Source organism: Serratia sp. LSHTC3, from assembly GCF_057197125.1.
The window spans coordinates 1,019,427-1,130,050 of the sequence record NZ_JBXUNP010000001.1; the positions used below are offsets into that span (position 1 = coordinate 1,019,427).

Genomic DNA, 110,624 nt, shown 5'->3' on the forward strand with positions numbered 1-110,624 from the left:
CTCGATCCGCATGATCCGAAGGTGATTGCCCAGGCGCTGGCGGACGGCGTGCCGCAGGGCGTCATTGAAGCCGCTCAGCAGTCGCCGGTGTACAAAATGGCGATGGACTGGAAGCTGGCGCTGCCGCTGCATCCGGAATACCGCACGCTGCCGATGGTGTGGTACGTGCCGCCATTGTCGCCGATTCAGTCCGCCGCCGATGCCGGCGAACTGGCGCACAGCGGCGTATTGCCGGACGTCGAGAGCCTGCGCATCCCGGTGCAGTATCTGGCGAACCTGCTGACCGCCGGCGATACCGAACCTGTGCTGTTGGCGCTGAAGCGCATGCTGGCGATGCGCCATTACAAACGGGCGGAAACCGTCGACGGCGTGGTCGACACCAGCGCGCTGGAGCAGGTTGGGTTAAGCGAAGCGCAGGCGCAGGAAATGTATCGCTACCTGGCGATCGCCAACTATGAAGATCGCTTCGTGGTGCCGTCGAGCCACCGCGAGCTGGCGCGCGAAGCCTTCCCGGAAAGCAAAGGCTGCGGCTTCAGCTTCGGCGACGGTTGCCATGGCAGCGACGGCAAGTTCAACCTGTTCAACAGCCGCCGCATTGACGCCATCGACGTGACCGCGAAAACCGCGCGGCCGGAGGACGCCTCATGATCAGCCTGAAAGTGATCGCCCGCCTGCTGGATTACCCGGAGCAGGCGCTGTTTGACCATCAGCAGGCGCTGATCGAAGCATTGGAGCCGGCCAGCGAGCTGGATCTGCGCCACAGCGCGCAGCTGATTCTGTTTATCCGCCGCCTGTGTGCGCGCCCGTTGCTGGACGCGCAGGCCGATTATTGCGAACTGTTCGATCGCGGCCGCGCCACTTCGCTGCTGCTGTTTGAACACGTGCACGGCGAATCGCGCGATCGCGGCCAGGCGATGGTTGACCTGATGGCGCAGTACCGAGCCGCCGGGCTGGAGATCGACAGCCGCGAGCTGCCGGATTTCCTGCCACTGTATCTGGAGTATCTGGCCAGCCGCAGCGCGGCGCAGGCGCGGGAAGGGCTGCAGGACATTGCGCCGATCCTGGCGCTGTTGGGCGCGCGCTTGCAGCAGCGCGAAAGCCCGTATGCGGTGCTGTTCGATCTGCTGTTGGCGCTGTCCGGCAGCGATGCGCAGGCGCAGGCGCTGAAGACGCAGGTGGCGCAAGAGGCGCGCGACGATACGCCGCAGGCGCTGGATGCGGTATGGGAAGAGGAGCAGGTCAAATTTCTCGGCGAGCAGGGCTGCGCCTCCGCCCAGCAGACGGTGCACCAGCGGCGCTTCGCCGGCGCGGTGGCGCCACAGTATCTGGACCTGACGGATGCGTTAACCGGAACCAAAGGACGCTAATCATGCAATTTTTGAATCAGTTCTTCTTCGACATCTACCCTTATCTGGCCGGCGCGGTGTTCCTGATCGGCAGCTGGCTGCGCTACGACTACGGGCAATACAGCTGGCGCGCCGGCTCCAGCCAGATGCTGGATAAAAAAGGCATGCGGCTGGCGTCCAACCTGTTCCACATCGGCATTATCGGCATCTTCGCGGGCCATTTCCTCGGCATGCTGACGCCGCACTGGATGTATGAGGCCTTTCTGCCGATCGACGTGAAGCAGAAGCTGGCGATGATCGCCGGCGGCGCCTGCGGCCTGATGACGCTGATCGGCGGCGCGCTGTTGCTCAAACGCCGGTTGGCCAACCCGCGGGTGCGCGCCACCAGCAGCTTCGCCGACATCCTGATCCTGACGTTGCTGGTGGTGCAGGTGTGTCTCGGCCTGCTGACCATTCCGTTCTCCGCCCAGCATATGGACGGCAGCGAAATGATGAAGCTGGTGGCCTGGGCGCAGGCGGTGGTGACCTTCCACGCCGGCGCTTCTGCGCACCTGGAAGGGGTGGCGCTTATCTTCAAGCTGCACATGGTGCTGGGCATGACGCTGTTCGTGCTGTTCCCGTTCTGCCGCCTGGTGCATATCTGGAGTGCGCCGGTAGAGTACCTGACACGCCGTTACCAGCTGGTGCGCAACCGCCGCTGAGTCTGACCCCGCCGCCGCCGCTGATCGCCAGCGGCGGCGCTATTCCGATAATTCGCCCGCCGTCTGCCCATTCTCCCCGCCTTGTCGTAAACTGAATATCTCAGTCATGTTACGCTTATGCTTGCGCCGACGGACGTCGGCCCGTGGTAGCCGATAACAAGAGATACCGCCTTGATGAAAGGCATTTTGGGACATAAAAACCGGGGATGATCCGCGTGGCCTTCGCGTCGTGCGGGAGAATCGCTTTATGGATAGTCAGGTTAATCAATAACAATAATGACCACACAATTTCGCTCACCCGAGCTGCTGCCTCTGAAAATCATCGCCACCGGGGCCGCGTTGCCGCCTAACCGCGTGGCGTCCTCTGCGCTCGACGCTCGGCTGGGGAAACCGGCCGGCTACGTTGAAAAACGCTCGGGCATCGTTTACCGCTATCACGCCGCCGACGATGCCAGCCAGGCCGAACTCGCCGCCGCCGCGCTGCAAGATGCGCTGGCTCGCCGCGCCATTCCGGCAGACTCGATCGATCTGCTGATCTCCGCCTCGGCGATTTCGGTGCAGGCGCTGCCGTGCACCGCCGCGCATATTCTCAAGGTGGCGGGACTGGCGCCGGGCACGCCGGGCTTCGACATCAACAGCAGCTGCGTCAGCTTTATCTCTGCGCTGCAGGTGGCGGCGGGGCTGCTGAACGCCGGAACGTATCGACGCATCGCCATCGTCTCGGCGGATCTCGCTTCACGCGGCATCGACTGGCAGCACGAAGAGTCGTCGCTGATCTTCGGCGACGGCGCGGCCTGCGCCATCGTGGAGCGCGGCGACGGCGCCAGCGGCATCCTCGCCAGCCTGGTGGAAACCTACCCCGCCGGCAGCGAACTGTGCGAGATCCGCGCCGGCGGCACGCGTCGCAACCCGCGCGCCGGCATGTGCGAGCAAGACTTCCTGTTTCATATGCAGGGCAAGCCGCTGTTCCGCCAGGCGTCGGCGCTGATTGAGGGTTACCTCGATCGGCTGCTGAGCGCCAGCGGCCTGACCCTGGGGCAGATCGCCACCGTGGTGCCGCATCAGGCCAGCCATCTGTCGCTCGAACATATGCGCAAACGGCTGCACGTCTCCAGCGAGGCGCTGGTGGATATCTACCGCCATCATGGCAATCAGGTGGCGGCGTCCATCCCGACGGCGCTGCATGCCGCCGTGACCACCGGGCGCTTCAACCCCGGCCAGCCGGTGATGCTGATCGGCACCGCCGCCGGGCTGGCGCTGGCCGGCATGGTGTTGCTGCCATGAGGGTGCTGGTCACCGGGGCGACCAGCGGGCTGGGACGCAACGCGGCGCAGTGGCTGCTGGAGGCCGGACATCAGGTGCGCGCCACCGGCCGCGACGAGCGGGCCGGCGCAGCGTTGTGTCGGCTGGGCGCCGAGTTTTGTGCGCTCGATCTGGCGCAGGCCACGCCGCAGCAGTGCCGGCAGCTCGTCACCGACTGCGAGTGGGTGTGGCACTGTGCGGCCAAGTCTTCACCCTGGGGCGGCAAAGCGGAGTTTCACCGCATCAACGCCGCGGCGACGGAGAGGCTGGCGGAGGCGGCGGGGCGCTGCGGCGTGCGGCGCTTTGTGCATATCTCCACGCCGGCAATCTACTTCGATTTTCAGCCGCATTACGATCTTGACGAAGGTTACCGCGCCCGGCGCTTCGCCAATCACTATGCCGCCAGCAAGTATGCGGCTGAACAACGCCTGTTGGCGCAGGCGAAGATCTACCCGCAAACCACCTACATTATGCTGCGGCCGCGCGGCCTGTTTGGCCCGCACGATCGGGTGATCGTGCCGCGGCTGTTGCAGCAGCTCGAACGCGATCGCGGCGTGCTGCGGCTGCCCGGCGGCGGGCAAGCGCTGCTGGACCTGACCTTCGCCCCCAACGTGGTGCACGCGATGGACCTGGCCAGCCGGCAGCGCGGGTTGCCGTCCGGCACCGTTTACAACATTACCAATCACCAGCCGCAGCGGCTGGCGGAGATGCTGGATGCGCTGCTGCGTCAGGAACTGGGGCTGCGCTACCGGCTGCAGGCCGTGCCCTATCCGTTGCTGCATACGCTGGCCGGCGGCATGGAGCTGTGGGCGACGCTGAGCGGCAAGGAACCGCTGCTGACGCGCTACAGCGTGGCGGCGGTGCATTTTGACATGACGCTGAGCCAGACCCGTGCGATCGAAGAGCTGGGCTATCAGCCGCGTTATTCGATGGAAGAGGGCATTCGCCTGACCGGCGAGTGGTTGCGGCGGCAAGGAGGCGGACAGCATGGCTAAGGTCACCGTGTTTGAAGTGGGCTATTGCACGCATATCGGCTGCATGGCGCTGCGCGGCGCCGGGTTCCGGGTATGCAAATTCCCGGCGCGCGCCTATCTGCTGGAGGTGGGGGAGCGCCGCTGGCTGTGGGATACCGGCTACGCGCATTATTTTCAGCAGCACACGCAGTCGGGGGTGTTCAGCCTTTATCGCCGCATGACGCCGGTCTATTTCGATCCCGCCGAGTCGTTGGCGCATCAGCTGCGCGCCGCCGGTTACGCCGAGGGGGATATTCAGGCGCTGATCGTCTCGCATTTTCACGCCGATCACATCGCCGGGCTGCAGGATTTCAGCCAACTCGACTTTATTTGCTCCGGCGAAGGCTGGCAGCAAACCCGCGGGCTGCGCGGTTTCGCGGCGCTGAAGCGCGCCTTTATTCCCGGTCTGATCCCGGCAGATTTCGAGAGCAACCTGCAGTTTATGGAAGCTTTTCCCTCGGTGGCGTTGCCTGCGCTGCTGGCGCCGTTCGAGCGCGGCTATGCGCTGCCGGGCAGCGAAGGGCAGATCGTGCTGGTGCCGCTGCCGGGGCATGCGGCCGGCCATATCGGCGCCTTTATTCTCACCGACGCCGGCTGGACGCTGCTGGCCAGCGACGCCGCCTGGTCGCCGAAGAGTTACCAGACGCTGCGCGGGCCTTCGCGCTTGGCCAATCTGGTGATGGACGACGCGGTGGCGTACACCCGCACGCTGGAGCGGCTCAACCAGCTGTGGGCGGGCGGCCAGGTCAACATTTTGCTGTGCCACGAGGGGGACCTGTGATCCCGTTCATGACCCTTTGGCACTATTTCCGCGCCCGGCGCCTGCGCTTTGGCGATCGTGCGGCGCTGGAGGCGCATCAGGCCCGGCAGCTCGCGGGCTTTGCCCGTCGGGTGCTGAGCAAGAGCCCCTATTTTCAAGGCTTCAGCCGCCGGCCGTTCGCCGAATGGCCGCAGATGGACAAGGCGCTGATGATGGCGCAGTTCGACCGGATGAACACCGCCGGGCTGCAGCGCGATGCGGTGCTGGCCTGCGCGCAGCGCAGCGAGGCGGATCGCGATTTCACGCCGAAGATCGGGCGCTACAGCGTTGGATTGTCGTCCGGCACCTCCGGGCAGCGCGGCGTGTTTGTCGTCAGCCCGCGCGAACAGCAGGTGTGGGCCGGCGGCATGCTGGCGAAGATGCTGCCGGACGGTCTGTTGGCCGGCGAGCGCGTTGCGCTGTTTCTGCGGGCGGACAATAATCTCTATCACAGCGTGAACAACCGTTGGCTGAGCCTGGCGTTTTACGATCTGCTGGCACCGTTCAGCGAGCATTTGCCCGCATTGGAACGGCAGGCGCCCAGCATCATCGTGGCCCCGGCGCAGGTGCTGCGCGCCTTGGCGCTGGCGGTGCTGGCCGGGCAGGTGAGGTTGCCGGTCAAAAAAGCGATCTCGGTGGCCGAGGTGCTTGAAGAGCAGGACCGCCGCCTGCTGCTGCAGGTATTTCCGGTGGTCGGCGAAGTGTATCAGGCCACCGAAGGATTTCTTGCCGCGACCTGCGCGCACGGTACGCTGCATCTGAACGAAGAGTTTTTGCATATCGAACCTCAGTGGATCGACGAACTGCGTTTTACGCCGTTGATCACCGACTTTACCCGCAGCACGCAGCCGATCGTGCGTTATCGGCTGGATGATGTGTTGGTGCTGCGCAAGGAACCCTGCCCGTGCGGGCAGCCGACGCGGGCGATCGCCCGTATCGAGGGGCGGCGCGACGATCAACTGATGCTGCCCGATGCGCAGCGGCAACCGCAGGCGGTGTTCGCCGATGCCTGCAGCCGAACGATCGCCAATGCGTTGCCGCTGAGCAGCGATTACCGCCTGATCCAGCGCGGCGAACGGCGGTTGGAATTGATTGCCGATTGCAGCCCGGCGGCGTTGGCGCATTGTCAGGCGCAGCTGATCGCGCTGTTCGCTCGCCAGGGCATCGCCACCGAGCGCCTCGAATGGCGGTTGACGGCGCAGGCGGTGCTGCCGCAGTTCGATCGCAAGCGGCGGCGCATCGTGCGCCAGGCGGAGGTAGCATGAAAAATACGCTGTTCAGACTAGGGCACATGTTGCTCGGCTGGGGGACGGTCGGGGTGGTGTATAGTCTGACCGATCGCCTGCAGGGGGCGGGAACCCTGTTGCCGCCGTCGGCGCTTGACCGGGCGATCCCGTTCAGCCCCACGGCCATATGGCTCTACCTGTCGTTCTTCCTCATTGTCCCGGCGGGCTATCTGCTGGCGCCGCTGCCGCGGATCACATGGCTGACGCGGGCGATGCAGCTCACCGCGCTGGGCGCCGGGGCGGTTTACCTGCTGTGGCCGACCACCATGGCCTATCCGCAGAACGATGGCGTCGGGATCAGCGCGCAGCTGCTGGCGGCGTTAACCCAGGTGGATTCGCCGCAGAACTGCCTGCCTTCGTTGCATATGGCGCTGACGGTGCTGGCGGTGTGGGCGCTGAGCGACGGCGAGCGCAAAGTGCGCACGGCGCTGTGGATGCTGTGGGGCGCGGCGATCGCGTTCTCGATTCTGCAACTGCGCCGCCATTTGTTTGTCGATTTGGCCGGCGGCGCGCTGCTGGCGCTGTTCGCCGGCTGGCTGGCCCTGCGTATGAACACCCTGCGCCGGCGCGTGGTTAAAGGAGAAATGGGATGAGCGATCTGGCATTGCCGATAGTGTTCATGCTGTTCATCGTGGTGGCCGAGGCGGTGGCGCTGCAGTGGGGGCGTCGCGAGCCGGTCAACTGGCACGATCTGGTGTTCAACCTGAACTCCGGCCATATCATGCTGTGGCTGTTCCGCGGGTTGGAGATCACCTGCTACGGCTACGTGGCCGCGCATTTCAGCCTGGGGCTGCTGGACGCCTGGCCGCCGCTGTTGATGTGGCTGTTCGCCCTGCTGGCGTGGGACTTCGGTTTCTACTGGCTGCACCGTCTGCACCATCGTTTCCGCCTGCTGTGGGCGGTGCACGTGGTGCACCATCAGGGCGAGCATTTCAATCTGTCGCTGGGGGTGCGCAACTCCTGGTATTCGTCGTTGACGTCGATCCCGTTCTTTTTGCTGCTGGCGCTGGCGGGCGTGCCGCTGTCGGTGTTTGTTGCGGTCTCTATTTTTCACTACAGCATCCAGCTGTTTAATCACAACGCGCTGACGCCGAAGCTTGGCGTGCTGGAAAAAATCCTGGTCACGCCGGCGCATCACCGGGTGCATCACGTCAAGGATATGGCCTATTCCAATAAGAACTTCGGCGGCAGCTTTATCTTCTGGGACAAGCTGTTCGGCACCTTCTGCCCGGCATTGCCGAGCACGCCGTTCAGCTATGGCGTCGGCGGCGACAGGCCGTCCGCCAACCCGTTCTGGGCGAGCAATCTGCCGTTCCTGCGCTATTTCCGTCTGGCCTGGCGCCCGGCGCCGGGCCGGCCACGCGACCGCCGTTCGGCGCTCAGCGTATTCAGCGGCGCCATGCTGTTGTTCTCGCTGGTGGTCGGTTACGTCTACCAATACGGTTACGGCTACGGCGACATCAACTGGCCGCAAATGGCGCTGCTGGTGTTGCTGGCGTTGGGCTCGGTGGCGCTGGGCGGCATGACGGAAGGGCGACCTTGGGCGAGCGCCGTCTGGTTGCTGGTCGCGCTGGGCATGCCGCTGCTGTTTATCGGCTATCTCGGTTGGCCGCAGCGCTATTGGCATATCGCCATGGCCGCCGTGGCGTTGCATGCCCTGTGCGTCGCGCTGGGCTGGGGACGGGTGGCCGCACCGGCCGCCGTGGAGGAACCGCATGGCTGAATCATTGCCGCCGCTGCGTTTTCCCGCCGATGGCGAACAGGCCTTCCACCGCGATCTTAAGCGCGCGGCCCACGCCTGTCTGGCGGGCGATCATCGCTATGCCGATGCCGCGCGGTTGGCCAAGGCCGCGCTGTTGCTGGCGTTGTGCGTCGGGTTTTACGCATTGAGCCTGCTGCAGCATCAGCCCTGGGCGTTTTTCCTCTGCTATTTCCTGTTCGTGACTATGGGCATGCTGCTTAACGTCAACGTCAACCACGATGCTTCGCATAACGCTTTCCTGCGTGCGCCCTGGGCCAATCGGCTGGTGGGGCGGTTGGTGACGCTGCCGCTGGGCGTCGATCCGGACTACTGGCGCACGCGGCATGTGGATTACCACCACGTTTACGCCAACGTCGAACACTACGATCTGGATACCGAAGAGAACGGTTTTTTCCGCCAGACACCGTTCCAGCGCTGGCGACCGCATATGCGTTATCAGCATCTGTACTGGCCGCTGATCGCCGCGCTCTCCTTGCCTTACATCGCGTGGATTTTCGATTGGTCCGATCGGCTCGATAAAACGCCGCTGCGGGAAAAACGCGTGCTGGCGGGACGCGGCGGTTGGACGCTGTTCGTGCTGTGCAAGCTCGCGCATCTGGCGCTGGTGCTGGTGGCGCCGCTGGTCGTGGGCCACTTGCACGGCATCGGCTGGGGCTGGGTGCTGCTGGCCTACGCGCTCAGCCAGATGTGCGCCTCGCTGCTGGTGGTGTTCTTGCTGCTGGGCACCCATTGGGCGCAGGCCGAGTTTTACCCGGCGCCGACGGGCGACAGCATGCCGCAAGGCTGGTATCGGCACAATTTCGCCACCGCCTGCGACTGGCAGCCCGAACCGCGCTGGCTGGAGCATCTGACCGGCGGGCTGAACTATCACCTGACCCATCACCTGTTTCCCGGCTGGAATCATCGCCATTACCCGGCGCTGGCCGCGGCGGTGGCAGAGGTGGCGCAGCGGCACGGCATGGCGTATCGCTGCATCGGCTATCGCGAACTGCTGGCGCAACAACAGCGCTTCTTACGCCTTATGGGGCAGCCGTGAAACCGCTGCGTCCGTTAGCCTATCGGCGCGACGACAGCGGGTTGCACCGCGCGCTGATGCAGGCCGCCCAGCATTATCTGGCGGCCAACGGCGATCACCGTTTCGCCGACGGCGGCATGCTGGCGAAGGTCGCGCTGCTGCTGGCGCTGTGCGGCCTGTGTTACGGGCTGAGCCTGCAACAGCAGAACGGCTGGGCGTTTTTCGCCTGCTATTTCGGTTTTATCTTTATCGGCATGTTCCTGACGGTAAACGTGGTGCACGACGCCTCGCACAACGCATTTTTCCGTCGCCCCTGGGCCAACCGCGGGTTGAACGCCCTGGTGAGCGTGCCGCTGGGGTTGGATCCCGACTGCTGGCGCGTGCGGCACGTGCTGTTCCATCATGCCCATAACAATATCGAACATTACGATCCCGACATCGACGCCAACGGCGTGCTGCGGCAAACGCCGTTCCAGCGCTGGCGGCCCTTTATGCGCGCGCAGCGTTACTATTGGCCGCTGGTGGCGGCGCTGACTTTTCCGTACTACATCTGGCTGTTCGATTGGCTGGACAGGGCGGGCCGCACCCGCGTGGCGGCGCGCATGGCGCAGCAGGGCGTGCGTGGCTGGATCGGGTTTCTGGCGGGGAAGGCGGCGCACCTGCTGCTGGCGCTGGCGATCCCGTGCTGGCTGCTGCCGCCGGCTATCGGCATCGGGCAAATCCTGCTGGTCTATTTGCTGAGCCAGATGCTTTCTTCACTGCTGTTCGTGATGCTCATCATCGGCACCCACTGGGCCAAGGCCAACTTCTACCAGGCGCCAGAACAAGGCGCAATGCCGCACGGCTGGTATCATCATGTGTTCGCCACTACCTTCGACTGGCTGACCCGGCCGCGCTGGCTGGGGTACTGGCTCGGCGGGGCGAACCTGCATTTGACGCATCATCTGTTCCCGCACTGGAGCCACCGCCATTACCCGGCGCTGAGCCGCATTATCGGCGAGGTGGCGCCGCGTTTCGGCATCGACTACCGCCTGCTGGAGTTGGAGGAGCTGTTGCGCCTGCAGCAGCGTTTCCTCAGCGCGATGGGGCGCAAGCCGCACTAGCGTTGCATGCGGGTTATGCGAGGTGTTACGCAGTTCACTAATTGAACGACATTTACCCTTCCAGTAGACTTTCCCCCTGTGAATCAACGACCACAGGAGGTGGAGTATGCGGAGTTTACCGATTCGGTTATCGAACAAAATTGATGATGATCTGAACGATATCGCCCGGCGTCACGGGATGGAAAAAACCGAGGTAATCAAAATGGCGTTTGCACTGATCGCCATTGCCGATAAGTACTGGATGAAGCAGGATGGTACGTGTCTAGGCATCGTACGAGAGAATGGCGAACAGCTTGAAGCGGTGGGACGGGTCGTGGAGATCTTCCCATGAGCATCGAAAGCCGTAATCTGCGCGATGAAGCCAGCCAGGTTTATCTGGAGCAGGTGTTGGTCTTCGACGAAATGGAGCGGCTGCGCCTGGCGCGCCAGGTACTGTGCGGGATATTTGCGGTCAGCGTGGGCGTATTCGCCGCCCACGCGTATTGGGACAAAAACGAAGCGCTCGGTCAAGTGTTCGAGCTGGTGAAGATCGGCGCCTTGCCGCTGGTCACGCTGGTGGTCTCTTTTTACTTTCCCAACAGCGCGTCCAGATAAGGCGCCGCGTTAATGCGACTTCATGCCCGCCGCGGTCATCAGCAGGCGGAACAGCGAGGCGACCACGAACAGCCCCAGCACGCTGGCGCTCCAGATGATCACCAGCCAACCGATGCGTTTCCACCAGGGCGCCGGAGCGACGGCTGCCGTTTTATCTTGCATAGCGTCCTCCCTCCTCAGTGATAGCCGTGCTCATGGCTGATCTTGCCGCGGAACACGTAGTAGCTCCAGAAGGTGTAGACCAGGATGATCGGGATGATGAACAGCGCGCCCACCAGCATAAAGCCGAGGCTCTGCGGCGGCGCGGCGGCGTCCCACAGGCTGATGGCCGGCGGGATCAGGTGCGGCCAGATGCTGATGCCAAGCCCGCTCAGGCCGAGGAACACCAGCAACAGCGTCAGCATGAATGGCGAGTAGTGCGCGCCGCGTTTCACCCCGCGCTGAATGCCCCAGGCGCTGAGCAGCACCAGCAGCGGCACCGGCAGCAGCCAGAACAGGTTCGGCAGCGTAAACCAGCGGGCGGCGATTTCCGGATGCGCGATCGGCGTCCAGATACTGACTGCGGCCAGCACCAGCAACAGGATCGCCAGCAGCGGCGTCGCCAGGTAATACATGCGCGCCTGCAGATCGCCGGCGGTTTTCATCACCAACCAGGTGCAACCGAGCAGGGCGTAGGTTACCACCAGCCCCAGCCCGCAGAACAGCGCGAACGGCGTCAGCCAGTCCAGCGCGCCGCCGGCGTAGGTGCGGCCTTCGACCGGGAAACCGTTGATCACGGCGCCCACCACTACCCCCTGGCTGAAGGTGGCGAAGAGAGAGCCCCAGATGAACGCCTTGTCCCAGATATGGCGCTTCTGCGGCGTCGCCTTGAAGCGAAACTCGAAGGCCACGCCGCGGAAAATCAGCCCGATCAGCATCAGCGTCAGCGGGATCGCCAGCGCGTCGAGGATCACCGAGTAGGCCAGCGGGAAGGCGCCGAACAGCGCCGCACCGCCCAGCACCAGCCAGGTCTCATTGCCGTCCCACACTGGGGCGACGGTGTTCATCATCAGATCGCGATCGCCGCTCTCTTTCACCCACGGAAACAGGATGCCGATGCCCAAATCGAAACCGTCCATCACCACATACATCATGGTGCTGAACACGATGATCACAAACCAAATCAGCGGAAGATCGATACCCATGTTCAGCTCCTGTCGTCCAGAGTGTCGTTGACCGCGGACAGCGGACGCGCCGGGCGGCCCTCGGTATTGTCTTCTTGGTGCTCATGCGGCTGCGGCCCTTTGCGGATCAGGCGCATCATGTAGGAGTAGCCCACGCCGAATACCGAGCAATAGACGATGATAAACGCCAGCAGGCTGATGCTCATGTGCAGATCGCCGTGCGCGGAGACCGCATCCTTGGTGCGCAGCAGGCCATACACCACCCACGGCTGGCGGCCGATCTCGGTGGTGAACCAGCCCGCCAGCAGCGCCAGCAGTCCGGATGGGCCCATCCACAGAATGAAGTACAGGAACGGACGCGACTGATAGAGCCCGCCGCGCCAGCGCAGCCACAGGCTCCACACCCCGGCCAGGATCATCAGCATGCCCAGCCCGACCATGATGCGGAACGACCAGAACACCACGGTGGAGTTGGGGCGATCCTCCGGCGGGAAGGATTTGAGCGCCGGCACCTGCTCGGTCAGGCTGTGCGTTAGGATCAGGCTGCCGAGATAGGGCACCTCCAGCTTGAAGCGGGTCTCTTCACGCTGCATGTCCGGCCAACCGACCAGGATCAGCGGCGTGGCTTCGCCCGGCGGGTTTTCCCAGTGGCCTTCGATGGCGGCGATCTTCGCCGGCTGGTGTTTCAGCGTATTCAGGCCGTGCGCATCGCCGATCAGCGCCTGCACCGGCGCGACGATCAGCGCCATCCACATCGCCATCGACAGCATCTTGCGCATCGCCGGCGTATCGCGGCCGCGCAGCAGGTGCCAGGCGGCGGAAGCGCCGACGAAGAACGCCGAGGAGAGGAAGGCTGCGGTGGACATGTGCAGCAGGCGATACGGGAAGGACGGGTTGAAGATCACCTTCAGCCAGTCGACCGGCACCACCTGGCCGTTGATGATTTCGTGTCCCTGCGGGGTCTGCATCCAGCTGTTGGAGGCCAGGATCCAGAAGGTGGAGATCAGCGTGCCGAGCGCCACCATGCAGGTGGCGAAGAAGTGCAGCCCTGGGCCGACGCGGTTCCAGCCGAACAGCATCACGCCGAGGAAACCGGCTTCGAGGAAGAAGGCGGTCAGCACTTCATAAGTCAGCAGCGGCCCGGTAATGCTGCCGGCGAACTCGGAGAAAAAGCTCCAGTTGGTGCCGAACTGGTAGGCCATCACCAACCCGGAAACCACGCCCATGCCGAAGTTAACGGCGAAAATCTTTGACCAGAAATGGTAAAGCTCACGATAGGCTTCATTGTGCGTTTTCAACCATAATCCCTCCAGCACCGCCAGATAGCTGGCTAAGCCGATGGTGATGGCGGGGAAGATGATATGGAAAGACACGGTGAAGGCGAACTGTATTCTGGCGAGTTCCAGTGCATCAAGACCCAGCATGGCGCCTCCTAGGGTTGAACATAAATTAACCTCTTGAGTATAGCTGTCATTTTTATGTGAAAAGCTTGGCGTGAAGTTAATCACGAAGTACAGTGACTATAATAGTGACAGTTATTTTACTTTTTCATATAACAGTTAATGGTTATGACCCGATACGAGCAGCTTGCGCAACAGATTAGAGAACAGATCCAGAACCGGGTGTGGCGGGCGGGCGACAAGCTGCCTTCGCTGCGCGAGAGCGGCAAACGCGCCGGATTAAGCCTGATGACGGTGGTGCAGTCTTACCAACTGTTGGAGAGCCAGGGGTGGATCGTCGCCCGGCCGCAGTCGGGTTACTACGTGGCGGCGCGTCCGCAGCCGCTGCCTCAGCCTTCGCGCGGCGAGAAACTGTTGCTGAGCGAGCAGGTGGACATCAACGCCTTTATTTTTGACGTGCTGCAGGCCTGCAAGGATCCGGACATCGTGCCTTTCGGTTCGGCCTTTCCCGACGCCACGCTGTTCGCCCAGCCGAAGCTGGCGCGGGCGCTGAGCAGCGTAGCGCGCAAATTCACGCCGCACAGTTCGCTGGCTAACCTGCCGCCGGGCAACGACGCGCTGCGGCGGCACATTGCCCAACGTTATGCGCTGAGCGGCATGCAGGTCGCGCCGGACGAAATCGTTATCACCGCCGGGGCGATGGAGTCGCTCAGCCTCAGCCTGCAGGCGGTGACCCAACCGGGCGACTATGTGGCGATCGAGTCGCCGGCGTTTTACGGCGCGCTGCAGGCGCTGGAACGGCTGCGGCTGAAGGCGGTGGCGATCGCCACCCATCCGCAGGACGGCATCGATCTGGACGCGTTGCAGCAGGCGGTGGAGCAGTATCCGATCAAAGCCTGCTGGCTGATGACCCACTTCCAGAACCCGCAGGGCGCCACCCTGCCGGAGGCCAACAAACAGCGTCTGGTGGCGCTGCTGCGCGAGCGGCAGATCTCGCTGATCGAAGACGATGTCTACGGCGAGCTGTACTTCAGCGCCGAACGGCCGCTGCCGGCCAAGGCGCTCGACAGCGGCGGCCAGATCCTGCACTGCTCGTCGTTTTCCAAATGCCTGGCGCCGGGCTTTCGCGTTGGCTGGGTGGCGGCGGGGCGTTATGCGCAGCAGATCCAGCGTTTGCAACTGATGAGCACCGTTTCCACCAGCGTGCCGACCCAGATGGCGCTGGCGGATTATCTGCTGCACGGCGGCTACGACACCCACCTGCGGCGGTTGCGCCGCCTGCTGGCCCAGCGCCAAAGCGCGATGCGTCAGGCGATTGCCCACCATTTCCCGCCGACGGTAAAGGTCAGCCAGCCCGACGGCGGTTACTTCCTGTGGCTGGAGCTGGATCCGGCGCTGTCGTCGATGGAGTTGTACCGGCGGGCCCTTTCCCGGGGTATCAGCATCGCGCCGGGGCGCATGTTCACCACCGGCGACCATTTCAACCACTGCTTCCGTCTCAACGCCTCTTTTGAATGGAATGACCGCTTTGAAGAGGCGATCAAAACCTTAGCCAAACTTATCCGGGGGCTGGCGGCGGCCGGTTGAGCCGCGTTTTTCACGCCGCTTCGCCCCAGAAAAATTCATAATGCTTTTTTCGGCAATGGAATGCCGGTTTCGTTGTTAGACAGCCCTCCAGCCGCCCATTACTCTGCGATAAATTTTGTCACATTTTTATCAACGGGTAGACGAGGGGCAGTGGGTGAGTAGAATAAAAAACAAGCTAAACAAACTGTTGCGTTATCGGTTGACGCCGCTGGCGTTGATCTGCGCGCTGGGATTGAGCGCCGGCGCGCAGGCGGAAACGCTGGCCGAAGGCATCACGCCGGCCAGCGACGTCAGCCGGGTGCCGGCCGCCGCCAAGCTGCGCAAAGACACCGTGGTGGCGGGCATCTCGGAACCGCAGGGGATTTTCAACCCGTATCTGTTCACCAACGGCTGGGACGAGAACGTCACCGACGTGATCTTCAGCCGCCTGATCGGCCTGGACAGCCAGGGCAAGCCGGAAGGGCGTCTGGCGGAGTCCTGGCAGGTCAGCCCCGATAATCTGACCTACACCATCAAGCTGCGGCCGAATCTGGTCTACAGCGACGGCTCGCCGCTGAAGGCCGACGATATCGCCTTTACCCTGACGCTGTTGCACGATCCGGCCTATGACGGCGACACTGACATCACGCCGGCGCACATTCAGGGCGGCGCCGAGTATAAAAACGGCACCGCCGCCGGCATCAGCGGCCTGAAGGTGATCGACGATCGCACCATTCAGGTCGTCACCACGCAACCGGGCGCCACCACGCTGCAACTGATCGGCGGCCCGGTGCTGTCGCGGGCTTACTACGGCAAAGACTATCAGCGGGGCAAGCTCGACGGCGTGCGCGCCTTGAACGGCAAACCGCTCGGCAACGGCCCCTATATTTACGACAAGTACGTGCCGGGGCAGGAGATCCGCTTCCACGCCAATCCGAACTTCTACCTCGGTACGCCGCCGATGGCGCGCTTTATCTACCGCGTCACCAACCCGGCCACCAACTTCCAGCTGTTCCAGACCGGTGAGACCGACTACGACGCCTTTACCGCCAAGCCGGACGATATCGAACAGCTCAAGCTGCTCGGCTTCGCCAATATCAACCTTTACAGCTCAAGCGATTACAGCCGGGTTGATTTCAACCTCAGACGCCCGGCGCTGCAGGACAAGCGGGTGCGCCAGGCGTTGATTTACGGCCTGGATCGGCAAAAGCTGATCGCCGTGGTGTATCAGGGGTACGGCAAGGTCGCCAACCAGCCGATTTCGCCGATCTCCTGGGCCTATGACGCGAATGGCATCAATCCTTACGCTTACGATCTCGATAAGGCCAAAAAGCTGTTGGACGAGGCGGGCTGGCAGGTGGGCGCTGACGGCATCCGGCAGAAAGACGGTAAAAAGCTGGAGCTGACGCTGCTGGTGACCAAAAAGCTGATCAACGACGCGCTGGTGCCGATCGCCAAGGATAACTACCGCCGGCTCGGCGTGGTGCTGAAACCGCAGGTATTGGATTTCAACGCGCTGCTGGCGCAGCGCAAGGCGGGCAATTACGACCTGGCATCTCTCAGCACCAGCACGCTGAACGATCCGCACGACGGCGTACGCGATTTCATCAGCCGCGAGAGCGAGACCGGCTATCACAACCCGCAGGTGGACGCGCTGATCGCCAAAGCCAATGCCACGCTGGATATCGCGCAGCGTAAGCCGCTGTACCATCAGCTGTATCAGGTGCTGGCGGACGATCCGCCGGTGATCCTGCTCGGCAACCGCGAGATTTTGAGCGCCAGCAGCGCGCGCGTCACCGGCTTTAAACCGGATATCTACAACGGATTGGTCGGCAGCCTGCCGAACGTCAAACCGGCGCCGTAACGCCCTGACGCCGCCGCGCCATTCCGGGCGGCGGCGATGGAACCCGCGATGAGAAATTTTATCCTGCGTCGTCTGCTGCAGACGATCCCGATGCTGCTGTTGGCTTCCTTGCTGATTTTTTGCATTTTCGCCCTGGCGCCCGGCGATTTTATCGACGGCAACATCAATCTGACCGCGCAACGCGCCGCCGAGCTGCGGGCGCTGTACGGGCTGGATCAGCCGTTGTTCAGCCGCTATCTGCACTGGCTTGGCCGGCTGCTGCAGGGCGACCTCGGCTTTTCACTGCAGTACCAGATCCCGGTCAGCACGCTGCTGAACCAATACATCTGGAATTCGTTCCTGCTGGCGGCGGTGGCGATGGTGTTGTATTGGGGTATCGCGCTGGCGGTGGGAGTGATCTCGGCGATGAAACCCTATTCGCTGTTCGATCATCTGATCACCGTGGCGGTGTTCGCCGCCATGTCGTTTCCGACGTTCTTCCTGTGCCTGTTGCTGATCAAATGGTTCGCCGTCGATCTGCACTGGCTGCCGGCGGGCGGCATGCTGCGCACCGGCAGCGAGGCGAGCGGGCTGGCCTGGGCGCTGGAGGTGGCGGCGCACCTGCTGTTGCCGGTGCTGGCGCTGGTGATGCTGCAGGCCGGCAGCCTGACGCGCTATTTCCGCGCCAGCATGCTGGAGGTGATCCGCATGGACTATATTCGCACCGCGCGCGCCAAAGGGCTCAGGGAGAAAACGGTGATCCTCAAACACGCGCTGCGCAATGCGCTATTGCCGATCATCACCCTGCTGGGGTTCGAGCTGCCGGGATTGTTCTCCGGCGCACTGATCACCGAAAAAATCTTCAACTGGCCGGGCGCCGGACACATCCATATCGATTCGCTGGCGGCGCGTGATTACCCGGTATTGATGGGGTTCACGCTGTTTCTGGCCGCCTTGACCATTCTCGGCAATCTGCTGGCGGACATTCTGTACGCCTACGCCGATCCACGCATTCGCTTGAGGTAACACGATGTTGGCTACGTTGTTTTTCGGCCGCCGTCGCCGCTGGCGCCAGGCGCAACTGCCGGCGCTGGCGCAACTGTCGCCACCGCCCGCGGCGCAGGCCTGGCGGCGGCTGCGCCGCCACCGGCCGGCGATGATTTCGCTGGCGTTGCTGGTGCTGTTGGCGTTGCTGTGCCTGATTGGGCCGTCGTTGTCGCCGTGGCGCGACGATGCCGGCGATGTGCTGAATATCAATCAGGCGCCGAGCGGCGCGCACTGGTTGGGCACCGACTTTCTCGGCCGCGATATCTGCACCCGGCTGCTGCTGGCGGGGCGGATATCGCTGACCATCGGCCTGGTGTCGATGTTGCTGTCGGTGACGCTGGGCTACGTGCTGGGGGCGCTTTCCGGTTATCTGGGCGGCGTGGTGGACCGGCTGATCATGCGCTTCGCCGATCTGCTGATGACCATTCCCGGCCTGCCGCTGTTGATCATCATGGGCGCGATGCTGACCGAACTCGACGTGTCGCCGGATTACCGCATCTACATGGTGATGATCATGCTGAGCCTGTTGGGATGGCCGTCATTGGCGCGGCTGGTGCGCGGCCAGATCCTGTCGCTGCGCGAGCGGGATTTCATGCTGGCCACCGAGGTGCTGGGTCTCTCCACTCGGCGACGCCTCTTCGGCCATCTGCTGCCCAACACCGTACCGATTCTGGTGGTGGTGGCCACCATGGCGGTGGCCAACGCCATTCTCAGCGAATCGGCGCTGAGTTACCTCGGGCTGGGCGTGGTGCCGCCGACGCCGTCGTGGGGCAACATGATGGACGCCGCCAACAGCCTGATCGACTTTCAGCGCCGGCCCTGGCTGTGGATGCCGCCCGGGCTGGCGATCTTCGTCACCGTGGTGGCGATCAATATCCTGGGCGACGGACTGCGGGACGCGCTCGATCCGAAAATGAACGGAGTAACACGATGAGTCAACCGCTGGTGGCGTTCGACCGACTGTCGGTGTCGTTTCAGGGCGAGCAGGGGCCGGTGCGGGCGGTGCAGCAGCTCAGCCTGGAACTGCAGGCCGGGCAAACGCTGGGGATCGTCGGCGAATCGGGCTGCGGCAAAAGCGTAACCGCCATGGCGCTGATGGGGCTGTTGCCGCGGCCGCTGGCGCAGGTAGACGGCGGCGAGATTCGTTTTGAAGGGCAAAACCTGCTGTCGCTGCAGGCGGCGCAGATGGCCGATTTGCGCGGCAACCGGCTGGCGATGATCTTTCAGGAGCCGATGAGCGCGCTCAATCCGGTGCTGACGCTCGGCGAACAGCTGCTGGAGCCGCTGATTCGTCATCTGGCCCTGTCGCCGAAAGCGGCCTGGCGTCAGGCGGTGCAACTGCTGGAGGAAGTGGGATTGGCGCGCGCGGAGGCGCTGATGCGCTGCTACCCGCACCAGCTTTCCGGCGGCATGCTGCAGCGCGTGATGATCGCCATGGCGATAGGGTGCCGGCCGGCGCTGCTGATCGCCGATGAACCGACCACGGCGCTCGACGTCACGGTACAGGCGCAAATCCTGGCGTTGCTGCGCGAGCAGAGCCGGCGACACAATATGGCGATGATCTTGATCACCCACGATCTTGGGGTGATCGCACAAATGGCGGATCGGCTGGCGGTGATGTACGCCGGGCGCGTCGTCGAGCAGGGAACGACGCGGGAAGTGCTGGCCGAACCGCGGCACCCTTATACTCAGGGGCTGATCGCCTCGCGGCCGGTGCCGGGGCAGCGGCGTCGCCGTTTGTACTCCATTCCCGGCCAGGTGCCGGATCTGGCGCGGCTGCCTGAACACTGTGCGTTTGCCGAGCGCTGCGCGCAGGCCACCGCGCGCTGCCGCGACGGCATCCCGCCGTTGTACGGGACTCAGCAGCGCCAATCCGCCTGCTTCCTCAACGCCGGAGGGCGCCTGCATGTCGACTGAACCCCTGGTGGAAGTGAAAGGATTAAAGAAATATTTCCCGCTGCGCGACGGGCTGTTCGGGCGAACCACCGGCCAACTGAAGGCGGTGGACGACGTCAGCTTCAGCATTCGCAAGGGCCGCGTTTTCGGGCTGGTGGGCGAGTCCGGCAGTGGCAAAACCACCGTCGGCCGCACGCTGCTCGGCCTGCACGATAAAACCGCCGGCGAGGTGATGTTCAAAGGGCAGGCGCTGGATAGCCTCAGCAAAGACGCGCTGCGCGCCCTGCGGCCGAAAATGCAGCTGGTGTTTCAGGATCCGTACAGCTCGCTGAATCCGCGTCTGCGCGTGGGCGACGCCATCGGCGAAGCGCTGTTGCAGCATGGCCTGGCAAGCAAGGCGGAACTGCGCGAACGGGTGCTCGATACCCTGGCGATCTGCGGGCTGTCGCCGCAGCATTACGGGCGGTTTCCCCATGAGTTTTCCGGCGGCCAGCGGCAGCGCGTCGGCATCGCGCGCGCGCTGATCCTGCAACCGGAATTTATCGTCGCCGATGAACCGATATCGGCGCTCGACGTGTCGATTCAGGCGCAGATCATCAATCTGTTTTCCGATTTGCAGGAAAGGCAGGGGGTGACGCTGCTGTTTATTTCGCACGATCTCGGCGTGGTGGAGCATCTGTGCCAGGACGTGGCGGTGATGTATCTGGGGCAGATCGTCGAGAGCGCCGACCGCGATTCGCTGTTTCGCCAACCGCTGCATCCCTACACGCAGGCCTTGTTGGCGGCGGTGCCGACGCTGGATGCGCACCGTTCGCCGGCGTGGGTGGCCGGGGGCGAAGCGCCCAATCCCGCCAACCCGCCGCGCGGCTGCCGTTTCCATCCCCGCTGTCCGCTGGCCACGGCGCAATGCCGTGAACAGGCGCCGCATCTGCGCAGCGTGGCGCCCGGCCATCAGGTGGCTTGCCACGTGGTTGGCTAGCGTCAGGACAGGTAGTGCTTCAACGCGCGCCCGGCCTGGTGGATCGCCGAATGCACCGCCGGGACGTGGGCGAGCGGATTCAACAGGCCGTAATCGTGGATCAGGCCGTTGTAGCGGGTGGCGGTGACCTCGACGCCGGCGGCGTCAAGCAGACGCGCGTAAGCTTCCCCCTCATCGCGCAACACGTCCAGCTCGGCGGTCTGCACCAGCGCCGGCGGCAAGCCCCGCAGCTGTTCCGGCGTGGCGTTGAGCGGCGAGGCGTAGATCTCTTTGCGCTGCGCCTTATCGGGCGCATAGCTGTCCCAAAACCACTTCATCATGTTGCGGGTCAGGAAATGGCCTTCGGCGAACTGATGATAGGAATCGGTATCAAAGTGGGCGTGCGTGACGGGCCACAGCAGGATCTGGCAACGCAGCGCCGGTATGCCTTTCTCTTTGGCCATCAGGCTGACCACCGCCGCCATATTGCCGCCGACGCTGTTGCCGACCACCGCCAGCCGTGACCCATCGACATTGATTTTTTCGCCGTACTCGGCCACCCATTCCGTGGCGGCGTAGGCCAGATTGATCGCCTGAGGATAATGCGCTTCCGGGGAGCGTGGGTAGTTGACGAATACCGCCGCCGCGCCGGAGCTGTAAACCAGATCGCGCACCAGCCGCTCATGAGTGGGAAAATCGCCCAGCACCCAGCCGCCGCCGTGAAAGAACATGAATACCGGCAACGCCTCCTTGACCCTGGCCGGCCGCACCAACTGCAGCAGAATATCCTGGCCCTCAACGTGGATGGTTTTCTCGCTGATCTCCACCTCGCGCAGCGGCACGTCTACGCTGCGCTGCGCCGCTTCCAAAACTCTGCGCGCCTCTTTGGGCTTCATCTGCTCCATGGGTTTACCGCCACCGGCATTCAGCGCGTCGAGAAACGCGCGGATGTCGTGTTGGGCGTGCGGCTGGCTGAGATCGACGGTTTTCTTGGGCATGGTGGCTCCTTGTGCGCAGAAGAGAAGGGGCGGTCAGGATCACAGTGTAGTCGCTGGCGTACAAAGCAGGAACCGCGGTCAGCGCGGCTCCTTTTTCGCGAGTATGGCGGGTGGCGCCTCTGCGTCGCTGCCGCGTTGCACCATGCTGGCGCGCCGCTGCACCCGATGGGGGCAAAAAGTGTGATAGCGAGCAAATTGGGGGAAATTATTTTTGCGAGCCCGATCAGAAATCCTGAAGTTTTTCGTAATTGAATAGGATTTCGCACGCAATGATGATTTTAGGCCTTATTTTTTAATTTATGCATTACCAATGCATAGAAAATGAATAAATATTCATTATAAGCCGTTGTTTTAACGTAAAAAATAGCCAAATCCGGCAAAAATCCCGTTTTGGCACGATAGCTGCTCTACACTCTTTATCAAACGACATGTATTTTAACTGCTCGTTAACATTTACTCCCCGCTCAGGGACCGGATATACGCCATAAATAGTGAAAAACCGATTTTATGTAACAGATTTGTTTCTAAATCAGCGGTAAGGGACAGCATTTTCTCCGCCGCGAAAGTCGGTTTTGAACAACGGTTTTTTTGCATTGTGGCGGTCTAACCGGGCTTGAGCGGCCCTTACAGTCAAAATTCAGCCTTTGCTGAGATTATGAGGTCACTATGGAACAGCCAATCGCAGTTACCCGCCAGTCTTTCGATGACTGGATGGTCCCGGTTTATGCCCCTGCCGATTTTATTCTGGTGCGTGGCGAAGGATCGCAGGTGTGGGATCAGCAGGGTAAGTCTTACATCGATTTCGCCGGCGGCATCGCGGTTAACGCGCTGGGCCATGCGCACCCGGCGGTCAAGGCGGCGCTGGTGGAACAGGCGGGCAAACTGTGGCATCTGGGCAATGGCTATACCAACGAACCGGTACTGCGTCTGGCCAAAAAACTGATAGACGCCACGTTCGCCGACAAGGTGTTCTTCTGTAATTCGGGTGCAGAAGCTAACGAGGCGGCGCTGAAACTGGCGCGTAAACACGCGCACGACCAGCACGGCGCCGGTAAAGATCAGATTGTGGCGTTCAACAACGCGTTCCACGGCCGCACGCTGTTCACCGTCTCCGCCGGCGGCCAGCCGAAATATTCGCAGGATTTTGCGCCGCTGCCGGGCGGCATCACCCATACGCCGTATAACGATCTGGCCGCAGCGGCCGAGCTTATCAACGATCGCACCTGCGCGGTGATCGTCGAGCCTATTCAGGGCGAGGGCGGCGTGCTGCCGGCGGAGGCCAGTTTCCTGCAGGGGCTGCGTGAACTGTGCGATCGTCATAACGCGCTGCTGATCTTCGACGAAGTGCAGACCGGCGTCGGCCGCACCGGCCATCTGTATGCCTACATGCAGTACGGCGTGGTGCCGGACGTGCTGACCACCGCCAAAGCGCTGGGCGGCGGCTTCCCGATCGGCGCGATGCTGACCACCGATGCGCTGGCGAAAACGCTGGGCGTCGGCACCCACGGCACCACCTACGGCGGCAACCCGCTGGCGACGGCGGTGGCGGGGGAAGTGTTCTCCATCATCAACACGCCGGAAGTGCTGGAAGGCGTCAAACAACGTCACCAGTGGTTCATCGACGGGTTGAACGATATCAACCGTCAGTACCCGATCTTCGCCGAGATCCGCGGCGGCGGTTTGCTGATCGGCTGCCAACTGAAGAAAGACTATGCCGGCAAAGCGAAGCAGATCACCCAACTGGCCAACGAAGAAGGCGTTATCGCGCTGATCGCCGGTCCGGACGTGGTGCGTTTCACGCCGTCGCTGATCATCCCTGAGCAGGATGTGAAAGAGGGGCTGGCGCGATTCGCGCGCGCCGTGGCGCGCATTTGCAGCTAATCAGCGGGCTGCGCCTTCACCGGCGCAGCCTGATTCAGAAGAGGTTCGCATTATGATGATTATTCGCCCTATAGAGCGTCGCGATCTGGCGGATTTACTGACGCTTGCCGGTAAATCCGGCATCGGTCTCACTTCACTGCCGCAGAATGAAGATACCTTGTCGGCGCGCATTGAGCGGGCGTTAAAAACCTGGCAAGGCGAACTTCCGCAAAGTGACCAGTGTTATTTGTTCGTGTTGGAAGACAGCGAGCGCCGGCAGGCGGTGGGGGTCTGCGCGATCGAAGTGGCCGTCGGCCTGGCGGAACCCTGGTACAGCTTCCGCGTCGGCACGCAGGTGCACGCCTCCAAACAGCTGAACGTCTATAAATCGGTGCCGACGCTGTTCCTCAGCAACGACCATACCGGCCATTCGGAACTGTGTACGTTGTTCCTCGATCCGGATTATCGCCACGGCGAGAACGGCAAGCTGCTGTCGAAGGTACGTTTCCTGTTTATCGCCGCGTTCCGTGAACGCTTCTCCCGGCGCCTGATCGCCGAGATGCGCGGTTTCTCCGATGAAAACGGCCGTTCGCCGTTCTGGGAGAGCGTCGGTCACCGTTTCTTCTCCATCGAGTTCGCCAAGGCGGACTACCTGAGCGGCACCGGGCAAAAGGCGTTTATCGCCGAGCTGATGCCGAAACACCCGCTGTATGTCGATTTCCTGGCCGAAGATGCGCAGAAAGTGATTGGCGAAGTGCACCCGCAAACCCTGCCGGCGCGCCGCCTACTGGAGGCGGAAGGCCTGAGTTATCAGGGCTACGTCGATATCTTCGACGGCGGCCCGACGCTGGAAGCGGAGATCGACCATATCCGCGCGGTGAAGCAGAGCCGCCTGGTGAAAGTGGTGCTGGATGACACGCCGATGCGCGCCGATGCGCCGGTGCATCTGGTGGCCAACGACAACTATCAGAATTACCGCGCACTGTTGGTCAATGCCGATCTGTATGACGACCGCCTGCATATCAACGCCGCCACCGCCGCGGCGCTGGGCGTCGAACAGGGCAGCCCGGTGCGGGTGCTCCCCCTTATTGCACAGGAGAAAGCATGATGTCCCATCCTGCTCTGTTGGTTAATGGCGTCTGGCGGCAGGGCCGCGGCGCCGAGTTTGGCAAGACCGACCCGGTCGGCAATCAGCCGCTGTGGCGCGCCAACGCCGCTGACGCCGATGACGTCGCCGCTGCCTGCGAAGCCGCGCGCGCCGCGTTCCCCGCCTGGGCGCGCACGCCGTTCGAGCAGCGCGAACAGCTGGTGAAACGCTTCGCCGCCTTGCTGGAGGAACACAAGCAGTCGCTGGCGGAAACCATCAGCCGCGAGACCGGCAAGCCGCGTTGGGAAACGCTGACCGAAATTCAGGCGATGATCGGCAAGGTGGGCATTTCGCTGCAGGCCTATCAGGCGCGCACCGGTTTTAGCCAGACGGCGATGGCCGACGGCGCTTCGGTGCTGCGCCATCGTCCGCACGGCGTGCTGGCGGTATTCGGGCCTTACAACTTCCCCGGCCATCTGCCGAACGGCCATATCGTGCCGGCGCTGTTGGCCGGTAACTGCGTGGTATTCAAGCCGAGCGAGCTGACGCCGTTGACCGCCGAGGAGACCCTGAAACTTTGGCTGCAGGCCGGTCTGCCGGACGGGGTGATCAATCTGGTGCAAGGCGGCCGCGAAACCGGCGAAGCCTTGGCGGCCAGTGCGGATATCGACGGTCTGCTGTTTACCGGCAGCGCCGGCACCGGCTATCACCTGCATCGCCAATTGGCGGGGCAGCCGGAGAAGATCCTGGCGCTGGAGATGGGCGGCAACAATGCGCTGATCGTCGACGGTTTCGAGGATCGCGACGCGGCGGTCAACCTGGCTATCCAGTCGGCATTTATCTCCGCCGGTCAACGTTGCACCTGTTCGCGTCGCATTCTGGTGAAGCAAGGGGCGGAAGGCGATGCCTTTATCGCGCGTTTGGTTCAGGTGGCGGGCGAACTGCGCGTCGGCCGTTGGGATGCCGAACCGCAGCCGTTTATGGGCGGGGTGGTGTCGGCTGCCGCGGCGGAAAACATGCTGAAAGCGCAGCAGCGCTTGCTGGCGTTGGGCGGCAAATCGCTGCTGGCCATGCGTCTGCTGGAGCCGGGCAGTTCGCTGCTCAGCCCGGGCATCATCGAGCTGACCGGCGTGGCCGGCGTGCCGGACGAAGAGTACTTCGGGCCGTTGACCACCATCGTGCGTTACCGCGATTTCGACGAGGCTCTGCGGCTCGCCAACCAGACGCGCTACGGCCTGTCGGTGGGATTGGTCTCGCCGCAGCGCGAGCTGTTCGAGCGGCTGTTGCTGGAAGCGCGCGCCGGCATCGTCAACTGGAACAAGCCGCTGACCGGGGCGTCCAGCGCGGCGCCGTTCGGTGGCGTGGGGGCCTCCGGCAACCATCGCCCAAGCGCCTTCTATGCGGCGGACTATTGCGCCTGGCCGATGGCTTCGCTGGAAAGCGAAAGCCTATCGCTGCCGGCCACGCTCTCGCCGGGCTTGTCGTTCCGTTAATCGTCTGCGGCGGCGCGATGGCGCTGCCGCACGCTATCCCCAGGGGATAAACATGTCAGGATATGAAGTCAATTTCGACGGTTTGGTGGGGCCGACGCACCACTATGCCGGGCTGTCGTTCGGCAACGAGGCGTCGACGCAGCATCAAAACAGCGTATCGAACCCGAAGCTGGCGGCGAAACAAGGTTTGCTGAAAATGAAGGCGCTGGCCGATCTCGGTTTCCAGCAAGGGGTCTTGCCGCCGCAGGAGCGGCCGCATTTGCCGATGCTGCGTCGCCTGGGTTTCAGCGGCAGCGATGAGGCGGTGCTGGCGCAGGCGATGCGTCAGTCGCCGCGCTTGCTGTCGGCGCTCAGCTCGGCATCGTGCATGTGGACCGCCAATGCGGCCACCGTGTCGCCTTCGGCGGACAGCGCCGACGGCAAGGTGCACTTCACCGCCGCCAACCTGAACAACAAATTCCACCGCGCCATCGAAGCGGAAACCACCACCGCCGTATTGCGGGCGATGTTCAGCGACGATCGGCATTTCGCCCACCACGAGGCGCTGCCGCAGGTGGCGTTGTTCGGCGACGAAGGGGCGGCCAACCATAACCGTTTGGGCGGCGACTACGCCAGGCGCAGCGTGCAGGTGTTCGTCTATGGTCGTCAGGAGTTCGGCGGCGAAACGGCGCCGGCGCGTTATCCGGCGCGCCAGACGCGCGAAGCCGGCGAGGCGATCGCTCGCCTGCACCAGTTGGATGAACAGCATACGGTCTTCGTGCAGCAAAACCCGGCGGTGATCGATCAGGGCGTGTTTCATAACGACGTGATTGCGGTCAGCAACCAGAACGTGCTGTTCCATCATCAGCAGGCGTTTTACCGCCAGCAACAGGCGCTGGATGAAGTGCGCCGCAAGATGGCGACGCTGGACAGCGAGCTGGTAGCGATCGAAGTGCCGACAGAGCGCGTCTCGGTAGCGGACGCGGTGGCGACCTATCTGTTCAACAGCCAAATTCTTACCAAACCGAACGGCAAGATGATGATCGTCGTGCCGGAGGAGTCGCGTCAGCACGCCGGCGTGTGGCGTTACCTCAACGACATGGTCGGCAGCGGCGGCCCTATCGATGAAATCCGCGTGTTCGACCTGCGTGAAAGCATGCGCAACGGCGGCGGCCCTGCCTGCCTGCGGTTGCGGGTGGCGCTCAACGAACAAGAGTTGAGAGCGGTCAATCCGCGCGTGATGATGAACGATCGGCTGTTCGCAACGTTGAACGAGTGGGTCGATCGTCATTACCGCGACCGCCTGACGCAGGATGACCTGGCCGATCCGCTGCTGCTGCGCGAAGGGCGCGAGGCGCTGGATGCGCTGACGTCGATCCTCGGTCTCGGCGCCATTTATCCGTTCCAACGCTAAGGGAGGCAGCATGATCGATCTACTGCCCCTGACGCTGGAAGGGACCGAACCCGTCGAATGGCAAGGTGAAACACCGCAGCTGCGGTGGCGCTGGCAGGGGGAAGGGGTGCTGGAGCTTACGCCACGACAGCCTTACCGCCAGGCGATGGTGATGTCGGCGGGCGTGCACGGCAATGAAACCGCGCCGATTGAACTGCTCAATCAGCTGGTCGGCGATCTCCTTGCCGGCCGGTTGCCGCTGACGGTGCGACTGTTGGTGGTGCTGGGCAACCCGGCGGCGATGCGGGCCGGCAAGCGTTATCTGCACAGCGATATGAACCGCATGTTCGGCGGCCGCTACCGCAACTTCGCCGCCAGCGGCGAAACCGTGCGCGCGCAGCAGTTGGAGCGTGCGCTCGCCGCCTTTTTCGATGGGGAGCAGGCGGCGCGTTTCCATTACGATTTGCACACCGCCATCCGTGAATCGCGTTTGCCACGTTTCGGCATTCTGCCCTTTCAGAAACGCCCGTACAGTGAGCCGATGTTGAAGCTGCTGGATGCCGCCGATCTGGATGCGTTGGTGGTACACAGTGCGCCGGGCGGGACTTTTAGCCATTACTCCAGCGAACATCTCAATGCGGCGAGCTGTACGCTCGAGCTGGGCAAGGCGCGGCCGTTCGGCAGCAACGATCTGCAGCAGTTTGCCGCCATCGATCGCGCTCTGCGGGCGGCGGTCAGCGAAGGGGCGCTGCCGACGCGTGCGGGCGCCGAGATTCGGGTTTTCCGTGTGATGCACTCGTTGATCAAGCACAGCGAAGATTTCAAACTGCATCTGGACGATGACACGGCCAACTTCACCGAACTGCAACCGGGTATGTTGCTGTGCGAGCAACCGCAGGAGGACTATCGCGTGGGCCAGGAGGGGGCGTGGATACTGTTCCCTAACCCCAGCGTGGCGTTGGGCCTGCGTGCCGGCATGTTGTTGAGCGAAGTTTCCCGCTCTACGCTGTATTGATTTATCCACGGTGGCGCCGTCAGCGCGCCGCCGTTATTCCTTTCATTATTTTAATCTGCTATTTCCCGCTATTTTTATTCCCGTAAGGCGAATTTTATTCGTTACTAATCCGCGTCTTTATACGAATGAATAGAAGGCAGTGTCAGGTCGTTATCTGAAAGCCTTAATTGCCTGGTGAGTTTGTTAAGATAAAAATGTGAAATAAGTAACGTTTTTAATAACCATGCTAATCTTGTTGTTACTTTTGAATCGCGCAGAAAGCACGCAAAACGAAACTAAATTGCACTATAATGGTGCATTACACCGTTTTGGTTATAACTTATGTGATAAAAAATTCTTATATTCAATGGGTTGAGTGATTTCTTTTTTGTAACATTTAGTTACACATAAACATGCTTTCTCCTCGTTGTTTCATGAACTTTTTGATTTTAAGTTTTGATTCATGATGCTAATGTCACATCACCCCGGCATTAGGGGAGCTCATAAAATACCAAAAGATAAAATCACAGCCCAAATTATAAATTGGGCGTGACGGGCAGGGTTCTAATTATAATATCTAGGAAAATAAATGATGAAACGCAGTGTATTAGCCTTAGCTGTCGCCCTCGGGGCGATCACCTCCTTCGCCAACGCGGCTGAAATCTACAATAAGGATGGCAATAAACTCGACCTGTACGGCCGCGTTAACGCCAAGCATTATTTCAGCGACAGTAAGTCCAACGACGGTGATATGACCTATGTTCGTCTGGGCTTCAAAGGCGAAACGCAAATCAATGACCAGTTGACCGGCTACGGCCAGTGGGAATACAACGTCCAGGCCAATCACGACGAAGCGCAGGGCACCGCCGGCACCAAAACGCGTCTGGGCTTCGCGGGGCTGAAATTCGGCAACTACGGTTCTTTCGACTACGGCCGTAACTACGGCGTGGTGTATGACGCCGAGGCTTACACCGACATGCTGCCGGAATTCGGCGGCGACTCCTACAGCTATACCGATAACTTTATGACCGCCCGTTCCAACGGTTTGGCCACCTACCGCAACCGTGATTTCTTCGGTTTGGTGGAAGGCCTGAACCTGGCGGTGCAGTATCAGGGTAAAAACGACGGTGACGGCCGCAGCGTGACCAAGCAAAACGGCGACGGTTACGGCCTGTCTCTGGACTACCAGGATATCGGCGGTTCCGGCATCGGCGTAGCGGCGGCGTTCTCCGATTCCAACCGCACCAGCGCTCAGAAAGCGCTGCAGTATGGCAAGGGTGACAGCGCTACCGCCTGGACCACCGCGGTGAAATACGACGCCAACCAGGTTTACTTGGCTGCGATGTATGCCGAAACCCGTAACATGACGCCGATCAGCGTCAACGGCACTTCCGGCTTCGCCAATAAAACGCAAAACTTCGAAGTGGTGGCTCAGTATCAATTCGAGAACGGCCTGCGTCCTTCCGTGGCCTACGTGCAGTCCAAAGGCAAGGATATCGAAGGGATCGGTGATGCCGACCTGGTGAAATACGTGGAAGTGGGGGCGACTTACTACTTCAACAAAAATATGTACACCTACGTCGATTATCAAATCAACCAGCTGAGCGACGATAACAAACTGAAACTGGCCAACGATGATATCGTTGCCGTCAGCCTGACGTATCGTTTCTAATCTGCAATTTCATTACCTTCATCCTGTGTCGGGATTGGTAATCAGGCAGGGCGCAAGCCCTGCCTTTGTTTTATCGGGATCTCAGCCTTTGGGCGCCAGCCCGACCAGTTCAATGGCGGAACGCAGTGCGACGAAACGTTGCTGATCCTGCTCACGCTCTATTTCGTCCACCAGCTGTGAAAGAATATTGCCGCCGGATACCTTTTTATGTTTTTGGATTAACTGCAACACTGCGTCGCCTAACGCCAGGCTGACGTCGCGCAGCAGAGTTTCATATTGCTCGTTGGAATGAGCCGATGCTGGCATGACCTTTCTCTGTCTCTCTCTTCTTCGGGAGCCGCAATTTAGCAAAACAGCGGCCTTATGCCTCAGAGGAAGACGAAGTTTCCGATGAAATCAGAAATTCCTCAGCATTGCGCGGGGAGCAGGTTAAAAATCCGAATATTCGCTGGCTGGCAACCAGAAGCCGTCGATAAACTCTTCCATGGGATAACAGCCGGCGTGTCGCAAGTTCTGTTCCTTCATCGCGACCAGGCATTGCGGCTCGTCGCGCAATATATCGACCACCATTTCACTGCAGCCGCCATCCAGATAACAGACAAACATCACCAATGCGTACATCGTCGCACGCCTCCTTCGTCGAGTTGCCTTGTCTGCAACAGTGTAGGTAGAAAAGCGCGATTTTTCAGCATCATTGCACGATTAATCGCCATGGAAACGCCGCTGACGACACTTTCGGAATACTCTACCCGTTTCTGACGCCGTGAGCGGATGGCATATCCTTTTGTCGATGCTAAGCTTAACAAGCCTTACTTAAACGCATTACTGCAACCATCAAAAGGAGTGAATATGGGCTTGTTTAACTTCGTCAAAGAAGCGGGCGAAAAACTGTGGGATACAGTCACCGGCAATGCCTCCGCCGAAGATCAAAGCGCCAAACTCAAGGAGCATCTCGATAAGAGCGGCCTGCCGGGCACCGACAAAGTGAATGTGCAGGTGGTCGATGGTAAAGCCGTAGTGACCGGCGACGCCGTCAGCCAGGAGTTAAAAGAGAAGATCCTGGTGGCTATCGGCAACGTGGCAGGTATCAGCGGTGTGGAAGACAAGGTGGCGGTAGCGCAATCCGACGCCGAGAGCCGCTTCTATACCGTGAAGAAGGGCGATACGCTGAGCGCGATCTCTAAAGAGATGTACGGCAACGCCAATCTGTACAACAAGATTTTCGAAGCCAACAAGCCGATGCTGTCGAGCCCGGACAAGATTTATCCGGGGCAGGTGTTGCGTATCCCGCAATAACGCGTCGGTCTACCCTGGCCCGGTCACGTACCGGGCTTTTTTTGCCCTCTGCAATCGGCGTCTCTTATTTCCTTGCGCTCTCCATGCCAGTTACATATCCCCTGTGTACTTGCTCGCTCGCCGGCAGGCGCGGTGTTGACCCTGATGGGGAAAATTGATAGCGTCATCCCCCGGTTGAGGCCGGAGCGACCAAGTCAGCGACGTTGGCGCCTTATTCTGAGGGGATGTTTTGCCCCGTCAAACAGCAATGCAGCAGTTGAACGAGTGAAAACCGATTTAGTGAAACAAGAGCGTAACGCCTCAACGGATAAAAACTATCGAGAAACCTTGGGTGATGCGCAATTTGCGATCGTCGTATTGGCGGTGGCGTCCTGCTCACTGATTATCTTTACGCTGGCGGTCACGCTGTGGGTGACCTGACGCGATTAACTAGGGGAGATAAAATGGAGCCTAATCTCCATGATGAAACCAAACTGCTGGCGATCATCGGCCTGTTGGTGTCCGTGCTGCTGGTGGTATCAATTCTCTTTGGCGTGACCTATTTCTCCGATCTCAGGCACGCGCATGACGATATAGACATCAAGAGCTGCTATATCAAAGCCCCCTGAACCGCGCGAACGTGCCTGCACGTCGCCGCTCTGCGGGGGAGCTGTCCTGTGTTAAGCTTGGGCGGTTACCCTTGGCGAATCGGCGCCATTCAGGAGGTCTTTGCGATGAGTCAGCCACGTCCTACGCTCTCTTCACCTTCACGCGAGTGCCCCGTCGTTGACGGCGTGCGCCAGATACAACGTATTGCCGTGCGTAACGCCGAAGTGGGGGGCATTCCGATCAACCGTGCGTTGCCAACCCGGGAGCGGCGCACCGTCGGCGCCTGGTGTTTTCTCGATCACGCCGGGCCGACGGTATTCAACGGCACTTCGCCCGGCATGGATGTGGGGCCGCATCCGCACACCGGGCTGCAAACGTTCACCTGGATGATAGAAGGTGAGGTGCTGCACCGAGACAGCCTCGGCAGTGAGCAGGTGATTCGTCCGGGTCAGGTTAACCTGATGACCGCAGGGCACGGCATTGCGCATACGGAACAGTCGGTGGGTGAGCAACGGCGATTGCATGCTGCGCAATTATGGATCGCGCTGCCGGCCGAACATGCCGACATGGCACCACGCTTCGATCATTATCCTGATTTGCCGCAGTGGCAGAATAATGGCGTGAATCATCGTTTGTTGGTTGGGGAATTTGGCGCTTATTGTTCACCGGTGTTCACTCTTTCGCCATTAATCGCCATTGATCTGGAATGGGAAGAAGCGGCAAGAATCGAATTGCCGTTGCACGATGATTATGAAATCGGCTTTTTGCCCCTTATTGGTGCATTTGAACTTAATGGTGAAACCTTTTCACCTGATGAATTCGCCTATTTGGGCATAAAGAATAACTCTATTGGGTTAAATGCACGGAAGGGGAGCCGGGGATTACTCATCGGTGGGGCGCCATTAAACGAAGAGATCCTTATCTGGTGGAATTTCGTTGGCCATACCAAGGCTGAAATTACTCGGGCTCAGCATGATTGGGAACAAGGCGCGCCGCGTTTCCCGCCGGTTAGCGGTTATTCTGGTGAGCGCATGACCGCACCGCGCCTGCCCTGGAACGATGTTTGATAGCGTTAGGATATAATCGCCGCGATTATTCGGCTTATTTCGCTCTAATAAGGCGTAATTAATGTGATCGCGGCTCCAGCTTTACGACAATATAAGGTTTCTCGGCGGAAAAGTGATCTGGCGCATATAACGACAGTGAGAAGAAGTTTAGGATAATCCTCAGGAAGTCAGGTTGTCTCCCGTTAGTCAGATGTCAGTGAGGTCATTATGAGCCAGGTACTTTATCGTGCAAGATTGTCCCATGTCGTGGTTGCCACGGCGCTGTTTTGGGTCTCTGTCGCGGCATTGTTGGTCGCCGTATTAAACTAACCTCAAAAAATGACTCCTGCATAAACCCGCTTCGGCGGGTTTTTTTATCTCCGCCGATGGGGAGGTGAGCGAAGGCGTTTATAATTGATGGCATCTTCAATAAACGACTGGAACCATCATGAAGTTCTTTGCCGATATTTTGCTGCTGCTCATCGCAGCGCTCCATCTTTATATCCTGGTGCTGGAAATGTTCCTGTGGCGTACGCCCCTCGGCAGGCGCGCATTTGGCACAACGGCGGAGTTCGCCGCAGCCACGCGGGTGTTGGCCGCCAATCAGGGGTTGTACAACGGCTTTCTGGCGTTGGGGTTGGTATGGAGCTACTGGCGTGGGGATATGGCACTGCAGCTGTTCTTGCTCGGGTGCGTGCTGGCGGCCGGGGTGTTCGGCGGGTTGAGCGCCAGCCGCAAAATTCTGTGGGTGCAGGCGCTGCCGGCCGCGATCGCGATGCTGGCGGTCTGGGGGGCGCGTTAACCCGCCGACTTGCGGCGGGCTTCAGGCGGATTTTTGGTGAATGACGTGCAACGGCGGATCGATGTGCAGATCAACGCTCAAATCCTGGCGGAAATCATAGGGTGTGATATTAAAACGCTTTCTGAACATGTAGGTGAAGTGGGACTGTGAACCGAAGCCAAAGTCCAGGGCGATGTCGAAGATCGACGCTTCACTGCTGCGCAGTTGATAGACCGCGCCGGCCAGACGGCGTTCGCGAATGTATTTACCGAGCGAAATCCCTGTCGCTTCTTTGAACAGCTTCTGCATGTGCCACAGCGAGTAGCCGGAGTACTCGGCCAGCTCTTCGAGATGGATCACTCGTCCGAGGTGAGTTTCGACCCATTTGCTGAGGGCGCAGACCAACGAGAGGTGGTGTTCTTGTATCATCAGTGCGTCAGTGTGAGACCTACATAGCGGTGAAGTATACACAACTTGCCGCCGTCGACAAAAATGCCGCCGGTGACGGGGGGCAATTATTCGGAAAAACCGTTTGACCGCCGCTTGTCAGCCGAAAGGAAAAACGGCTAATCTGAGACTGTCGCCGCCGCGGTGGGGGACGCAAAGAAAGCCGCAGCAAGAACCGCCAAAACAGAGTCAGCCGTAACAACTCAACGTTGATGGGGTGATCGCATGTTAATGACAGTGATTATTACTCTGGTTGTAATCGTGGGCGTCGGCGCTTTTATGGCGACGCCGGTGATGAGCATGAAGAATGCGGAAGGTGTGGGAGGTGAAGAACCGTGAGAGCAAGAAGATATGCACGCCGCTAAGCGGGGCGAGCGCTAATCGGGAAAGCCTGGGTCAGAAACCCGGGCTTTTTGTTGCGTAACCGCTCAAACGTTTTTCCGCTCGACGGTTTCCTCTCCCCAATAAAGCTGGTCGGCGGTGGTTTTGGCAAAGGCCTTTTCCAACGCCTCATCACTGCCTTCTTCCCAGATTTTCTGCGCCAACACTTCATCGTTCCCTGCCAGCTCAAAAATGGCTTCGGCGATTTCCACCGAAGTTTCACGCACTGTCGCCCAGGATTTCACATTGTGATTCGCCATAACTTTCTCCTGTTGGTTGTGGCTTGCGGGTGGTTTTTACCACCGCCATGCAGCAAGTATAGGCCAATCCGCCGCAGGCTTTTGCCCGCCGGTGCGCAGAATGGGGAAAAAGACGGGGAGTGCGGGCAATGGCGCGGACGCCATGCTATTCTGTGCGGCGTTTGAATCAAGAAGGAAATTTATTATGTCTGACATGCTGAGCAACGAGCAGGAACTGGCTTCCGATCTGGTCGCTTGCCAACTGGTCATCAAACAGATTCTGGACGTTATCGACGTGATTGCGCCGACCGAAGTGCGCGACAAGATGGCGGGTCAGCTCAAAAGCATCGATTTCTCCACGCATCCTGCCGGCGCCGATCCGGTGACCCGCCGAGCGATTGACAAGGCGATTGCGCTGATCGAGATGAAGTTTACCCGCAACTGAGGCGGGGCCGCCGCAAAGCGGCGGCGTCGGGCGGTGGCGGTTAATCCACCACCGTTTCGATTTTCTTGAACAGCGGGCAGTCGGCTATGCCGATGAAACCGTTGTCGCCATTCACGTACTGGGCGATCGCCACGTTGCGCGCCGTCAGGTATTTGCACTGCAACCCTAACCCGCCAACGTTTTTGTTGCTGCCGATCAGCACGCCGTAGCCCGAGATCAAAAAGCCGCCGTAAATGACCGCCAACACCAATACCCACCTAATCAATTTGCTCATCGTATTTCCTCGTTATCCCTGAGGGTTCATCTAGCCACGGCGCCTATGCGAGGGCAAGGGTAACAGTCTGAAAACCGGGCGATAGCCAGAAATCTAAACGGAAAGTTAAACTTCGTTTAACTTCGCTGTGATAACATGCGCGATAGATTACCAAGATAACAATGAGGCTGCTAAATTTGTTGCGAAAAAAAATCCTCGTGATAATGACGGCCGTCGCTGCCTGCCTGTTTTTCTACCTGCTGGCGCTGGACAGCTATTGCGACGATGGTGGAAATTTTGCGTTGGGCATCTGTTCGGTGACCCGCTTCGTGCCCTGGTAAGCAATTTTTGGCAGGGATGTTCGCACGGCCGCCGCGAGTGTTAAGATGGCGGCCTGAATTTCGCAGTAGATAGGGTTGTCCATGTACGATTTAGGTTTTGGCCAGAACGGCCTATTGTCGCTGGCCCTCGCCGCCGTGGCGTTGCTGGCCGGGCTGTGGGGCTGGTTCCTGGTGAACCGCGCCAGCGTGCGCGCCAATGAGCAGATTCGCCTGCTGCAGGAGATTGCCGAGCAACAACGCCAGCAAACGGCGCTGTTGAAGCGTATGGCGCACCGCGCCGGCGCAGACGGCGCCGCTGCTGCTGACGACGATCTCAACCCCGCGCTGGATTTCAAAGGTTTCATCCCCGAACGTTGAGCATGATGCCCCGGCCGACGGCAGCGTCGCCGGGGCGCCTCAGTAAAACACCATGCCCTGATACGGCTTTTCCCGGCATGCCGCCAGGCGGCTGGCCAAATCGCCGGCATGGATCTCCAATTGATGCCCATCGGGATCGAGAAAATAGAGTGATTCGCCTTCGCTGCGATTGCTTTTCCACTCTTCGACGCCGGCCTGGCGCAACCGCTCGCTGACCTGCTCAATGTGTTCCGGCGCGACGCTGAAGGCGTAATGGGTGTAATCGCGCTCGCGTTGTTGCATGCGCGTTTCATCCAGCGACAGGCATAGCCACAACGGCCCTAACGACAAATAGGCGCCGCCTTGCCAGCGGGCGTGCGGGATAAATCCCAACAGATGCCGATAAAAATCGAAGCTGCGATCGAGATTGCTGACGGCGAGCGTCAGATGGTTAAGGCCGATCAACATGCATGCGTTCTCCGGGCGCTGAACAGGGAGAAAAGTTTACGCAGACGCTAAGGAAAGATAAAGGGGACAAAGCATTAGTAGAGATAATGTGAAAACCGGCGGCGCTGTCATAAAACTGTCGTACAGGCATCGTAATGTAGCGCGAACCTTACGAAAGATGGATGAAGCCGATGATTAAATGGTACGAAGAAAGCGATGCCGAAGTGAACCGCAGCATTGCGCTGCTGACCGGAGAGAACCCGGACAAGTGGTATCCCTACGGTGGTGTGAAAGGTAAAGATTACTGCAAGAATCCCTCCGATGCCTGGCCGATCATTTGCGCCAACAAAATCAGTCTGAACCCCGATAACCAAAGCGACAGCCCGCAGTGGCAGGCGCGCATGAGCACTCAGGGCGGTGAATGGCAGGCGGACAGCGCCAGTCCGCTGCGCGCGGCGATGATCTGCTTCCTGATGAGCCGACAGGCTAACTGAGTCGAACAATACCGGTGATTGGTAAGAGTTTCTCCTTTTTCTAATAACAGAGCTGTCGTTGGCGGAGGCTGTTTATGAAGCGCATTATCAAAGGTGATAAAAACTTGTCTCATCTGGTGATTGCCCATGCGGCGATCGATCGTCATGCCGAAAGCTTCGGCCAGCGCCGTCAGGGCTGGCCCTCGACCTACCTGATAAAATATCAAAACGATCGCGTGGCGGTGGAAGTGGTCACGCGTAGCCAATCTTATGTCGCCACGCTGATGATCGGCGCGCGCAATCTGACCAAACTGTGCGGTATGCCTGGCTAAACGCTGCCGTTATCCGCTTTCTCGCGGTAAAAAAATCGCGCTCCGGCCTGCCGTCTCGGGGCGCTTCTCCTTGATGCTCACGGGGTTAAGTGTTAAAAAGCCGCCCGCAGATACATTTATTGATTGGTGAAATCTTGGCCGATAGCGGCAAGGGTATACGCCATATGAGGATAAGATGGGCGGTCAGCATCAGGATACTCCGCTAAAACGCGGTTTAAAAAACAGACACATACAGCTTATTGCCCTCGGGGGCGCCATCGGTACCGGTTTATTTCTCGGCATTGCGCAAACCATTAAAATGGCCGGCCCCGCCGTGCTGCTGGGCTACGCCATCGGCGGTTTTATCGCGTTTTTAATCATGCGCCAGCTGGGTGAAATGGTGGTGGAGGAGCCGGTCGCCGGCTCTTTCAGTCACTTTGCCTATAAATACTGGGGCGATTTCGCCGGCTTCCTTTCCGGCTGGAACTACTGGGCAATGTTCATTCTGGTCGGCATGGCGGAATTGACCGCCGTCGGCATCTACATTCAGTACTGGTGGCCGGAGATCCCCACCTGGGCCTCCGCCGCGCTGTTTTTCGTGCTGATCAACCTGATTAACCTGGTGAACGTGCGCCTGTACGGCGAAACCGAGTTCTGGTTCGCCATCATCAAGGTAGTGGCGATTGTCGGCATGATCGTCTTCGGCGCCTGGCTGTTGGCCAGCGGTAACGGCGGGCCGCAGGCCAGCATCACCAACCTCTGGCAGCAGGGCGGCTTTATGCCGCACGGCTTCTCCGGGCTGGTAATGGCGATGGCGGTGATCATGTTCTCGTTCGGCGGGCTGGAGATGGTCGGCATCACCGCGGCGGAAGCCGCCGATCCGCGCCGCAGCATTCCCAAAGCCACCAATCAGGTGGTGTACCGCATCCTGATCTTCTATATCGGCTCGCTGACCGTGCTGCTTTCGCTCTATCCGTGGGGGCAAGTGGTGGAGGGCGGCAGCCCGTTCGTGCTGATCTTCCATGCGCTGAACAGCAATCTGGTGGCAACGGTGCTCAACGTAGTGGTCTTGACCGCCGCGCTGTCGGTTTACAACAGCGGCGTTTATGCCAACAGCCGCATGCTGTTCGGGCTGGCCAGCCAGGGCAATGCGCCGCAGGTGCTGACGCGCGTGAATAAACGCGGCGTGCCGGTGCTGTCCATCGCGCTGTCGGCGTTGATTACTTCGATCGGCGTGCTGATCAACTACCTGATGCCCGGCAAGGCGTTTGAGCTGCTGATGGCGCTGGTGGTGTCAACATTGGTGATCAACTGGGTGATGATCTGCCTGGCGCACCTGAAGTTCCGTGCCGCCAAGAACCGTCAGGGCGTCATTCCGAGCTTTAAGGCGCTGTGGTATCCGTTCGGCAACTATCTGTGCCTGGCGTTCCTCGGCCTGATTTTGGTGATTATGTATTTCAGCGAAGGGATCCGCATTTCGGTGCTGCTGATGCCGGTGTGGGTTGCAGTGCTGTGGGGCGGGTTCATGCTGACGCGCCGCAAAGGCGCCAAGCGTTAATCTGCGCGCGGAGGCGTATTGCCCGCCTCCGCTTCTTTTCTCGTTAGCCGCGCGGCATAAAGGCGCGGCCCTCACCGTGACCCCGCCCCAGCAGTTTCCGGCACAGCAGCAGCAGGGTGCTGATGACGTCGATGGCGACTACGCTGAGCATCAGCAGAGTCAGCATGAAGAACCCAAGCAGCGAACCGCCCAGCAGCACCAACGGTGCAGGCACGCGCAGCCGGCGCAGCTTCATGGCGAAATACATTTTCCAGTATTGCTTCTGCGCGAGCAGCGCGCTGCGAATACGACGCCCCAGGCCGATGCCTGATTTGCGGGATGTAGAACGACTCATAACTTCTCCTTTTCTGTATGCCCTACAAGTCAATCACAAAGATCTTAAGAGAGTCTTAACGGGCTCTTGGCGGCCCTGGCTTTCCACTGGAGTGAGACAACAGCATACGGCAAAAGGTCCCGAGATGCAGCGCACGGCTGACAAAGTGCGAGCTTCATCGGGTTTGTTACACTGAAAGTCATGCCCGTGCAGGGCGCTGTGGTCGGGAGAAAAGGCAGGATGAAAAGAATCAACCGTTATTACGACGCGGCCAAGGCGCATCATACGCCGGAGGGATTTCGCAACCTGGAACCTTCGCGGCGTCAGGAGGGCGATCTTCGGCGTTGGCAAGATGAACGCAAGCGACAGGGGCTGCCCAGGCCGCCGCAGCAGGGTTATGCGCAATTTACCCAGCGCTGGTGGCAACCTGCCGATCTCAGTGGCAGCGACGACAGCGTCTGGTGGTTGGGGCATGCCTCGATGCTATTGCGATTGAGTGGCCGCTATATCCTGATCGATCCGGTATTGTCCGAACGTGCATCGCCGCTGAGCTTTTACGGCCCAAAGCGCAGAACGCCGCCGCCGTTGACGGTGGGGCAACTGCCGGCGGTGGATGTGGTGCTGATCTCCCATAACCATTATGACCACCTCGACAGGCGCACGGTGCGGCAATTGGCGCGGCGTTTCCCACAGGCCGAGTTCATCGTGCCGTTGGGGTTGAAGCGCTGGTTTCGCCGCTACCGGCTGAAGGTGCATGAACTGGACTGGTGGCAGAGCCTGTCACTGGGCGAGCTGACGGTCTACGCCACGCCGGCGCGGCACTGGAGCATGCGCACGCTGTGGGATCGCAATCGCTCGCTGTGGTGCGGGTGGGTAATCCACCATCCGGCGCTACGGTTTTATTTTTCCGGCGACAGCGGTTATTCGGAACGGCTGGCGGAGATCGGTCAACGGCTGGGGCCGTTCGACGTGGCTGCGTTGCCGATCGGCGCCTATGCGCCGCGCTGGTTTATGCAGGAGCAGCATATGGATCCGCAGCAGTCGGTGGCGCTGTATCGCGAACTGAATCAGCCGCGAGCCATTCCTATCCATTGGGGAGTATTCGAACTGGCGGATGAATCGCTGGACGAACCGCCGCAGCAGCTGAACCTGGCCCTGAGCGAGGCGGGGTTGGAGCAGCATCAATTCCTCCCGCTGAAGATTGGCGAGCGCATCGCGTTGCAGGGCTCATCGCCTGCGTTACCTAATCACCCGGCGGCGCAGCGGGATGAATAAAGTCAATGGTTTGAAAGCGCAGCTGTAATTAGCAGAATTGATAAGTGCGGGTGGTGATTCAAATAACCCCCGTATTTTCAGGATTTAATTCAACGTTGAACTTTCGTTATTGATAAGATTATTCCGGCTATTGAGGTTAATGACATTCGGATTATTTATGATGAAACCACAGGCAGCGGAAGATGTGCCGGCGCTTTGCATGCTTATGCATCCGTTGTGCAGGGTGGAGACGTTGCCGCCGACCCGTGCGCCGTTCTCGCCCGCGCCGTTTGGCGGCAGGGCGGAAAGCCGATGAGGAATGGGCTTTCCGGCGGTAAATGGTCGGAGGAGCGATGAATAAATTGGCCCCCGTTCATCGATATTCAGATGTTGCATATCAAATTCCATAAAGATTCAAATTTTTTAACGCTATAAGCGGCAAAAAAGCGGAAATGATGAGACGCAAAGGCGTCAATACGATGAAAGTTTTGTTAAAACTCCAGCAGAATGCGGGGTCTGGCGCAGTGATTTTGGCAAGCAGAAAATAGCCGATGCTTCAACATCTTTTGACCTATTTAAGCAAATGTTGCGCTCGACCGTTTCAAATATGTGCGACATGTCGTTCAGTGATTAAAAATGGCTTGCCATCGCATACAGAGTATGTGATAACGCATCTGGGTAAAACGAGGTACAGTTCTGTATATGTGTGGCATTTTCAGTAAAGAAGTTCTGAGTAAAGACGTTAGCGTTGAATACCGCTTCTCTGCCGATCCTTATCTTAGTGCCTCAAGCAGTAACGACTCTAGTTTGTCTATGTAACGCCCTCGGGCGGTTTAAACAATCCAAAGGAAATACTCAAGATGGCAAAGATCAAAGGTCAAGTTAAGTGGTTCAACGAGTCTAAAGGTTTCGGTTTCATCACCCCGGCTGACGGCAGCAAAGACGTGTTCGTACACTTCTCTGCAATCCAGGGTAACGGCTTCAAAACCCTGGCTGAAGGCCAGAACGTTGAGTTCGAAATCCAAGATGGCCAGAAAGGCCCATCTGCAGTAAACGTTACTGCTATCTAATCAGCGTCAGCTGTACAAAAAGCCCGCCTTCGCGCGGGCTTTTTCGTTTCCGTCATCCGGCGGCGATGATGATGCCGGCGTACTGGTTGCGGCCTTTGATCCCCGGATGCGTCGGATCCTGCGCGCGCCGGTGGCTGTTGCGGCGATAGCTGGTGTATTTGAAGCGCTGCGGCCGCTGTGGGTCGACGTCCGGCGTGCAGATGGTGCAACTGCCGGCGCGGTCAACGGCGGCGAAGCCGAGCGCCGCCAGCTTGTATTCGGCAATTGCGGCCAAATCGAGATGCCGGTAATGCGGGCTGATCAGCGTGGCGGGCAGCGGCAGGCGCTGTTTAAAACTCTCCACCAGCGCTTCATCGACTTCGTAGCAGCACGGGCCGGCGGCAGGGCCGATGGAGACGACCCAATCGGCGGTGTCGCCGTCCTGGCGAATGCGTGCTGCCATCTGTTCCAGAATACCGTCCAGCAGCCCGCGCCAGCCGGCGTGCACCGCAGCGATGGCGCCGCCGTCACGGCGGCTGAACAGCACCGGCAAACAGTCCGCCGTCAGTACGCTGAGCAGAATGCCGGGCTGGCGAGTATAGAAACCATCGGCCTCGCCGCATGCCTGCGCCGGCTGCAGCACATCGACGATGCGGGTGCCGTGCACCTGTTTTTTTTCCGGCAGCGTGGCGCTGTAGGGCAGCAGATGCCCGGGCAGCAGCGCGAGTTTGCTGCCGAAGCCGTGCTGAATGTGGGGCACCGCATCGAGCAGCGCGGAACGATCGCTCATAAGTTATGTTCACCTGCATGAGAAAACAGACTCTCAGTGTAGCCAGCTTTTTCCCCGCTTGACCAGATGTTGTTGGCGGCGAAAGCGAGCGGGGATGCGCCTTGCATCAAGCCGACGCCTTCTTTAGACTAGCCGCGCCCTGTCTTTCTGGAAGCCCACTCATGTCTTATCAATGCCCCCTGTGTCATCAACCGCTGCATTTTTCATCACAACACTGGCGTTGTGACGGCAATCATCAGTTCGATCAAGCCAAAGAAGGTTACGTGAATCTGCTGCCGGTGCAGCACAAACGATCGAAGCAGCCGGGAGACAGCGCGGAAATGATGCAGGCACGGCGCGCGTTTCTCGACGGTGGATATTATCAGCCGTTGCAAGCGCAGGTAGCCGAGTGGCTGGATTCGGCGCTGGCGGCCGATGCAGGCGCGTTATTGGACATAGGCTGTGGGGAAGGGTACTACACCGCCGCCGTGGCCGCACGGCTGGCACAGAAGCGCAATATGACGGTCTATGGGCTGGACGTCGCCAAGGTGGCGATCCGTTATGGCGCCAAACGTTATCCGGCGGTCTCGTTCTGCGTCGCCTCCAGTCACCGTTTGCCGTTCGCCGACGGGGCGCTGGACGCGGTCTTGCGCATTTATGCGCCTTGCAAGGCGGAGGAGCTGGCGCGGGTAGTGAAACCGGGCGGCGTGGTGCTGACGGTGTCGCCGGGCCCGCGTCATCTGTACCAGCTGAAAGAGCAGGTGTACCAGCAGGTGCAGCTGCATGCCGAACAGGATGAACAGTTCGACGGATTCGACTGCGAGCGCAAAGAGGCGCTGGCCTATACGATGACCCTACCGGGCGCGCAGGCCGCCAATCTGCTGCAGATGACGCCGTTCGCCTGGCGCGCTACGCCGGAGGTGCAACAGCGGTTGGCCGAGGGCGGCGAGTTTGTGTGCGAGACGGATTTCGTGTTGGCGTTGTACCGACGTCGCGCTTAAGGGGCCTGGAACTCAGAAACAAAAAAACCTGCCGCGGCAGGTTTTTTTTGCAGTTCGGTCGCCTCAGGCCAGGTAGCCGAGGTGCTCCAGCAGGATGTTGACGCCGATGCCGATCAACACCACGCCGCCGAGGATTTCGGCGCGTTTGCCCAGCAGCGGGCCGATAAAGCGGCCGATCATCATGCCCAACGTTGCCATGATCATGGTGGCGCAGCCGATGGCCATTGCGGTGTGCACGATGTTCACCTGAAGGAAGGCCAGACCGACGCCGATCGCCATGGCGTCCAGGCTGGTCGCGATAGCGGTGGCCACCAATATCCAGAAGCCGTGGCGTTTGACCTTCTCTTCTTCGTCGGGCCTGTTGCGCACCCCTTCGACAATCATGCGCATGCCGAGAATGAACAGCAGCGAGAAGGCGACCCAGTGATCCCATTCCATGATGTATTGGCTGGCGAACAGGCCGATGGCCCAACCGATGAGCGGGGTGATTGCTTCGACCACGCCGAAGATCAGACCGGTGCGGATCGCTTCGCGGAAACGGGGCTGATGCAGACTGGCGCCTTTGCCGATAGAAGCGGCGAACGCATCCATGGACATGCCGAAAGCGAGAATAAGCGTTGCTGAAAGGTTCATGTGAAATAGCCTCGGCCGGGTGGCTCCATATACACGTAACCCACCCCCAACCAAACGACGGAGTTACGTGTCTATGGTCTCGCCAACCTTACCTGGCTGCCCGCACCACGTTTCATACGGCGAAACGAGTATGTTGATACGGGCGTTTCTGGCGTTTTATTCTCCAGAAACCGGCTACTCCCCAATGACGGCGCAACCATACCATATTATTTCCGGTACCGACAACTTTATTCTGGCGCGATTTTTGTTCTTAATTGAGACTCGTTTTCATTAATCTGAGTTCATATGGGAATATAATGTAGACGCGGGTAACAATGTTGCAGAAATAATAGTCAGAAATGAAATGGCGCTGCCGATTAATTATCCACAGACAGCGCAAGGTTTGAGCGAGGATAAAATTAATTTTCCTTTATTTATTGATTATCAACGAAAAAGTTGTATATCTTCTCCAGGTCATCCAGGTGCGTCACCTGAACCAACAGCCGGCGCTGCTCCAGGTCGATGGCCAGAATGCCGTCCTCCGATAAATTCATGGCTTTAATGCGGTTATATTCGACAAAAACATTGGCGAAGAAAAAACCGTGCGCTTTAAACACCATTTTGGGCGAGCGGATATAAGCAATATAGATGGCGAGCAGCGCCAAAGAAATAAGCAGATAAGTGGTTAATAGCGCGCCGTTGGCGGTGACGTTACGGTAAATCAGAATGGCGATCAGGCCGACGAAAATCAGGCTGTCGAGGCGGTTGCGGCGTTTGAGCGGCACTTTGAGCCGCGTTTTGCCTTTCAGCAGATCCATGCCGAATTCGTCGTACAGCGAATACAGCAACAGCAGGGCGATAAACAGCATCAGTACGGCGTCGGTCAGTGACATCTCTTGCTCCACACATAAAAAAGCCGGGGGTTGCCCCCCGGCCGTTTCGAACGATTACAGGCCCAGCAGGCCAATCCAATAGCCAAAGATACCGATGACGAAGAAGCCGATGATGATCCACAGCGCATTGACTTTTTTACGCAGCAGCCACATACAGGCGAAGGTCAACAGCAGCGGCACCAGGCCCGGCATCAGCTGGTCGAGGATGGTCTGCACCGTGGTGACGTTGGTATGTCCGGTCTGGTCGGTGATCTTGGACACCACCAGCGGGATATTCACGTGCGTCCACTTGTTGACCAACGCGCCCATGACAAACAGGCCGAGAATGGACGCCCCTTCCGTCAGTTTCTGCAGGAAGCCGCCGCCCATGTCGTTGACGATGTCCACCCCTTTACGGTAACCGTAGGCCACGCCGTAATAGCGGGTCAGCAGGCGCACCAGGTTGAACAGCACGAAGAACAGGATCGGTCCGAGCAGGCTGCCGCTCATGGCGATGCCCGCCCCAAGCGCGGCGAATACCGGCCGCACGGTGCCCCAGAAGATCGGGTCACCGACGCCCGCCAGCGGCCCCATCAAACCAACCTTGATGCCGTTGATTGCGGCGTCGTCGATCGGTGCGCCGTTGGCGCGTTGCTCTTCCATCGCCATGGTCACGCCGAGTACCGGCGCCGCCACATAAGGGTGGGTGTTGAAGAACTCAAGGTGGCGCTTGATCGCCTGTTTGCGATCGTCATTGTTTTCCGGATACAGGCGACGGATCACCGGCACCATCGAGAAGCAAAAACCCAGCGCCTGCATGCGTTCGAAGTTCCATGAACCCTGGAACAGGTTCGAACGCAGGAATACGCCGCGAATATCGGCCGGCGTGAGTTTCTTTTGAGCAGTTGTATCAACCATTTCTCTCACCTATTCCTAGTCGAGTTCGTTATCGAGATCGTTCGCGTTAGCCGGGCCGGCCTGGACAACCTGAGACTTGTTGTATTTCGGGCTGAGCTGGATATACAGCACGGCCATCACCACGCCGATGACGCCGAGCGCCACCAGGTTGAAGTTGGTGAAGGCGGCGGTAACGAAACCGAGATAGAAGAACGGCATCAGGTAGCCGGCGCGCATCATGTTAATCACCATCGCGTAACCGACCACCACGATCATGCCTCCGGCGATGTTCAGGCCGCTGGTGACCACTTCCGGGATCGAGTTGAGCAGGGCGTGCACCCCGGCGGTGCCTACCGAGATGGCGACGATGACCGCCGGGATGGCGATACGCATTGCCTGCAGCAGCAGGGCGCCGACATGGATCCAGCTGATGGCGCGCAGGCTGCCGCGCTCCGCCGCGCTGTCCGCCGCGTGCTGGAAGGCCACGGTGAGGGTTCGCACGATGATGGTTAACACCTGGCCGGCCGCCGCCAGCGGAATGGCCAGGGCGATACCGGCGCCGACGCTTTGCCCGCCGGCGATGACCAGGATGGTCGAGATGATGGACGCCAGGGCGGCATCCGGCGCGACCGCCGCGCCGATGTTCATCCAGCCGAGGGCGATCATTTCCAGCGTACCGCCGATGATGATGCCGGTTTTCATATCGCCGAGAATGAAGCCGATCAGGGTACAGGCGACCAGCGGACGGTGGAACTGGAACTCGTCGAGGACGGAACCCATCCCGGCGATACAGGCAACGATAAATATCAGCACAATCTGAAGAGTGGTGATCTCCATTGCACTTCTCCTATGACCAAAAAAGCTCTGAGTAAAATAATCAGCGGCTGGCGCCACTAATTGAGTTTGTTAATCAGGTCCATCATTTTTAGCCGGCTGTCGGACGAGACCTTACGCACCTCCAGCTCGATACCGCGATCGTTCAGTTTCTTAAACGCTTCGATATCTTTTTCATCGACGGAAACGGCGTTGTTCACCTGGGTTTTCCCCTGGCGGAACGCCATGCCGCCGATATTGACGGATTGAATATCCACGCCGCCTTCCACCAGACGCCAGACGTCGGTCGGATTGGTAAACAGCAGCATCACGCGGTCATTGGCGTATTTCGGGTTGTTCCACACGCGGATGGCCTTCGCCACGTCCACCACGTGGGCGGTGACGCCCGGCGGGGCAACCTGGGTCAGCAGAGTTTTTCGCACATGATCGGCGGCGACTTCATCGCTGACGACGATAATGCGGCTGACGTTGGTCTCTTTGGTCCAGCGGGTGGCGACCTGGCCGTGAATCAAGCGGTCATCGATGCGCGCCAGGCCGATTTTCATGTGGTCGTTCGGCCCCAGCGGCGCCTGAGGGGCAGCGGCTTTGGCGACGGGCGCCGCGGGTTTTGCGGGTTCTTCCTGCGGTTTTTTCAGCGCTTTCACGCCTTCTCGGCCGGTTTCCAACGCCAGCGCCACCAGTTCATCGAAAGCGGGGTTGTCGTCCCGCGCCATGAAGGTTTCCACCAGCATCGGGATGTTGACCCCGGTGACGACCTCATAGTTTTCTTTGTCGACCGCAATGCGGCTGGCGGCGTTGAACGGGCTGCCGCCCCAGGTATCCACCAGGAACAGCACGCCGCCGCTGGTATCCAACCCACTGATTTTTTCGTTGTATTTGACGATTAACGTTTCGGCATTCTCACCGGGAACGAAGTCTATAAAGGCGACGTTGTCCTGCTCGCCCAATAGCATCTCCGCCGTTTTCAGCAGTTGTTCCGCTGCAGCCCCGTGTGTGCCGATGATAATAGCTATTGCCACTCGCTACCTCCTCGTTGAACTCCAGGCGCGGCTTGTGTCGTTTCTCCGCGCCGTCTTGGCAGTCACTTCCGCAGTTCAGATACATTATGGTAGAAAAAAAGAAACGCACGCCTAACATTTCTCACGCAGTATCAAATGCCTGTGCGTGATACTTCACGAACGCGAGATTTATTTTAGTGAGTGAAAAAATATTTTTTGTGACGCTGCTCCGCTATTGAATGCTCGGAGAAATCTTAGCTGTCGCAGACGATATGGCGTGGCGTCACCCTAAACCGCCGTTGAAAAAGCCGCTTTGTCCCCCAGAAAAATCCTGATACAGTAATTTCCTCTTTCATCACTAAGGAGTGAAGGGCCTCAGCCCTCCCTATGGACTGTCACCGAAGTAACTGTTTTTCCAGGTTTCACCCGCCACCTGCTGGCGTTGCATATGTTGTTCGGCCCTTCGGCCATCTCCCGGTAATCCCATCCCGTCACTTTGCTATTGTCGACTGCGCCCATGCAGCGGCGGCATCGTCACGTCTGAGCGGCGTGCGCTCATTCCCACTTTTCTCTGGAGTCTGATATGGAATTTTTAATGGACCCCTCTATTTGGGCGGGGTTGCTTACGCTGGTGGTGCTGGAAATCGTGCTGGGCATCGACAACCTGGTATTCATCGCCATTTTGGCCGACAAACTGCCGCCTAAGCAGCGCGATAAGGCGCGCATCATCGGCCTGTCGCTGGCATTGCTGATGCGTTTGGGTCTGCTGTCGGTGATCTCCTGGATGGTAACCCTGACCACGCCGCTGTTCAGCGTCGGCGATTTCAGCTTCTCCGGCCGCGATCTTATCCTGCTGTTCGGCGGGGTATTCCTGCTGTTCAAGGCCACCATGGAGCTGCATGAACGGCTGGAAGGGCAGACGCACCAGGATGGCGCCAACCGCGGTTACGCCAAGTTCTGGGCGGTGGTGGTGCAAATCGTGATCCTTGACGCGGTGTTCTCGCTTGATGCGGTGATCACCGCCGTGGGCATGGTGAACGATCTGCCGGTGATGATGGCGGCGGTGGTGATCGCGATGGCGGTGATGCTGCTGGCATCCAAGCCGTTGACCAACTTCGTCAACGCGCACCCGACCATTGTGGTGCTGTGCCTGAGCTTCCTGTTGATGATCGGTCTGAGCCTGATCGCCGAAGGCTTCGGCTTGCATATTCCTAAAGGCTATCTGTACGCCGCGATCGGCTTCTCGATCCTGATTGAATTGTTCAACCAGATCGCGCGCCGCAACTTTATCAAGCATCAGGCGCGTCGCCCGATGCGCGAGCGCACCGCGGAAGCGATCATGCGCCTGATGGGGCAGCAGCGCGCACAGCAGCCTGACGACGCGGTGGCGTTGCCGAGGGATGAAACCTTTGCGGCGGAAGAGCGTTATATGATCAGCGGTGTGCTGACGCTGGCCTCGCGCTCATTGCGCAGCGTGATGACGCCGCGCACTGACATCTCCTGGGTCGACTGCGAGCGCTCCCGTGAGGAGGTGCGTGCACAGTTGCTGGATACGCCGCACAGCCTGTTCCCGGTGTGTCGCGACTCTGTGGATGAGATCGTCGGCGTGGTACGCGCCAAGGATCTGCTGGTGGCGCTGGAGCAAGGGGAAGATATCGCCGAGTTTGCCGCCCGCACGCCGCCGATCGTGGTGCCGGAAACCATGGATGTCATCAAGCTGCTGGCGGTGCTGCGCCGCGCCAAAGGGCGCCTGGTGGTGGTCACCAACGAGTTCGGCGTGGTGCAGGGGCTGGTGACGCCGCTGGATGTGCTGGAAGCGATTGCCGGCGAGTTCCCGGACGAAGATGAAACGCCGGACATCGTGGCGGAAGGCGACGGCTGGCTGGTCAAAGGCGGGACCGACCTGCACTCGCTGGAACAGGCGCTGGCCTGCGATGACCTGGTCAGCCCAACCGCAGACTACGCCACTCTGGCGGGGCTGCTGTTAGCCCACTACGGCCAGATGCCGGTAGTGGGGGACACCATTGAACTGAACCACCTGCGTTTCGATATCGTCGAGGTCTCCGACTATCGCATCGAGTTGGTGCGTGTCACCCGCGTCGTCTTCGACGAACCGGCGCATTCGTAACCCACCCGCCGGAGGCTCAGGCCTCCGGCGTATTCTCTTCTGTTTTCCTGACGCGCGATTCGTACTGCTGCAACCACAGCGGGAAAACGTGGATCGGCATCGGCTTGGCGAAATAATACCCCTGCAGGGCATTGACCTCACGCGAGCGCAGATAGTCGGCCTGTTCCGCCGTTTCTACCCCTTCAGCCACCAGCTTCAGCTTCAGCCGCTGCGCCAGCGTAATGATGGTATCGGTCACCGTGGCGTTGACCGCGTCGGTACCGATGGCCGCGGTAAACCCGCGGTCGATCTTTAACACGTCCGGGCTAAGGTTCTTCAGGTAGCTCAGCGAGCTGTGGCCGGTGCCGAAATCGTCGATGGCCAGCATGATCCCCATGTCTTTCAGCGTCCGGATCTGGTCATGCTGGATCGCCGACAGCGCGGTGCGTTCGGTCAGCTCCAGCATCAGTGACGGCATCGGATGCGCCGGCAGCCAAATCCGGCGGATATCGTCGATGATGTTGAGCGTTTTAAAGTGTTCGGCGGCGACGTTGATGCTGATGTAGAACGACGGTCGCGGCGGGAACAGCTGCAGATTTTCCGTCACGGTGTTCATCAGATAACGGGTCAGCGGAATGATCAGCTCATGCTGCTCGGCCAGCGGAATAAACACGTCGGGGGAGATCCACCCTTGCCGCTTCTTTTTCCAGCGCAGCAGCATCTCGACGCCGGCGCAGCGCCCGGTGTCGCTATGGATGATGGGCTGGCAATAGACGCGGAACTCGCGATGGGTGATGGCATGGCCGATGTGATAAGACAGGCTCATGCGGTTAGCGGTGAGCAGATAGACCACATAGGCGGCCAACAGGCTGATCAGCAGCGCCAGCGGGATATGGCGCGGCAGTGCGGAAAGCGCCAGCATGCCGATCTGCGGGCCGAACAGCGAAATCGAGAACGGGTATAGCGCAGAGCCGGCGGTGTAGCGCAGATCGTTGGTCAGGGTGTCACGGCTCAGGATTTCGCGTCGGCCGTATTCCAGGCTGCTGTCAGCCACGTTCAGCACCACGCGCTGAACGTAAGGCTCCTGCGGCTCGAGTAAAAAGTTGGACAGCAGCTCGATATTAAACACGTGCAGCACGCCGCTGGTTTTATCGTGGGGGGATGGCGTCCACATCACCAGCGTGGGCAGGCCTTTGCTCACCGCCAGCGAGGGGCGCAGCGCCAGCCTGGCGCTGCTGTTGACGAAGGTCGGCATTACCGCGGCCAGCTGATAATGACGGGAACCAAACAGGCTGGAGCAGTAAATAATGCCGTTTTTTACCAGCAACATGGCGCGTAGCGCCTGATTCTGCGCGGCGCGAAAGCGCAGGGTCGACGAAACGTTCTCGCAGGGCTGGTCCAGCATGTCCATGCTGCGCTCCGCCTGCAGCTGAGCCGGCGTCAACAACTGGTTGAGCTTGCCGACGGTGCGGGTGGCCAATGTCTGTTGGCTCAGCTCGATACTTTTGACCTCTTGATAGTAACGGGTATACAGCGATACCAACAGAATAGCCGCGCCCACCGCTCCGGCCAGCAGCCAACGGTAATAACGATATCGGGACGCGGCGAGGTGGGTCATCAACATCCGGTAAATCCTTGTTCGGTAATCCAGCCCCGAGTCACGGTCAGGTCATAGATCCTTAAGTTGCGCTCGGCTAATTCTAGCCTGAGGTTATACAAGATTGATGGTAACTCAGTAAATTATTTCGATTTGGCAAAACAGAAGGTCAATTTGCAGGCTAACCACCGGATCGATGAGAGAAATGCAGGATTTTTTCTGGTGACATTGTCACAAAAAGCGGCCAGTGAATTGATTACCCATAAAAAACCCCGCCGGGTGGCGGGGTTGTCTGTCAGTCGCATTGCACCTTGATTGCCAGGCCGCCGCGTGACGTTTCGCGGTACTTGGCGTTCATGTCTTTGCCGGTTTCGTACATGGTCTCGATCACCTTATCCAGCGAAACGCGCGGCTCGCTGGTGCGGCGCAGGGCCATGCGGGCGGCGTTGATCGCCTTGACCGAGGCGATGGCGTTGCGCTCGATGCACGGCACCTGCACCTGGCCGGCGACCGGGTCACAGGTCAGACCCAGGTTGTGTTCCATGCCGATCTCCGCCGCCACACAGACCTGCTCAGGGCTGCCGCCCAGCAGTTCGGCCAGACCGGCCGCCGCCATGGAGCAGGCAACGCCGACTTCACCCTGGCAACCGACTTCGGCGCCGGAGATGGAGGCGTTCATCTTGTACAACGCGCCGATCGCACCCGCCGCCATAAAGTAGCGGATGTAGATATCCGGGCTGACGGACTCGATGAAGTGATCGTAGTAAGCCAGCACCGCAGGCACGATGCCGCAGGCGCCGTTGGTCGGCGCAGTGACCACGCGGCCGCCGGCGGCGTTTTCTTCGTTAACCGCCAGCGCGAACATGTTGACCCAGTCGATCACGTTCATCGGATCGCTGGACAGTTTGTCCGACGCCACCAGCATGCGTCGCAGCGCGGAGGCCCGGCGCGGTACGCGCAGCGGCCCCGGCAGTACGCCTTCGGTGTTCAGACCGCGGTCGATACAGGCGCGCATGGTTTGCCAGACGTTGCCGAAGTAGGTCTCGATCTCTTGCTTACTGTGCAGCGCCAGTTCGTTCTGCATCACCATGCCGGACAGCGACAGGCCGGTCTCGCGGCAGTGGTCGAGCATTTCGCGCGCGGAGTTGAACGGATATGGCATTTGCAGTTCTTGCTCGGCGGCCTTGCCGAAATTCTCCTCGTCGACGATGAAACCGCCGCCGATAGAGTAATAGGTCTTGCTGTACACTTCTTTATCGCCGGCGAAGGCGTGGATCTGCATGCCGTTTTCGTGCAGCGGCAGGTTGTCGCTGCGGAAGACCATGCCGCCGTCGCGTGGGAAATCGACTTCATGCAGGCCGTTGGCCAGCATCAGGCGTTGACGTTGTTCTACATCGCGAATAAAACCCGGAATGCTATCGATATCGACGGTGTCCGGCATGTTGCCGGCCAGGCCGAGAATGATGGCGATATCGGTATGGTGACCTTTGCCGGTCAATGAGAGTGAGCCGTAAACGTCTACGGCAACACGCGTGATAGAAGGCATCAGGCCTTTATTTACCAGATCGTCGACAAACTGTTTGCCGGCTTTCATCGGTCCAACCGTATGAGAGCTGGACGGGCCGATGCCGATCTTAAACATGTCGAAAACGCTAATCACGCTAAAACTCCTTAAAGAGACGTATTGTTATGGCTGCGGCGGTCAAAAACCGCGCAGGGAACAGCGATATTGTAAAAGGGCCGTGCGGGTTCGGCTGCCTTTTTCGCATGAAATTAAATAATCCGTGGTGTCGCTTTTTTTACTGATTACCCGGGGCGAACCCTTGTGCGGGGTATCCGCTTTCGCCCAAGCTCCATTAGCGGTAATCGCGCCAGCTTTCCGTGCTGAACGCCGCCGGCTTAATCCCTGTTTCTACAGTGGTTTATCTCGGACGGTGGTATTTTACAGGTATTTCGTAAGGTTTAAGAGAGGGTTTACAGTTTTTTTAAAACCATTCAAACGGAACGGTAGTTGAAAAAGCGATCAAATGAAGTGATAGCGATCGCTTTACCCGCCGCGGAGGTCGGCAACCGTGCCAGATTGCGAGTCAGATCACGTAATGCGGGCTAAATACTGACCTGTTGCGCCAGGCGCCGAATGATAGCGGCGGTCAGCCCCCAGATAAACTGGCTGTGATACCAGGAGAGGTAGATGCGGTGCGTATGGCCGGCGCGATGAATATCCAGCGGATAGTAACGCGACAGGGTCAGCGCTTCCCGCAGGGGCATCTCGAACACGTCCGCCACTTCGCCTTCATTGGCGTGGAACTGCACGTCCGGCGGGATGAGGCCGACGATAGGGGTAACCTGAAATCCGGTGCTGCTGTCGAGCGGCGCCATTTGGCCGAGGACAGTCACCGCCTGCGGCGGTATCGCCACTTCTTCCTGCGCTTCTCGCAGCGCCGTGACGATCGCCGATCCGTCTTCGGCGTCGGTTTTGCCGCCGGGGAAGGCCACTTGACCGGCATGTTTGCGCAGCGAGTCGGCACGGCGGGTCAACAGCAGCGTCGGCTCGGCGCGGCAGACGATCGGAATCAGCACCGCCGCCGGGCGCACATGGTGCGAAATCTGCGTCGCCTGTGGCAGCTGCAGTTGAAAACGGCTGATAAAGGCGTGCAGTGAGGCCGGTGAGTTCGATGGGATCACGACAGGGCATACTCCCCTAGCTGCGGCAAAATGCGGCCGACCTTGTCGAAGGTCTCCTGGTATTCCGCCTGTTCCTGGCTGTCCGCCACGATGCCGCCGCCGGCGGAGCAGTGGATGCGACCGTTTTCGGTGACGAGCGTGCGAATGGTGATATTGGTGTCCATGGTGCCGCAGGCGCTCAGGTAACCGATGCTGCCGCAATAGGCATTGCGGCGCTGCGGCTCCAACTCTTCGATGATTTCCATCGCGCGCACCTTGGGCGCGCCGGTGATCGAACCGCCGGGGAAGCAGGCGCGCAGCAGTTCGGCCGCCGAGGTATGGTTTGGCAGGGTCGCGGTGATGGTGCTCACCAGGTGATGCACGGCGGGGAACGGCTCCACGGCGAACAGTTCCGGCACCCGTACGCTGCCAGGCTGGGCGACGCGGCCGATATCGTTGCGCAGCAGATCGACGATCATCAGATTTTCAGCGCGATCCTTGGGTGAATCGGCCAAACGGCGAGCCTGCGCGGCGTCCTGTTCCGCGTCCGCCAGCCGCGGCAGCGTGCCCTTGATCGGGCGGGTTTGGATACGCTGCTGCTCCAGCCACAGGAAGCGCTCGGGAGAGACGCTCAGTACGCTGTTGTGCGGCAAGCGCAGGAAGGCCGAGAACGGCGCGCGGTTGCAGGCGCTCAGGCGGCAGAACGCCTGCCATTCATCCCCCTGATAGTCGGCGGAGAATCGTTGTGCCAGATTAATTTGGTAACAGTCGCCGCTGCGCAGGTAGTGCTGAATACGTTGGAATTTCTCGCCGTATTGTCGCCGGCTCATATTGGCGCGCCAGTCGCTCAGCAGCGTGAAAGGGCGTTCTGTAGGTGCGGTTTGGCTATTGAGCCAGCGCCAGCGCTGCTCCACATCGCCATAGCTGAGCAGCGTCAGGGTTTGCAATTGGTGGTCGGCGATCGCTGCCCAGTCATAAATGCCCACTGCCATATCCGGCAAAGCGAGGTCGGCTTCGGCCAACTGCGGCAGGGTTTCCACCCGGCGCCCAAGATCGTAGCCGAACAGTCCCAGAGCTCCGCCCTGAAACGGCAGGTCCGGATTAAACGCCGGCTGCCAGCCTTGCGCCGCCAGTTGCTGCTGCAGCAAGGAGAACGGATCTTCCTGCGACTGAATGGTGACGCCGTCACTTTTGATTTGCGTGTCGGCACCCCGGGTGGTGAGTGTCACGCGCGGTTGTGCGACCAGGATATCGAAGCGGTTGTGCGAATGGTCGGCAAAGCCCGAATGCAGCAGCATCGCCCAAGGCTGCGATGAAAGCGGGGCGAAAAGCGTCATCAGGGCACGGCGGCTGTAGGGCAAAGATTTTATGTTTGGGGCGGTTACGCTCATGAACGTCAATAAACCTGGCTGTGAGGACGGCGATATCTGGCGGCTAGTGTGCCATAGACAGCCACGTCATGCATGTTTTGCCATGCACGACATGAAGCACAGTTCACATAAACAGCAGCTCAACAAACCTTAAATAAGGCATTTTTTGCGCCATTGATTATACTTCGATATGTTAAAAATTTAACGTCAAATGCACTGGAAGCCTATTCATCGAGGGCGCAATACCCGAGAAATATAAAAAAAGATTCGTTAATTTCATAAATTTATTATTTCTGCTTGTTATTAGAAGCGGGGGAGATGTTGCTATGCCCGATTTTAGCAACGTCGCCGCCTTTTAGAATTAATGGCTTAATTACTCAGCGCTTTTCTGGCGCGGGTTTGAGAAAGAAAGGCCAGTTCGGTTCCATTAGCCAGCGCGGGAATTTGCAGTGTTTCACGCCTATCCCAAGCCTACGCAGGCCGAATGAGTCTTTTAGAAAAATAAAATTATTATTTTGTTACATTATCATTGAAGAGCTGACTATGTCGTTAATGCTGAGCGTGATCGTCCCGATGCACAATGCGGGGGAATTATTGGAGCCTTTCCTGGCCTCGCTGCTGGCCCAGCGCGAGCAACGGTTGGAGGTGATCATCGTCAACGATGGTTCCACTGACGGTTCAGGAGAGATCGCGCACCGTTACGCGGCGGTACATCCGCATATTCGTGTGATCGATCAGGCCAATGCCGGCGTTTCTAACGCGCGTAATGCCGGGCTTGCCGTTGCCCAAGGCAAATATGTGGCGTTTCCCGATGCCGACGACTTGCTGGCGCCGGAGATGTATTCCACGCTGCTGGAACAGGCGGAAAAACACCAATTAGACGTGATGCAATGTAATGGCGAGCGCTATTTCACCAGCCAAGATGAATTGCAGCCGATTTTTCCCGAGGCGCGTTTGCGTACCACCGATGTGATCAGTGGCGTGCAGTGGTTTGAACGTGCGCTGAAATCGCGAAAGTTTATTCACGTTGTATGGCTGGCAATATATCGCCTCGACTTTATTCGCCAGCATCGGCTTTATTTCGAGCCGGGGTTACATCACCAGGATATTCCCTGGACGACAGAAGTCATGTTTAATGCCAAACGGGTCAAATATTTAAGTACGCCGCTGTACCGTCAACGGGTGCACGACAAGTCGATCAGTAATCGTCGGCGCATCGGTAAGGCGAACGTGGAGTATCAACGCCACTATATGAAAATCGTCGACATGCTGGAGCGGCTCAACCAGCGCTATGCGGGCACTATCGTCATTCGTCCGGCTTTCCATTGGCAAATCACCCGCGAAGCGCTGGGCATTTGCCACAGCATTCGTCGCGAGCCGGAACCGGCCGCTCAGAGTCAGATCACCGAAGAGTTCTATCAGCGCGGTATCGACAGAGCGATGTTCGCCAATGCGCGCGGCCTGAAGCAGGGGTGGCATGTCATGCTGTGGCGGCATCGCCTGAAGCAGTGGCGCAACGATAACGGCTGTTCGCAACCGGCCTGACGCACCAGACGTTGGGATCCGCCGCGTTAGCGCGTATACTCCTTCTCCCTTTTGCCGGAGAGAACGACACATGCATGCAGGTATGCCATTACTGAATCACGCGGAGCAGCAGGAAGCGGCGGATCGCATCCATCAACTGATGGAGCAGGGCATGAGCAGCGGTGAGGCCATTGCTCGTGTTGCGCAGGAAATTCGCGAGAAGCATCAGGGTGCTCAGGTTGCGGTATTGTTCGATGACGAAGACGAGCAACATGAGGCCGCACCGGAGGCGTCGCGGGATGACGATGCTGAAGAAGACGAAGACTATTGACGTTATCGGGGCCGCGCAAGCGGCCCCGTGAGTATCAGCCGTTGACCGTCACGGCGGCGGCGGCTTGTTTCGCTTGCTCCACCGCCAGTTCCGTCGTGTTCGCCGTCGCCAGCGCTACGCCCAGACGACGTTGCCCGGCGATCTCCGGTTTGCCGAACAGGCGCAGCTGGTTGTGCCCGCGCAGCGCATTTTCCAGTCCGCTGAAACGCACATCGCTGCTGGTGAGCTGCGGCAGGATCACCGCCGAAGCGGAAGGGCCGAACTGGCGGATGGCGCCAATCGGCAACCCGAGAAACGCGCGAACGTGCAGGGCGAACTCGGACAGATCCTGTGAGATCAACGTAACCATGCCGGTATCGTGCGGCCGCGGAGACACTTCGCTGAAGATCACATCGTCGCCGCAGACGAACAGCTCCACGCCGAACAGGCCGAATCCGCCCAGGGCTTTCACCACCTTCTCCGCGATAGCCTGAGCACGGCTCAACGCCGTGGCTGACATGCGCTGCGGTTGCCAGGATTCGCGATAATCTCCGTCTTCCTGACGATGGCCGATCGGCTCGCAGAAATGTACGCCGTCCACGGCGCTGATGGTCAGCAACGTAATTTCAAAATCAAATCTTACCAACCCTTCGACGATCACCCGGCCGCCGCCGGCGCGTCCACCCTGTTGCGCGTAATCCCAGGCGCTTTGCAGCTGCTCAGGCGCGCGGATCAGGCTTTGCCCTTTGCCGGAAGAACTCATCACCGGTTTGACGATGCACGGGTAGCCGATGTGCTCGACCGCCTGCCGGAAAGCCGCTTCGCTGTCGGCAAAGCGATAGCTGGAGGTGGGCAGGCCAAGTTCTTCCGCCGCCAGACGGCGGATGCCTTCGCGGTTCATGGTCAGGCGCGTGGCTTCGGCGCAGGGCACCACGCGGTGGCCCTGACGTTCAAGTTCCACCAGCATGGCGGTGGCGATCGCTTCGATTTCGGGAACGATATAGTCCGGCCGCTCTTGTTCGATAACGGCTTTCAACGCGTCGCCGTCCAGCATATTGATGACGTGACTGCGGTGCGCCACATGCATGGCGGGGGCGTCGGCATAGCGATCGACGGCGATCACTTCCAGACCGAGGCGCTGGCATTCAATGGCGACTTCTTTACCCAGCTCCCCGGAGCCGAGCAACATAACGCGGGTGGCGGAAGGGCGCAGGGCGGTTCCAATCGTTAACATAGTTTCGTACCTGGATCGGTGAAAGTAAGCGGATTGATGATCGGCGGGCAGTATATACGAAAACGATTGCGTTCACAGCCACCGCGCCAGGTTTGTTGCTAACTTACTGTTTTTATAACAAGCAGAAATATTTGCCCTGCCTGGGCGATTGTGCGTTAATAAGCGACGGCGAAAGAAGGCCTATATATAGCAAGGTTTTCGCGTCTCGTGCCGTCAAGGCAGGTTTATCAAGTAAAGGAAACACAAATGAGCAAGATCACTGGTCACGTTAAATGGTTCAACGAAAGCAAAGGTTTCGGCTTCATCACGCCTGCCGACGGCTCTAAAGACGTTTTCGTTCATTTTTCCGCTATCGTTAGCGATGGTTTCAAGACCCTGGCTGAAGGCCAGCAGGTTGAATTCTCCATCCAGGACAGCCAACGTGGCCCAGCTGCAGCCAACGTCGTTGCGATTTAACGACTGAGCTGCCAAGAAACCCGCCGCCGGCGGGTTTTTTTATGCCCGCTGCCCGTAACGCCGCCCATCTCTGTTATCATTTACCGCTGATTCGGCGCCAACCTGCGGGCGCGCCGCCATTCCATTCGTCATATAAGAGTTATCGCCGTGAGCACAGTTTCTTTTTCTTCCCTGCCTCTGCCAGCCGAACAGTTGGCCAACCTCAACGAACTGGGGTACGCCAAAATGACGCCGGTGCAGGCCGCCGCGTTGCCCGCTATCCTGCAAGGGCGAGACGTGCGCGCCAAGGCGAAAACCGGCAGCGGCAAAACGGCGGCCTTCGGCATTGGCTTGCTGAATAACATCGTCGTTACTCAGGTTGCCACGCAGGCGCTGGTGCTCTGTCCCACCCGCGAGTTGGCCGATCAGGTAAGCAAAGAGCTGCGTCGCCTGGCGCGTTTCACGCAAAACATCAAAATTCTGACGCTGTGCGGTGGCCAACCGATGGGGCCGCAGCTCGACTCGCTGGTGCACGCGCCACACATCGTGGTGGGGACGCCGGGGCGCATTCAGGAGCATCTGCGCAAGAAAACGCTGCTGCTGGACGAGCTGAAGGTGTTGGTGCTGGATGAGGCCGACCGCATGTTGGATATGGGTTTCGCCGACGATATCGACGATGTGATCAGCTACACGCCGCCGCAGCGTCAGACGCTGTTGTTTTCCGCCACTTATCCGGCGGGCATCGAACGCATCAGCGAGCGTGTTCAGCGTCAGCCGCTGAGCGTCGAAGTGGACGATGACGAAGCGCAGACCGCTATCGAACAACGCTTTTATGAGACTACGCGCGAGCAGCGTCCGGCGCTCCTGGTGTCGGCCATTCGCTACCATCAACCCGCGTCCTGCGTGGTGTTTTGCAATACCAAGCGCGATTGTCAGACAGTGCTTGAGGCCCTGGAGGCCCGCGGCATCAGCGCGCTGGCGCTGCATGGCGATCTGGAGCAGCGCGACCGCGATCAGGTGTTGGTGCGCTTCGCCAATCGCAGTTGCCGAGTGTTGGTGGCGACCGACGTCGCCGCTCGCGGGCTGGACATCAAAGAGCTGGAGCTGGTGGTTAACTACGAACTGGCGTTCGATCCCGAAGTGCATGTGCACCGTATCGGCCGCACCGGCCGCGCCGGCATGAGCGGGCTGGCGATCAGCCTGTGCACGCCGCAGGAGATGGCGCGGGCGCATGCGATAGAAGACTACCTGCAGATGACCGTCGATTGGGCGCCGGTGTCCGAGCTGAGCGGGGCGGCCAACGGCTCGCTGGAGGCAGAGATGGTGACGCTGTGCATCGACGGCGGCCGCAAGGCGAAGATCCGTCCCGGTGATATCCTTGGCGCGCTGACCGGCGATGCCGGGCTGACGGCGGCGGAAGTGGGCAAAATCGACATGTTCCCGGTGCATGCCTACGTCGCGATCCGTAAAGCCAGCGCGCGCAAGGCGTTGCAACAGCTGCAACAGGGCAAAATCAAAGGCAAGAGCTGCATGGTGCGGCTGCTGAAATAAGCCGCAGGCGGGCGGCGGTTTGCCCTCCCGCCATTATCTATTTATACTGTATGTAATTACAGTTATTTGAGTATTTGAGGACGCACGCATGGCGGTTGAAGTTAAATATGTGGTGGTGAGAAACGGTGAGGAAAAAATGACTTTCGCGAGCAAGAAAGAAGCCGACGCCTACGACAAAATGCTGGATCTGGCGGATAACCTCGGAGAGTGGCTGCAACAGGCGCCGCTGAACCTGGACGACGAACAGCGCGAAGGGCTGAGCTTCTTCCTGGCAGAGAATAAAGATGCGCTGGGGCTGATTCTGCGCGGCGCTTCACCGGCGGAAACCCTCAAGAAACCGGCGGAAGCGAAAGCGAAAAAAGCGGCCTCTAACTCAAAAGAGGGATCTGCGTCAGAAAAGCAAGCGGCATAATGACTTATGTTGCGGTGTTGTGATGAAAAAGGATCTAAAATGAGCCGTGAAATAACTTTCTTCAGCCGCTTTGAGCAAGATATTCTGGCCGGGCGCAAAACCATCACCATTCGGGATGCCAGTGAGTCGCACTTCGAACCGGGCGAGGTATTGCGCGTAAGCCGCAATGAAGACGGCGTATTTTTCTGCTTTATCGAAGTGCTGTCGGTAACGCCGGTGCGCCTGGACGCGCTGACTGAACGCCACGCACAGCAGGAGAACATGTCGCTCGGCGAACTGAAGCAGGTGATCAAGGAAATCTATCCGGGCCTGGATTCGCTGTTTGTCATCGAGTTCGTCAAACGGTAAACCCTTTGCCGAAACCCTGTTGTGAGCCAGGGATGGGCGCCCGGATAGCGCTAATCACAACGGGAGGAGATATGAAAAAAACGGGTTTGGCTATCGCCTTGTTGGCCATGATGGGAGCATCGACTGCGGTGTGGGCGCAGGATCACGAGCAGCGCACCGCCAAGGTGGGGCAGTGTGCGGGTCTGCAGCCGGCGGATATCGCCGCCCAGGTCAAGCGCGACTTCTTGCAGAACCGCATCACGCGCTGGGAATCGGACAAAAAGCTGCTGGGCACCGCCACCCCGATCGCCTGGGTCAGCCCGGATGCCATCACCGGCAAGGATCAGGTATGGCAGGTGCCGTTGACGGTGCGTGGCACCAAGGCAGATAAAACCTACAACGTGACGCTCAACTGCAACACCGGCGAGATCGCCTACAGCGCGCCGCAGTAACGCTTTTTTGGCAATAAAAAGCCCGCCTGGCGGCGGGCTTGATGTCCCCAGACGGCGTCAGTCGCTGAACGGTATCACCAACTCACCCGGTTTCACTTCCAATCCCTTCGCCAGTTTTTTCGCCAGCGCTTCGGTTTTGCTGTTGTCAGGATTCAGCACATAAGCCGGTTTTTGGTCGAAGTAAGACTTCAGTGACTGGTTCAGATATGGCGTCAGCGCTTTCATCACCGTCTGCATTTTTTCCGGCTGCACGCTGTAATCGGTCAGTTCCATGTCTTTCAGGTAAATGGCGCCCTGTGCGCGGTCGTAAACCGGCTGCGCTTTCAGCGTCAGCTTCAGATCCGCCGCCTGCGGGCCGAGAATCGACGTGATGTTGACCTTGGCGTCGCCGGAAAGGGTGACTTTACCCGGCTCGCTGCGGCCGATCTGGCTTTGCAGCTGCGTCAGCACGATGTTGGCGTCCACCAGGCCGGGCACGCCGATCTGCTTCTGATAGTCGTTATGTTTCTGCAGGTAATCATTCACTTCCTGCTCGCTCAGGGTGTACTGGGTCAGTTGATTGCAACCGGCCAATACGCCGGCGAACAGCAGGGCGGCTGCGCCCATCAGGATCTTCTTCATTAATGCCTCATTGCGACTGCTGGCGAAAAGTGCTGCAGATAATTGATTAATCATTATAAACGTTCCGCCTGCGCGTGAAAACGGCAGGCGGCGATGTGCAGAGGATAGTGCGCGCAAAAACGGGCGACACCTATCGGATAACGCCGAAAGCGTCAGCGCCGCAATCGCAGCGCCAGGAGGATCACGCCGGCCAGGCAGGCCGCGGCCCCCAACAGCGGGAACAGCGGAATGCCCCACAACTGCAGTGAGGAGTGCATCAGATAAGGCGCCAGGCCCAGGGCGAAAGCGGCGGTGACAATGGCGATAGCCAGGGTGACGGCGGCGCGTTCCAGCGCTTTGCTCAACTGGCCGAGATTACTGACGTTGATATCGGCATTGAGCTGCCCGCGTTTTAGGCGGCGCACCAACAGCCGCAGGGTTTGCGGCAGTTCTTCCCCGGCGTCGAGCGCTTCCCCGCCCAGGGCCAATAACCGTTGGCGCACGGCGTCAGGGGCATAGCGTTGCAGCACCGTTTGTTGCAGCATCGGTTTGAGCGTGGCGACGATGTCGAAGGCAGGATCCAATCGGTGCAGCACGCCGTCGGCGGTGATTAACGCCTTGAACAGCAGCACCAGATCGGGCGGCAGCGCCAACTGGTGTTCACGCGCCATCACCAGCAGGTCGGTCAGAGCCTTGCCCAACGTCAGGGTGGCGGCGGCCTGTTTGTCGAGAAAGTTTTGCGCCGCCAGCTCCAGATCCATCAGATCCAGCGGTTCGCTGTCCGACCAGGCGATCAGCGTGTTGACGATGCCTTCGGACTGACGATCGGCAATGGCCTGCAGCAGCAGAAGCAACTGATTGCGCCGCCGCTCAGACAGTTGGCCCACCATGCCGAAGTCGATAAAGCCGACGCGGTCACCGCTCAGCGCCATGACGTTGCCGGGGTGAGGATCGGCGTGATACAACCGATGCTCCAGCACCATGCTCATAAAGGCGCGCGCGCCGCGTTGCGCCAGCAGTGGGCCGTCAAAGCCCGCCGCCGCCAATTGCTGAGGGTTCTCCGGCGCGGTGCCGGGCAAGTACTCCTGCACTAACAGGCGCGGAGACGACCATTGCCAATAGATTTTCGGCACGACCACATCGGGTTCATGCGCGAACATCCCGGCGACGCGATCGCAGTTATGCCCTTCGTGAGTCAAATCCAGCTCATGATTGAGCGCCGTCGCCAGCGCTCTGACCATCTGCCGCGGCCGATAGCGCGCCAACGCGGGGCTCTGCTGCTCCACGGTTTCCGCCAGCGAGGCCAGCAGCCGCAGATCGGCATGGATGGTTTTCGCCAGGCCGGGCCGCAGCACTTTCACCACCACCTGTTCGCCGTTGTGCAGGCGTGCGCGGTAGATTTGCGCCATCGACGCCGCCGCCAGCGGCGTGCGATCGAATTCGGCGAACTGCTGCTCTGGTTTGCCGCCCAGATCGGCGATGATTTGCGGCGCCAGCGTTTCCCATGGCAGCACCGTTGCCTGGCTGTGCAGGCGATCCAGTTCGTCGGTCCAGGCCGGATCCAGAAGATCAGAACGCGTGGCCAGGATCTGGCCGAATTTGACGAAGGTCGGGCCCAGCGCCTCGAGCGCTTCGCGCAGCCGCTCGGGCAGGGTTTGTGCGTCCTGTTGGACGGATCCTGCGCGGGCGCCGCGCAGCAAAGCCCCCAGGCCCAGCAGACGCAGAACGTCTTGCAGGCCGTAACGAATCAGAACTGAGGTAATTTCCTTCAGCCGCGCCCGATCGCGAGCGGTGGCGAGCACCATTTTCAGCATCAGTACGCCCTATCCTTTGGGTTATTCAAACGTTATTGTTCCATGTCCAGCAGCAACGGCACCTCGCTGCGCTGCGCCATGCGGTTGCGGTAGGTTTCCACGTTCTCCGGCAGCGCAACCCCGGCGACGATCGACAACGAGCGCAGCAGCGGGAACAGGTGGATATCGTCCTCGGACAGTTCGCCGTTTACCGCTTCGGCGGAGACGATCAGCGGGGACAGGGTTTGCAGATCGGCCTCCAGCTGGGCGATCAGATCGGCGCTGTTGGCGAGATGCTCGGCGAAATCACCGATTGACGCCTGCTTTTTATCGATAAAATAACGGCGGGCGCTGTCGGTGGCGAACTCTTCGAAATCGGCATGCGCAATACGCGGCAACAGCAATTTTGCGCTGTACCCGCCGACCCGCTGCAGCCACTCGGCAATGGCCGGGTTGGTGCGGCCGGTCAGCACCGGCTTGCCGTCCAGGTTATCGACATAGCGCACGATATCCAGGCTTTCCGGCATCGCTTCGCCGTTGTCTTTGACCAGGATAGGCACCATTTTTTGGCCGATCAGGTTGAACGGAGTCGTCTCATCGTCGTTGAGCAACGTGACCAGACGAATCGGCAGACGTTTCAGGCCAAAAATCATGCGGGCTTTAACGCAGAATGGGCAATGATCGTAAATGAACAGTTTCATGCTTGCTCCGGGTTGTCAGGTTTTAACAGCAATAGCTACCACAGCTTATCGAGGCTGTCTTGACGTGCGTGTGTTGGATGGTGCGTTATTGCGATATTGCCCGCGCACCGGCGCGGGCTAGGGGGCGTTATTTCTTGGCCGGTACCGAGTTGAGCACATCGATCAGGTGAATGCGAGCTTCTTCCAGGTCGATTTTGTCACGTTCGTTGGCGGCGGTGACGACCTGCAGCTGTTTGATAATATCGTTTTTCAGGCCGGCGTCGCTGGCGAGGATATGGGCCAGGGCCTTTTCCACCAGGGTGGAGCGCGCATAAATCATGCGCAAGTTCAGTATCATATGTTCGAGTAGTTGCGGTAATTTTGCTTCTTCGCTCATGCCGACGGGCTCCTGTGGGGGTTTTTACTAACAGGATAGCAGCTGTTGCCGATTCGGCCGGATTTCTATGGCGTTAACCGCCGCGCAGCATCATCGATGCACTGCGCCGCGGGCTGAACTGCCAGTACAGCGCCAGCAACGTAGCGAAGCCCACTGCCCCAAGCAGCAACCAAGGTAGCTCCGGCATGTTCATCGTGCGTCCGGTATCGTACATCCAGCCGCCGCCGGTGTAACCTAACGCGCCACCCAGCGCCAGACCAAGGCGGCTAAAGCCCATATAGCTGCCACGCGCACGTGGATCGGCCAGCGAAGCGCTCAGCGTTTCGCGCGCCGGTTCGGCGATGATCGAACCCAGGTAGAAACAGCAGATCAGCGTGAACACGCCTTGCAGGCTGCTGGCGAGGCCGATCGGCAGCAGGCTGAGCGTCATCAGCAGCAGGCCCGCCATCAGGCGTTGTTCAAGCCGAAAATGTTTTTCACCCCAACGCGCCAGCGGATAGAGCAGCGACAGCGACAGCGCCGCTTCGATCGCGTACATCCATTTCACCGCCGCCGGTGAGCCGGCGATTTCATTGACCACGATCGGCAGCATCAGCATCACCTGTACCGCCAGCATATAGTAGCCGGTCAGCGTCAGGACATAGGTGAGGAAGCGGCGATCGCGCACGACCCGCAACATGCCTTCTTTCATCGGCACGCGCACGGTGGAGATGCGGTAAGCCGGCAGTAGCCAGGCGTTCCAGCCGGCGGCCAGCACGAAGATCGCCGCCCCGACCCAGCAGACAAAGTGGAAGTCGTACTGCAGCAGCCAACTGCCGATCAGCGCGCCGACGACCGCACCGGCGCTGTCCTGCATCATCAGCAGCGAGAAAAAGCGGCCGCGTTCGTGCGGACGGGTCAGTTTAATCACCAAAGCGGTGCGCGGCGGATCGAACAGCGTGCCGCCGAGGGCGGACAGCGCGCAAGAGAACCACAGGATCCACGGCGCATCGGCCATCGCCATGGTGGCGAAACCGGCGGCGCGCAGCAGCATGCCGGTGACGATCATCGGCTTGGCGCCGAAGCGATCGGCGATGGCGCCGCCAAAGATGCCGAGCCCTTGTTGCAGCAGCTGACGCAAACCCAGCGCGATGCCGACGATCAACGCCGCCCATCCCAATTGATCGACGAAGCGGATCGAAATAAGCGGGAACACGACAAAGAAGCCTAAAACCACCAGCAGGTTGTCGAGCAACAGAAAATATTTACCCAAGCTGCGCGCTTGCGATACCAGAGACATGCATCACCATGAGCAATTAAGAGAGAGGGGGAAGGCAACCCCTCCATTCTCTACCCAATTGCCGGACGGCGACAGGTGCGGAGTAGATAATATTTTTTTATCGTCAAGGTGTTACCTGTGCTGCAAAATGGGCGGAAAAACGCCGTAAAACGCGTATTCGGCGATTTACTGAGCGACCGAGGTTTTACCTCGGGGGCGGGCTACGGTTATATTGAATGCAGGGAAGTGCGGTTCTGAAGCGCTATTGGCAAAATAAAATCATGCCATCAGATCGGCATCGGATGATTATCCACGCGGCTTCCCAATAAATACTTCTTATCGAACCGTTTTGACTGCGGGGGAAATGATGTTCGGCTACCGCTCTGCATCGCCAAAAGTACGCCTTACTACCGACCGGATGGTGGTCCGTTTAGTGCATGAACGGGATGCCTATCGTCTGGCGGATTATTATGCCGAGAACCGAGCCTTTCTCAAACCCTGGGAGCCGGTACGCGACGAAAGCCATTGTTATCCTTCCGGCTGGCAGGCGCGTCTGGGCATGATCGCTGAAATGCAAAAGCAGGGCAGCGCCTACTATTTTATCCTGCTCGATCCAGAAGAGCAGGAAGTGCGCGGCGTGGCGAACTTCAGCAACGTGCTGCGCGGTTCGTTTCACGCCTGTTTCCTCGGTTATTCGCTGGGGGAGAAATGGCAGGGACAGGGGCTGATGTTCGAAGCCTTGCAGTCCGCCATCCGCTATATGCTGCGCCAACAGCGCATGCACCGCATCATGGCCAACTATATGCCGCACAACCAGCGCAGCGGCGCATTGCTGACGCGTCTGGGATTCGAACGCGAAGGTTACGCCAAGGATTACCTGCTGATCGACGGCCAGTGGCAAGACCACGTTTTGACGGCATACACCAATAAAGAGTGGCTACCCCCACGTTGAGGCCAAACGATGAAATATGAATTGAACGCCAAAGAGGCTCGGGTTATCGGCTGCCTGTTGGAAAAACAGGTGACGACGCCGGACCAATACCCGCTTTCGCTTAACGCTATTACGCTGGCATGCAACCAAAAGACCAACCGTGAACCGGTGATGGATCTGAGCGAAAGCGAGGTGCAGCAGCTGCTCGATCTGTTGCTGCGCAAACATTTCCTGCGCACCCTCAGCGGATTCGGCAACCGGGTAGTGAAGTACGAGCAGCGGTTTTGCAATTCCGAATTTGGCCAGCTGAAACTTTCGCCCGCCGAACTGGCGGTGATCGCCACCTTACTGCTGCGCGGCGCGCAAACGCCCGGCGAGCTGCGCACCCGTACCAATCGGATGTACGAGTTCAGTGATGTCAGCGAGGTCGAACAGGTGTTGCAACAGCTGGCCACGCGAGAAGATGGCCCGTTCGTGGTGCGCCTGGCGCGTGAGCCGGGCAAGCGCGAAAGCCGATTCATGCATCTGTTCAGCGGTCAGATTGATGAAGCGCCGCCGGCGGCGTTCGAATCCGAGTTCGACGGCGAACTGAGCGCCAGGGTTAGCGCATTGGAAAGCGAAGTGGCGGAACTGAAACGGCAGTTGCAACACCTGTTGGCGAGGGATGCGAATGACTAAATTGCGTGTAGGCGTGGTGGGATTGGGCAGTATCGCGCAGAAGGCTTATCTGCCAATCCTCGGCCAGGCGGCGGATTGGACGCTGGTGGGCGGTTTTTCGCCCAATCAGCAAAAAGCGCAGCCGCTGTGCGACAGCTACCGCATGGCCTGTTTCTCCCGGTTGGACAGCCTGGCCGAACAGTGCGACGCGGTCTTTGTTCACAGCAGCACCGCCAGCCATTTTTCGGTAATAGGCGAGCTGCTGAACCGCGGCGTGCACGTTTACGTCGATAAACCGCTGGCGGAGACGCTGGAGCAGGGCGAGCAGTTGCTTGAGCTGGCCGAGCGGCGAGGCAAAACGCTGATGGTGGGGTTCAACCGGCGTTTCGCGCCGCTTTACCGGCAGCTCAAGCAGCAAATGAACCAGCCGGCCTCCATTCGCATGGATAAACATCGGGCGGACAGCGTCGGCCCGCACGATCTGCGTTTTACCCTGTTGGATGATTACCTGCACGTGGTGGACACGGCGCTGTGGCTGGCGGGCGGCGGCGAGCAACTGCTGAGCGGCAGCGTGCGCGCCAACGCCGCAGGCGAAATGCTGTACGCCGAGCATCACTTCGCCTGCGGCGATACGCAGGTGACGACCAGCATGCATCGCCGCGGCGGCAGCCAACGCGAAAGCGTGCAGGCGGTGACAGACGGCGCGCTGTATCAGTTGACCGATATGCGCCACTGGCTGCGTGAAGATGCGCAGGGCGAGTTGGAACAACCGGTGCCGGGCTGGCAAAGCACGCTGGTGCAACGCGGCTTCGACGGTGCGGTGCGGCATTTCCTTGATGCCGTCGCCAATCAGAGCGCGCCGGAAACCGGCGGCGAACAGGCGCTGCTTGCCCAGCGGGTGGTCGAGCGTTTGCTGCGGGATAACTCTATGTAACATCTGGCGGTAGCTATTCTTTTCCGGATGCGTAAACTGAGCCGATTGTTTCACTGACGCCTGCTGTTGCAGGCGTTGATATTTACGGTACCTATCAGACAACCACATGAACCTACTCAAATCCTTGGCTGCCGTCAGCTCGATGACGATGTTTTCGCGGGTGTTGGGCTTTGCCCGCGATGCGATCGTCGCGCGGGTGTTCGGGGCCGGCATGGCAACGGACGCCTTCTTCGTGGCGTTCAAACTCCCGAATCTGTTACGCCGTATCTTTGCCGAAGGGGCATTTTCGCAGGCCTTCGTGCCGATCCTGGCCGAATACAAAAGCCAGCAGGGCGACGAGGCGACACGCACTTTTATCGCCTATGTCTCCGGGCTGCTGACGCTGGTGCTGGCGGTGGTGACGGTGCTGGGGATGTTGGCCGCGCCCTGGGTTATCTATCTCACCGCGCCGGGCTTTACCGATACGCCCGACAAGTTTGCCCTGACGTCGGCGCTGCTACGCATCACATTTCCCTATATTCTGTTGATCTCGCTGGCGTCGCTGGTGGGGGCGATCCTCAATACCTGGAACCGCTTCTCGATCCCGGCCTTTGCGCCAACGCTGCTTAACGTCAGCATGATTGGCTTCGCGCTGTTCGCCGCGCCGTATTTCCACCCGCCGGTGCTGGCGCTGGCGTGGGCGGTGGTCGTGGGCGGCGTGCTGCAACTGGGTTACCAGCTGCCGCACTTGCGCAAGATCGGCATGCTGGTGCTGCCGCGCATCAAATTGGGCGATGCCGGAGTCTGGCGGGTAATGCGTCAGATGGGGCCGGCGATCCTTGGGGTGTCGGTCAGCCAAATCTCGCTGATCATCAATACTATCTTCGCATCGTTCCTGGTATCCGGCTCGGTGTCCTGGATGTACTACGCCGACCGCCTGATGGAATTTCCTTCCGGCGTGTTGGGCGTGGCATTGGGCACCATCCTGCTGCCGTCGCTGGCCAAAAGCTTCTCGAGCGGCAACCACGATGAGTATTCGCGCCTGATGGATTGGGGGCTGCGCCTGTGCTTCCTGTTGGCGCTGCCGAGCGCCATCGCGCTGGGCATTTTGGCCAAACCGTTGACCGTCTCGCTGTTCCAGTACGGCAAGTTCAGCGCCTTTGACGCGGCGATGACGCAACGCGCGCTGGTGGCTTACTCGGTGGGGCTGATGGGGCTGATCGTGGTTAAAGTGCTGGCGCCGGGCTTCTATTCGCGGCAGGACATCAAAACGCCGGTCAAGATCGCTATCATCACGCTGATCATGACGCAGGTGATGAACCTGGCGTTTATTGGTCCGCTGAAGCATGCCGGCCTGGCGTTGTCGATCGGCTTGGCGGCTTGCCTGAACGCCTCGCTGCTGTATTGGCAGCTGCGCAAGCAGAAGATCTTCCAGCCACAGCCGGGTTGGGCGCTGTTCCTCACTAAGCTGGTGATCGCCGTGCTGGCGATGTCGGCGGTGCTGATTGGCGTGATGTGGCTGATGCCGGCCTGGGATCAGGGCAATATGCTGGAACGTTTGCTGCGTTTGGCGGCGGTGGTGGTGGCCGGTGTGATGGCCTACTTTGGCGTGCTGGCCGGGTTGGGCTTCCGCCCGCGTGATTTTGCGCGCCGCGTCGCCTGAGCCGAATGCAAGAACAAAAAAGGTCGCCTTGGCGACCTTTTTACTTTCCGCGCGGTGCGGCTTACATACGTTCGACGGTTTCGATACCCAGCGTATCCAGGCCGGTTTTCAGCGTTTTAGCGGTCAGCAGCGCCAGCTTCAGGCGGCTCTGACGGGTTTCTTCGCTGTCGGCGTTCAGGATCTGGCAGTGCTCGTAGAAGCCGGAGAACAAGCCGGCCAGATCATACAGGTAGCTGCACATGACGTGAGGCGTGCCTTCACGTGCGACGGTGGTGAGCACCTCTTCGAACTGCAGCAGGCGGGTAGCCAGCGCAATTTCACGCTCTTCGGTCAGCGTCAGCGGCAGTGTCAGGCTGCTTTCGTCGATCCCGGCGCGCTTGAATACCGATGCCACACGGGTATAGGCGTATTGCATATAAGGCGCGGTATTGCCCTCGAAGGCCAGCATGTTGTCCCAGTCGAAGACATAGTCGGTGGTGCGGCTTTTCGACAGATCGGCGTATTTCACCGCGCCGATGCCGACCACGTGGGCCACGGTCTTCATTTCGTCTTGCGGCATGTCCGGGTTTTTGCCGGCGATCAGCTGTTCGGCGCGTTCGATGGCTTCATCCAGCAGATCGGAGAGCTTCACCGTGCCGCCCGAGCGGGTTTTGAACGGCTTGCCGTCTTTGCCCAGCATCATGCCGAACATGTGGTGTTCCAGCGAGACGGACTCCGGCACATAACCGGCCTTGCGCACGATGGTCCAGGCCTGCATCAGGTGCTGATGCTGACGGGAGTCGATGTAATACAGAACGCGGTTGGCGCCCAGAGTTTCGTAGCGATACTTAGCGCAGGCGATATCGGTGGTGGTGTAGAGGTAGCCGCCATCCTTTTTCTGGATGATGACGCCCATCGGGTCGCCGTCCTTGTTCTGGTATTCGTCGAGGAACACCACGGTGGCGCCTTCGCTTTCCACCGCCAGCCCTTTGGCTTTCAGATCGGCGACGATGCCCGGCAGCATCGCGTTATACAGGCTTTCGCCCATCACGTCGTCTTCGGTCAGCGTGACGTTCAGGCGGTTATAGGTCAGCTGGTTTTGCGCCATGGTGATGTCGACCAGCTTGCGCCACATTTTCAGGCAGTACTGATCGCCGCCCTGCAGCTTCACGACGTAAGCGCGCGCACGCTCGGCGAACTCGGCGTCTTCGTCGTAGTGTTTTTTTGCTTCGCGATAGAACTGTTCCAAATCGGACAGGCCCATATCGCTGGCGTTTTCGTTCTGCATTTTTTCCAGGTAGGCAATCAACATGCCGAACTGAGTGCCCCAGTCACCGACATGGTTGGCGCGAATCACTTTATGGCCCAAAAACTCCTGGGTACGCGCCGCGGCGTCGCCGATGATGGTGGAGCGCAGGTGGCCGACGTGCATCTCTTTCGCCACGTTCGGTGCGGAGTAGTCGATAACGATGGTTTGGGGCTCAACCGGCGCAATGCCCAGCTTCGGTGCGTTCAGCACCTGATCGGCCTGGCGGGCGACCCAATCGCTGTTCAGGAAAATGTTGATAAAGCCGGGACCGGCGATTTCCACTTTACCGGCGACGTCGCCGAGATCCAGCAGTTGCACCACTTTTTCCGCCAGCTGACGGGGCGGCATGCCCAGCTTTTTGGCGACTGACATCACGCCGTTGGCCTGGTAATCACCAAACTGCGCCTTGGCGGAAGGGCGGACCTGCGCTTCGCAATCGGCTGGCGCGCCAGCGGCGATCAGCGCCTGGCTGACTTTATCTGAAAGAAGAACCTGAATATTCACCGGGTTACCTTAATGACGAACGAGGGGCTGAAGCCAGCCCCTGCGGGATTCAACGGTGGCGGGCGCGATGTGCGACCGCCACAAAACAGCCTGTAATTGTAACCGATCTGACGGAGCCCGTCAGCAGTTGGCGCGGCCGCTGCGATGAAACAGTTGTCGAGGGCGGCGCGTTGATTGCCGGAAGGTGAAAGCAGAATGATTTGAACAGAATGTACGAAGGGGAGAGTTGCGAAGCTAGCGCTTTTTATTGCGGCGACCGGCATCCAGCGTGTTGGCGCTGCGTGATTTGAAATGACGGTAGATGGCGTATACGGCGATAATTATCAACACCAAGGATATCGTCAGCAATAACATAATGATCATCTCGAATTTAAATTTCCTCCAAAGTAGCTGAGTTGTCTTGGTGAATCAATTGCCCGGGGGTAAATTAAGATAATCCTTAGTTTCACATCAATTAGTGGGGTTTATTGTCTTCTTTTACAATGGGTTGTGCTTATGGTTTTATGTGGTTTCGATAAGTGGATCAGGTTTGATTAAACCAGACTATTCAATCGGGTTGCCCAATGGACTGCAGAGAGTTTTGTGCAAAATAACTTAAATCATAGCGTCATGAAGAAAAGGTATAATGGCTTGCGAAAAATCTTATTTTTTATTTTTCTGTTGCTTTAATAAGCTGTCATCTTAATAAGGGACTGGTTTTTTTATTCTCCCCGTCCGCAACCAAAAATCATTCTGAACTGCCGCCGAAAAACGTCGTAACGGTGGCGAGCACTGCCGCCACCGTGTAAATTACCGCGTTTAACTTTGCGCTCCGTTGTTTTGAGGTTTCTATGACCACTCCCTTGCAGGCCATTGCCGAGCTTGACGATCTGAAGCTCGATTTGCCGCGTTTCGAGCAGGCGCTGCATCAATTTGCCGCCAAATTGCGGCTTGATCTGGCCGCGTTCACCGCCGATCACATCTCCCTGCGCTGTCACCAGAATGCCACCGCCGAACGTTGGCGCCAGGGGCTGATGCAGTGCGGGACACTGCTATCCGAATCGATGATCAACGGGCGGCCTATCTGTCTGTTCGATTTGTCTCAGCCGCTGGCCGTAGGGCCGTGGCGGATAGACTGCATCGAGCTGCCGTATCCTGGGGAGAAACGCTATCCGCACGAAGGCTGGGAACATGTCGAATTAGTGCTCAGTGGCGATCCTCAGACGCTGTACGCTCGGGCGTTGAGCCACCTTGCCGATGAGGCATTGTTGGCGCCGGGGATCAAGCTGAAGCAAAGCTCGCCAAAAGGCGAGGGCGAGCGGCTACCGAACCCGACGCTGGCCATCACCGACGGAACGGTCACGATCAAGTTTCATCCGTATTCCATTCGAGACATCGTCGCCAGCGAACAAGGTTAGCCAGGCAGCGCCGCACAGGCTCGCGCCATGCGATCGAGCGCTTCATCGAGCAGGGCCCATCGGCAACCAAAGTTAAGCCGTACAAAGCGCCGATCGCCGAAGTCCAAGCCGGCGCTTAACCCAACGCCCGCACGTTCGAAGAACTGATGCGGGTTATCTACCGGCAGCGTGCTGCAGTCTATCCAGGCCAGGTAGGTGGCCTCGACGGGCAGCAACGTCAATCCCGGCATGGCGTTGATACGCTTTGTCAGCCGATCGCGATTGGCGCGCAGATAAATCAACTGCTCATCCAGCCAGGGTTGTCCGTATTGATAAGCCGCCTGCGCCGCCACCAGCGCCAACAGATTGACCTCCGGCACGATGCCGCTGCGCGCGCGTTTCAGCTTTTGTCGCAATGCTTCGTTGGGAACGATCGCCATTGAGGCGCCGAGCCCGGCGAGATTAAACGTCTTTGACGGTGACATCAGCGTCACGCTGCGTTGGGCCGCGTCTTCATTCAGGGTGGCGAAGGGGATATGCCGCGCGCCGGGCTCAAGCAGCAGTTCGCAGTGGATTTCATCCGAACAGACGATTAAATCGTGTTCGCGAGCGAACTGATGGTGCTGCAACAACTCCTCTCGGCGATACACGGTGCCACCGGGGTTCTGCGGGTTGCACAGCAACAGGAGTTTTTCGTTGCCGTTGAGCTGATCATGCGTCGAGGAAAAATCCAGTCCCCAACGCTGGTTGACCGCTGTTAGCGATACCGGAAGGTGTTTACGCCCGGCGAATTTGGCCGCTTTGCGAAACGGCGGATAAATGAGCGAGGGGGCCAGCGTGCTCTGATGTTCTTCGGTGCAGGCCCGCACGCACAGGTTCAGGCCACACACCAGGCCAGGCAGGAAAATGATCCATTCAGGCTTGATGTGCCAATCGTAGCGCTCTACCATGCGGCGGATAAAAACCTCAATAAGATCAGGGGATGGGTGGGTGTAGCCGAATACGCCGTGTGCTACGCGGCGCTGCAAGGCTTCGATCACCGCCGGCGGTGAGGTGAAATCGCTGTCGGCGACCCACAGCGGGATGATGTCGCTGCCGCGATATTTATCCCACTTAACGCTGTCACTGTGACTGCGGTCTACCCATTGATCAAAATTGAATGCCATAGTGATAACCCTGAGCCGGTTTATGCCTATGCATGAGCCTACGTGAGAAATGAAGAAATGAACAATTGCCGCCGTATGTTGGCCGTTATCTGGGGGTGACAATGATAAAACTGGAAGTTTGTTGCTTTAGCGTCGACTGTGCGCTGACGGCCGAACGGGCGGGCGCCGATCGCATCGAGTTGTGCGCCAGCCAGAGCGAAGGGGGATTGACGCCGAGCTATGGCACGCTGCGTCTGGCGCGTGAGCGGGTTGCGATCCCGGTGCATCCGATCGTTCGCCCGCGCGGTGGCGATTTCTGCTACGGCGCGGTGGATTTCGAAGTGATCAAACAAGATATCCGCCAAATTCGCGAGATGGGGTTCCCCGGCGTGGTGGTTGGCATGCTGGACGACGAAGGGCACATCGATCTGCCGCGCATGCGCGAAGTGATGAGGCTGTGCGAAGGCATGGCGGTGACGTTCCATCGCGCGTTCGATATGTGCCAGAATCCGATGGTGGCGCTGGAGCAACTGACCGAGCTGGGTGTGGCGCGCATTCTGACCTCCGGCCAGCAGCAGAGCGCCGAACTTGGCCTGCCGTTGCTGCGCGATTTGCGCCAGGCCAGCCAAGGCCCGGTGATCATGGCGGGTGCCGGCGTGCGCCTCAGCAATCTGCATAAGTTTGTCGATATCGGCCTGCATGAACTGCACAGCTCTTCCGGCCATCTGGTGCCGTCGACCATGCGTTATCGCAAGGCGGGCGTCACCATGTGTTCCGATAACGAATTTGACGAATTTAGCCATTATTGCGTGGATGGCGAAATGGTGGAGGCGATGAAAAACGCGCTGGCCTTGGTTGATCCTCTGGCGCAAAGCGCATAAACACGCAGTTAGCCGCGTTTGACAACCGGTTTCCGGGCCGTAAGACCCCTTTGCGTGTCACTGAGCCCTCGGCGATCACGCAAGTACCAGGCCCCGGCGTTTTGCCGGGGCTTTTTTTATGCCGCGAGAGACTATTGCAACGTGTCAGGCGAGAAGTCGAAGATTTCACCCGGGCTAATGCCGCAGGCTAAAATGCGCACCGTATTATTGCCACTGCCGGGATTGACCAAGATATCGTGGATAGTGCGATTGTTGTTCATGACAAAACGCGCGTAGTAAAGGTTGCCGATGCGTATCCAGGGAATAGCCTGATTGCTCTCGACAGTGTCGGTATAGTTATCGTTGAACGAGCGGGCCCAAATGCCAGTCGAAGCTTGCGCGGTAGATTGATCGCCGATAGAGGATGCGATGGCCCAGAATGTCCTCGGTCCCATGCTCCGATGAATACGTTGACCCAAACCTTTGTAGGCCGGGTTGTCGCCAGTGGCTGTCAGAAGATTGCTGTCTACCGTCAGTTTCCCGTCGATAAACCAGCCTGTAGGCTGATTATCAGCACCGATGGCGATCAGATTGCTGTTCGTCAAATAATTTAGCGGGGCCTCATGCAGCTGATAACTGCGCTGTGCAATGCTCAGTGTGCCTCTGAGAATGTTGTAACCCGCTTCATTGTTCAGACTGCCGTTTGTCCACATTGGCATAACGGTGTTGCTGAATGAGAGTTGATACCCAGCGTTAGCTTCGAAGCGAATAGCCTGGGGCGACAGTGTGCCCTTGGGCCCATTGGCGGTAGCGAAGTTAACATTACTGATTTGAACTGGGGTGATATTAGATTGGCTGGTGGATTTTCTTAATACCAGGAATCCCCCAACGGCATCACCATAATCATTGATGTAGGAACCGTTGGCGATTTGAATATTGGCGGAGGAATCTGAGTCGATATCGATGCCGGTACCATTTCTGTCTGCCATGAAATTGCTTAGGCTGAGACCGCCTAAATAGGAAGTTCCTTGTGTTGTGGTTTTGATAAAGATCTTTTTGCCATAAGAGAATACATTCACCATAAACGTATTGTCGTGGCGATCGAAATTGAAAGCACAAGAACCGGCTACGGCGATAGAGGCAGTAACCGCGTTTTCTGTCGGACGCACGACATTGGCATTGACGTGAACATTGGTAAATCTGTTGATGTCCCTGCTTTCATAAACCCTGTAGTCGCAGCGGACTGCCCAACCGTAGATATTCTCAAAGTTGTTGGCTTCTCCTCGAGCTTCAACAAAGTCATAGGCGCCTACATAACGGCAGTTGGCGACTGACAGAGCGCCACCTGCCGTAATGGTGGCACCGTATTGAACGAATGCCTCCGGCTGGGTGGCAGTATATTTTTGATCCGGGTAGAGGAACGACCAACCATCAAAGACAACATTCTTATCGCAGGCGAAACAAACCGTACCCGCGGGTTTCTTGATAATGAAAGCACTGTCGTCCGCAAGGCCTGCCCGATTAGGACCATTGCTTGTGAGGCTTGCAGGGCCTTGAGCAATACCGCGACGGGAGCCTCTCACAGTGACGCCGCTAGCGACGTTGATAGGCTGAGCACTGGTCAGCAGATATTGAGCATTTTCCGAAGCATAGACCACTTTGTTTTTTAAACTCGCGGCATAGTTTAATGTCGCGCTGATTGCTGCATCCGAGGCGGAGGCACCACTGGGATCGGCGCCGAAGTGATCGAAACTAAGTTTCTGCTCCAGTCGTTTCCAGCGGGCTCCTCCCGATGTAACCACCACGGTGCCGTTATTGTCCGCACTGGTTGTATCCGTTTTCGCATAATAGAATTCTCCGCCGCCGGCGAAACGTCCGGCGGCGTGAGAAACTAAAAAGACAATCTGGTCATCTGTAACTGGCGTCAGATTACGCAATTCACTGATATTATTTACACTAATCATATTGCTCATGGTATTTCTCCTGTTGGTTGGCAACATGATTGTCAATCAGACGGGACGATTGAAACAGTCGATAAGGTTTGTAGGACGCTGATACAGCGTAAAGTCAGGCCCCGGCGTTTTGCCGGGACTTTTTTTATGTTTTGTAAAGACCATTTGCCCGTTTCAACGCGGTATCTCGGTCGACCAACCCCCCATATCTTCTTGCGATCGTCATGTCCTGCTGATAAGTTTGTGGGTTAAAATCCTTTAAATATCATAATATTAAATGATTTTTTTGTATGTATTGATGCGGTGAATTATTGGCGTCATGCCTCTCAACGCTGCGTCTGCGTTTTCATGTCCGAACACAGCCTGGCTGATGGCCGGAACATCACAGCACCAATGAGGAGAGCCGTCGGCGCAGCCACAGAGCACGTCGACGGCGGACTTTACAAGGAGATAACGATAATGACCCGAACGGCACACTGTTGGACCGCGGCGCTTTTGCTGACGTTGGCCCTGACCGGCTGCCAGACCGCCAAGCGGCCTGTTTCTACATTGAGTAAGCCGCCCAGCGCAGAAGAAGTTGCGGAGCAAGATAAGCGGCAGCGTGAGGCCGAGCGCATGCAACAGTGCCAGCGCGAACTGGATGCCATGCGCGGCATGGATAACGAGAAATATCAGAAATTCAAACGCGAGTTCGATACCTTGATGAGCGGCGCCGCGCAGTATGCCGGGGTACGTCAGCGGGTCAATACGGGCACGCAGGAAACCGTCGACGCGCTGTATCGTTATCGCACCAGCCGTCTCTGCGCAGACATCAGTTCTGCCATGATGACCGGCCTGGCTGAGCGCGGAGAACGCGCCCAATGACCCCTCGTGCAAGAAAGGCATTACTGAGCCTGATGATACCGCTGGCGTTTGCGCCAGCGGTGGCCGCGGCGGATGACGATGTGCCGGCGTTATTGCAGTTTGCCGAGCGTTATCAGCGGCAGGATGCACCGGCGGCTGATACCGTGGTTACCCCATCTCGGGAAACCCAAAAGCCGGCGTCCCGGCCGATTCAGATTCGTGAAACGGTTGCGCAGAGAAAGCAACTGACGCAGCTGCAAAAGGCGCTGCGTGAGAAAGAGACTCGATTGGAACAACAGCAAGCCGCTATTCAATCACTGCAGCAGGAGCTGACCGCGCTGCGCGTTGCGTCATCCCTGACGGCTGCCGATAAACCGGCACCTGCTCCCGATCTGAGCGCGTTGAGCGACTTCGCCAGCGGCGTGCGACAGGCGCTGAATCTGACGCCGCAGGAACGCAAGGCTCAGGCGCAGATCGCCGAAGCGCAAGCCGCGTTAGCGCGGCAAAAGCAACAAACCGCGGAGCGAGATCGGCGCATTGCCTTGCTGGAACAACGGCTGGCGGCCTTGCCTAAACCAGCGGAAAACGTTCGGCAGCAGGTTTGGGAGGAGAAGCTGGCGGCGGCGCAAACCGCCAACGATAAAGCGCGTCAGCGTTATGAGCAGGACAAAAAAGCGGCCGCCGCTGAGCTGGAACGACAGAAGGCCGAAGCCGCCAAGTTGACGGGGGAACTGCAGCGGCAGCTGGCACAACTGCAGAAAGAACAGGGTGTCCAACGACAACAGGAGGGGCAACAAGAGAAAAGCCTGAAGACAGCGCTGGCTCAGCAACAGGCCGAAGCCGCCAAGTTAACGGGGGAACTGCAGCGGCAGCTGGCACAACTGCAGAAAGAACAGGATCTCCAACGCCAACAGGCCGAAAAACAGGAGAAAAACCTGAAGATGGCGCTGGAGCAGCAAAAGACCGAGGCCGCTAAAGCGACGGGGGAACTTCAGCAGCAACTGGCAGCGCTGCAAAAAGAGCGTGATGACCAACGCCAGCAGGCCGAGCAGCAAGAGAACAGCCTGAAGGCGGCACTGGCAAAGCAGGCGATAGAAGCCGCCAAAGCGACGGAGGAACTGCAGCGGCAGTTGGCGCAACTGCAGGAAAAAAACAAAACGCAAACCGAGCAGGCCAAAACGCTGGAACAACGTCTGGCGGCGGTGACGGCGGAAAGCGCGCAGGCAGCGCAGAAGAGGGATGAAGCGACGCAACGGGCGGATAAAACGGCGGCAGAGCTGGCTGCCGCCCATCAGGCTCAGCAAGCTTTGCAAGACGAACTGAGCGGGCTGAGATCGCGGGCCAAATGGTTGCCGGAGGTGAAAACGCTGAAGAAAAAGCCGGAACAACAGAGCTATGCTGCCGGCGTCGCCCTGGGGCGCGATATCCAAACGATGCTGGCGGAGCGTAAAAATTGGGGCATCACACCCGATAAAACCGTGCTGCTGGCCGGCGTGATCGATACCTTCAACGGCCATTACCAGTTGAGCGATGCGCAGCTGACCCGCGCGCTGGCGGAGTCGGAAAAAGCGGTGAACGACGCCAGAAGCCAGGCGGCGAAGAGGCAAACCAGCAAAGGCGAAGCGTTCGTTGCCGAGTTCAAAAAGAAGAAGGGCACGCAGAAGTCGCCAGCCGGCTTCTGGTATCGCATCGATTATACGGGTGATGAAACCATTGCGGAAAACGCGCGGGTGGATATCGTGGTGAAAGAGAGCTTAACCGACGGCAGCGTGATCCAGGATATGGATCGCAGTGGAAAGGTGATGTCTCAGCCGCTTTCCGCCTATCCGCCGTTGTTCCGCGAGGCGATCGGCCATCTGAAAAATCACGGTTCGCTGACGATGGTGGTGCCGCCGGAGTTGGCGTACGGTGAAACGGGCTATGCGCCGCAGATCCCGCCGAACGCGACGATGGTGTATGAGCTGCGGATTGTCGATGCCGGCAACGGGTAAGTTGAGGCCGGCTCAGGCCGGCCCGATTAGCAAGCGCTAGGGCTTTTTGGCGGTCAATACGGCGCGCAGCGGCGCAGGATAGCCTTCAACCGTTTTGCTGCGATCGTTCGGGTCGAGGAATTCAGCCAGCGACTCGCTGGTCATCCAGTCTGTACGGCGCTGTTCTTCGAGGCTGGTGACGCACATATCGGCGATTTTCACGTCGACGAAGCCGCATTTCTCCAGCCAGCATTTCAGCGCTTCGGCGGAAGGAATGAAATACACGTTGCGCATCTGCGCATAACGGTCGCCCGGCACCAGCACCTGGTGGCGATCGCCTTCCACCACCAGCGTTTCCAGCACCAGTTCGCCTTCAGCTACCAGCTGATTTTTCAACTGATACAGATGATCGAGCGGCGAGCGGCGGTGATACAGCACCCCCATCGAGAACACGGTGTCGAATGCCGCCAGTTCCGGCAACTGCTCGATGCCGAGCGGCAGCAGGTGGGCGCGCTGATCGCCGCCCAACAGCTTGCGCACCGCTTCGAACTGGCACAGGAACAGCTGCATCGGATCGATGCCTACGGCAAAGTGTGCGCCGGCGCCGATCATGCGCCACAGGTGATAACCGCTACCGCAGCCGACGTCGAGAATGGTGCGTCCGGCCAACGGGGAGATGTGCGGCAGCACGCGATCCCACTTCCAGTCGGAATGCCATTCGGTATCGATATCGATGCCATACAGCGAGAACGGCCCTTTACGCCACGGCATCAGGGTGCGCAGCATTTTCTCGACGCCTTCACGCTGGCCCGGTGACAGGCCAGGCTCCATCTCAGCGCGCACGCCGTGCAGCAGATCGAGACGGGTGGGGGTCAGCGTCGGCAAATGCTCCACCGAGTTGAACCACTGCTTGAATTTGCCGTGCAGCGATTCGCGTTGCCAGGCGCTCAGCTGCGCGGGCAGCGTATCCAGCCAGTGGCTGAGGGGGCTCTTGGCAATGCGCTGATAGAAATCACCGAATTCGATCATTGCGCATCCCCCGCTTTCAGGGCGATCAGCGAACCGAAGTTGAAGCACTGGAACCACACTTCAGCATGCTCGAATCCGGCCTGTTGCAGACGCGCCTTGTGCGCCTCCACCGAATCGGTCAGCATCACGTTTTCCAGCATGCTGCGTTTTTGGCTGATCTCCAGCTCGCTGTATCCGTTGGCGCGTTTGAAATCGTGGTGCATGTTGAACAGCAGCTCGCCGACTTCGGCGTCTTCAAAGCTGAACTTCTCCGACAGCACCAGCGCGCCGCCTGGGCGCAGGCCACGATAGATTTTCTCCAGCAGGCGCAGGCGATCGGCCGGCTCGAGGAACTGCAGCGTAAAGTTCAGTACCACCATTGAGGCGTCTTCGATGTCGATGTCGCGAATGTCGGCTTCGATGACATCAACCGGCGTGTCAGCGCGGAAGGCGTCAATATGGCGGCGGCAACGTTCTACCATCGCCGGCGAATTGTCGACGGCGATGATATTGCAGCCGGGCACCTTGATATTCCGCCGCATTGACAGCGTCGCCGCGCCCAGCGAGCAGCCCAGGTCATACACCCGGCTGTCGGGTTGCACAAAACGTTCGGCCAGCATGCCGATCATCGAGATGATGTTGGAATAGCCGGGAACGGAGCGTTGGATCATGTCGGGGAATACTTCGGCGACGCGTTCGTCGAAGGTCCAGTCGCCCAGTTTGGCGATGGGGGCGGAGAAAAGAGTATCGCGGTTTGGCATAGCGGCAAATCAGTTCAGAATTCGAAGCTGCGTAGTCTAACAGAAAAGCGCAAAAAAGCGGAGCGGAAGCAGGCGGCGCGGCCGCCTGATGATAAAACGGGATCAGTGCAGGCTGAAAATCAGATCCCAAGGCAGATAGAAGATATTTGCCAGAACCATCAACAACAAAGAGATATAGGTCGCGGCCATGCCTGAACGGCGCCAACGAACCTCGCGGTTGCGTAAACCGTAGTAATGCACCAGCCGCCCGGCCATCAGCATCAGGCCGCAGAGGTGAATCATCCAGATTTCTGCGCCGTTCATTTCCATGATCACCAGCAATACGGCAGCGATAGGAATGTATTCAACGGCGTTGCCATGCACGCGGATGGCGGTCTGCAATTCGTAGAAACCGCCGTCGCCGTAGGCTACGCGGTACTGCATCCTTAACCTGACTACGTCATAAGAGAGTTTGATCAACAACAATGCGCCGAGCACCACATAAAGCGCGCTTACCATTTTTAACTCCGTTCCCTAACCAAAACTGGCAGCCAGCATCATAGCCGTCATTGTATTCACTGTCGCGGGGAAATATTTGATGTTATTGGTCAGATTAATAGGTCAAAACAGTGCATCTTGTTCTGGCCAGTCTGGCGGCGCAGGCAAATCAGGGATCGCCAGGCGCAACTGCTGCCAAATTTTTTGCGCCTGCTGGGGCGAATCGCCGTTGTCCGGCGTATGAATAAACAGATAGGGCTGATGCTGTTGCTGCCACAGCGGCAGTTTTTGTTGCCAGGCTTCGAACCAGCGCAGGTTATCGGCCAGTTGGTCACCGCCGATAAAGCGCACCAACGGTTGGTCGGCGGTGACCAGAGCGTGTACCGGCAGCTTCGGTTTTTTCTGCTGGGCATCGCGCACGGCGGCGGTATTGGGGGCGGCGTGATGCACCGGGCGGCTGTCGAGGATCACCCGATTGATGCCGCGCTGGTGTAACCCCTGATTCAACGCGCGCTCTTCCTCACCCTTGGCGAAAAACGCCGGATGACGCACTTCTACGCCGTAAGTGAATTCCTGCGGCAGGCTTTCGAAGAACTGCCACATGCGCGGCAGCTCATCGGGGCCGAAGGCGGCGGGCAGCTGCAGCCACAACTGGCCGATGCGCTGATGCACCGGGCCCAGGCAGTGGTAAAATGCCTGTAGCTCGGCGGCGCAGTTGCGCAGGGCGGCCTTGTGGCTGATGTCCGACGGGAATTTGAAGCAGAAGCGAAAATCGTCGCCGGTCATGTCGCGCCAGCGCTGCACGATTTCCAGTTTCGGCAGCGCGTAGAAGGTGGTGTTGCCTTCCACGCAGTTGAAGTAGCGGCTGTAATCCGCCAAATCACGCAGCCCGATACGATTCCAGGCTGAATGTTGCCACTGCGGCAGTCCGATGTAGATCACGGCGTCGTCTTCCTTTACTTGTGCTTGGCTTATCAGGCTACAACTTAACGTTACCGCTCGAGCGCGGCAAGAATTTCGCCGGTGTCGCGCACCCGCGCCAAACGCGGGAAGATGTGTTCGAACGCGAAACGGTGCATTTCCGCGTTCTGCGCACTGCAGACGTCTTCGGCGATCACCAGTTCATAGCCGTGCTCCCAGGCGGCGCGGGCGGTGGACTCCACGCCGATATTGGTGGAAATGCCGCCCAGCACCACGGACTTGATGCCGCGGCGGCGCAGCTGCAAGTCCAGATCGGTGCCGTAGAAGGCGCCCCATTGGCGTTTGGTGATCAGAATATCGTTGTCGCAGACCGCCAGCGGCGCGGGGAATTCCCACCAGCTGGCCGGCAAACCGCCGGCGGGCGCGGGAGCCGGTTTATCCACCGGTTGTTTCAGCGCTTCGGCGAAGGAGTCTGACCAACCGACGCGCACCAACAGCACCGGCGCGCCCAGCATGCGAAAACGGGCGGCCAGCAGGGCGGCGTTCGCCACCACCTGGCCGGCGCTGTGCGGGCCGCCGGCGTAAGGCAGAATGCCGTTTTGCAAATCGATCAGCACCAGAGCGGTGGTTTGGGCGTCAAGTTTCAGCATGGATTTCATCTCGTTGCGAAGTGGATAAAAACTGTTCGGCGCGTCGGGCGAGCTGCGTTCGGCGCAAAACCGGGGGAGAATCAGGCTACGTGAAAAAACTGTCGCAGGTTAATGGGAAATTTGTTAACCGATGTGTTGATTCGAACAAAAACGCGCTATTTAGTGCAGTAACAATGCTGTGTTCGCACTTATCGGGCGGATGAATTTCCTTTATAATGACTCCCTTTTTTCAACACTCTTTAATCCAACGACCTATGCCGATTTATGAATATGCATGTGGTGCTTGCAACCATCGGTTAGAGAAATTGCAAAAATTTTCCGATGCGCCGCTGGCAGACTGCCCGGCGTGTGGGCAGCCCGCGTTGACCAAGTTGATTTCATCTTCCGGTTTCCAGCTTAAGGGCACCGGCTGGTATGCGACGGATTTTAAACCGGACAACAAGTAGAATTTATCAGATAACAGCCGCGCGACAGGGGCGCAGTAGCCCGGCGCGGCATCGGCTGTGTAAAAGGATAGCGTATGCGTACTGAATATTGCGGGCAGTTGAATCTGTCCCACGTGGGCCAGGAAGTCACTCTGTGTGGTTGGGTCAATCGTCGTCGCGATCTGGGCGGCCTGATCTTTATTGATATGCGCGACCGTGAAGGCATCGTGCAGGTGTTCTTCGACCCGGACGAGAAAGTGGCGTTCGACAAGGCCTATGACCTGCGCAATGAATTTTGCATCCAGATCGTCGGCACCGTGCGTGCGCGTCCGGACAGCCAGATCAATAAAGATATGGCCACCGGCGAAGTGGAAGTGTTCGCCCACGCGCTCGAGATCATCAACCGCTCCGAGCCGCTGCCGCTGGACTCCAACCAGGTCAACAGCGAAGAAGCGCGCCTGAAATACCGTTACCTCGATCTGCGTCGCCCGGAAATGGCCGAGCGTCTGAAGACCCGCGCCAAAATCACCAGCTTCGTACGTCGCTTTATGGACAGCCACGGTTTCCTCGACATCGAAACGCCGATGCTGACCAAAGCGACGCCGGAAGGCGCCCGCGATTACCTGGTGCCGAGCCGCGTGCACAAGGGCAAATTCTACGCGCTGCCGCAGTCTCCGCAGCTGTTTAAACAGCTGCTGATGATGTCCGGCTTCGATCGTTACTATCAGATCGTCAAATGCTTCCGTGACGAAGACCTGCGTGCGGACCGTCAGCCTGAATTTACTCAAATCGACGTCGAAACCTCCTTCATGACCGCCGAGCAGGTGCGTGAAGTGATGGAGAAGCTGGCGCGTGAACTGTGGCTGGACGTGAAGGGCGTGGATCTGGGCGATTTCCCGGTCATGACCTTCGCCGAAGCGATGCGTCGCTTTGGTTCCGATAAGCCGGACCTGCGTAACCCGCTGGAGCTGGTGGACGTGGCTGACCTGGTCAAGGACGTCGAGTTCAAAGTGTTCTCCGGCCCGGCCAATGACGCCAAAGGCCGCGTGGCGGCGATCCGCGTACCGGGCGGCGCACAGCTGACCCGCAAGCAGATCGACGAGTACGGTGCTTTCGTCAACATCTACGGCGCTAAAGGCCTGGCCTGGCTGAAGGTCAACGACCGCGCCGCCGGCATGGAAGGCGTGCAGAGCCCGATCGCCAAATTCCTCAGCGCGGAAGTGCTGGAAGCCGTCCTGGCGCGCACCGATGCGCAGACCGGCGACATCCTGTTCTTCGGCGCAGACAGTTTCAAGATTGTCACCGATGCGATGGGCGCGCTGCGCCTGAAGCTGGGTCGCGATCTGGGGCTGACCCAACTCGACAACTGGGCGCCGCTGTGGGTGGTCGACTTCCCGATGTTCGAAGAAGACGAAGAGGGCGGCCTGGCGGCGATGCACCACCCGTTCACCTCGCCGCGCGACATGAGCCCGGAAGAGCTGGCCGCCGCGCCGGTCAACGCCATCGCCAACGCCTATGACATGGTGATCAACGGTTACGAAGTGGGCGGCGGTTCGGTGCGTATTCACCGCAGCGAAATGCAGCAGACGGTATTCAGCATTCTGGGCATCGACGAACACGAACAGCGCGAGAAGTTCGGCTTCCTGCTGGACGCGCTGAAGTACGGCACGCCGCCGCACGCCGGCCTGGCTTTCGGCCTGGACCGTCTGGTGATGCTGCTGACCGGCACCGACAACATCCGCGACGTTATCGCCTTCCCGAAAACCACCGCGGCGGCCTGTCTGATGACCGATGCACCGAGCTTCGCCAACCCGGCGGCGCTGCAGGAGCTGGCGATCAGCGTGGTAAAGAAAGCCGGTGCGGAACAAGAGAGCGAGTGATGAGTTACAAGCGCCCTGAATCTATCCTGGTAGTGATTTACGCGAAATCCAGTGGTCGGGTGCTGATGTTACAGCGGCGCGACGATACCGAGTTCTGGCAGTCGGTCACCGGCAGCCTGGAACAGGATGAGTCGCCGCCGCATGCCGCGCGGCGTGAGGTCATGGAAGAAGTGGGCATCGATATCGAAGCAGAGCACCTGCCGTTGTTCGATTGCCAGCGCTGCGTGGAGTTTGAACTCTTTGTCCATTTGCGACATCGCTATGCGCCGGGAACCACGCGCAATAAAGAGCACTGGTTCTGTCTGGCGTTGCCCGAGGAGCGCGATCCGGTGATTACCGAGCATCACGCTTACCAATGGCTTGAGGCGGCCGAGGCCGTGAAGTTGACCAAGTCGTGGAGCAATCAGCAGGCGATTGAAGAGTTCGTGATCAATTCAGTCCAGTAGTTTTTTTCGGAGATTTTTTATGGCAGGTCATAGTAAGTGGGCCAACACAAAGCACCGTAAAGCGGCGCAGGACGCCAAGCGCGGTAAAATTTTCACCAAGATTATTCGTGAGCTGGTCACGGCCGCTAAGCTGGGCGGCGGCGATCCGGATTCCAACCCGCGTCTGCGCGCGGCGATGGACAAGGCGCTGTCGAACAACATGACGCGCGACACCATGAATCGTGCAATCGCGCGCGGCGTGGGCGGCGATGATGATACCAATATGGAAACCATCATCTATGAAGGCTACGGCCCTGGCGGCACCGCCGTCATGATCGAATGCCTGAGCGACAACCGCAACCGCACCGTGGCGGAAGTGCGCCACGCCTTTACCAAATGCGGCGGCAACCTCGGCACCGACGGTTCCGTGGCTTATCTGTTCACCAAGAAGGGCGTGATCACCTACGCACCGGGCCTGGATGAAGACAGCGTAATGGAAGCGGCGTTGGAAGCCGGTGCGGAAGACATCGTGACCTATGACGATGGCGCCATCGACGTGTTCACCGCCTGGGAAAGCCTGGGCGCGGTGAAAGACGCGCTGACCGCGGCGGGCTTCGAAGCCGAAGCGGCGGAAGTGTCGATGATCCCATCGACCAAGGCCGACATGGACGCGGAAACCGCGCCTAAGCTGTTGCGCCTGATCGATATGCTGGAAGACTGCGACGACGTGCAGGAAGTTTACCATAACGGTGAAATCTCCGACGAAGTGGCGGCGACGCTGTAATCCGGTAAAACGGGCGCCGCCGTTCGGCGGCGCCGTGCATGCAAGGTGGATGTAGATATGGCGATCATACTCGGTATCGATCCCGGCTCGCGCGTCACCGGCTATGGCCTTATCCGCCAGCAGGGGCGCCAGTTGAGCTATATCGCCAGCGGCTGCATCCGCACGGTGGTGGACGACATGCCGACGCGGCTGAAGCTGATTTACGCCGGCGTCAGCGAGATCATCACCCAGTTTCAGCCCGATTTCTTCGCCATCGAACAGGTGTTTATGGCCAAGAACCCGGATTCGGCGCTCAAGCTTGGCCAGGCGCGCGGCGTCGCAATCGTGGCGGCGGTGAATCAGAACCTGGAAGTGTTCGAGTATGCGGCGCGGCAGGTCAAACAAACCGTGGTCGGCACCGGCGCGGCCGAAAAGGCGCAGGTACAGCACATGGTGCGCTCGCTGCTCAAACTCTCGGCAAACCCGCAGGCGGATGCCGCGGATGCCCTGGCCATCGCTATCACCCACTGCCATCTCAGCCAGAACGTGCTGCGAATGAGCGAAGGGCGGCTGAACCTGGCGCGCGGGCGTTTGCGCTGACGCGAAACGATGATTGCTCAGGCTGGATATTCATCCAGCCTTTTTTATGTTATAAGCTTTACCAGCAACGGCATGGCAGGGCGCCATGCCCGGTAATTCTGCAGGAGGGTAAATGATAGGTCGTCTCAGAGGAAATATTCTGGAAAAGCAGCCGCCGCTGGTGTTACTGGAGGCGAACGGCGTGGGTTATGAAGTGCACATGCCGATGACCTGCTTTTACGAGCTGCCGGAACTGGGGCAAGAGGCCATCGTGTTTACCCACTTCGTGGTGCGTGAAGACGCGCAGCTGCTGTACGGTTTCAACGACAAGCAGGAGCGCGCGCTGTTCCGCGAGCTGATTAAGGTCAACGGCGTCGGGCCGAAACTGGCGCTCGCCATCCTGTCGGGCATGTCCGCGCAGCAGTTCGTCAGCGCGGTGGAGCGCGAAGAGATCACCGCACTGGTCAAGCTGCCGGGCGTGGGCAAGAAAACCGCCGAGCGCCTGGTGGTCGAGATGAAAGACCGCTTCAAAGGGCTGAACGGCGATCTGTTCAACAACAGCAGCGAGATCAGCCTGCCGGCCGCCGCCGACAAAACGCCGGAAGCGGACGCAGAAGCCGAAGCTGTCTCGGCGCTGGTGGCGCTGGGCTATAAGCCGCAGGAAGCCAGCCGCATGGTCAGCAAGATTGCCAAGCCGGGCGCCGACTGCGAAACCCTGATCCGCGACGCGCTGCGCGCCGCCCTGTAAGGCCGAAAAGGGGTAGATAATGATTGAAGCCGATCGCCTGATTTCCGCCGAACCGATCAACGAAGAGGAGATCCTCGATCGCGCCATTCGTCCCAAGCTGCTGACTGAATACGTCGGCCAGCCGCACGTGCGCGAGCAGATGGAGATCTTCATTCAGGCGGCCAAGCAGCGCGGCGACGCGCTCGACCATTTATTGATCTTCGGCCCGCCGGGGCTGGGGAAAACCACCCTGGCCAACATCGTGGCCAACGAAATGGGCGTAAATTTGCGCACTACTTCCGGCCCGGTGCTGGAGAAGGCGGGCGATTTGGCGGCGATGCTGACCAACCTCGAACCGCACGACGTGTTGTTCATCGACGAAATTCACCGTTTGTCACCGGTGGTGGAAGAAGTATTGTATCCGGCGATGGAAGACTACCAGCTGGATATCATGATCGGCGAAGGGCCGGCGGCGCGTTCGATTAAGCTCGATCTGCCGCCGTTTACCTTGGTGGGCGCCACCACCCGCGCCGGTTCGCTGACCTCGCCGCTGCGCGATCGCTTCGGCATTGTCCAGCGGCTGGAGTTTTATCAGGTGGCGGATCTGCAGCACATCGTCTCGCGCAGCGCCGGGTGCCTGGGGCTGGAGCTGTCCGACGAGGGCGCCCATGAAGTGGCTCGCCGCGCGCGCGGCACGCCGCGTATCGCCAACCGCCTGTTGCGCCGGGTGCGCGATTTCGCTGAAGTGCGCGCCAACGGCGTGATCAGCGGTTCGGTGGCGGCGCAGGCGCTTGATATGCTCAACGTCGATGCCGAAGGCTTCGACTATATGGATCGCAAACTGCTGCTGGCGATTATCGACAAGTTTACCGGTGGCCCGGTCGGGTTGGATAATCTGGCGGCGGCGATCGGTGAAGAGCGCGAAACCATTGAAGACGTGATTGAACCGTTTCTGATCCAGCAGGGCTTTATCCAGCGCACGCCGCGCGGCCGTCTGGCGACGCAGCACGCCTACCGGCACTTTGGTCTCGAACGCGAAGAGTAAATTTTTAATCCGCCAATAAAAAAGGGCCGCAGATGCGGCCCTTGTCATATCCGGGCTTTAATCAAGCCTGTTGTTTTTTGAACAGGCTCAGCGTGAACAGCACGGCAGCGCAGAGCACCACCGAAGGGCCGGCCGGCGTATCGTAAAATGCCGAGAAGGCCAGGCCGCCGGTAACCGCCACCATGCCGAGCAGTACCGCGACACCCGCCATCTGCTCCGGCGTGCGCGCGAAACGGCGAGCGGTGGCCGCCGGAATGATCAGCAGCGAGGTGATGATCAGCGCGCCGACGAATTTCATCGCCAGGCCGATGGTCAACGCGGTGACCAGCATCAGCACGGTACGCGCCCGCGCCAAATTGACGCCGTCGACGTGCGCCAGCTCCGGGCTGATGGTCATCGACAGCAGATCGCGCCATTGCCACCACAGCACCAACAGCACCACGGCGACGCCGCCGGCGATCATCACGATGTCGCTCAGCGTGACCGAAAGCAGATCGCCGAACAGGTAGGCCATCAGATCGACCCGCACGTTGGACATCAGCGCCACCACCACCAGACCCAGCGACAGGGCGCTGTGGGCCAGAATGCCGAGCAGGGTATCTACCGAAAGCTGCGGGCGGCGTTCCAGCCACACCAGGGCCAGGGCCAGCAGCAACGTAATGGCGATCACCGCATAGAAAGGATTGATGTCCAGCAGCAGACCAAAGGCGACGCCGAGCAGCGAGGCGTGCGCCAGGGTGTCGCCGAAGTAGGACATGCGGCGCCAAACCACAAAGGAGCCCAGCGGCCCGGCGGCGCTAGCCAGCAACACCCCGGCCAGCCAGCCGGGAAGTAACAATTCGATCATGCTTCGTGGCTCCCGGTTTTCTTCAAGACAATTCTTCCCTGCAGGTCGTGGCGATGGTTGTGATGGTGGCGATACACCGCCAGCTGCTCTGCGCCGCGGTTGCCGAACATGGCGATGAATTCGGGATGCATCGAGACCACCTCCGGCGCGCCGGAGCAGCAGATATGCTGATTGAGGCACAACACCTCGTCGGTTTTCGCCATCACCAGATGCAGATCGTGCGAGACCATCAGTACGGCGCAGCCCAGCTCCTTGCGCAGCTGATCGATCAGGTCGTACAGCGCCAGTTGGCCGTTGACGTCCACCCCTTGCGTGGGTTCGTCCAGCACCAGCAGCTGCGGTTTATTCAGCAGCGCTCGCGCCAGCAGTACGCGTTGGTTCTCGCCGCCGGAGAGCTTTTGCATCGGCTGGTCGAGCAGGTGGGCGGCGTGCACGCGCTTGAGCGCCGGCAGAATGTCGGCTTTCTTTACGCCGGGTTTAAGACGCATAAAGCGGCTAACGGTCAGCGGCAGGGTGGCGTCGAGGTGGAGTTTTTGCGGCACGTAGCCGATGCGCAGGCCGGGCTCCCGCTCCAGCGTGCCGGCGGTTGGTTTGACCAATCCCAGCACCACGCGTACCAGTGTGGATTTGCCCGCGCCGTTCGGGCCAAGCAGCGTGAGAATACGGCCGGGCTGCAGGCTGAGGGAAATGTTCGACAGCACCTTGCGGCTGCCGAAGGCGACGGAGATATTTTTTAGCGTTATCAGTGTAGACATCTCGAGATTACAGGTTGCAGAACGAAGCGGATGTTATAATATCACGCCTTGTTGATGAAAACGATGGGATTACTGATGATGGCAAAGAAAAATAAATGGCTGCAGCGCACGCTGCTGGCCAGCGCACTGTTGATGGCCGGCCCGCTGAGCAGCGCTTCCGCTGCGGTGGTGACCTCGATTCGCCCCTTAGGCTTTATCGCTGCGGCCATCGCCGACGGCGTGACGCCGACCGAGGTGTTGCTGCCGGACGGCGCTTCGCCACACGATTTTGCGTTGCGCCCTTCCGATATCCAGCGCCTGCGTTCCGCTGACCTGGTGTTGTGGGTCGGGCCGGACATGGAAGCGTTCCTGACCAAGGCGCTGGTGCCGATCTCGGCGACGCGAAAGCTGGCTATCAGCGAACTGCCGGCGGTGAAGCCGCTGCTGATGAAAGGCGAAGAGGACGACGATCATGAACATGCAGGCGAAGCGCATAACCATGCCGATGACGATCATGGGCATCATCACGGCGAGTACAATATGCACGTTTGGCTGTCGCCGGAGATAGCAAAAGTGACCGCGATCGCGATTCACGACAGATTGTTGGAACTTATGCCGCAAAATAAGGACAAATTAGACGCAAACCTGCGCCAGTTCGAGAATCTGCTGACGCAAACTGACAAAAATGTTGGTAACATGCTTACGCCTGTGCAAGGTAAGGGTTATTTTGTTTTTCATGATGCTTACGGCTACTTTGAAAAACACTACGGTTTGAGTCCGCTGGGCCATTTCACCGTCAATCCCGAAATTCAGCCTGGAGCACAGCGCCTACACCAAATTCGAACACAGTTGGTTGAGCAGAAAGCGGTATGCGTTTTTGCTGAGCCACAATTCAGGCCGGCCGTAATCAATGCCGTCGCCAAGGGTACCAAAGTGCGTTCCGGAACGCTGGACCCGCTGGGCACCGGCATCGCGCTGGAGAAGGACAGCTACGGGAAATTCCTGACTCAGCTGTCAAACCAGTACGTGAGCTGCCTGAAGTAAAGCTTATGAGGATAATATCGAGTGCAGCAGATAGTCCGAACTATCGCTCTGGCGTATAACAACCTGCCACGGCCCCACCGCGTCATGCTGGGGTCGCTGACAGTCGTCACATTGGCCGTCGCTGTTTGGCGGCCTTTTGTTTACCACCCAGAACACAACCCCATCGCCAAGAGCGTCGAGTTAGAATCCAGCCAGATGCGGTCATTGCTCCCTGAAGCCAGTGAACCGATAGATGTCGACCAACCCACCCCCGATGACGAAATCCCGCAGGATGAGCTGGACCAGAAGGATGCCGGCGATGATGGCGTGCATGAATATGTGGTTTCCACCGGCGACACCCTTGGCAGCATTCTGACGCAGTACGGCATTGATATGTCGGATGTCACCTTGCTGGCTTCGCAAAACCGCGATCTGCGTAACCTGAAGATCGGCCAACAGTTGTCGTGGACCGTGAACGACGCAGGCGATTTGCAGCAGTTGACCTGGGAGGTTTCCCGCCGCGAAACTCGCACCTATGATCGCGTCGGCAACAGCTTCAAGGAGTCAAAAGAGGCGCAGCAGGGCGAATGGCGCAACAACGTGATCAGCGGCCGGGTCAACGGCAGCTTCGTCAGCAGCGCCGGCGACGCCGGGCTGAGCCGTAACGAAATCAACTCGGTGATCAAGGCGTTGCAGTGGCAGCTCGATTTCCGCAAGCTGCGCAAAGGCGATCAGTTCTCCGTGCTGATGTCGCGTGAGCATTTCGACGGCAAGAAATCGCAAAGCCAGCTGTTGGGCGTGCGTTTGCGCACCGGCGGCAAGGATTACTACGCGATCCGCGCCGAAGACGGCAAATTCTACGATCGCCAGGGCTCTGGCCTGGCGCGCGGCTTCATGCGTTTCCCGACCATGAAACAGTTCCGCATCTCCTCCAACTTCAACCCGCGCCGCGTGAACCCGGTGACCGGCCGCGTGGCGCCGCACAAGGGCGTCGATTTCGCCATGCCGGTCGGCACGCCGGTGCTGGCGGTCGGTGACGGTGAGGTGGTGATCGCCAAACGCAGCGGCGCAGCGGGTAACTATGTGGCGATCCGCCACGGTCGTCAGTACACCACGCGCTATATGCACCTGAAAAAACTGCTGGTGAAACCAGGCCAAAAGGTGAAACGCGGCGATCGCATTGCGCTCTCCGGCAACACCGGCCGTTCCACCGGGCCGCATCTGCACTTTGAACTGTGGACCGGCCAACAGGCGGTGAACCCGCTGACGGCTAAACTGCCGCGTTCCGAAGGGCTGGGCGGCAAAGACCGCAGCGATTATCTGGCGCAGGTGAAGGAAGTGGTTCCTCAGCTGCAGTTGGATTAACGCCCCCTTTTTCCGGCGCTTCGGCGCCGTTAATTTCATCGGCCTGATTGCGGGCCGATGCTGTTTTATCTGGGCGGTTCGCGGTTGTTAATTGCAAAATCGGTGCTGGCAATTATGATTAGCCGAATCGCTAAGCCAAGAGCATGTGCATGCAAAACGAGAAGAAATCGAACGTAGAGTTCATTCCGCAGTTTCAAAAAGCCTTTTTATATCCGCGCTACTGGGGCGTGTGGTTGGGAACCGGTCTGATGGCCGGCATTTCGCTGGTGCCTGCGCGCCTGCGCGATCCGGTGCTGGGTGCGGTCGGCAAACTGGCCGGCAAGTTGGCGAAGGGCGCGCGCCGTCGTGCCCGCATCAACCTGCTGTATTGCTTGCCTGAGTTGCCTGAAAGCGAACGCGAGCACATTATCGACCAGATGTTCGCCTGCGCGCCGCAGTCGATGGTGCTGATGGCTGAGCTGGCCTGCACCAAACCGGAAAAAGTGCTCAAGCGCGTGCGTTGGCACGGCGAAGAGGTGTTGGACAAGATCCGCGCGGAAGGGCGTAACGTGATTTTCCTGGTGCCACATGGCTGGGCGGTGGATGTGCCGGCGATGTTGATGGCCGCGCGCGGTCAACCGATGGCGGCGATGTTCCACAATCAGCGCAATCAGCTGATCGACTACCTGTGGAACGCCGTGCGTCGTAAATTCGGCGGCCGCATGCACGCGCGCAATGACGGCATCAAACCGTTTATCAGTTCGGTTCGCCAGGGATATTGGGGTTATTATCTGCCCGATCAGGATCACGGCGCTGAGCACAGTGAGTTTGTCGACTTCTTCGCCACCTATAAGGCGACGTTGCCGGCGGTCGGGCGGTTGATGAAGGTATGCCGTGCGGCGATCGTGCCGTTGTTCCCGGTGTACGACGGCAAAACCAGCATGCTGGATATCTATATTCGCGAGCCGATGGACGATCTGGCCGAAGCGGACGATCCGCGCATTGCCCGCCGTATGAATGAAGAAGTGGAAAACCTGGTGGGCCCGAACCCGGAGCAGTACACCTGGATCCTCAAACTGTTGAAGACGCGCAAAGAAGGGGAGATTGAGCCTTACTCGCGCGACGATCTGTATCGTTAATCCTTTCTACCGCTAACGCCGGCAGGGCCACAACCCGGCCGGCGTCTCTTCAGATGTGCACCCTACAGCCGCGAGCCCGCAGGATGTCGACGATTTTAGGCGTGTGGGTGAAATCATTCCAGCGCAGATCAAGCTTGCGCAGCCGGCTCAGTTCACCGAGGCTTTCCGGCAGATTGCTCAGGCGGTTGGCGCGCAGATCCAGGCTTCTCAGCGCCGTGAGCTCACCGATATTTTCCGGCAGGCGCGTCAGCTGATTAAAACGCAGGTTCAGCTCGCTCAATCGCGGCAGGCGGCAGAAGGATGCCGGCAGTTCGGTGATGGCATTGTTGGCCGCATCGAGTATCTCAAGCTCGCCGAGCAGAGCCATTTCCGCCGGCAGCGCGGTCAGGGCATTTTTCATGATATGCAACTCGCGCAGCGCGCGCAGCTGCCCGATTTCGCCGGGCAGGTTGCCGATGCGATTGTTGTATAAACGCAGCTCCTGCAATGCCGCCAGACTCGGTATTGCCTGCGGCAAGGCGGTCAGTTGGTTATCGGTCGCGTTGAGGTAAACCAACTGCTGCAGTTGCGCCAGCGCACGCGGCAGGTCGCTAAAGCCGTTATCGCTCAGGTAGAGGTATTTCAGCCGGTGCAGTTGCCCCAATGTTTCAGGCAGTTCGCTTGCGCGGTTGTGACCGAAGTCGAACATCTCAAGCTGTTGCAACTGACCAATCTCCGGCGGCAGGCGGTCGAGCTGATTGCAGGAGATGTTCAGCACCTGCAGGTTGCGGTGTTGCAAGATGGAGGCGGGGAAGGCCGTCAGCAGATTGTCGTACAGGCTGATTTTGCGCAGCGCGTGGCCGGTTAGCTGCGATTCGTCGAGCTGCGTCAGACCGCGCCCATCGAGATCGAGCGCATCACCGGTCGAGGCTGGATTGCGTTGGTGGAGCATGGCGTTCTCCGTCGTTTATGGCGGTGTCAGGGCAAAAAAAATGCCGGCCAACGTGAGCCGGCCGGCATGTCGTCTGCGGCGTGGATTACTCGACGCGCAGGATACGGCTGGTATTGGTGGTGCCGACGGTTTCCATCACGTCGCCCTGGGTGACGATCACCAGATCGCCGGAGACCAGGAAGCCTTTGTCGCGCAGGCGATTGACGGCTTCATTGGCGGCGATCACGCCGTCTTTGTGGCTGTCGAAATAAACCGGCGTCACGCCGCGATACAGCGCGGTCAGGTTCAGCGTGTGCTCATGACGCGACATGGCGAAGATCGGCAGGCCGGAGCTGATGCGCGACATCATCAGCGCAGTGCGGCCGGATTCGGTCATGGCGATCAGCGCGGTGACGCCTTTCAGGTGGTTGGCGGCATACATCGAAGACATGGCGATCGCCTCTTCGATGTTGTCGAACTGTACGTCCAGGCGGTGTTTGGAAACGTTGATGCTCGGGATCTTCTCGGCACCCAGACAAACGCGCGCCATCGCCGCCACGGTTTCCGCCGGGTATTGGCCAGCGGCGGTTTCCGCCGACAGCATGACAGCGTCGGTGCCATCCAGCACGGCGTTGGCCACGTCCATGACTTCGGCGCGGGTCGGCATCGGGTTGGTGATCATCGACTCCATCATCTGGGTCGCGGTGATCACCGCGCGGTTCAGGGTGCGGGCGCGGCGGATCAGTTTCTTCTGGATGCCGACCAGTTCCGGATCGCCGATTTCGACGCCCAGGTCGCCACGGGCCACCATCACCACGTCGGAGGCCAGAATAATGTCGTCCATCGCTTCGTCGGTGCACACCGCTTCGGCGCGCTCAACCTTGGACACGATCTTGGCGTTGCAGCCGGCATCGCGCGCCAGGCGGCGGGCATAGTTCAGGTCTTCACCGGTACGCGGGAAGGAGACCGCCAGGTAGTCGACGCCAATCTTGGCGGCGGTCACGATGTCCGCCTTGTCTTTTTCGGTCAGGGCTTCGGCCGACAGGCCACCGCCGAGTTTGTTGATGCCCTTGTTGTTGGACAGCGGGCCGCCGACGGTCACTTCGGTAAACACTTTCATGCCCTGAACTTCGAGCACTTTCAGCTGAACGCGGCCGTCATCGAGCAGCAGGACGTCGCCCGGCACCACATCGGCTGGCAGGCCTTTATAGTCGATACCGACTTTTTCTTTATCGCCTTCGCCTTTTGACAGGTTGGCGTCCAGCAGGAATTTATCGCCCACGTTGAGGAAGATTTTGCCTTCCTTGAAGGTGGATACGCGAATTTTCGGCCCTTGCAGATCGCCGAGGATAGCGACGTGACGCCCCAGCTTGGCAGCAATTTCGCGTACTTTGTCAGCGCGAGCCTGGTGATCTTCCGGGCTGCCGTGGGAGAAGTTAAGCCGAACTACGTTGGCGCCGGCGGCAATGATCTTTTCCAGATTATTGTCGCGGTCTGTAGCCGGACCCAGGGTGGTAACGATTTTGGTTCTTCTGAGCCGTCTGGACATGTATTACTCCGTTGACTGGTGAAGCAAATATTGGTGTTGCGATAACGTCGGATAACGAAACCAGGCGTGAAATGTAATTTTACAACACTGATATTTCACCCGGGTTACCCGTATGAGCATGTTAACAGGGTACCGCCTCTGATGCCGTCATTCAAATGTCTGTTGAACGGCGATTTTTTCTTCGTCGGGTCACGAATCAAAACTGTTGGGAATGACCACGCCTTTATCAAAGCGCGATTCTTTGAGCGCTTCTTTGACCCGCTTCAAGTTATCTCTGAATTTAGCCCCTCGGCGCAAGGTAAATCCGGTGGCGAGCACGTCAATGAGCGTTAATTGCGCGATCCGCGACACCATCGGCATGTAAACGTCGGTGTCTTCGGGCACGTCGAGCAGCAGGGCCAGGGTCGCCGCCTGGGCGAGCGGGGTGTCGCGCGAGGTGATAGCCAGTACCGTGGCGTCGTTCTCCCGCGCCAGGTGGGCCATCTCCACCAGATTCTTGGTGCGGCCGGTGTGTGAGATCAGCACCACCACGTCGCCTTCGCTGGAGTTCATGCAGCTCATGCGCTGCATGACGATGTCATCAAAGTAGACCACCGGAATGTTGAAGCGGAAAAATTTGTTCATCGCATCGTGCGCCACCGCCGCGGAGGCACCCAGCCCGAAGAAAGAGATCTTTTTTGCCTGGGTGAGCAGGTCAACCGCACGATTGATTGCGGCAATATCCAAATTTGCCTTTACTGTATCGAGGCTGGCCATTACCGATTCGAAGATCTTGCTGGTATAGGAATCGACGCTGTCATCTTCCTCAACGTTACGGTTTACGTAGGGCGTGCCGTTAGCCAGGCTTTGGGCGAGATGCAGTTTGAAGTCGGGAAAGCCTTTGGTATCAAGGCGGCGGCAAAAACGGTTGACGGTAGGTTCGCTGACGTCGGCCATGCGCGCCAGCGTGGCGATGCTGGAGTGAATGGCGGTCTGCGGGGAGGCCAGGATCACCTCGGCGACTTTCCTTTCAGATTTGCTCAGGCGTTCCAGATGGCTCTGGATTTTGTCCAGCGTATTCATATAACGAGAGTCACTCATGGTTTTATCCCTGTGGCTTTCAAGCAACAGCGTCGAATTTCGCCCGTGTTCGCCGTGCGAGCAGACGCCAAACGAGCGGCTGTAACCTGGAATCGATAGGGTATGTCGATTTCAAACAAAGGAGAAATCAATGCCGGTTTAGTGAAAATATACTACGTGCTGGTAACCGTTGGCAGTCTCGACAGGGTGTATGCAGGCTTTTTTCACCAGAATATGACCTGTGTCTAACTTTCATAATGGTAACAGAGCGTCAAAAAAGACGAAAAGTTACAGTTTTGCCCACCTGCAACGGCTCTGCCGCGCAGTGGCGCTTACCACTGGAATTTTTGGGGCTTTTTTTCTGCTTTTGCACCGGGTTTGCTGGCCGTAGTCAAACAGAGTACATTAGTAATGTAAGAAAATTACAAATATCCTGCAACGAGGAGATGAACATGGCGGTAACCTCTACAGCCCAGGCGTGTGACCTGGTTATTTTCGGCGCGAAAGGTGATTTGGCGCGCCGTAAGCTGCTGCCTTCCCTGTACCAGTTAGAGAAAGCCGGACACATCCACCCGGATACGCGGATCATCGGCGTCGGCCGCGCGGAGTGGGATAAACAAGCCTATACCGAAGTGGTCAAGGAAGCGCTTGGCACCTTCATGAAGGAAAAACTGGATGACGAACTCTGGGCCACGCTAAGCGCGCGCCTGGACTTCTGCAACCTGGACGTCAACGACAGCAAGAACTTTACCAAATTGGGTAAAATGCTGGATCAGAAGCACCGCACCACCATCAACTACTTTGCCATGCCGCCAAGCACCTTTGGCGCCATCTGCAAAGGGCTGGGCGAAGCCAAGCTGAACCATGAGCCGGCGCGCGTGGTGATGGAGAAACCGCTGGGCACCGATTTGGCGTCCTCACGCGTGATCAACGATCAGGTGGCGGAGTACTTCAACGAATCCCAGGTTTACCGTATCGACCACTATCTCGGCAAAGAGACAGTGCTGAACCTGTTGGCGCTGCGTTTCGCCAACTCGCTTTTCGCCTCCAACTGGGATAACCGCACCATCGATTCGGTGCAGATCACCGTAGCGGAAGAGGTGGGCATCGAAGGGCGTTGGGGTTACTTCGACCAGGCCGGCCAGATGCGCGACATGATCCAGAACCACCTGCTGCAGATCCTGACCATGATCGCCATGTCGCCGCCGGCGGATCTGACCACCGACCGCATCCGCGACGAGAAGGTGAAGGTGCTGCGCTCGCTGCGCCGCATCGATCAGACCAATGTCCGGGAAACCACCGTGCGTGGTCAGTACACCGCCGGCTTCGTCCAGGGCAAGAAAGTGCCGGGTTATCTGGAAGAGGAAGGGGCGAACAAGAGCAGCAGCACCGAAACCTTCGTCTCTATCCGCGTGGATATCGACAACTGGCAGTGGGCCGGCGTGCCGTTCTACCTGCGTACCGGTAAACGTCTGCCGACCAAATGTTCGGAAGTGGTGGTGTACTTCAAAAACCCGCCGCTTAACCTGTTCAGCGATTCTTACCAGCAGTTGCCGCAGAACAAGCTGACCATCCGCCTGCAGCCGGACGAAGGCATCGAAATTCAGGTGCTGAACAAGGTGCCGGGGCTGGATCACAAGCACCGTCTGCAGACCACCAAGCTGGACCTGAGCTTCTCGGAAACCTTTAACCAGGAGCACGTGGCGGACGCCTACGAGCGCCTGCTGCTGGAGACCATGCGCGGCATTCAGGCGCTGTTCGTGCGCCGCGATGAAGTGGAAGAAGCCTGGAAGTGGGTCGACTCCATCATGGACGCATGGAAAGCCGACAACGAGGCGCCTAAGCCTTACCAGGCGGGCACCTGGGGACCGGTGGCCTCGGTGGCGATGATCACCCGCGACGGCCGCTCCTGGAACGAGTTCGAATAATGCGTAATGCCGGCAGCCTGTCTGCCGGCTTTTTTTTGCCTGCGATCTGCGCGTGGGCCTCATCACTTACGGTACGGCCGGACGTTCGCGCATTTGTGCGGAGCCCTGTGGCAGGGGCGTGCCATTGTTAACCGCGAGTAATGGAGAAATAACGATGAAAAACTGGAAAACCAGCGCCGAGCAGATCCTGACGGCGGGGCCGGTGGTGCCTGTTATCGTGATCAACAAGCTGGAGCAGGCGGTGCCGTTGGCGAAAGCGTTGGTTGCCGGCGGCGTGCGGGTATTGGAGGTGACGCTGCGCACCGCCTGCGGGCTGGAGTCTATCCGCGCTATCGCCGAAGAGGTGCCGGAGGCGATCATCGGTGCCGGTACGGTGATCAACCCGCAGCAGCTGCGGCAGGTGACCGAAGCCGGGGCGCAGTTCGCCATCAGCCCAGGGCTGACCGAGGCCTTGCTGCAGGCGGCGACGGCGGGACCCATCCCGCTGATCCCGGGCATCAGCACCGTGTCTGAACTGATGCAGGGCATGGATCACGGTCTGCGGGAATTCAAATTCTTCCCGGCGGAAGCCAACGGCGGCGTGAAGGCGCTGCAGGCGATCGGCGGCCCGTTCCCGCAGGTGCGTTTTTGCCCGACCGGCGGCATTACGCCAAACAATTACCGCGATTATCTGGCGCTGAAAAGCGTGCTTTGCATCGGCGGTTCCTGGCTGGTGCCGGCGGACGCGCTCGAAAAAGGCGACTATGCGCGCATCACTGAACTGGCGCGCAGCGCCGTCAGCGGCGCCGCGTTGTAACCCGCGCCAGGCCTGGGGTTGGCGCTTATTTGCTCACCCGCGGGTATCGCAAGGCTCAACGCTCCGTTGAGCCTTTTTTAATTTTTATCTCGATTAACTTTCTTATTTTTAACCCGTTTTTTTCTGCTTTTTGATGAAAACGGCAGTTTGCTTTCTTATTTTGGCTGTGGTAAAAATATCTCAGTTGAAAATTTTACTTTTATGAGGATATTGGGCAAATCGCACGGTGTGCGGCTGATAATAGAGAACTATTATGATGACTATTAACGGAACTACCCTCAGAACCTCTACGTGCCAACTCTTCCTGTCTGCGATCCTTGCCAGTGAGCATCACTGGTGCAGCGAGCTATAGCGTCTTTCTCCCTTAACCGGTGCGGGTAGCGGGCTTACGCCTTCGCTCTACCGTTCAGCCGGGCAAACATTCTTTTTGCGTTTGGGTCAGTTTATCCCCAGGGATCTCTGCGTCTTGCGCGCCGTACTGCGGCCGTTCGACGAGATAAATCGGGATAAATATGCCTTGGCGCGCGTTATTCGCCGTTTGGGAGAAAAATTATGATTTATTGGATCTTTTTAGGTTTGGCCATCATGACCGAAATCATCGGCACCTTGTCGATGAAATACGCCAGCGTCAATGGCGGCATGATCGGGCATATCGTGATGTACGTGATGATCACCGCGTCTTATGTGTTGCTGTCAGTAGCGGTAAAACGCGTGGCGTTGGGCGTGGCCTATGCGCTGTGGGAAGGTATCGGCATTCTGTTCATTACCCTGTTCAGCGTGCTGTGGTTCGACGAGCCCATTTCCGCGCTGAAGGTACTGGGTCTGGCTACGCTGATCGCCGGTATCATGCTGGTGAAATCCGGTACCCGCAAAGAGCGAAAACAGGTCAGCCCGCGAGGTGACAACCATGCAACAGTTTGAGTTGTACCACATTGGGTTCCTGGGATTGGCCATCGTGCTGGAAATCATCGCCAATATCTTCCTGAAGATGTCGGACGGTTTCCGTAAAATTTGGCTGGGATTGCTGTCGCTGCTGTCGGTACTCGGTGCGTTCAGCGCCCTGGCGCAAGCGGTGAAGGGCATCGATCTGTCGATCGCTTATGCGTTGTGGGGCGGTTTCGGTATCGCCGCCACTATCGCTGCGGGCTGGATCATGTTCGGCCAGCGGTTAAACGCCAAAGGCTGGATCGGCCTGGCGCTGTTGCTGGCGGGGATGGTGATCCTTAAACTGTCCTGATAGCGGGCAATAAAAAACCGCAGGCGTTGCCGTCTGCGGTTTTTTTTCGTCTGCGCTCAGGCTTACAGCGCGGCGATGATTTTGATTTCCACTTTATATTTCGGATTCATCAGCTGCGCCTGCACGGTGCAACGTACCGGCGCGCTGCCGGCAACGACCCAGGCGTCCCAGGCGGCGTTCATCGCGGCGAAGTCGGCGGTATTGGCCAGGAAGATGGTGGCGTCCAAAATGCGGCTTTTATCCGAGCCTACGCGCGCCAGCAGCACGTCGATGGCTGCAAGGGCGTTGGCGGTCTGCGCGGTCGCGTCATCATCCAGGTTCTCCGGCACGCTGGTATAGTAAACGGTCTCGTTGTGCACCACGGCTTCGGACCAGCGCTGATCGGGATCAATTCTTTCGATATTCATTTGCTTATCTCCATATCATAGTCCCGCTAAGGGTAGCACAGCCGGTGATGAAAAAGCGCGGCGATAAAGTGGGTGGTAGCCGGGCGGCAGGCTTGGCATAATCACCGCTGAATGACACCGGCAGAGAGACAGCGTGACAGACGATTTTGCAACAGACGGCGCATTGGCGCAGGCTATCAAGGGATTCAAACCGCGTGAGCCGCAGCGGCAGATGGCGCAGGCCGTCACCGAGGCGATCAATTTCAAGCAGGAGCTGGTGGTGGAGGCCGGCACCGGCACCGGCAAAACCTTCGCTTATCTGGCGCCGGCGCTGCGCGCCGATCGCAAAGTGATCATCTCCACCGGTTCGAAAGCGTTGCAGGATCAGCTGTATGCGCGCGATCTGCCCACCGTCGCCAAGGCGCTGAAGTACAAAGGCAAGCTGGCGCTGCTGAAGGGGCGCTCCAACTACCTGTGCCTGGAGCGGCTGGAGCAACAGTCGATGGCCGGCGGGGAGCTGGCGGGGCAGACGCTGATCGATTTGGTGCAGCTGCGCAAGTGGTCGTCGCAGACCAAAGAAGGCGACATCAGCACCTGCAGCGAAGTGGCGGAAGACAGTTTCGTCTGGCCATTGGTGACCAGCACCAATGATAACTGTCTCGGCAGCGACTGCCCGCTGTATCAGGATTGCTTCGTGGTCAAAGCGCGCCGCCGCGCGATGGATGCGGATGTGGTGGTGGTGAACCATCACCTGTTCCTGGCGGATATGGTGGTGAAAGAGGGCGGTTTCGCCGAGCTGATCCCGGAAGCCGAGGTGATGATTTTTGATGAGGCGCACCAAATCCCCGACATCGCCAGCCAGTATTTCGGCCAGCAGCTCACCAGCCGCCAATTGTTGGATCTGGCGAAGGACATCACCATCGCCTACCGCACCGAGGTGCGCGATGCCGCCCAACTGCAAAAAAGCGCCGACCGTCTCAGCCTGAGCACGCAAGATTTTCGCCTTAATCTGGGAGAGCCGGGTTTTCGCGGCAATCTGCGCGATGTGCTCGGGGAACCGAACGTGCAGCGCGCTTTATTGCTGCTCGATGACGCGCTGGAGCTGTGTTACGACGTGATGAAGCTGTCGCTGGGGCGTTCGGCGCTGCTGGACGCCGCCTTTGAGCGCGCCACGCTGTACCGCGCGCGTCTCAAACGCCTCAAGGCGGTGACGGAGCCGGGCTACAGCTATTGGTATGAGTGCAATTCGCGCCACTTCGTGTTGGCGCTGACGCCGTTGACGGTGGCCGACCGGTTCCGCGAAATGCTGGACGAGAAGCCGGGCAGCTGGATCTTTACCTCGGCCACGCTGTCGGTCAACGATCAGCTGGGCCACTTCACCGAACGCTTGGGACTGACCAAGGCCAAAACGCTGCTGCTGCCGAGCCCGTTCGACTATGCCAAACAGGCGTTGCTGTGCGTGCCGCGCTTTTTGCCTTCGCCGAATCAGCCTGGCGGGGCGCGCCAGCTGGCGCGCATGCTGCGGCCATTAATCGAAGCCAACAACGGCCGCTGCTTCTTCTTGTGCACCTCGCACCAGATGATGCGTGAGCTGGCGGAAGAGTTTCGCGCCACGATGACGCTGCCGGTGCTGTTGCAGGGTGAAACCAGTAAAGGCCAGCTGTTGGCGCAGTTTGTCGCCGCCGGTAACGCGCTGCTGGTGGCGACCAGCAGCTTCTGGGAAGGGGTGGACGTGCGCGGCGATGCGCTGTCCTGCGTCATCATCGATAAACTGCCGTTCACGTCACCGGACGATCCGCTGCTGAAGGCGCGTATTGAAGATTGCCGCCTGCGTGGCGGCGATCCGTTCAATGATGTGCAGTTGCCGGATGCGGTCATCACCCTGAAACAGGGCGTCGGCCGTTTGATCCGCGACACCGACGATCGCGGCGTGCTGGTGATCTGCGATAACCGTCTGGTGATGCGCCCTTACGGCGAGGTGTTCCTCAATAGCCTGCCGCCCACGCCGCGCACCCGCGATCTGAAGCAGGCAATCGCCTTCCTGCAGGCCGCCGACACGTCGGCCACGTGAAAGATGAAGGGCTTACGGGGCTGTGCTACAATGCGCGCCCTGTATGAAAAACCCAGTTTTATTCCCGCCAGAGGTTGGCATGTCCACGCGAATTTTAGCGATCGATACCGCGACGGAAGCCTGTTCCGTCGCCGTCTGGAATCAAGGCGAAATCCACGCCCTGTTTGAGCTGTGCCCACGCGAGCATACGCAACGTATTTTACCTATGGTGCAGCAGGTGCTGGCGGAATCTGGCCTGGCGCTCAACCAGCTCGATGCGCTGGCCTTCGGCCGCGGCCCCGGCAGTTTTACCGGGGTGCGCATCGGCATCGGCATCGCTCAGGGCCTGGCGCTGGGCGCCGATCTGCCGATGATTGGCGTCTCCACGCTGCAAACCATGGCGCAGGGCGCCTGGCGCGTCAGCGGCGCGGAGCGTGTGCTGGCGGCGATCGATGCGCGCATGGGTGAAGTTTACTGGGGGCAGTTCGAACGCCAGGCGGACGGCCGCTGGTTGGAAAACGAAGGCGAGGCCGTGCTGTCGCCGGCGCAGGCGCTGGAGCGTGCGCAGCGCCTGCAGGGCGAATGGGCCCACGTCGGCACCGGCTGGCAAACCTACCCCGATCTGGTCAACGGTTCCACGCTGAGCGTGCGCGATGGCCAGATGCTGTTGCCGCAGGCGCAAGACATGCTGCCGCTGGCGCTGCAGGCCTGGCAAGAAGGGCTGGCGGTAGCGGTGGAAAACGCCGAGCCGACCTATCTGCGCAATGAAGTGACCTGGAAAAAACTGCCGGGCCGCGAGTAATCGCGGCGTTATTGTGCTGATGTTGATGCCGGGCGATGAAGGCCTGCAACTTGAACGCTGAAACGCGGTCAAAGTTACAGGCATTTCAGGAGATTGCGACCATGTTAATCCGCACTGCAAGTAAAAAGCTGTCGCTGCTGGCCGTCGCCTGCGGCGCGCTGGTTCTGACCGGGTGCGTCACCGTACCGGATGCGATCAAAGGCTCCAGCCCTTCGCCGGTGACTCAGCTTTCCTCGGTACAAAATGCACCGAACCTGTTTACCGGCGCGGAAGCCCGCTTCGGCGGCACCGTGGTGAACGTCGCCAACGAACAAGGGCGCACGCTGCTGGAGATCGCGGCGGTGCCGCTCGACAGCGGTGCACGGCCGATACTGGGTGAACCGTCGAACGGCCGCTTGCTGGCCACGGTGAACGGCTTCCTCGAACCGGTCGATTTCAAAGGCCAGCTGGTGACCGTCGTCGGCCCTATCACCGGCCTGAAAGAGGGACGGATCGGCATGACGCCATATCGCTTCGTAACGATGAACGTGACAGGTTTCAAGCGCTGGCATCTGGTACAGCAGGTGGTGATGCCGCCGGCGCCGATGGGCCCTTGGGGCTGGCGCGGAGGTCCGTGGGGACCCGGTTGGGGCGCAGGCTATGGCTGGTACAACCCTGGCCCGGCACAGGTGCAAACCATCGTAACCGAGTAGCATACGCTTGATGTGAACACATTTGACAGGGCGGCTCAGGCCGCCCTTTTGTTTTTTGGGATAAGGAATATCCGACAATTAGTGACGTACATCGCAACCTGAATAATGTTTAAAACCCGAACTGGTCTGCTGAGTTAAAATATTGTTATGGTTAGGCTGCGAGTTTGAGGGCTGCGATGATAATTAGTAATGATTTCAGGAGTAATACCTTGGATAAGGTCTGGTTAAAACGGTATCCGGCAGATGTGCCCGCAGAGATTGATGCCGATCGCTATTCGTCGTTGATCGAAATGTTTGAGCATGCCGTGCAGCGCTATGCCGATCAGCCCGCCTTTATCAATATGGGCGAGGTGATGACCTTCCGCAAACTGGAAGAACGCAGCCGGGCTTTCGCGGCTTACCTGCAAAATGAACTGGGCCTGAAGAAGGGCGACCGCGTCGCACTGATGATGCCTAACCTGTTGCAATACCCCATCGCCCTGTTCGGCATTCTGCGCGCCGGCATGGTGGTGGTCAACGTCAACCCGCTGTATACCCCGCGTGAGCTGGAGCACCAGTTGAACGACAGCGGCGCCAGCGCCATCGTCATCGTTTCCAACTTTGCCCATACGCTGGAAAAAGTGGTGTTCAACACTCAGGTCAAACACGTGATCCTGACGCGCATGGGCGATCAGCTGTCGGCCGCCAAAGGTACGCTGGTCAATTTCGTGGTCAAGTACGTCAAGCGCCTGGTGCCCAAATACAACCTGCCGGACGCCATTTCCTTCCGCAGCGCGCTGCAGCGCGGCCGCCGCCTGCAGTATGTAAAACCGGACATCATTAATGCCGATCTGGCCTTCCTGCAATATACGGGCGGCACCACCGGGGTGGCGAAGGGCGCGATGCTGACGCACCGCAACATGCAGGCCAACCTCGAGCAGGCCAAGGCCGCCTATTCGCCGCTGTTCCGCGAAGGGCAGGAACTGGTGGTGACGGCGTTGCCGCTGTATCACATTTTCGCGCTGACGGTGAACTGCCTGCTGTTTATCGATCTGGGCGGGCGCAATTTGCTGATCACCAACCCACGCGACATTCCGGGGCTGGTGAAAGAACTGGGCAAATATCCGTTCACCGCCATGAGCGGGGTGAATACGCTGTTCAACGCGTTGCTGAACAACGAAGAGTTCCACAAGCTCGATTTCTCTACGCTGCGTTTCTCGGTCGGCGGCGGCATGTCGGTGCAAAAAGCGGTGGCCGAGAAGTGGGAGAAAACCACCGGTAAACACCTGCTGGAAGGTTATGGCCTGACGGAGTGCGCGCCGTTGGTGGCCGGTAACCCTTACGATCTGAAACACTACAGCGGCAGCATCGGCCTGCCGGTGCCGTCGACGGACATTCGTCTGGTGGACGACAATGGCCAGGATGTACCGCCGGGCGAACCGGGCGAACTGTGGGTCAAAGGGCCGCAAGTTATGTTAGGCTATTGGCAGCGTCCGGACGCCACCGACGAAGTGCTGAAAGATGGCTGGTTGGCGACCGGCGATGTGGTGACCGTAGACGAGCAGGGGTTCGTGCGCATCGTCGACCGCAAGAAAGACATGATCCTGGTCTCCGGTTTCAACGTTTACCCGAACGAGATCGAGGACGTGGTCAGCCAGCATCCGAAAGTGCTGGAATGTGCGGCGATCGGTGTGCCGAGCGAGGTCTCCGGCGAAACGGTGAAGATCTGCGTGGTGAAGAAAGACGCCTCGCTGACCAAGGAAGAGCTGTTGACCCATTGCCGTCGGCACCTGACCGGGTATAAAGTGCCTAAAATTGTTGAGTTCCGCGATGAACTGCCGAAGTCTAACGTCGGCAAGATTTTGCGGCGAGAACTGCGCGATGAGCTAAAAACACCGAAGCCGGCCGATGCCGCCTAGGTGTCGCTCTCGCGCCTGACTATCAACAACGCCGGTGAATGCCGGCGTTGTTGTGTTTGAATCCTACAAGAGAATGATGTTTTGAATTATCAGTTGATCACTACCGATGCCGGATTGCAGCAGGTCTGCGAGCAGGCGAGAAAGCATGCCCAGATTGCGCTGGACACCGAGTTTGTCAGAACGCGCACCTACTATCCGCAGCTGGGCCTGATCCAGCTCTACGACGGTGAACAACTCTCCCTTATCGATCCTCTGCCGATCAAGCAATGGCAGCCGTTTGTCGACCTGCTGGCCGACACCGCCGTGGTGAAGTTCCTGCATGCCGGCAGTGAAGATCTCGAAGTGTTTCTCAACGCCTTTAAAACGCTGCCGACGCCGATGGTCGATACTCAGATCCTGGCTGCCTTTACCGGCCGGCCGCTCTCCTGTGGCTTCGCGACGCTGGTGGCGGAGTATATGAAGGTTGAGCTGGACAAGAGCGAGTCGCGCACCGACTGGCTGGCGCGCCCGCTGACCGAAAGGCAATGCGTGTACGCGGCCGCCGACGTGTTCTATCTGCTGCCGATGGCTAAACAGTTGGTGCAGGAGACCGAAGAGGCCGGTTGGACCGCGGCGGCCAATAACGAGTGCCTGCTGCTGTGCCAGCGCCGTAGCGAGACGCTGGCGCCGGCATTGGCCTATCGCGAAATCAGCAACGCCTGGCAGCTGCGCCCGCGTCAGCTCGGTTGTCTGCAGAAGTTGGCGGAATGGCGGCTGCGCCAGGCGCGTGAGCGCGATCTGGCGGTGAACTTTGTGGTGCGTGAGGAGAACCTGTGGCAGGTGGCGCGCTATATGCCGTCTTCGCTGGGAGAACTGGATTCGCTGGGTCTGAGCGGGCCGGAGATCCGTTATCACGGTAAAACGCTGCTGGCGCTGGTGGCGGAGGCCGAAGCGCTGGACGAGTCCGAGTTGCCGGCGCCGTTGGCCAACCTTATCGATCAGCCGGGCTACAAGAAGGTGTTCAAAGACATCAAGGCGGCGATCGCTACCGTCAGCGAGCAAAGCGGGTTGAGCAGCGAGCTGCTGGCATCCCGTCGCCAAATTAACCAATTGTTGAACTGGCATTGGAAACTGAAGGACGGCGAGAGTCGCCCTGAATTAATCAGCGGCTGGCGCGGCGATTTATTAATGGTGCCGTTGCAGGACATCCTGAAAGATTATTAATCGCTGGTTATCACCAGGGCAGGGTAGGGAAACTCTGCTCGGGTGAATATAGGCAGGAAATAATGCGTTGAAGGTAAATCTGGCCAGAATTTACTTTAAACGAGGTGGCGGCAAAGTTAATTGGGAATTGTCCCAAAGGGAAAAATCGATTTTTTGCTGCCGATAATGCTTAATAACTGGATGCACATACAGTTACCCCCTGCATAAAATATACAGGGGGTAATTAATGCGTCGCAATCATTTAGCTGCTTCTTCCGATTCCGGTAATGTCACGTTAAGTTCAAGTACCGAAATATCGTCCCCTTTCTGCTCGAACTGCACATGCAGCATTTCAGGATCGATCTGAATGTATTTGCAAATAACCGCCAGAATATCGCGTTTCAAATCAGGCAGATACGGGGGCTCACTGTCCCCGCGACGACGCTCTGCGACGATAATCTGCAGCCGTTCCTTGGCTATATTGGCTGTCTGTTTTTTGCGGGACAGAAAGAAGTCTAATAAGGCCATGGTTTATCCCCCAAAAAGGCGTTTCAGGAAACCCTTCTTCTCTTCTTCAATGAAGCGGAATGGGCGTTCTTCCCCCAACAAGCGGCAAACGGTATCGTCATACGCCTTACCGGCGTCTGACTCGGCATCCAGAATGACAGGCTCACCCTGGTTGGAAGCGCGCAGCACGGACTGGTCTTCCGGGATTACGCCCACCAGCGGAATGCGCAGGATTTCCAGCACGTCTTCCATGCTC

General features: G+C 59.2%; 119 protein-coding genes and 1 riboswitch (2 of these 120 cut by a window edge). Of the genes, 75 read left to right on the forward strand and 44 right to left on the reverse strand.

What is annotated here, in order from left to right; genetic code table 11:
* The 13 genes from narH to AC2CGI_RS04900 form a co-directional block, all read left to right on the forward strand.
* Positions 1-648 carry the end of a nitrate reductase subunit beta gene (gene narH, locus AC2CGI_RS04840; protein ID WP_021504019.1) on the forward strand. Its footprint begins 897 nt before the window's first position, so 648 of the gene's 1,545 nt are visible here — the last part of the coding sequence; the start codon falls outside the window, past its left edge; its stop codon occupies positions 646-648.
* A complete protein-coding gene (gene narJ / locus AC2CGI_RS04845; RefSeq protein ID WP_015378191.1) occupies positions 645-1,367 on the forward strand; it encodes a nitrate reductase molybdenum cofactor assembly chaperone in 723 nt (240 codons plus the stop codon). Before narH ends, narJ begins: the two co-directional genes overlap by 4 nt.
* A gap of 2 nt (positions 1,368-1,369) precedes the next feature.
* Entirely contained in the window at positions 1,370-2,047 is a 678-nt protein-coding gene (gene narI / locus AC2CGI_RS04850) for a respiratory nitrate reductase subunit gamma (protein WP_015378190.1), read from the forward strand.
* A 276-nt stretch (positions 2,048-2,323) separates the two neighbouring features.
* Positions 2,324-3,331 (forward strand): 3-oxoacyl-[acyl-carrier-protein] synthase III C-terminal domain-containing protein, encoded by a 1,008-nt coding sequence (locus AC2CGI_RS04855; RefSeq protein WP_021504017.1) that lies wholly within the window; start codon positions 2,324-2,326, stop codon positions 3,329-3,331.
* Positions 3,328-4,344: an NAD-dependent epimerase/dehydratase family protein gene (locus AC2CGI_RS04860; RefSeq protein WP_075684704.1), complete on the forward strand. Its 1,017-nt coding sequence runs from the start codon at positions 3,328-3,330 to the stop codon at positions 4,342-4,344. The genes AC2CGI_RS04855 and AC2CGI_RS04860 overlap by 4 nt, the downstream gene beginning before the upstream one ends.
* On the forward strand, positions 4,337-5,143 hold the full coding sequence (locus AC2CGI_RS04865) for an MBL fold metallo-hydrolase (protein WP_015378188.1): 807 nt from the start codon (positions 4,337-4,339) through the stop codon (positions 5,141-5,143). Before AC2CGI_RS04860 ends, AC2CGI_RS04865 begins: the two co-directional genes overlap by 8 nt.
* Positions 5,140-6,426: a F390 synthetase-related protein gene (locus AC2CGI_RS04870; protein WP_076740744.1), complete on the forward strand. Its 1,287-nt coding sequence runs from the start codon at positions 5,140-5,142 to the stop codon at positions 6,424-6,426. Before AC2CGI_RS04865 ends, AC2CGI_RS04870 begins: the two co-directional genes overlap by 4 nt.
* Positions 6,423-7,040, forward strand: coding sequence for a phosphatase PAP2 family protein (locus AC2CGI_RS04875; protein WP_015378186.1), 618 nt, complete (start codon positions 6,423-6,425; stop codon positions 7,038-7,040). The genes AC2CGI_RS04870 and AC2CGI_RS04875 overlap by 4 nt, the downstream gene beginning before the upstream one ends.
* Positions 7,037-8,170, forward strand: a complete 1,134-nt coding sequence (locus tag AC2CGI_RS04880) for a sterol desaturase family protein (protein WP_015378185.1) — start codon at positions 7,037-7,039, stop codon at positions 8,168-8,170. The genes AC2CGI_RS04875 and AC2CGI_RS04880 overlap by 4 nt, the downstream gene beginning before the upstream one ends.
* Complete coding sequence (locus AC2CGI_RS04885) at positions 8,163-9,245, forward strand: fatty acid desaturase family protein (RefSeq protein WP_075684706.1); 1,083 nt, start codon at positions 8,163-8,165, stop codon at positions 9,243-9,245. The genes AC2CGI_RS04880 and AC2CGI_RS04885 overlap by 8 nt, the downstream gene beginning before the upstream one ends.
* Positions 9,242-10,327: an acyl-CoA desaturase gene (locus AC2CGI_RS04890; protein ID WP_015378183.1), complete on the forward strand. Its 1,086-nt coding sequence runs from the start codon at positions 9,242-9,244 to the stop codon at positions 10,325-10,327. Before AC2CGI_RS04885 ends, AC2CGI_RS04890 begins: the two co-directional genes overlap by 4 nt.
* Positions 10,328-10,433: 106 nt before the next feature.
* Positions 10,434-10,658 (forward strand): hypothetical protein, encoded by a 225-nt coding sequence (locus AC2CGI_RS04895; RefSeq protein ID WP_015378182.1) that lies wholly within the window; start codon positions 10,434-10,436, stop codon positions 10,656-10,658.
* Entirely contained in the window at positions 10,655-10,921 is a 267-nt protein-coding gene (locus tag AC2CGI_RS04900) for a hypothetical protein (protein ID WP_015378181.1), read from the forward strand. Before AC2CGI_RS04895 ends, AC2CGI_RS04900 begins: the two co-directional genes overlap by 4 nt.
* Before the next feature lie 9 nt (positions 10,922-10,930).
* Here the strand turns inward: AC2CGI_RS04900 and AC2CGI_RS04905 are convergent, their stop codons facing one another.
* The 3 genes from AC2CGI_RS04905 to AC2CGI_RS04915 are packed head-to-tail and all read right to left on the reverse strand — an operon-like array spanning position 10,931 to position 13,508.
* The gene (locus AC2CGI_RS04905; protein ID WP_015378180.1) at positions 10,931-11,083 is read right to left on the reverse strand and encodes a DUF2474 domain-containing protein; all 153 of its coding nucleotides are present in this window, start codon (positions 11,081-11,083) and stop codon (positions 10,931-10,933) included.
* A gap of 14 nt (positions 11,084-11,097) precedes the next feature.
* The gene (cydB, locus tag AC2CGI_RS04910) at positions 11,098-12,105 is read right to left on the reverse strand and encodes a cytochrome d ubiquinol oxidase subunit II (protein WP_004934617.1); all 1,008 of its coding nucleotides are present in this window, start codon (positions 12,103-12,105) and stop codon (positions 11,098-11,100) included.
* Positions 12,106-12,107: 2 nt separating this feature from the next.
* Entirely contained in the window at positions 12,108-13,508 is a 1,401-nt protein-coding gene (locus AC2CGI_RS04915; protein WP_004934615.1) for a cytochrome ubiquinol oxidase subunit I, read from the reverse strand.
* A 144-nt stretch (positions 13,509-13,652) separates the two neighbouring features.
* Between AC2CGI_RS04915 and AC2CGI_RS04920 the strand changes: the two genes are divergently transcribed.
* The 6 genes from AC2CGI_RS04920 (at position 13,653) to AC2CGI_RS04945 (ending at position 20,815) form a co-directional block, all read left to right on the forward strand.
* On the forward strand, positions 13,653-15,071 hold the full coding sequence (locus AC2CGI_RS04920; RefSeq protein ID WP_004934613.1) for an aminotransferase-like domain-containing protein: 1,419 nt from the start codon (positions 13,653-13,655) through the stop codon (positions 15,069-15,071).
* A gap of 187 nt (positions 15,072-15,258) precedes the next feature.
* Positions 15,259-16,914, forward strand: coding sequence for an ABC transporter substrate-binding protein (locus tag AC2CGI_RS04925; RefSeq protein ID WP_484593940.1), 1,656 nt, complete (start codon positions 15,259-15,261; stop codon positions 16,912-16,914).
* Positions 16,915-16,962: 48 nt separating this feature from the next.
* Positions 16,963-17,919: an ABC transporter permease gene (locus AC2CGI_RS04930; protein WP_004934604.1), complete on the forward strand. Its 957-nt coding sequence runs from the start codon at positions 16,963-16,965 to the stop codon at positions 17,917-17,919.
* A gap of 4 nt (positions 17,920-17,923) precedes the next feature.
* Entirely contained in the window at positions 17,924-18,874 is a 951-nt protein-coding gene (opp4C, locus tag AC2CGI_RS04935; RefSeq protein ID WP_076740746.1) for an oligopeptide ABC transporter permease, read from the forward strand.
* Complete coding sequence (locus tag AC2CGI_RS04940; RefSeq protein ID WP_076740747.1) at positions 18,871-19,857, forward strand: ABC transporter ATP-binding protein; 987 nt, start codon at positions 18,871-18,873, stop codon at positions 19,855-19,857. Before opp4C ends, AC2CGI_RS04940 begins: the two co-directional genes overlap by 4 nt.
* Complete coding sequence (locus tag AC2CGI_RS04945) at positions 19,847-20,815, forward strand: ABC transporter ATP-binding protein (protein ID WP_015378177.1); 969 nt, start codon at positions 19,847-19,849, stop codon at positions 20,813-20,815. The genes AC2CGI_RS04940 and AC2CGI_RS04945 overlap by 11 nt, the downstream gene beginning before the upstream one ends.
* A 2-nt stretch (positions 20,816-20,817) precedes the next feature.
* On the opposite strand, the gene AC2CGI_RS04950 is transcribed toward AC2CGI_RS04945, so the two are convergent.
* Positions 20,818-21,792 (reverse strand): alpha/beta hydrolase, encoded by a 975-nt coding sequence (locus AC2CGI_RS04950; protein WP_021503907.1) that lies wholly within the window; start codon positions 21,790-21,792, stop codon positions 20,818-20,820.
* Positions 21,793-22,458: 666 nt separating this feature from the next.
* On the opposite strand from AC2CGI_RS04950, the gene AC2CGI_RS04955 reads away from it, so the two are divergent.
* The 6 genes from AC2CGI_RS04955 (at position 22,459) to AC2CGI_RS04980 (ending at position 30,270) form a co-directional block, all read left to right on the forward strand.
* Complete coding sequence (locus AC2CGI_RS04955; protein ID WP_015378175.1) at positions 22,459-23,673, forward strand: aspartate aminotransferase family protein; 1,215 nt, start codon at positions 22,459-22,461, stop codon at positions 23,671-23,673.
* Positions 23,674-23,725: 52 nt separating this feature from the next.
* Entirely contained in the window at positions 23,726-24,760 is a 1,035-nt protein-coding gene (astA, locus tag AC2CGI_RS04960; protein WP_004934585.1) for an arginine N-succinyltransferase, read from the forward strand.
* Positions 24,760-26,232: a succinylglutamate-semialdehyde dehydrogenase gene (astD, locus tag AC2CGI_RS04965; RefSeq protein ID WP_076740793.1), complete on the forward strand. Its 1,473-nt coding sequence runs from the start codon at positions 24,760-24,762 to the stop codon at positions 26,230-26,232. Before astA ends, astD begins: the two co-directional genes overlap by 1 nt.
* Positions 26,233-26,284: 52 nt before the next feature.
* Positions 26,285-27,625: an N-succinylarginine dihydrolase gene (gene astB / locus AC2CGI_RS04970; RefSeq protein ID WP_015378173.1), complete on the forward strand. Its 1,341-nt coding sequence runs from the start codon at positions 26,285-26,287 to the stop codon at positions 27,623-27,625.
* Positions 27,626-27,635: 10 nt separating this feature from the next.
* A complete protein-coding gene (gene astE, locus AC2CGI_RS04975; protein WP_021503905.1) occupies positions 27,636-28,619 on the forward strand; it encodes a succinylglutamate desuccinylase in 984 nt (327 codons plus the stop codon).
* A gap of 568 nt (positions 28,620-29,187) precedes the next feature.
* Complete coding sequence (locus AC2CGI_RS04980) at positions 29,188-30,270, forward strand: porin OmpC (RefSeq protein ID WP_015378171.1); 1,083 nt, start codon at positions 29,188-29,190, stop codon at positions 30,268-30,270.
* A gap of 81 nt (positions 30,271-30,351) precedes the next feature.
* Here AC2CGI_RS04980 and AC2CGI_RS04985 read toward each other — a convergent pair whose 3' ends face one another.
* Positions 30,352-30,576: a biofilm development regulator YmgB/AriR family protein gene (locus tag AC2CGI_RS04985; RefSeq protein ID WP_004934572.1), complete on the reverse strand. Its 225-nt coding sequence runs from the start codon at positions 30,574-30,576 to the stop codon at positions 30,352-30,354.
* A 123-nt stretch (positions 30,577-30,699) separates the two neighbouring features.
* Positions 30,700-30,891, reverse strand: coding sequence for a YdfD/YebW family protein (locus AC2CGI_RS04990; protein WP_004934567.1), 192 nt, complete (start codon positions 30,889-30,891; stop codon positions 30,700-30,702).
* 228 nt (positions 30,892-31,119) lie between these two features.
* On the opposite strand from AC2CGI_RS04990, the gene lysM reads away from it, so the two are divergent.
* The 5 genes from lysM (at position 31,120) to AC2CGI_RS05015 (ending at position 34,002) form a co-directional block, all read left to right on the forward strand.
* The gene (gene lysM, locus AC2CGI_RS04995; protein ID WP_015378169.1) at positions 31,120-31,566 is read left to right on the forward strand and encodes a peptidoglycan-binding protein LysM; all 447 of its coding nucleotides are present in this window, start codon (positions 31,120-31,122) and stop codon (positions 31,564-31,566) included.
* Positions 31,567-31,830: 264 nt separating this feature from the next.
* Positions 31,831-31,986, forward strand: a complete 156-nt coding sequence (locus AC2CGI_RS05000; protein ID WP_004934560.1) for a hypothetical protein — start codon at positions 31,831-31,833, stop codon at positions 31,984-31,986.
* A 23-nt stretch (positions 31,987-32,009) separates the two neighbouring features.
* Complete coding sequence (locus AC2CGI_RS05005) at positions 32,010-32,174, forward strand: hypothetical protein (RefSeq protein WP_004934557.1); 165 nt, start codon at positions 32,010-32,012, stop codon at positions 32,172-32,174.
* A 105-nt stretch (positions 32,175-32,279) separates the two neighbouring features.
* On the forward strand, positions 32,280-33,221 hold the full coding sequence (locus AC2CGI_RS05010) for a pirin family protein (protein WP_076740748.1): 942 nt from the start codon (positions 32,280-32,282) through the stop codon (positions 33,219-33,221).
* 427 nt (positions 33,222-33,648) lie between these two features.
* The gene (locus tag AC2CGI_RS05015) at positions 33,649-34,002 is read left to right on the forward strand and encodes a DUF1304 domain-containing protein (RefSeq protein ID WP_015378167.1); all 354 of its coding nucleotides are present in this window, start codon (positions 33,649-33,651) and stop codon (positions 34,000-34,002) included.
* Between the two features lie 21 nt (positions 34,003-34,023).
* On the opposite strand, the gene AC2CGI_RS05020 is transcribed toward AC2CGI_RS05015, so the two are convergent.
* Both AC2CGI_RS05020 and AC2CGI_RS05025 read right to left on the reverse strand, forming a co-directional pair.
* Positions 34,024-34,410 carry a helix-turn-helix domain-containing protein gene (locus AC2CGI_RS05020; RefSeq protein ID WP_004927697.1) on the reverse strand — a complete coding sequence of 129 codons (387 nt, stop codon included), beginning with the start codon at positions 34,408-34,410 and terminating at the stop codon, positions 34,024-34,026.
* 446 nt (positions 34,411-34,856) lie between these two features.
* Entirely contained in the window at positions 34,857-35,069 is a 213-nt protein-coding gene (locus AC2CGI_RS05025) for a YccJ family protein (RefSeq protein ID WP_004927694.1), read from the reverse strand.
* 184 nt (positions 35,070-35,253) lie between these two features.
* Here AC2CGI_RS05025 and AC2CGI_RS05030 point away from each other — a divergent pair, with 184 nt between their 5' ends.
* On the forward strand, positions 35,254-35,493 hold the full coding sequence (locus tag AC2CGI_RS05030) for a DUF2766 family protein (RefSeq protein WP_004927692.1): 240 nt from the start codon (positions 35,254-35,256) through the stop codon (positions 35,491-35,493).
* A 40-nt stretch (positions 35,494-35,533) separates the two neighbouring features.
* Here AC2CGI_RS05030 and AC2CGI_RS05035 read toward each other — a convergent pair whose 3' ends face one another.
* Entirely contained in the window at positions 35,534-35,767 is a 234-nt protein-coding gene (locus tag AC2CGI_RS05035; protein ID WP_015378166.1) for a YobH family protein, read from the reverse strand.
* A 176-nt stretch (positions 35,768-35,943) separates the two neighbouring features.
* Here AC2CGI_RS05035 and mgrB point away from each other — a divergent pair, with 176 nt between their 5' ends.
* Both mgrB and AC2CGI_RS05045 read left to right on the forward strand, forming a co-directional pair.
* The gene (gene mgrB, locus AC2CGI_RS05040; protein WP_016927395.1) at positions 35,944-36,087 is read left to right on the forward strand and encodes a PhoP/PhoQ regulatory lipoprotein MgrB; all 144 of its coding nucleotides are present in this window, start codon (positions 35,944-35,946) and stop codon (positions 36,085-36,087) included.
* 81 nt (positions 36,088-36,168) lie between these two features.
* Complete coding sequence (locus AC2CGI_RS05045) at positions 36,169-36,444, forward strand: YebO family protein (RefSeq protein WP_076740749.1); 276 nt, start codon at positions 36,169-36,171, stop codon at positions 36,442-36,444.
* A gap of 39 nt (positions 36,445-36,483) precedes the next feature.
* Here the strand turns inward: AC2CGI_RS05045 and fos are convergent, their stop codons facing one another.
* A complete protein-coding gene (gene fos, locus AC2CGI_RS05050; protein ID WP_076740750.1) occupies positions 36,484-36,891 on the reverse strand; it encodes a fosfomycin resistance glutathione transferase in 408 nt (135 codons plus the stop codon).
* A gap of 170 nt (positions 36,892-37,061) precedes the next feature.
* On the opposite strand from fos, the gene AC2CGI_RS05055 reads away from it, so the two are divergent.
* From AC2CGI_RS05055 to AC2CGI_RS05065, 3 genes are all read left to right on the forward strand, one after another.
* Positions 37,062-37,364, forward strand: coding sequence for a phage protein NinX family protein (locus AC2CGI_RS05055; protein WP_004927682.1), 303 nt, complete (start codon positions 37,062-37,064; stop codon positions 37,362-37,364).
* Positions 37,365-37,438: 74 nt separating this feature from the next.
* A complete protein-coding gene (locus AC2CGI_RS05060) occupies positions 37,439-37,675 on the forward strand; it encodes a DUF4060 family protein (protein WP_004927680.1) in 237 nt (78 codons plus the stop codon).
* A gap of 175 nt (positions 37,676-37,850) precedes the next feature.
* Positions 37,851-39,212: an amino acid permease gene (locus AC2CGI_RS05065; RefSeq protein ID WP_015378163.1), complete on the forward strand. Its 1,362-nt coding sequence runs from the start codon at positions 37,851-37,853 to the stop codon at positions 39,210-39,212.
* 43 nt (positions 39,213-39,255) lie between these two features.
* On the opposite strand, the gene AC2CGI_RS05070 is transcribed toward AC2CGI_RS05065, so the two are convergent.
* On the reverse strand, positions 39,256-39,546 hold the full coding sequence (locus AC2CGI_RS05070) for a hypothetical protein (RefSeq protein ID WP_044031054.1): 291 nt from the start codon (positions 39,544-39,546) through the stop codon (positions 39,256-39,258).
* A 219-nt stretch (positions 39,547-39,765) separates the two neighbouring features.
* Here AC2CGI_RS05070 and AC2CGI_RS05075 point away from each other — a divergent pair, with 219 nt between their 5' ends.
* Complete coding sequence (locus AC2CGI_RS05075) at positions 39,766-40,800, forward strand: MBL fold metallo-hydrolase (RefSeq protein WP_015378161.1); 1,035 nt, start codon at positions 39,766-39,768, stop codon at positions 40,798-40,800.
* Between the two features lie 84 nt (positions 40,801-40,884).
* Here the strand turns inward: AC2CGI_RS05075 and AC2CGI_RS05080 are convergent, their stop codons facing one another.
* Positions 40,885-41,175, reverse strand: coding sequence for a hypothetical protein (locus AC2CGI_RS05080; RefSeq protein WP_130054767.1), 291 nt, complete (start codon positions 41,173-41,175; stop codon positions 40,885-40,887).
* A gap of 306 nt (positions 41,176-41,481) precedes the next feature.
* Here AC2CGI_RS05080 and AC2CGI_RS05085 point away from each other — a divergent pair, with 306 nt between their 5' ends.
* Together AC2CGI_RS05085 and cspE (AC2CGI_RS05090) are read left to right on the forward strand one after the other, a co-directional pair.
* Complete coding sequence (locus tag AC2CGI_RS05085) at positions 41,482-41,598, forward strand: DUF2627 domain-containing protein (RefSeq protein ID WP_002211058.1); 117 nt, start codon at positions 41,482-41,484, stop codon at positions 41,596-41,598.
* Between the two features lie 41 nt (positions 41,599-41,639).
* Positions 41,640-41,849 carry a transcription antiterminator/RNA stability regulator CspE gene (cspE, locus tag AC2CGI_RS05090; RefSeq protein ID WP_002221949.1) on the forward strand — a complete coding sequence of 70 codons (210 nt, stop codon included), beginning with the start codon at positions 41,640-41,642 and terminating at the stop codon, positions 41,847-41,849.
* Positions 41,850-41,901: 52 nt separating this feature from the next.
* Here cspE (AC2CGI_RS05090) and pgeF read toward each other — a convergent pair whose 3' ends face one another.
* Complete coding sequence (gene pgeF, locus AC2CGI_RS05095; RefSeq protein WP_004927619.1) at positions 41,902-42,618, reverse strand: peptidoglycan editing factor PgeF; 717 nt, start codon at positions 42,616-42,618, stop codon at positions 41,902-41,904.
* Between the two features lie 161 nt (positions 42,619-42,779).
* Here pgeF and rlmA point away from each other — a divergent pair, with 161 nt between their 5' ends.
* Positions 42,780-43,598 (forward strand): 23S rRNA (guanine(745)-N(1))-methyltransferase, encoded by an 819-nt coding sequence (rlmA, locus tag AC2CGI_RS05100; RefSeq protein ID WP_076740751.1) that lies wholly within the window; start codon positions 42,780-42,782, stop codon positions 43,596-43,598.
* 63 nt (positions 43,599-43,661) lie between these two features.
* Here the strand turns inward: rlmA and mntP are convergent, their stop codons facing one another.
* The 5 genes from mntP to manX all read right to left on the reverse strand — a co-directional run bounded on the left by mntP (position 43,662) and on the right by manX (position 47,832).
* Positions 43,662-44,231: a manganese efflux pump MntP gene (gene mntP, locus AC2CGI_RS05105; protein ID WP_004927615.1), complete on the reverse strand. Its 570-nt coding sequence runs from the start codon at positions 44,229-44,231 to the stop codon at positions 43,662-43,664.
* An 11-nt stretch (positions 44,232-44,242) separates the two neighbouring features.
* Positions 44,243-44,426: riboswitch (yybP-ykoY riboswitch) on the reverse strand.
* A gap of 218 nt (positions 44,427-44,644) precedes the next feature.
* A complete protein-coding gene (locus AC2CGI_RS05110) occupies positions 44,645-45,103 on the reverse strand; it encodes a DUF986 family protein (protein WP_004927610.1) in 459 nt (152 codons plus the stop codon).
* Between the two features lie 54 nt (positions 45,104-45,157).
* Positions 45,158-46,000, reverse strand: a complete 843-nt coding sequence (locus AC2CGI_RS05115; protein ID WP_015378157.1) for a PTS mannose transporter subunit IID — start codon at positions 45,998-46,000, stop codon at positions 45,158-45,160.
* Between the two features lie 15 nt (positions 46,001-46,015).
* Positions 46,016-46,816 (reverse strand): PTS mannose/fructose/sorbose transporter subunit IIC, encoded by an 801-nt coding sequence (locus AC2CGI_RS05120; RefSeq protein WP_015378156.1) that lies wholly within the window; start codon positions 46,814-46,816, stop codon positions 46,016-46,018.
* A gap of 56 nt (positions 46,817-46,872) precedes the next feature.
* The gene (gene manX, locus AC2CGI_RS05125; protein WP_004927601.1) at positions 46,873-47,832 is read right to left on the reverse strand and encodes a PTS mannose transporter subunit IIAB; all 960 of its coding nucleotides are present in this window, start codon (positions 47,830-47,832) and stop codon (positions 46,873-46,875) included.
* A 562-nt stretch (positions 47,833-48,394) separates the two neighbouring features.
* On the opposite strand from manX, the gene AC2CGI_RS05130 reads away from it, so the two are divergent.
* Entirely contained in the window at positions 48,395-49,939 is a 1,545-nt protein-coding gene (locus AC2CGI_RS05130) for a TerC family protein (protein ID WP_015378155.1), read from the forward strand.
* A gap of 16 nt (positions 49,940-49,955) precedes the next feature.
* Here the strand turns inward: AC2CGI_RS05130 and AC2CGI_RS05135 are convergent, their stop codons facing one another.
* The 4 genes from AC2CGI_RS05135 to pabB form a co-directional block, all read right to left on the reverse strand.
* Entirely contained in the window at positions 49,956-51,542 is a 1,587-nt protein-coding gene (locus AC2CGI_RS05135) for an EAL domain-containing protein (RefSeq protein WP_015378154.1), read from the reverse strand.
* Between the two features lie 268 nt (positions 51,543-51,810).
* A complete protein-coding gene (sdaA, locus tag AC2CGI_RS05140; RefSeq protein ID WP_004927589.1) occupies positions 51,811-53,175 on the reverse strand; it encodes an L-serine ammonia-lyase in 1,365 nt (454 codons plus the stop codon).
* A gap of 446 nt (positions 53,176-53,621) precedes the next feature.
* Positions 53,622-54,200 carry a CoA pyrophosphatase gene (locus AC2CGI_RS05145; protein ID WP_004927587.1) on the reverse strand — a complete coding sequence of 193 codons (579 nt, stop codon included), beginning with the start codon at positions 54,198-54,200 and terminating at the stop codon, positions 53,622-53,624.
* Positions 54,197-55,570 carry an aminodeoxychorismate synthase component 1 gene (gene pabB / locus AC2CGI_RS05150; RefSeq protein WP_041922344.1) on the reverse strand — a complete coding sequence of 458 codons (1,374 nt, stop codon included), beginning with the start codon at positions 55,568-55,570 and terminating at the stop codon, positions 54,197-54,199. Before pabB ends, AC2CGI_RS05145 begins: the two co-directional genes overlap by 4 nt.
* A gap of 522 nt (positions 55,571-56,092) precedes the next feature.
* Here pabB and AC2CGI_RS05155 point away from each other — a divergent pair.
* Together AC2CGI_RS05155 and AC2CGI_RS05160 are read left to right on the forward strand one after the other, a co-directional pair.
* Positions 56,093-57,094: a glycosyltransferase gene (locus AC2CGI_RS05155; protein ID WP_015378152.1), complete on the forward strand. Its 1,002-nt coding sequence runs from the start codon at positions 56,093-56,095 to the stop codon at positions 57,092-57,094.
* Between the two features lie 70 nt (positions 57,095-57,164).
* Entirely contained in the window at positions 57,165-57,404 is a 240-nt protein-coding gene (locus AC2CGI_RS05160; RefSeq protein ID WP_015378151.1) for a YoaH family protein, read from the forward strand.
* Between the two features lie 34 nt (positions 57,405-57,438).
* Here AC2CGI_RS05160 and purT read toward each other — a convergent pair whose 3' ends face one another.
* Entirely contained in the window at positions 57,439-58,617 is a 1,179-nt protein-coding gene (gene purT / locus AC2CGI_RS05165) for a formate-dependent phosphoribosylglycinamide formyltransferase (RefSeq protein ID WP_004927575.1), read from the reverse strand.
* A 246-nt stretch (positions 58,618-58,863) separates the two neighbouring features.
* Here purT and cspE (AC2CGI_RS05170) point away from each other — a divergent pair, with 246 nt between their 5' ends.
* From cspE (AC2CGI_RS05170) to yebF, 5 genes are all read left to right on the forward strand, one after another.
* Complete coding sequence (gene cspE, locus AC2CGI_RS05170; RefSeq protein WP_004927572.1) at positions 58,864-59,073, forward strand: transcription antiterminator/RNA stability regulator CspE; 210 nt, start codon at positions 58,864-58,866, stop codon at positions 59,071-59,073.
* A gap of 147 nt (positions 59,074-59,220) precedes the next feature.
* Positions 59,221-60,603, forward strand: a complete 1,383-nt coding sequence (gene dbpA / locus AC2CGI_RS05175; RefSeq protein ID WP_141173978.1) for an ATP-dependent RNA helicase DbpA — start codon at positions 59,221-59,223, stop codon at positions 60,601-60,603.
* 88 nt (positions 60,604-60,691) lie between these two features.
* On the forward strand, positions 60,692-61,015 hold the full coding sequence (locus AC2CGI_RS05180; RefSeq protein ID WP_004927565.1) for a YebG family protein: 324 nt from the start codon (positions 60,692-60,694) through the stop codon (positions 61,013-61,015).
* Positions 61,016-61,054: 39 nt separating this feature from the next.
* A complete protein-coding gene (yqfB, locus tag AC2CGI_RS05185) occupies positions 61,055-61,363 on the forward strand; it encodes a N(4)-acetylcytidine aminohydrolase (protein WP_021503892.1) in 309 nt (102 codons plus the stop codon).
* Between the two features lie 71 nt (positions 61,364-61,434).
* Complete coding sequence (gene yebF / locus AC2CGI_RS05190; protein ID WP_076740752.1) at positions 61,435-61,794, forward strand: protein YebF; 360 nt, start codon at positions 61,435-61,437, stop codon at positions 61,792-61,794.
* A gap of 57 nt (positions 61,795-61,851) precedes the next feature.
* Here the strand turns inward: yebF and AC2CGI_RS05195 are convergent, their stop codons facing one another.
* The 5 genes from AC2CGI_RS05195 to mdtH form a co-directional block, all read right to left on the reverse strand.
* On the reverse strand, positions 61,852-62,415 hold the full coding sequence (locus AC2CGI_RS05195) for a lipoprotein (protein WP_004927555.1): 564 nt from the start codon (positions 62,413-62,415) through the stop codon (positions 61,852-61,854).
* A gap of 152 nt (positions 62,416-62,567) precedes the next feature.
* Positions 62,568-64,208: an ABC1 kinase family protein gene (locus tag AC2CGI_RS05200; protein ID WP_076740753.1), complete on the reverse strand. Its 1,641-nt coding sequence runs from the start codon at positions 64,206-64,208 to the stop codon at positions 62,568-62,570.
* A gap of 32 nt (positions 64,209-64,240) precedes the next feature.
* Complete coding sequence (grxB, locus tag AC2CGI_RS05205) at positions 64,241-64,888, reverse strand: glutaredoxin 2 (protein WP_021503889.1); 648 nt, start codon at positions 64,886-64,888, stop codon at positions 64,241-64,243.
* 127 nt (positions 64,889-65,015) lie between these two features.
* Positions 65,016-65,264 (reverse strand): hypothetical protein, encoded by a 249-nt coding sequence (locus tag AC2CGI_RS05210; protein ID WP_004929632.1) that lies wholly within the window; start codon positions 65,262-65,264, stop codon positions 65,016-65,018.
* Positions 65,265-65,337: 73 nt separating this feature from the next.
* A complete protein-coding gene (mdtH, locus tag AC2CGI_RS05215; protein ID WP_033632833.1) occupies positions 65,338-66,543 on the reverse strand; it encodes a multidrug efflux MFS transporter MdtH in 1,206 nt (401 codons plus the stop codon).
* 346 nt (positions 66,544-66,889) lie between these two features.
* On the opposite strand from mdtH, the gene rimJ reads away from it, so the two are divergent.
* From rimJ to murJ, 4 genes are all read left to right on the forward strand, one after another.
* Positions 66,890-67,474, forward strand: coding sequence for a ribosomal protein S5-alanine N-acetyltransferase (gene rimJ / locus AC2CGI_RS05220; RefSeq protein ID WP_004929636.1), 585 nt, complete (start codon positions 66,890-66,892; stop codon positions 67,472-67,474).
* 9 nt (positions 67,475-67,483) lie between these two features.
* A complete protein-coding gene (locus tag AC2CGI_RS05225) occupies positions 67,484-68,131 on the forward strand; it encodes a YceH family protein (protein WP_076740754.1) in 648 nt (215 codons plus the stop codon).
* Complete coding sequence (locus tag AC2CGI_RS05230; RefSeq protein WP_033640093.1) at positions 68,124-69,044, forward strand: Gfo/Idh/MocA family protein; 921 nt, start codon at positions 68,124-68,126, stop codon at positions 69,042-69,044. Before AC2CGI_RS05225 ends, AC2CGI_RS05230 begins: the two co-directional genes overlap by 8 nt.
* 106 nt (positions 69,045-69,150) lie before the next feature.
* Complete coding sequence (gene murJ, locus AC2CGI_RS05235) at positions 69,151-70,686, forward strand: murein biosynthesis integral membrane protein MurJ (RefSeq protein ID WP_048323863.1); 1,536 nt, start codon at positions 69,151-69,153, stop codon at positions 70,684-70,686.
* A gap of 61 nt (positions 70,687-70,747) precedes the next feature.
* On the opposite strand, the gene argS is transcribed toward murJ, so the two are convergent.
* Positions 70,748-72,478, reverse strand: a complete 1,731-nt coding sequence (gene argS, locus AC2CGI_RS05240) for an arginine--tRNA ligase (RefSeq protein WP_076740755.1) — start codon at positions 72,476-72,478, stop codon at positions 70,748-70,750.
* Positions 72,479-73,308: 830 nt separating this feature from the next.
* Between argS and AC2CGI_RS05245 the strand changes: the two genes are divergently transcribed.
* A complete protein-coding gene (locus tag AC2CGI_RS05245) occupies positions 73,309-73,875 on the forward strand; it encodes a VOC family protein (protein ID WP_004929646.1) in 567 nt (188 codons plus the stop codon).
* Here the strand turns inward: AC2CGI_RS05245 and AC2CGI_RS05250 are convergent.
* Complete coding sequence (locus AC2CGI_RS05250) at positions 73,872-75,020, reverse strand: MalY/PatB family protein (RefSeq protein WP_076740756.1); 1,149 nt, start codon at positions 75,018-75,020, stop codon at positions 73,872-73,874. The two genes, AC2CGI_RS05245 and AC2CGI_RS05250, sit on opposite strands and share 4 nt — an antisense overlap.
* A 101-nt stretch (positions 75,021-75,121) precedes the next feature.
* Between AC2CGI_RS05250 and cutC the strand changes: the two genes are divergently transcribed.
* Positions 75,122-75,880 (forward strand): copper homeostasis protein CutC, encoded by a 759-nt coding sequence (gene cutC, locus AC2CGI_RS05255; RefSeq protein WP_015378138.1) that lies wholly within the window; start codon positions 75,122-75,124, stop codon positions 75,878-75,880.
* Positions 75,881-76,011: 131 nt separating this feature from the next.
* Here the strand turns inward: cutC and AC2CGI_RS05260 are convergent, their stop codons facing one another.
* A complete protein-coding gene (locus tag AC2CGI_RS05260; RefSeq protein ID WP_076740757.1) occupies positions 76,012-77,832 on the reverse strand; it encodes an exopolysaccharide biosynthesis protein in 1,821 nt (606 codons plus the stop codon).
* A 438-nt stretch (positions 77,833-78,270) separates the two neighbouring features.
* Between AC2CGI_RS05260 and AC2CGI_RS05265 the strand changes: the two genes are divergently transcribed.
* Together AC2CGI_RS05265 and AC2CGI_RS05270 are read left to right on the forward strand one after the other, a co-directional pair.
* Positions 78,271-78,675 (forward strand): hypothetical protein, encoded by a 405-nt coding sequence (locus AC2CGI_RS05265; protein ID WP_015378136.1) that lies wholly within the window; start codon positions 78,271-78,273, stop codon positions 78,673-78,675.
* Positions 78,672-80,645 (forward strand): FKBP-type peptidyl-prolyl cis-trans isomerase N-terminal domain-containing protein, encoded by a 1,974-nt coding sequence (locus tag AC2CGI_RS05270; RefSeq protein WP_232471540.1) that lies wholly within the window; start codon positions 78,672-78,674, stop codon positions 80,643-80,645. The genes AC2CGI_RS05265 and AC2CGI_RS05270 overlap by 4 nt, the downstream gene beginning before the upstream one ends.
* Before the next feature lie 36 nt (positions 80,646-80,681).
* Here AC2CGI_RS05270 and cmoB read toward each other — a convergent pair whose 3' ends face one another.
* From cmoB to AC2CGI_RS05295, 5 genes are all read right to left on the reverse strand, one after another.
* Positions 80,682-81,653, reverse strand: coding sequence for a tRNA 5-methoxyuridine(34)/uridine 5-oxyacetic acid(34) synthase CmoB (gene cmoB, locus AC2CGI_RS05275; RefSeq protein ID WP_015378134.1), 972 nt, complete (start codon positions 81,651-81,653; stop codon positions 80,682-80,684).
* On the reverse strand, positions 81,650-82,393 hold the full coding sequence (cmoA, locus tag AC2CGI_RS05280; protein ID WP_033632842.1) for a carboxy-S-adenosyl-L-methionine synthase CmoA: 744 nt from the start codon (positions 82,391-82,393) through the stop codon (positions 81,650-81,652). The genes cmoB and cmoA overlap by 4 nt, the downstream gene beginning before the upstream one ends.
* 102 nt (positions 82,394-82,495) lie before the next feature.
* Positions 82,496-82,891, reverse strand: coding sequence for an MAPEG family protein (locus AC2CGI_RS05285; RefSeq protein WP_004932387.1), 396 nt, complete (start codon positions 82,889-82,891; stop codon positions 82,496-82,498).
* Between the two features lie 102 nt (positions 82,892-82,993).
* Positions 82,994-83,809 (reverse strand): DUF72 domain-containing protein, encoded by an 816-nt coding sequence (locus AC2CGI_RS05290; RefSeq protein ID WP_088382062.1) that lies wholly within the window; start codon positions 83,807-83,809, stop codon positions 82,994-82,996.
* Between the two features lie 53 nt (positions 83,810-83,862).
* A complete protein-coding gene (locus tag AC2CGI_RS05295; RefSeq protein ID WP_004932381.1) occupies positions 83,863-84,441 on the reverse strand; it encodes a hydrolase in 579 nt (192 codons plus the stop codon).
* A gap of 254 nt (positions 84,442-84,695) precedes the next feature.
* Here AC2CGI_RS05295 and AC2CGI_RS05300 point away from each other — a divergent pair, with 254 nt between their 5' ends.
* The 7 genes from AC2CGI_RS05300 to ruvB all read left to right on the forward strand — a co-directional run bounded on the left by AC2CGI_RS05300 (position 84,696) and on the right by ruvB (position 90,285).
* Positions 84,696-84,887: an FmdB family zinc ribbon protein gene (locus tag AC2CGI_RS05300; RefSeq protein ID WP_076740759.1), complete on the forward strand. Its 192-nt coding sequence runs from the start codon at positions 84,696-84,698 to the stop codon at positions 84,885-84,887.
* Between the two features lie 74 nt (positions 84,888-84,961).
* Complete coding sequence (aspS, locus tag AC2CGI_RS05305; RefSeq protein ID WP_015378132.1) at positions 84,962-86,746, forward strand: aspartate--tRNA ligase; 1,785 nt, start codon at positions 84,962-84,964, stop codon at positions 86,744-86,746.
* Positions 86,746-87,192 (forward strand): dihydroneopterin triphosphate diphosphatase, encoded by a 447-nt coding sequence (gene nudB, locus AC2CGI_RS05310; RefSeq protein WP_004932373.1) that lies wholly within the window; start codon positions 86,746-86,748, stop codon positions 87,190-87,192. Before aspS ends, nudB begins: the two co-directional genes overlap by 1 nt.
* Positions 87,193-87,211: 19 nt before the next feature.
* Positions 87,212-87,955 carry a YebC/PmpR family DNA-binding transcriptional regulator gene (locus tag AC2CGI_RS05315; protein ID WP_004932370.1) on the forward strand — a complete coding sequence of 248 codons (744 nt, stop codon included), beginning with the start codon at positions 87,212-87,214 and terminating at the stop codon, positions 87,953-87,955.
* Between the two features lie 57 nt (positions 87,956-88,012).
* Complete coding sequence (gene ruvC / locus AC2CGI_RS05320) at positions 88,013-88,534, forward strand: crossover junction endodeoxyribonuclease RuvC (RefSeq protein WP_004932367.1); 522 nt, start codon at positions 88,013-88,015, stop codon at positions 88,532-88,534.
* A gap of 112 nt (positions 88,535-88,646) precedes the next feature.
* The gene (ruvA, locus tag AC2CGI_RS05325; protein WP_004932365.1) at positions 88,647-89,261 is read left to right on the forward strand and encodes a Holliday junction branch migration protein RuvA; all 615 of its coding nucleotides are present in this window, start codon (positions 88,647-88,649) and stop codon (positions 89,259-89,261) included.
* A gap of 19 nt (positions 89,262-89,280) precedes the next feature.
* Complete coding sequence (ruvB, locus tag AC2CGI_RS05330) at positions 89,281-90,285, forward strand: Holliday junction branch migration DNA helicase RuvB (protein WP_004932364.1); 1,005 nt, start codon at positions 89,281-89,283, stop codon at positions 90,283-90,285.
* A gap of 61 nt (positions 90,286-90,346) precedes the next feature.
* Here the strand turns inward: ruvB and znuB are convergent, their stop codons facing one another.
* Together znuB and znuC are read right to left on the reverse strand one after the other, a co-directional pair.
* Positions 90,347-91,132 carry a zinc ABC transporter permease subunit ZnuB gene (gene znuB, locus AC2CGI_RS05335; protein WP_015378131.1) on the reverse strand — a complete coding sequence of 262 codons (786 nt, stop codon included), beginning with the start codon at positions 91,130-91,132 and terminating at the stop codon, positions 90,347-90,349.
* Positions 91,129-91,887: a zinc ABC transporter ATP-binding protein ZnuC gene (gene znuC / locus AC2CGI_RS05340; RefSeq protein WP_021503875.1), complete on the reverse strand. Its 759-nt coding sequence runs from the start codon at positions 91,885-91,887 to the stop codon at positions 91,129-91,131. Before znuC ends, znuB begins: the two co-directional genes overlap by 4 nt.
* A gap of 78 nt (positions 91,888-91,965) precedes the next feature.
* On the opposite strand from znuC, the gene znuA reads away from it, so the two are divergent.
* The 3 genes from znuA to lpxM all read left to right on the forward strand — a co-directional run bounded on the left by znuA (position 91,966) and on the right by lpxM (position 95,372).
* Positions 91,966-92,910 carry a zinc ABC transporter substrate-binding protein ZnuA gene (gene znuA / locus AC2CGI_RS05345; protein ID WP_041922343.1) on the forward strand — a complete coding sequence of 315 codons (945 nt, stop codon included), beginning with the start codon at positions 91,966-91,968 and terminating at the stop codon, positions 92,908-92,910.
* Positions 92,911-92,931: 21 nt separating this feature from the next.
* Positions 92,932-94,254, forward strand: coding sequence for a murein DD-endopeptidase MepM (mepM, locus tag AC2CGI_RS05350; protein ID WP_004932347.1), 1,323 nt, complete (start codon positions 92,932-92,934; stop codon positions 94,252-94,254).
* A gap of 149 nt (positions 94,255-94,403) precedes the next feature.
* Complete coding sequence (gene lpxM / locus AC2CGI_RS05355) at positions 94,404-95,372, forward strand: lauroyl-Kdo(2)-lipid IV(A) myristoyltransferase (RefSeq protein ID WP_015378127.1); 969 nt, start codon at positions 94,404-94,406, stop codon at positions 95,370-95,372.
* 49 nt (positions 95,373-95,421) lie between these two features.
* Here lpxM and AC2CGI_RS05360 read toward each other — a convergent pair whose 3' ends face one another.
* The 3 genes from AC2CGI_RS05360 to AC2CGI_RS05370 form a co-directional block, all read right to left on the reverse strand.
* Complete coding sequence (locus AC2CGI_RS05360; protein WP_015378126.1) at positions 95,422-96,303, reverse strand: leucine-rich repeat domain-containing protein; 882 nt, start codon at positions 96,301-96,303, stop codon at positions 95,422-95,424.
* Positions 96,304-96,388: 85 nt separating this feature from the next.
* The gene (pyk, locus tag AC2CGI_RS05365; protein ID WP_004932339.1) at positions 96,389-97,831 is read right to left on the reverse strand and encodes a pyruvate kinase; all 1,443 of its coding nucleotides are present in this window, start codon (positions 97,829-97,831) and stop codon (positions 96,389-96,391) included.
* A gap of 189 nt (positions 97,832-98,020) precedes the next feature.
* Positions 98,021-98,893 (reverse strand): MurR/RpiR family transcriptional regulator, encoded by an 873-nt coding sequence (locus AC2CGI_RS05370; protein ID WP_021503871.1) that lies wholly within the window; start codon positions 98,891-98,893, stop codon positions 98,021-98,023.
* Between the two features lie 449 nt (positions 98,894-99,342).
* On the opposite strand from AC2CGI_RS05370, the gene zwf reads away from it, so the two are divergent.
* The 4 genes from zwf (at position 99,343) to mdtI (ending at position 102,851) form a co-directional block, all read left to right on the forward strand.
* Positions 99,343-100,818 (forward strand): glucose-6-phosphate dehydrogenase, encoded by a 1,476-nt coding sequence (gene zwf / locus AC2CGI_RS05375; RefSeq protein WP_004932333.1) that lies wholly within the window; start codon positions 99,343-99,345, stop codon positions 100,816-100,818.
* 154 nt (positions 100,819-100,972) lie between these two features.
* Complete coding sequence (locus AC2CGI_RS05380; RefSeq protein ID WP_004932329.1) at positions 100,973-101,614, forward strand: bifunctional 4-hydroxy-2-oxoglutarate aldolase/2-dehydro-3-deoxy-phosphogluconate aldolase; 642 nt, start codon at positions 100,973-100,975, stop codon at positions 101,612-101,614.
* Between the two features lie 552 nt (positions 101,615-102,166).
* A complete protein-coding gene (gene mdtJ / locus AC2CGI_RS05385; protein WP_004932327.1) occupies positions 102,167-102,535 on the forward strand; it encodes a multidrug/spermidine efflux SMR transporter subunit MdtJ in 369 nt (122 codons plus the stop codon).
* On the forward strand, positions 102,522-102,851 hold the full coding sequence (mdtI, locus tag AC2CGI_RS05390; RefSeq protein ID WP_004932324.1) for a multidrug/spermidine efflux SMR transporter subunit MdtI: 330 nt from the start codon (positions 102,522-102,524) through the stop codon (positions 102,849-102,851). The genes mdtJ and mdtI overlap by 14 nt, the downstream gene beginning before the upstream one ends.
* A 62-nt stretch (positions 102,852-102,913) precedes the next feature.
* Here the strand turns inward: mdtI and AC2CGI_RS05395 are convergent, their stop codons facing one another.
* Positions 102,914-103,258 carry a RidA family protein gene (locus AC2CGI_RS05395; RefSeq protein ID WP_015378124.1) on the reverse strand — a complete coding sequence of 115 codons (345 nt, stop codon included), beginning with the start codon at positions 103,256-103,258 and terminating at the stop codon, positions 102,914-102,916.
* Positions 103,259-103,391: 133 nt separating this feature from the next.
* On the opposite strand from AC2CGI_RS05395, the gene yoaA reads away from it, so the two are divergent.
* From yoaA to rnd, 5 genes are all read left to right on the forward strand, one after another.
* Positions 103,392-105,308 (forward strand): DNA repair helicase YoaA, encoded by a 1,917-nt coding sequence (yoaA, locus tag AC2CGI_RS05400; RefSeq protein ID WP_004932318.1) that lies wholly within the window; start codon positions 103,392-103,394, stop codon positions 105,306-105,308.
* A 79-nt stretch (positions 105,309-105,387) separates the two neighbouring features.
* Positions 105,388-106,089, forward strand: coding sequence for a tRNA (adenosine(37)-N6)-threonylcarbamoyltransferase complex dimerization subunit type 1 TsaB (gene tsaB, locus AC2CGI_RS05405; RefSeq protein ID WP_015378123.1), 702 nt, complete (start codon positions 105,388-105,390; stop codon positions 106,087-106,089).
* A gap of 101 nt (positions 106,090-106,190) precedes the next feature.
* Positions 106,191-106,781: a Slp family lipoprotein gene (locus AC2CGI_RS05410; RefSeq protein WP_021503867.1), complete on the forward strand. Its 591-nt coding sequence runs from the start codon at positions 106,191-106,193 to the stop codon at positions 106,779-106,781.
* Between the two features lie 209 nt (positions 106,782-106,990).
* Positions 106,991-108,679, forward strand: a complete 1,689-nt coding sequence (gene fadD / locus AC2CGI_RS05415) for a long-chain-fatty-acid--CoA ligase FadD (RefSeq protein WP_004932309.1) — start codon at positions 106,991-106,993, stop codon at positions 108,677-108,679.
* Between the two features lie 81 nt (positions 108,680-108,760).
* Positions 108,761-109,882 (forward strand): ribonuclease D, encoded by a 1,122-nt coding sequence (gene rnd / locus AC2CGI_RS05420; protein ID WP_015378121.1) that lies wholly within the window; start codon positions 108,761-108,763, stop codon positions 109,880-109,882.
* Between the two features lie 237 nt (positions 109,883-110,119).
* Here rnd and minE read toward each other — a convergent pair whose 3' ends face one another.
* Positions 110,120-110,389 carry a cell division topological specificity factor MinE gene (gene minE, locus AC2CGI_RS05425; protein ID WP_004932303.1) on the reverse strand — a complete coding sequence of 90 codons (270 nt, stop codon included), beginning with the start codon at positions 110,387-110,389 and terminating at the stop codon, positions 110,120-110,122.
* Between the two features lie 3 nt (positions 110,390-110,392).
* Positions 110,393-110,624, reverse strand: partial view of a septum site-determining protein MinD gene (gene minD, locus AC2CGI_RS05430; RefSeq protein ID WP_004932300.1) — the 3' end only. The gene runs 581 nt beyond the window's last position; 232 of the gene's 813 nt are visible here — the last part of the coding sequence; the start codon falls outside the window, past its right edge; it ends in the stop codon at positions 110,393-110,395.

Bases quoted from the DNA above. Each gene is read 5' to 3' on its own strand.
- astE (WP_021503905.1), top strand. From the start codon at position 27,636: ATGATCGATCTACTGCCCCTGACGCTGGAAGGGACCGAACCCGTCGAA.
- opp4C (WP_076740746.1), top strand. From the start codon at position 17,924: ATGTTGGCTACGTTGTTTTTCGGCCGCCGTCGCCGCTGGCGCCAGGCG.
- AC2CGI_RS04865 (WP_015378188.1), top strand. From the start codon at position 4,337: ATGGCTAAGGTCACCGTGTTTGAAGTGGGCTATTGCACGCATATCGGC.
- aspS (WP_015378132.1), top strand. From the start codon at position 84,962: ATGCGTACTGAATATTGCGGGCAGTTGAATCTGTCCCACGTGGGCCAG.
- murJ (WP_048323863.1), top strand. From the start codon at position 69,151: ATGAACCTACTCAAATCCTTGGCTGCCGTCAGCTCGATGACGATGTTT.
- AC2CGI_RS05055 (WP_004927682.1), top strand. From the start codon at position 37,062: ATGATTAAATGGTACGAAGAAAGCGATGCCGAAGTGAACCGCAGCATT.
- purT (WP_004927575.1), bottom strand. From the start codon at position 58,617: ATGTTAACGATTGGAACCGCCCTGCGCCCTTCCGCCACCCGCGTTATG.
- pyk (WP_004932339.1), bottom strand. From the start codon at position 97,831: ATGTCCAGACGGCTCAGAAGAACCAAAATCGTTACCACCCTGGGTCCG.
- yebF (WP_076740752.1), top strand. From the start codon at position 61,435: ATGAAAAAAACGGGTTTGGCTATCGCCTTGTTGGCCATGATGGGAGCA.
- AC2CGI_RS05025 (WP_004927694.1), bottom strand. From the start codon at position 35,069: ATGGCGAATCACAATGTGAAATCCTGGGCGACAGTGCGTGAAACTTCG.
- lysM (WP_015378169.1), top strand. From the start codon at position 31,120: ATGGGCTTGTTTAACTTCGTCAAAGAAGCGGGCGAAAAACTGTGGGAT.
- AC2CGI_RS05295 (WP_004932381.1), bottom strand. From the start codon at position 84,441: ATGCTGAAACTTGACGCCCAAACCACCGCTCTGGTGCTGATCGATTTG.
- mdtJ (WP_004932327.1), top strand. From the start codon at position 102,167: ATGATTTATTGGATCTTTTTAGGTTTGGCCATCATGACCGAAATCATC.
- AC2CGI_RS05045 (WP_076740749.1), top strand. From the start codon at position 36,169: ATGTACGATTTAGGTTTTGGCCAGAACGGCCTATTGTCGCTGGCCCTC.
- AC2CGI_RS04880 (WP_015378185.1), top strand. From the start codon at position 7,037: ATGAGCGATCTGGCATTGCCGATAGTGTTCATGCTGTTCATCGTGGTG.
- AC2CGI_RS05120 (WP_015378156.1), bottom strand. From the start codon at position 46,816: ATGGAGATCACCACTCTTCAGATTGTGCTGATATTTATCGTTGCCTGT.
- minE (WP_004932303.1), bottom strand. From the start codon at position 110,389: ATGGCCTTATTAGACTTCTTTCTGTCCCGCAAAAAACAGACAGCCAAT.
- yqfB (WP_021503892.1), top strand. From the start codon at position 61,055: ATGAGCCGTGAAATAACTTTCTTCAGCCGCTTTGAGCAAGATATTCTG.
- cspE (WP_004927572.1), top strand. From the start codon at position 58,864: ATGAGCAAGATCACTGGTCACGTTAAATGGTTCAACGAAAGCAAAGGT.
- astB (WP_015378173.1), top strand. From the start codon at position 26,285: ATGTCAGGATATGAAGTCAATTTCGACGGTTTGGTGGGGCCGACGCAC.
- astA (WP_004934585.1), top strand. From the start codon at position 23,726: ATGATGATTATTCGCCCTATAGAGCGTCGCGATCTGGCGGATTTACTG.
- AC2CGI_RS05065 (WP_015378163.1), top strand. From the start codon at position 37,851: ATGGGCGGTCAGCATCAGGATACTCCGCTAAAACGCGGTTTAAAAAAC.
- AC2CGI_RS05075 (WP_015378161.1), top strand. From the start codon at position 39,766: ATGAAAAGAATCAACCGTTATTACGACGCGGCCAAGGCGCATCATACG.
- grxB (WP_021503889.1), bottom strand. From the start codon at position 64,888: ATGAAACTGTTCATTTACGATCATTGCCCATTCTGCGTTAAAGCCCGC.
- AC2CGI_RS04990 (WP_004934567.1), bottom strand. From the start codon at position 30,891: ATGTACGCATTGGTGATGTTTGTCTGTTATCTGGATGGCGGCTGCAGT.
- AC2CGI_RS05195 (WP_004927555.1), bottom strand. From the start codon at position 62,415: ATGAAGAAGATCCTGATGGGCGCAGCCGCCCTGCTGTTCGCCGGCGTA.
- AC2CGI_RS05155 (WP_015378152.1), top strand. From the start codon at position 56,093: ATGTCGTTAATGCTGAGCGTGATCGTCCCGATGCACAATGCGGGGGAA.
- zwf (WP_004932333.1), top strand. From the start codon at position 99,343: ATGGCGGTAACCTCTACAGCCCAGGCGTGTGACCTGGTTATTTTCGGC.
- AC2CGI_RS04900 (WP_015378181.1), top strand. From the start codon at position 10,655: ATGAGCATCGAAAGCCGTAATCTGCGCGATGAAGCCAGCCAGGTTTAT.
- AC2CGI_RS05160 (WP_015378151.1), top strand. From the start codon at position 57,165: ATGCATGCAGGTATGCCATTACTGAATCACGCGGAGCAGCAGGAAGCG.
- AC2CGI_RS04985 (WP_004934572.1), bottom strand. From the start codon at position 30,576: ATGCCAGCATCGGCTCATTCCAACGAGCAATATGAAACTCTGCTGCGC.
- narJ (WP_015378191.1), top strand. From the start codon at position 645: ATGATCAGCCTGAAAGTGATCGCCCGCCTGCTGGATTACCCGGAGCAG.
- AC2CGI_RS05070 (WP_044031054.1), bottom strand. From the start codon at position 39,546: ATGAGTCGTTCTACATCCCGCAAATCAGGCATCGGCCTGGGGCGTCGT.
- AC2CGI_RS04950 (WP_021503907.1), bottom strand. From the start codon at position 21,792: ATGCCCAAGAAAACCGTCGATCTCAGCCAGCCGCACGCCCAACACGAC.
- AC2CGI_RS05210 (WP_004929632.1), bottom strand. From the start codon at position 65,264: ATGAGCGAAGAAGCAAAATTACCGCAACTACTCGAACATATGATACTG.
- AC2CGI_RS05135 (WP_015378154.1), bottom strand. From the start codon at position 51,542: ATGTTGATGACCCACCTCGCCGCGTCCCGATATCGTTATTACCGTTGG.
- cydB (WP_004934617.1), bottom strand. From the start codon at position 12,105: ATGGGTATCGATCTTCCGCTGATTTGGTTTGTGATCATCGTGTTCAGC.
- AC2CGI_RS05380 (WP_004932329.1), top strand. From the start codon at position 100,973: ATGAAAAACTGGAAAACCAGCGCCGAGCAGATCCTGACGGCGGGGCCG.
- AC2CGI_RS04875 (WP_015378186.1), top strand. From the start codon at position 6,423: ATGAAAAATACGCTGTTCAGACTAGGGCACATGTTGCTCGGCTGGGGG.
- AC2CGI_RS04955 (WP_015378175.1), top strand. From the start codon at position 22,459: ATGGAACAGCCAATCGCAGTTACCCGCCAGTCTTTCGATGACTGGATG.
- cmoA (WP_033632842.1), bottom strand. From the start codon at position 82,393: ATGCCAAACCGCGATACTCTTTTCTCCGCCCCCATCGCCAAACTGGGC.
- znuC (WP_021503875.1), bottom strand. From the start codon at position 91,887: ATGTCTACACTGATAACGCTAAAAAATATCTCCGTCGCCTTCGGCAGC.
- AC2CGI_RS05005 (WP_004934557.1), top strand. From the start codon at position 32,010: ATGGAGCCTAATCTCCATGATGAAACCAAACTGCTGGCGATCATCGGC.
- AC2CGI_RS05260 (WP_076740757.1), bottom strand. From the start codon at position 77,832: ATGAGCAATATGATTAGTGTAAATAATATCAGTGAATTGCGTAATCTG.
- AC2CGI_RS05265 (WP_015378136.1), top strand. From the start codon at position 78,271: ATGACCCGAACGGCACACTGTTGGACCGCGGCGCTTTTGCTGACGTTG.
- AC2CGI_RS05180 (WP_004927565.1), top strand. From the start codon at position 60,692: ATGGCGGTTGAAGTTAAATATGTGGTGGTGAGAAACGGTGAGGAAAAA.
- AC2CGI_RS05060 (WP_004927680.1), top strand. From the start codon at position 37,439: ATGAAGCGCATTATCAAAGGTGATAAAAACTTGTCTCATCTGGTGATT.
- AC2CGI_RS04940 (WP_076740747.1), top strand. From the start codon at position 18,871: ATGAGTCAACCGCTGGTGGCGTTCGACCGACTGTCGGTGTCGTTTCAG.
- AC2CGI_RS05245 (WP_004929646.1), top strand. From the start codon at position 73,309: ATGACCACTCCCTTGCAGGCCATTGCCGAGCTTGACGATCTGAAGCTC.
- astD (WP_076740793.1), top strand. From the start codon at position 24,760: ATGTCCCATCCTGCTCTGTTGGTTAATGGCGTCTGGCGGCAGGGCCGC.
- AC2CGI_RS04980 (WP_015378171.1), top strand. From the start codon at position 29,188: ATGATGAAACGCAGTGTATTAGCCTTAGCTGTCGCCCTCGGGGCGATC.
- tsaB (WP_015378123.1), top strand. From the start codon at position 105,388: ATGTCCACGCGAATTTTAGCGATCGATACCGCGACGGAAGCCTGTTCC.
- AC2CGI_RS04945 (WP_015378177.1), top strand. From the start codon at position 19,847: ATGTCGACTGAACCCCTGGTGGAAGTGAAAGGATTAAAGAAATATTTC.
- cutC (WP_015378138.1), top strand. From the start codon at position 75,122: ATGATAAAACTGGAAGTTTGTTGCTTTAGCGTCGACTGTGCGCTGACG.
- AC2CGI_RS04855 (WP_021504017.1), top strand. From the start codon at position 2,324: ATGACCACACAATTTCGCTCACCCGAGCTGCTGCCTCTGAAAATCATC.
- AC2CGI_RS05315 (WP_004932370.1), top strand. From the start codon at position 87,212: ATGGCAGGTCATAGTAAGTGGGCCAACACAAAGCACCGTAAAGCGGCG.
- pgeF (WP_004927619.1), bottom strand. From the start codon at position 42,618: ATGAGCGATCGTTCCGCGCTGCTCGATGCGGTGCCCCACATTCAGCAC.
- AC2CGI_RS05080 (WP_130054767.1), bottom strand. From the start codon at position 41,175: ATGCAACATCTGAATATCGATGAACGGGGGCCAATTTATTCATCGCTC.
- AC2CGI_RS04885 (WP_075684706.1), top strand. From the start codon at position 8,163: ATGGCTGAATCATTGCCGCCGCTGCGTTTTCCCGCCGATGGCGAACAG.
- nudB (WP_004932373.1), top strand. From the start codon at position 86,746: ATGAGTTACAAGCGCCCTGAATCTATCCTGGTAGTGATTTACGCGAAA.
- narI (WP_015378190.1), top strand. From the start codon at position 1,370: ATGCAATTTTTGAATCAGTTCTTCTTCGACATCTACCCTTATCTGGCC.
- pabB (WP_041922344.1), bottom strand. From the start codon at position 55,570: ATGAGCGTAACCGCCCCAAACATAAAATCTTTGCCCTACAGCCGCCGT.
- AC2CGI_RS05360 (WP_015378126.1), bottom strand. From the start codon at position 96,303: ATGCTCCACCAACGCAATCCAGCCTCGACCGGTGATGCGCTCGATCTC.
- ruvC (WP_004932367.1), top strand. From the start codon at position 88,013: ATGGCGATCATACTCGGTATCGATCCCGGCTCGCGCGTCACCGGCTAT.
- AC2CGI_RS04905 (WP_015378180.1), bottom strand. From the start codon at position 11,083: ATGCAAGATAAAACGGCAGCCGTCGCTCCGGCGCCCTGGTGGAAACGC.
- AC2CGI_RS05115 (WP_015378157.1), bottom strand. From the start codon at position 46,000: ATGGTTGATACAACTGCTCAAAAGAAACTCACGCCGGCCGATATTCGC.
- AC2CGI_RS05010 (WP_076740748.1), top strand. From the start codon at position 32,280: ATGAGTCAGCCACGTCCTACGCTCTCTTCACCTTCACGCGAGTGCCCC.
- AC2CGI_RS04895 (WP_015378182.1), top strand. From the start codon at position 10,434: ATGCGGAGTTTACCGATTCGGTTATCGAACAAAATTGATGATGATCTG.
- AC2CGI_RS05410 (WP_021503867.1), top strand. From the start codon at position 106,191: ATGTTAATCCGCACTGCAAGTAAAAAGCTGTCGCTGCTGGCCGTCGCC.
- AC2CGI_RS05110 (WP_004927610.1), bottom strand. From the start codon at position 45,103: ATGTCACTGACCGACGCCGTACTGATGCTGTTTATCGCCCTGCTGTTG.
- cspE (WP_002221949.1), top strand. From the start codon at position 41,640: ATGGCAAAGATCAAAGGTCAAGTTAAGTGGTTCAACGAGTCTAAAGGT.
- AC2CGI_RS04860 (WP_075684704.1), top strand. From the start codon at position 3,328: ATGAGGGTGCTGGTCACCGGGGCGACCAGCGGGCTGGGACGCAACGCG.
- mdtH (WP_033632833.1), bottom strand. From the start codon at position 66,543: ATGTCTCTGGTATCGCAAGCGCGCAGCTTGGGTAAATATTTTCTGTTG.
- AC2CGI_RS04930 (WP_004934604.1), top strand. From the start codon at position 16,963: ATGAGAAATTTTATCCTGCGTCGTCTGCTGCAGACGATCCCGATGCTG.
- AC2CGI_RS05395 (WP_015378124.1), bottom strand. From the start codon at position 103,258: ATGAATATCGAAAGAATTGATCCCGATCAGCGCTGGTCCGAAGCCGTG.
- AC2CGI_RS05020 (WP_004927697.1), bottom strand. From the start codon at position 34,410: ATGATACAAGAACACCACCTCTCGTTGGTCTGCGCCCTCAGCAAATGG.
- AC2CGI_RS05370 (WP_021503871.1), bottom strand. From the start codon at position 98,893: ATGAATACGCTGGACAAAATCCAGAGCCATCTGGAACGCCTGAGCAAA.
- AC2CGI_RS05285 (WP_004932387.1), bottom strand. From the start codon at position 82,891: ATGGTAAGCGCGCTTTATGTGGTGCTCGGCGCATTGTTGTTGATCAAA.
- AC2CGI_RS05230 (WP_033640093.1), top strand. From the start codon at position 68,124: ATGACTAAATTGCGTGTAGGCGTGGTGGGATTGGGCAGTATCGCGCAG.
- AC2CGI_RS05300 (WP_076740759.1), top strand. From the start codon at position 84,696: ATGCCGATTTATGAATATGCATGTGGTGCTTGCAACCATCGGTTAGAG.
- fos (WP_076740750.1), bottom strand. From the start codon at position 36,891: ATGTTGATCGGCCTTAACCATCTGACGCTCGCCGTCAGCAATCTCGAT.
- znuA (WP_041922343.1), top strand. From the start codon at position 91,966: ATGGCAAAGAAAAATAAATGGCTGCAGCGCACGCTGCTGGCCAGCGCA.
- AC2CGI_RS05085 (WP_002211058.1), top strand. From the start codon at position 41,482: ATGTGTGGCATTTTCAGTAAAGAAGTTCTGAGTAAAGACGTTAGCGTT.
- ruvB (WP_004932364.1), top strand. From the start codon at position 89,281: ATGATTGAAGCCGATCGCCTGATTTCCGCCGAACCGATCAACGAAGAG.
- AC2CGI_RS04915 (WP_004934615.1), bottom strand. From the start codon at position 13,508: ATGCTGGGTCTTGATGCACTGGAACTCGCCAGAATACAGTTCGCCTTC.
- AC2CGI_RS05130 (WP_015378155.1), top strand. From the start codon at position 48,395: ATGGAATTTTTAATGGACCCCTCTATTTGGGCGGGGTTGCTTACGCTG.
- AC2CGI_RS05015 (WP_015378167.1), top strand. From the start codon at position 33,649: ATGAAGTTCTTTGCCGATATTTTGCTGCTGCTCATCGCAGCGCTCCAT.
- mdtI (WP_004932324.1), top strand. From the start codon at position 102,522: ATGCAACAGTTTGAGTTGTACCACATTGGGTTCCTGGGATTGGCCATC.
- ruvA (WP_004932365.1), top strand. From the start codon at position 88,647: ATGATAGGTCGTCTCAGAGGAAATATTCTGGAAAAGCAGCCGCCGCTG.
- AC2CGI_RS05035 (WP_015378166.1), bottom strand. From the start codon at position 35,767: ATGAGCAAATTGATTAGGTGGGTATTGGTGTTGGCGGTCATTTACGGC.
- AC2CGI_RS05200 (WP_076740753.1), bottom strand. From the start codon at position 64,208: ATGCTGAAAATGGTGCTCGCCACCGCTCGCGATCGGGCGCGGCTGAAG.
- rlmA (WP_076740751.1), top strand. From the start codon at position 42,780: ATGTCTTATCAATGCCCCCTGTGTCATCAACCGCTGCATTTTTCATCA.
- znuB (WP_015378131.1), bottom strand. From the start codon at position 91,132: ATGATCGAATTGTTACTTCCCGGCTGGCTGGCCGGGGTGTTGCTGGCT.
- AC2CGI_RS05225 (WP_076740754.1), top strand. From the start codon at position 67,484: ATGAAATATGAATTGAACGCCAAAGAGGCTCGGGTTATCGGCTGCCTG.
- AC2CGI_RS05030 (WP_004927692.1), top strand. From the start codon at position 35,254: ATGTCTGACATGCTGAGCAACGAGCAGGAACTGGCTTCCGATCTGGTC.
- AC2CGI_RS05270 (WP_232471540.1), top strand. From the start codon at position 78,672: ATGACCCCTCGTGCAAGAAAGGCATTACTGAGCCTGATGATACCGCTG.
- AC2CGI_RS04920 (WP_004934613.1), top strand. From the start codon at position 13,653: ATGACCCGATACGAGCAGCTTGCGCAACAGATTAGAGAACAGATCCAG.
- rimJ (WP_004929636.1), top strand. From the start codon at position 66,890: ATGTTCGGCTACCGCTCTGCATCGCCAAAAGTACGCCTTACTACCGAC.
- AC2CGI_RS05250 (WP_076740756.1), bottom strand. From the start codon at position 75,020: ATGGCATTCAATTTTGATCAATGGGTAGACCGCAGTCACAGTGACAGC.
- cmoB (WP_015378134.1), bottom strand. From the start codon at position 81,653: ATGATCGAATTCGGTGATTTCTATCAGCGCATTGCCAAGAGCCCCCTC.
- lpxM (WP_015378127.1), top strand. From the start codon at position 94,404: ATGCAAAACGAGAAGAAATCGAACGTAGAGTTCATTCCGCAGTTTCAA.
- mntP (WP_004927615.1), bottom strand. From the start codon at position 44,231: ATGAACCTTTCAGCAACGCTTATTCTCGCTTTCGGCATGTCCATGGAT.